This window comes from Nicoletella semolina (assembly GCF_004345745.1).
Classification (GTDB): Bacteria; Pseudomonadota; Gammaproteobacteria; order Enterobacterales; family Pasteurellaceae; genus Nicoletella; species Nicoletella semolina.
Genome location: NZ_SLXJ01000009.1, coordinates 1 through 83,293, shown reverse-complemented (window position 1 = coordinate 83,293; position 83,293 = coordinate 1). Strand labels below are relative to the sequence as shown.

At 39.8% G+C, this 83,293-nt stretch carries 75 protein-coding genes, 3 tRNA genes and 2 pseudogenes; 28 read left to right on the top strand and 52 right to left on the bottom strand.

Translation table 11 applies throughout. The annotated features are described in order from the left end of the window. The 10 genes from EV693_RS06825 to EV693_RS06780 all read right to left on the bottom strand — a co-directional run. On the bottom strand, positions 1-2,885 hold a 2,885-nt coding region (locus EV693_RS06825; protein ID WP_132501616.1), incomplete at its 3' end, for an ESPR-type extended signal peptide-containing protein. A gap of 499 nt (positions 2,886-3,384) precedes the next feature. Beyond that, positions 3,385-4,239: a 3-deoxy-8-phosphooctulonate synthase gene (gene kdsA, locus EV693_RS06820; RefSeq protein ID WP_132501615.1), complete on the bottom strand. Its 855-nt coding sequence runs from the start codon at positions 4,237-4,239 to the stop codon at positions 3,385-3,387. A 64-nt stretch (positions 4,240-4,303) separates the two neighbouring features. Next, positions 4,304-5,164: a SirB1 family protein gene (locus tag EV693_RS06815; RefSeq protein ID WP_132501614.1), complete on the bottom strand. Its 861-nt coding sequence runs from the start codon at positions 5,162-5,164 to the stop codon at positions 4,304-4,306. Next, positions 5,137-6,444 (bottom strand): peptide chain release factor N(5)-glutamine methyltransferase, encoded by a 1,308-nt coding sequence (gene prmC, locus EV693_RS06810; RefSeq protein ID WP_132501613.1) that lies wholly within the window; start codon positions 6,442-6,444, stop codon positions 5,137-5,139. The genes EV693_RS06815 and prmC overlap by 28 nt, the downstream gene beginning before the upstream one ends. Positions 6,445-6,446: 2 nt before the next feature. Beyond that, on the bottom strand, positions 6,447-7,016 hold the full coding sequence (locus tag EV693_RS06805) for a hypothetical protein (RefSeq protein WP_132501612.1): 570 nt from the start codon (positions 7,014-7,016) through the stop codon (positions 6,447-6,449). A gap of 23 nt (positions 7,017-7,039) precedes the next feature. Beyond that, positions 7,040-8,122 (bottom strand): peptide chain release factor 1, encoded by a 1,083-nt coding sequence (gene prfA, locus EV693_RS06800; RefSeq protein WP_132501611.1) that lies wholly within the window; start codon positions 8,120-8,122, stop codon positions 7,040-7,042. Positions 8,123-8,295: 173 nt separating this feature from the next. Then, the gene (locus EV693_RS06795) at positions 8,296-8,568 is read right to left on the bottom strand and encodes an HU family DNA-binding protein (RefSeq protein WP_132501610.1); all 273 of its coding nucleotides are present in this window, start codon (positions 8,566-8,568) and stop codon (positions 8,296-8,298) included. Positions 8,569-8,709: 141 nt separating this feature from the next. Beyond that, on the bottom strand, positions 8,710-9,300 hold the full coding sequence (locus EV693_RS06790; protein ID WP_132501609.1) for a YjaG family protein: 591 nt from the start codon (positions 9,298-9,300) through the stop codon (positions 8,710-8,712). Next, on the bottom strand, positions 9,300-10,373 hold the full coding sequence (gene hemE, locus EV693_RS06785; protein ID WP_132501619.1) for a uroporphyrinogen decarboxylase: 1,074 nt from the start codon (positions 10,371-10,373) through the stop codon (positions 9,300-9,302). Before hemE ends, EV693_RS06790 begins: the two co-directional genes overlap by 1 nt. Before the next feature lie 136 nt (positions 10,374-10,509). Further along, the gene (locus EV693_RS06780; RefSeq protein WP_132501608.1) at positions 10,510-11,307 is read right to left on the bottom strand and encodes a D-hexose-6-phosphate mutarotase; all 798 of its coding nucleotides are present in this window, start codon (positions 11,305-11,307) and stop codon (positions 10,510-10,512) included. Positions 11,308-11,418: 111 nt separating this feature from the next. Between EV693_RS06780 and EV693_RS06775 the strand changes: the two genes are divergently transcribed. Beyond that, complete coding sequence (locus EV693_RS06775) at positions 11,419-12,750, top strand: anti-phage deoxyguanosine triphosphatase (RefSeq protein WP_132501607.1); 1,332 nt, start codon at positions 11,419-11,421, stop codon at positions 12,748-12,750. A gap of 186 nt (positions 12,751-12,936) precedes the next feature. Here the strand turns inward: EV693_RS06775 and ispC are convergent, their stop codons facing one another. Then, positions 12,937-14,133 (bottom strand): 1-deoxy-D-xylulose-5-phosphate reductoisomerase, encoded by a 1,197-nt coding sequence (ispC, locus tag EV693_RS06770; protein WP_132501606.1) that lies wholly within the window; start codon positions 14,131-14,133, stop codon positions 12,937-12,939. Positions 14,134-14,222: 89 nt separating this feature from the next. Beyond that, positions 14,223-16,430, bottom strand: coding sequence for a GTP diphosphokinase (gene relA, locus EV693_RS06765; protein ID WP_132501605.1), 2,208 nt, complete (start codon positions 16,428-16,430; stop codon positions 14,223-14,225). Between the two features lie 301 nt (positions 16,431-16,731). Here relA and hemA point away from each other — a divergent pair, with 301 nt between their 5' ends. The 6 genes from hemA (at position 16,732) to rsmA (ending at position 23,921) form a co-directional block, all read left to right on the top strand. Continuing rightward, on the top strand, positions 16,732-18,039 hold the full coding sequence (hemA, locus tag EV693_RS06760; protein ID WP_132501604.1) for a glutamyl-tRNA reductase: 1,308 nt from the start codon (positions 16,732-16,734) through the stop codon (positions 18,037-18,039). A 96-nt stretch (positions 18,040-18,135) separates the two neighbouring features. Beyond that, positions 18,136-19,680 carry a ribosome biogenesis GTPase Der gene (gene der, locus EV693_RS06755; protein WP_132501603.1) on the top strand — a complete coding sequence of 515 codons (1,545 nt, stop codon included), beginning with the start codon at positions 18,136-18,138 and terminating at the stop codon, positions 19,678-19,680. Positions 19,681-19,858: 178 nt separating this feature from the next. Next, positions 19,859-21,283: a bifunctional D-glycero-beta-D-manno-heptose-7-phosphate kinase/D-glycero-beta-D-manno-heptose 1-phosphate adenylyltransferase HldE gene (gene hldE, locus EV693_RS06750; RefSeq protein ID WP_132501602.1), complete on the top strand. Its 1,425-nt coding sequence runs from the start codon at positions 19,859-19,861 to the stop codon at positions 21,281-21,283. Positions 21,284-21,361: 78 nt separating this feature from the next. Next, positions 21,362-21,892 (top strand): bifunctional pyr operon transcriptional regulator/uracil phosphoribosyltransferase PyrR, encoded by a 531-nt coding sequence (gene pyrR, locus EV693_RS06745; protein ID WP_132501601.1) that lies wholly within the window; start codon positions 21,362-21,364, stop codon positions 21,890-21,892. A gap of 98 nt (positions 21,893-21,990) precedes the next feature. Further along, positions 21,991-22,932 (top strand): peptidylprolyl isomerase, encoded by a 942-nt coding sequence (locus tag EV693_RS06740; protein WP_132501600.1) that lies wholly within the window; start codon positions 21,991-21,993, stop codon positions 22,930-22,932. A gap of 116 nt (positions 22,933-23,048) precedes the next feature. Further along, positions 23,049-23,921, top strand: coding sequence for a 16S rRNA (adenine(1518)-N(6)/adenine(1519)-N(6))-dimethyltransferase RsmA (gene rsmA / locus EV693_RS06735; protein ID WP_132501599.1), 873 nt, complete (start codon positions 23,049-23,051; stop codon positions 23,919-23,921). Positions 23,922-24,030: 109 nt separating this feature from the next. Here the strand turns inward: rsmA and upp are convergent, their stop codons facing one another. From upp to serS, 7 genes and pseudogenes are all read right to left on the bottom strand, one after another. Beyond that, the gene (gene upp / locus EV693_RS06730) at positions 24,031-24,657 is read right to left on the bottom strand and encodes a uracil phosphoribosyltransferase (RefSeq protein WP_132501598.1); all 627 of its coding nucleotides are present in this window, start codon (positions 24,655-24,657) and stop codon (positions 24,031-24,033) included. Between the two features lie 108 nt (positions 24,658-24,765). Beyond that, positions 24,766-25,653 (bottom strand): annotated as a pseudogene (ilvY, locus tag EV693_RS06725) (HTH-type transcriptional activator IlvY). Beyond that, positions 25,654-26,685: a glycosyltransferase family 9 protein gene (locus tag EV693_RS06720; RefSeq protein WP_132501597.1), complete on the bottom strand. Its 1,032-nt coding sequence runs from the start codon at positions 26,683-26,685 to the stop codon at positions 25,654-25,656. Positions 26,686-26,687: 2 nt separating this feature from the next. Continuing rightward, the gene (locus EV693_RS06715) at positions 26,688-27,353 is read right to left on the bottom strand and encodes a glycosyltransferase family 25 protein (RefSeq protein ID WP_132501596.1); all 666 of its coding nucleotides are present in this window, start codon (positions 27,351-27,353) and stop codon (positions 26,688-26,690) included. 15 nt (positions 27,354-27,368) lie between these two features. After that, positions 27,369-28,562 carry a glycosyltransferase gene (locus EV693_RS06710; RefSeq protein ID WP_132501595.1) on the bottom strand — a complete coding sequence of 398 codons (1,194 nt, stop codon included), beginning with the start codon at positions 28,560-28,562 and terminating at the stop codon, positions 27,369-27,371. 64 nt (positions 28,563-28,626) lie between these two features. Continuing rightward, positions 28,627-28,839 (bottom strand): 50S ribosomal protein L31, encoded by a 213-nt coding sequence (rpmE, locus tag EV693_RS06705; RefSeq protein WP_132501594.1) that lies wholly within the window; start codon positions 28,837-28,839, stop codon positions 28,627-28,629. A gap of 229 nt (positions 28,840-29,068) precedes the next feature. After that, a complete protein-coding gene (gene serS, locus EV693_RS06700) occupies positions 29,069-30,373 on the bottom strand; it encodes a serine--tRNA ligase (protein ID WP_132501593.1) in 1,305 nt (434 codons plus the stop codon). Between the two features lie 205 nt (positions 30,374-30,578). Here serS and trpE point away from each other — a divergent pair, with 205 nt between their 5' ends. Continuing rightward, the gene (gene trpE, locus EV693_RS06695) at positions 30,579-32,129 is read left to right on the top strand and encodes an anthranilate synthase component I (protein ID WP_132501618.1); all 1,551 of its coding nucleotides are present in this window, start codon (positions 30,579-30,581) and stop codon (positions 32,127-32,129) included. A gap of 74 nt (positions 32,130-32,203) precedes the next feature. Next, positions 32,204-32,788, top strand: coding sequence for an aminodeoxychorismate/anthranilate synthase component II (locus EV693_RS06690; protein WP_132501592.1), 585 nt, complete (start codon positions 32,204-32,206; stop codon positions 32,786-32,788). Between the two features lie 75 nt (positions 32,789-32,863). On the opposite strand, the gene infA is transcribed toward EV693_RS06690, so the two are convergent. Then, positions 32,864-33,082 (bottom strand): translation initiation factor IF-1, encoded by a 219-nt coding sequence (gene infA / locus EV693_RS06685; protein WP_005705342.1) that lies wholly within the window; start codon positions 33,080-33,082, stop codon positions 32,864-32,866. Between the two features lie 83 nt (positions 33,083-33,165). Then, positions 33,166-33,834 (bottom strand): YtjB family periplasmic protein, encoded by a 669-nt coding sequence (locus tag EV693_RS06680; RefSeq protein WP_132501591.1) that lies wholly within the window; start codon positions 33,832-33,834, stop codon positions 33,166-33,168. A 138-nt stretch (positions 33,835-33,972) separates the two neighbouring features. On the opposite strand from EV693_RS06680, the gene serB reads away from it, so the two are divergent. From serB to trmL, 6 genes are all read left to right on the top strand, one after another. After that, positions 33,973-34,842, top strand: coding sequence for a phosphoserine phosphatase SerB (gene serB, locus EV693_RS06675; RefSeq protein ID WP_132501590.1), 870 nt, complete (start codon positions 33,973-33,975; stop codon positions 34,840-34,842). 1 nt (position 34,843) lies between these two features. Beyond that, entirely contained in the window at positions 34,844-35,335 is a 492-nt protein-coding gene (locus EV693_RS06670) for a YajQ family cyclic di-GMP-binding protein (protein WP_132501589.1), read from the top strand. A gap of 162 nt (positions 35,336-35,497) precedes the next feature. Next, a tRNA-Ser gene (locus tag EV693_RS06665) sits at positions 35,498-35,591 on the top strand. A gap of 13 nt (positions 35,592-35,604) precedes the next feature. Then, a tRNA-Arg gene (locus EV693_RS06660) sits at positions 35,605-35,681 on the top strand. Between the two features lie 69 nt (positions 35,682-35,750). Then, positions 35,751-35,827, top strand: a tRNA-Arg gene (locus EV693_RS06655). Between the two features lie 40 nt (positions 35,828-35,867). After that, positions 35,868-36,347, top strand: a complete 480-nt coding sequence (trmL, locus tag EV693_RS06650; RefSeq protein WP_132501588.1) for a tRNA (uridine(34)/cytosine(34)/5-carboxymethylaminomethyluridine(34)-2'-O)-methyltransferase TrmL — start codon at positions 35,868-35,870, stop codon at positions 36,345-36,347. A gap of 87 nt (positions 36,348-36,434) precedes the next feature. Here trmL and EV693_RS06645 read toward each other — a convergent pair whose 3' ends face one another. The 3 genes from EV693_RS06645 to exbB are packed head-to-tail and all read right to left on the bottom strand — an operon-like array spanning position 36,435 to position 38,107. Next, on the bottom strand, positions 36,435-37,202 hold the full coding sequence (locus EV693_RS06645) for an energy transducer TonB (RefSeq protein ID WP_132501587.1): 768 nt from the start codon (positions 37,200-37,202) through the stop codon (positions 36,435-36,437). A 12-nt stretch (positions 37,203-37,214) separates the two neighbouring features. Further along, complete coding sequence (exbD, locus tag EV693_RS06640) at positions 37,215-37,604, bottom strand: TonB system transport protein ExbD (RefSeq protein WP_132501586.1); 390 nt, start codon at positions 37,602-37,604, stop codon at positions 37,215-37,217. Positions 37,605-37,657: 53 nt separating this feature from the next. Next, the gene (gene exbB / locus EV693_RS06635) at positions 37,658-38,107 is read right to left on the bottom strand and encodes a TonB-system energizer ExbB (RefSeq protein WP_132501585.1); all 450 of its coding nucleotides are present in this window, start codon (positions 38,105-38,107) and stop codon (positions 37,658-37,660) included. Between the two features lie 161 nt (positions 38,108-38,268). Here exbB and glpE point away from each other — a divergent pair, with 161 nt between their 5' ends. From glpE to fis, 4 genes are all read left to right on the top strand, one after another. Beyond that, on the top strand, positions 38,269-38,595 hold the full coding sequence (gene glpE / locus EV693_RS06630; protein WP_132501584.1) for a thiosulfate sulfurtransferase GlpE: 327 nt from the start codon (positions 38,269-38,271) through the stop codon (positions 38,593-38,595). A 132-nt stretch (positions 38,596-38,727) separates the two neighbouring features. After that, a complete protein-coding gene (gene sohB, locus EV693_RS06625; RefSeq protein WP_132501583.1) occupies positions 38,728-39,783 on the top strand; it encodes a protease SohB in 1,056 nt (351 codons plus the stop codon). A 207-nt stretch (positions 39,784-39,990) separates the two neighbouring features. Beyond that, entirely contained in the window at positions 39,991-40,956 is a 966-nt protein-coding gene (gene dusB, locus EV693_RS06620; RefSeq protein WP_132501582.1) for a tRNA dihydrouridine synthase DusB, read from the top strand. A 26-nt stretch (positions 40,957-40,982) separates the two neighbouring features. Then, the gene (fis, locus tag EV693_RS06615; RefSeq protein ID WP_132501581.1) at positions 40,983-41,279 is read left to right on the top strand and encodes a DNA-binding transcriptional regulator Fis; all 297 of its coding nucleotides are present in this window, start codon (positions 40,983-40,985) and stop codon (positions 41,277-41,279) included. Positions 41,280-41,374: 95 nt separating this feature from the next. Here the strand turns inward: fis and priA are convergent, their stop codons facing one another. From priA to tig, 7 genes are all read right to left on the bottom strand, one after another. Beyond that, positions 41,375-43,585 carry a primosomal protein N' gene (gene priA / locus EV693_RS06610; protein ID WP_132501580.1) on the bottom strand — a complete coding sequence of 737 codons (2,211 nt, stop codon included), beginning with the start codon at positions 43,583-43,585 and terminating at the stop codon, positions 41,375-41,377. A gap of 5 nt (positions 43,586-43,590) precedes the next feature. Further along, complete coding sequence (gene cysE, locus EV693_RS06605; RefSeq protein WP_132501579.1) at positions 43,591-44,406, bottom strand: serine O-acetyltransferase; 816 nt, start codon at positions 44,404-44,406, stop codon at positions 43,591-43,593. 45 nt (positions 44,407-44,451) lie between these two features. Next, the gene (gene gpsA / locus EV693_RS06600) at positions 44,452-45,465 is read right to left on the bottom strand and encodes an NAD(P)H-dependent glycerol-3-phosphate dehydrogenase (RefSeq protein WP_132501578.1); all 1,014 of its coding nucleotides are present in this window, start codon (positions 45,463-45,465) and stop codon (positions 44,452-44,454) included. Between the two features lie 12 nt (positions 45,466-45,477). Beyond that, positions 45,478-46,056: a flavin reductase family protein gene (locus tag EV693_RS06595; protein ID WP_132501577.1), complete on the bottom strand. Its 579-nt coding sequence runs from the start codon at positions 46,054-46,056 to the stop codon at positions 45,478-45,480. A gap of 85 nt (positions 46,057-46,141) precedes the next feature. After that, on the bottom strand, positions 46,142-46,648 hold the full coding sequence (gene secB / locus EV693_RS06590) for a protein-export chaperone SecB (RefSeq protein WP_132501576.1): 507 nt from the start codon (positions 46,646-46,648) through the stop codon (positions 46,142-46,144). A gap of 53 nt (positions 46,649-46,701) precedes the next feature. After that, on the bottom strand, positions 46,702-47,151 hold the full coding sequence (locus EV693_RS06585; protein WP_132501575.1) for a rhodanese-like domain-containing protein: 450 nt from the start codon (positions 47,149-47,151) through the stop codon (positions 46,702-46,704). A 179-nt stretch (positions 47,152-47,330) separates the two neighbouring features. Then, entirely contained in the window at positions 47,331-48,632 is a 1,302-nt protein-coding gene (gene tig, locus EV693_RS06580; protein ID WP_132501574.1) for a trigger factor, read from the bottom strand. 204 nt (positions 48,633-48,836) lie between these two features. Here tig and EV693_RS06575 point away from each other — a divergent pair, with 204 nt between their 5' ends. Continuing rightward, entirely contained in the window at positions 48,837-49,379 is a 543-nt protein-coding gene (locus tag EV693_RS06575) for a GNAT family N-acetyltransferase (RefSeq protein ID WP_132501573.1), read from the top strand. A 93-nt stretch (positions 49,380-49,472) separates the two neighbouring features. Here EV693_RS06575 and EV693_RS06570 read toward each other — a convergent pair whose 3' ends face one another. From EV693_RS06570 to metJ, 4 genes are all read right to left on the bottom strand, one after another. After that, entirely contained in the window at positions 49,473-50,465 is a 993-nt protein-coding gene (locus EV693_RS06570) for a peptide ABC transporter ATP-binding protein (protein WP_132501572.1), read from the bottom strand. Positions 50,466-50,620: 155 nt separating this feature from the next. After that, the gene (panF, locus tag EV693_RS06565; RefSeq protein ID WP_132501571.1) at positions 50,621-52,057 is read right to left on the bottom strand and encodes a sodium/pantothenate symporter; all 1,437 of its coding nucleotides are present in this window, start codon (positions 52,055-52,057) and stop codon (positions 50,621-50,623) included. Continuing rightward, on the bottom strand, positions 52,050-52,298 hold the full coding sequence (locus tag EV693_RS06560) for a YhdT family protein (RefSeq protein WP_132501570.1): 249 nt from the start codon (positions 52,296-52,298) through the stop codon (positions 52,050-52,052). The genes panF and EV693_RS06560 overlap by 8 nt, the downstream gene beginning before the upstream one ends. A gap of 54 nt (positions 52,299-52,352) precedes the next feature. Then, positions 52,353-52,670: a met regulon transcriptional regulator MetJ gene (metJ, locus tag EV693_RS06555; RefSeq protein WP_132501569.1), complete on the bottom strand. Its 318-nt coding sequence runs from the start codon at positions 52,668-52,670 to the stop codon at positions 52,353-52,355. A 303-nt stretch (positions 52,671-52,973) separates the two neighbouring features. On the opposite strand from metJ, the gene rnr reads away from it, so the two are divergent. Further along, a complete protein-coding gene (gene rnr, locus EV693_RS06550; protein ID WP_132501617.1) occupies positions 52,974-55,307 on the top strand; it encodes a ribonuclease R in 2,334 nt (777 codons plus the stop codon). A gap of 168 nt (positions 55,308-55,475) precedes the next feature. On the opposite strand, the gene plsB is transcribed toward rnr, so the two are convergent. Beyond that, positions 55,476-57,947: a glycerol-3-phosphate 1-O-acyltransferase PlsB gene (gene plsB / locus EV693_RS06545; protein WP_132501568.1), complete on the bottom strand. Its 2,472-nt coding sequence runs from the start codon at positions 57,945-57,947 to the stop codon at positions 55,476-55,478. Positions 57,948-58,098: 151 nt separating this feature from the next. Between plsB and lexA the strand changes: the two genes are divergently transcribed. From lexA to recQ, 3 genes are all read left to right on the top strand, one after another. Continuing rightward, positions 58,099-58,740 (top strand): transcriptional repressor LexA, encoded by a 642-nt coding sequence (gene lexA, locus EV693_RS06540; protein WP_132501567.1) that lies wholly within the window; start codon positions 58,099-58,101, stop codon positions 58,738-58,740. A 123-nt stretch (positions 58,741-58,863) separates the two neighbouring features. After that, complete coding sequence (gene cyaY / locus EV693_RS06535; RefSeq protein WP_132501566.1) at positions 58,864-59,175, top strand: iron donor protein CyaY; 312 nt, start codon at positions 58,864-58,866, stop codon at positions 59,173-59,175. Continuing rightward, on the top strand, positions 59,172-60,980 hold the full coding sequence (gene recQ / locus EV693_RS06530) for an ATP-dependent DNA helicase RecQ (RefSeq protein WP_132501565.1): 1,809 nt from the start codon (positions 59,172-59,174) through the stop codon (positions 60,978-60,980). Before cyaY ends, recQ begins: the two co-directional genes overlap by 4 nt. Positions 60,981-61,065: 85 nt before the next feature. Here recQ and pfkA read toward each other — a convergent pair whose 3' ends face one another. The 11 genes and pseudogenes from pfkA to rpsF form a co-directional block, all read right to left on the bottom strand. Continuing rightward, a complete protein-coding gene (pfkA, locus tag EV693_RS06525; protein ID WP_132501564.1) occupies positions 61,066-62,031 on the bottom strand; it encodes a 6-phosphofructokinase in 966 nt (321 codons plus the stop codon). A gap of 150 nt (positions 62,032-62,181) precedes the next feature. Further along, positions 62,182-63,375, bottom strand: coding sequence for an aminotransferase class V-fold PLP-dependent enzyme (locus EV693_RS06520; RefSeq protein WP_132501563.1), 1,194 nt, complete (start codon positions 63,373-63,375; stop codon positions 62,182-62,184). Beyond that, on the bottom strand, positions 63,368-63,994 hold the full coding sequence (locus tag EV693_RS06515; RefSeq protein WP_243694587.1) for a thermonuclease family protein: 627 nt from the start codon (positions 63,992-63,994) through the stop codon (positions 63,368-63,370). The genes EV693_RS06520 and EV693_RS06515 overlap by 8 nt, the downstream gene beginning before the upstream one ends. Positions 63,995-64,122: 128 nt before the next feature. Next, positions 64,123-65,112, bottom strand: a complete 990-nt coding sequence (gene dppD, locus EV693_RS06510) for a dipeptide ABC transporter ATP-binding protein (RefSeq protein ID WP_132501561.1) — start codon at positions 65,110-65,112, stop codon at positions 64,123-64,125. A 12-nt stretch (positions 65,113-65,124) separates the two neighbouring features. Then, positions 65,125-66,009, bottom strand: coding sequence for an ABC transporter permease subunit (locus tag EV693_RS06505; RefSeq protein WP_132501560.1), 885 nt, complete (start codon positions 66,007-66,009; stop codon positions 65,125-65,127). Positions 66,010-66,027: 18 nt separating this feature from the next. Continuing rightward, the gene (locus EV693_RS06500; protein WP_132501559.1) at positions 66,028-67,032 is read right to left on the bottom strand and encodes an ABC transporter permease subunit; all 1,005 of its coding nucleotides are present in this window, start codon (positions 67,030-67,032) and stop codon (positions 66,028-66,030) included. Positions 67,033-67,160: 128 nt separating this feature from the next. Beyond that, a complete protein-coding gene (locus EV693_RS06495) occupies positions 67,161-68,759 on the bottom strand; it encodes an ABC transporter substrate-binding protein (RefSeq protein ID WP_132501558.1) in 1,599 nt (532 codons plus the stop codon). Positions 68,760-69,020: 261 nt separating this feature from the next. Then, the gene (rplI, locus tag EV693_RS06490) at positions 69,021-69,470 is read right to left on the bottom strand and encodes a 50S ribosomal protein L9 (RefSeq protein ID WP_132501557.1); all 450 of its coding nucleotides are present in this window, start codon (positions 69,468-69,470) and stop codon (positions 69,021-69,023) included. Between the two features lie 14 nt (positions 69,471-69,484). Beyond that, entirely contained in the window at positions 69,485-69,712 is a 228-nt protein-coding gene (gene rpsR, locus EV693_RS06485; protein ID WP_005598105.1) for a 30S ribosomal protein S18, read from the bottom strand. After that, a pseudogene (priB, locus tag EV693_RS06480) lies at positions 69,687-70,014 on the bottom strand (primosomal replication protein N). Before priB ends, rpsR begins: the two are co-directional and overlap by 26 nt. Positions 70,015-70,036: 22 nt before the next feature. Beyond that, a complete protein-coding gene (gene rpsF / locus EV693_RS06475) occupies positions 70,037-70,402 on the bottom strand; it encodes a 30S ribosomal protein S6 (protein WP_132501555.1) in 366 nt (121 codons plus the stop codon). 304 nt (positions 70,403-70,706) lie between these two features. On the opposite strand from rpsF, the gene EV693_RS06470 reads away from it, so the two are divergent. After that, positions 70,707-70,967: a YfhL family 4Fe-4S dicluster ferredoxin gene (locus tag EV693_RS06470; protein WP_132501554.1), complete on the top strand. Its 261-nt coding sequence runs from the start codon at positions 70,707-70,709 to the stop codon at positions 70,965-70,967. Between the two features lie 20 nt (positions 70,968-70,987). On the opposite strand, the gene mutM is transcribed toward EV693_RS06470, so the two are convergent. The 5 genes from mutM to slyD all read right to left on the bottom strand — a co-directional run bounded on the left by mutM (position 70,988) and on the right by slyD (position 77,297). Continuing rightward, complete coding sequence (mutM, locus tag EV693_RS06465) at positions 70,988-71,812, bottom strand: bifunctional DNA-formamidopyrimidine glycosylase/DNA-(apurinic or apyrimidinic site) lyase (protein WP_132501553.1); 825 nt, start codon at positions 71,810-71,812, stop codon at positions 70,988-70,990. 110 nt (positions 71,813-71,922) lie between these two features. Then, on the bottom strand, positions 71,923-73,152 hold the full coding sequence (locus EV693_RS06460) for a uracil-xanthine permease family protein (RefSeq protein WP_132501552.1): 1,230 nt from the start codon (positions 73,150-73,152) through the stop codon (positions 71,923-71,925). 609 nt (positions 73,153-73,761) lie between these two features. After that, the gene (gene glmM, locus EV693_RS06450; RefSeq protein WP_132501551.1) at positions 73,762-75,096 is read right to left on the bottom strand and encodes a phosphoglucosamine mutase; all 1,335 of its coding nucleotides are present in this window, start codon (positions 75,094-75,096) and stop codon (positions 73,762-73,764) included. 95 nt (positions 75,097-75,191) lie between these two features. Further along, complete coding sequence (gene ilvA / locus EV693_RS06445; RefSeq protein WP_132501550.1) at positions 75,192-76,715, bottom strand: threonine ammonia-lyase, biosynthetic; 1,524 nt, start codon at positions 76,713-76,715, stop codon at positions 75,192-75,194. An 18-nt stretch (positions 76,716-76,733) separates the two neighbouring features. Then, complete coding sequence (slyD, locus tag EV693_RS06440; RefSeq protein WP_132501549.1) at positions 76,734-77,297, bottom strand: peptidylprolyl isomerase; 564 nt, start codon at positions 77,295-77,297, stop codon at positions 76,734-76,736. 342 nt (positions 77,298-77,639) lie between these two features. Here slyD and lldD point away from each other — a divergent pair, with 342 nt between their 5' ends. The 3 genes from lldD to EV693_RS06425 all read left to right on the top strand — a co-directional run bounded on the left by lldD (position 77,640) and on the right by EV693_RS06425 (position 83,128). After that, positions 77,640-78,785: an FMN-dependent L-lactate dehydrogenase LldD gene (gene lldD, locus EV693_RS06435; RefSeq protein WP_132501548.1), complete on the top strand. Its 1,146-nt coding sequence runs from the start codon at positions 77,640-77,642 to the stop codon at positions 78,783-78,785. 271 nt (positions 78,786-79,056) lie between these two features. Continuing rightward, the gene (locus tag EV693_RS06430; protein ID WP_132501547.1) at positions 79,057-81,084 is read left to right on the top strand and encodes a BCCT family transporter; all 2,028 of its coding nucleotides are present in this window, start codon (positions 79,057-79,059) and stop codon (positions 81,082-81,084) included. A 76-nt stretch (positions 81,085-81,160) separates the two neighbouring features. Further along, positions 81,161-83,128, top strand: coding sequence for a BCCT family transporter (locus EV693_RS06425; RefSeq protein ID WP_132501546.1), 1,968 nt, complete (start codon positions 81,161-81,163; stop codon positions 83,126-83,128). Positions 83,129-83,293: the final 165 nt, after the last annotated feature.

The window sequence follows — 83,293 nt, the reverse complement described above, 5'->3', positions numbered from 1 at the left end:
ATCTTAAAGCCAGCATTATTCACTTGCTGAGTCACAAAGTTATATACCTTATCCCCAGATACCGCCTTGTGGTCGTTAGCCGCCACATTGCCTGATCCTGAACCGTCTGTATTGAGCAGGACGCCTTTTTCGGCGGTTAGGATCGCTTTGGTGGTAAGATCGGTGATTTCCGCAGTGACAATCTTTGCTTTGGCGGCGTTGAGTAAGTCTGCCACATTAACCGTTTGGGCATTTATACTACCATTCACATTGATATTGCGATCAAACTGTACCGCTTTTCTGAAAGTTGCAGGACCTTTAAATTCAGCCGTACCTCTGGTAATGAGGTCTTTTGTTACTGTGTCTGCGAGATTAGCCAATCGACTGACATTCAAGAAATCAGTCGTAACCATATCAGATTTTAGACCACCCTTAATTTTTGCACCTTTTTTGACCTCAAGCTCATTGGTGATAGTCTTGCCATTTACTGTGAGATTGTCACTTACCTGTGCTGTTTTAGCGGTTAGTTTTCCTTCAAAATTTGCAGAATCGCTGACGTTTAATTTCGTGATATTGGCTTTTTCATTCACCGTTAAGGTGTTCACATCGACGTCGTCGATTTCAGCATTGACAATTTTTGCTTCTTCGGCTTCTAACTGGCTGGTCGTGAGACTGTCTGCGGTGATGTCCTTAAAGACTGGACTATCAACGGTTTTAACTGTAATCCTGCTATCTTGACGCTCAACAACAATGTTGTTGCCCTGTTTCACCGTAATTGACTCGCCGTTTTTGATACGTTCGCCTTGAGTTGTTTCCTCATTTGCTTTTAGGAATATGCTCGCATTATTTACCGCTTCCACTACCTCAACGGCTTTGGCTACGCCTTTACTGTCTGCTCTATTGCCTTGCAACTGAGCCTTACCTTGGTTGTCTGAACTAATTTCGTGTGTAACAACATTGTATTTCACAGTGGTTGTCTTATCTTGCCCATCCACGGATACGGTGGTAAGCGTGCCATCTGCAAAATTAACAATATTATCCTTTAAAACCGTTGAAACGTCCTGACCGCCTTTTTGAATCTTAAAGCCAACATTATTCACTTGCTTCGTCACAAAGTCATACACCTTACTGCCTGAAACGGCTTTGGTTGAACTACCATCAACGGTGCCAGAACCCTGCTTACCCAAATCAACACCATTTTGGGCGTTGATAGTATGGGTGGTGGTCAAGTTATCAATCGTGGCCGTATTGATTTTCGCCTCGGTTGCTTTAAGGTTTTTGGCTTCCACTCGGTCAGATTTCACTAACTGGCTGACCACCGTTTCAATCTCACCAAGCATTGATTTTAAAAGGTGGATATTGGCTCTTGCTTTGACTTCCAATGTTTTAGCGGTCAGTTTTTCTTTAATCTCTGCAGTGTTTGCAACGAGATTGGAGATATTCCCTTTGGTGGCTGTAAGCTGTTTGATAGTCGCGGTTTTATTCACCGTCAGATTGTTGGCTTCTAATTCGTCATTGACATACAAATCTTCGGTCTCAATACTTTGCAAGCCTGTTAGTTCTTCGTCTAGATTAACGATAATTTCATTGTTTTCTCCACTACTTAATACTTTGGTAGTGATATTTTGACTACCATTAATAGAGAGTTTTTTGCCCAGTTTTTGAGTTTGTTCATCTTCATTATCCGCATCGACCTTAAAATCCGTACCTGGGGGATTGGCTTGATATTGCTTAATCTCTTCTTTTACCTCGTACAGCTGTTTACCCGTTACGGCATCGGTGCTGTTTTGATTAATCTGACCCTCAGCTAGGTTGGTAAGTTTGACTGCTGTGTTGCTATTACCTAAGCCGAGCTTGATGTCGTTGCCATTGGCTTGAAAGAAGGGGGCATTGGTGCTGTTTTGTCCGCTACCAAAAGTAATTTTTGGGGCGACAATGCCAGCCTTTGTAATTGTAACAGAACTATTATTCCCTACAGAGAGCTGCTGTTTAATATCAGCGGTTTTAGACTGAATGCTTTCTACTTTGATGTCTTTTTTTAAATAGATTTCAATGCCGTTGTTGTTATTTCTTTTGGTTTCGATATTTTTGTAGCTGCTAGTGCCTATGCCTGTAATGTTTTGCGTATTGCCACCGATGATTTTCAGCATTCCGCCAAGATTAAGGCTGACGGCTCGATTGTCATCGCCTTGATATTTACGCTGAATACCTGCCACTGCCCTGACTTGTGCAATATTGGCAGCGTCAGTGTCTGCAGAACCTGCTGCGACGTTGATGATTTGGCGAGTGAATGCAAAACCCTCTCCGTCAGAAACCCCCACTGAAACGGCTCCTTTTGTGTTAATAGTAGTTTTTTGAATGTCTTTGTAATCAACTCCTGAAGGTGCCCAAACTTGACTGACCCGATTACCAGCACTCACTGTAATTTTACTATTTGATATACCAGCTCCGTTCCTCCCATATAGCGAAAATCTTGCTGCTTTTGATTCGCTCCCTAGAGCGACGCCACCATCTGAAGCTGCACTTGCTTTATAGCCAAGTGCCAATGATTTATCATATGCTGTTGATGCTCCCGAGCCGATCGCCATAGTATGATCGCCCGCAATATTTGAATTATAACCAATAGCTATTCCCTCCCTGATGTTTGCACGAGCCTGATGCCCCAAAGCGACTGCACCAGCGAATGCAGAACTACTTGTTCCCCAAGCAACAATATGATGATCTGCATTACCACTACCTTCCTTATTATTGAATATTTCTACCCCCCACGCCATTTCGCTGTACAGCGTAAAAAGTACGAAGAGCGTAATTTGTGATTTGACTTTGGTGGCAGATTTGGCCAGCTCTGAGACCACAGTCCAAGTTTGGGTGGATTGGTTGAAGATGACTTTGAAGATTTTATTCATAATGAAACTCCGATAATCAAAATTGTATAAATTTAGAAGACCTGTCTATATGGAGGCGGGAAATTCTCTTTTGTCCAACAGACAAAATGCAGAGAAAAAGCCAAGGACTCACAAGAAAATGAAAGAAAACTAAGTGAAAGAAAAATCGCCTGCAGATTAACTGCTTTTTCTGAGAGGAAACCTGAAATAAGAGAATGCAAAAAGCCCACATACTTAATGAAAAGCAGTGGGCGAGGTTTAAAAAAATTGTTTTGCTAATAGAGGTTAGTGTGTTACCACCTTGCTTGCTTGCTTGCTTGCTTGCTTGCTTGCTTGCTTGCTTGCTTGCTTGCTTGCTTGCTTGCTTGCTTGCTTGCTTGCTTGCTTGCTTGCTTGCTAATCACAGTGTACATCGTTTCCTCATTCTTATAGCAATAGAAATTTGCAAGATTATATCAAATTTGCAACTAATTTCTACCTCCTCTATAAGCATTTTGCAATCTATAGCTATTTTCTAGCCTTAATTTGACGTATCAATCCATTCAAAGGACTTCACTAAATCATCTATTGCTTTCATTTGTGAAATAAAAGCGTCTAGCTTAGCAAGGGGTAGGGCTGATGGACCGTCGCATTTTGCGTTATTTGGATCAGGGTGGGCTTCAAGGAACAGTCCTGCTATCCCAATCGCCATACCTGCACGAGCCAGTTCGGTTACTTGATCACGGCGACCACTAGAGGCCGCACCAAAAGGATCACGGCATTGGAGGGAATGCGTAACATCAAAAATCACTGGGCAGCCGTTGGATACTTTTTTCATCACGTTAAAACCTAGCATATCCACAACAAGGTTATCGTAGCCAAAGTTGGTTCCACGATCGCAAAGAATAACTTGCTCATTACCGCATTCTGCAATTTTTTCAACGATATTTCCCATTTGACTCGGGCTTAAAAACTGCGGCTTTTTCACGTTAATGACAGCCCCTGTACGAGCCATTGCCTCGACCAAATCTGTCTGGCGAGCTAAAAAAGCAGGTAATTGAATAACATCAACCACTTCTGCCACTGGGCGGCATTGGGAAATTTCGTGTACATCGGTAATCACTTTTACGCCGAAAGTGTTTTTGAGTTCCTCAAAAATCTTTAATCCCTCTTCCATACCTGGTCCACGATAAGAATGGATTGATGAACGATTGGCTTTGTCAAATGAGGCTTTAAAGACATACGGCACGCCTAATTTTTGCGTTACTTCAACATATCTCTCACACACGTGCATTGCCATATCACGACTTTCCAGTACATTCATTCCGCCAAATAAGGCGAACGGTTTATGGTTAGCCACATCAATATTGCCAATTTTTACGATTTTATTTGTCATTTTGTTATTCTCTTTTTACTTGAATGATTTTCTATGTTTAGGTTGTATTTTGTTTGAGCTTAAATTAATGCAATCGATGCTCTTCGCTTTTTTTCTTTAAATAAGGCACTTCGGCTTTTAGTAAGGCGGAAGCAGGATCTTCGGGACATTGATCAATAAAATAATTAAAATCGTCAAGTGCCGCTTGATAGCAATCTAAGCTGGCTAATACCATTCCTCGATCTCGAATTTCATATGGGTCATCAGGCGAGCAATCAAGACGATGCTCAATGATTCTCAGCATTCCTTCATAATTACCCTCACGACCCAATGCCATTTTGAACACAATTTCTAACCGTTCTGATAAATCTTCTACTTTCGCTCGACTTAACATATCACGAGTAACCTGTACACCGTATCCCATATCGCCCTCTAGCCATTTTTCTAAATCACGAATTGTTATAAAACTGCCGTCCCATGGATTGATGAATTTTTGTACCATTCGTCCATTACTTTCACGGATTTCAGCACGAATGATGAGTTGTGTGGGAAAATTGACAGGGTAAAGCGGCAAATTTAATGCTGAGGCAAGATAGAGCATCACGGCTCCTAGTGAAACAGGCATACCTCGGCGATGATATAGTACATGATTAATGAAGATATTTTCGGAGAAAAAATATTCATCATAATGACAACAAAATCCCCATTCTTGATACATCAAATCAAGTAGTTGCTCAATCCGCTGTGCATCAGTTTGCCCATTCACCGCAGCTCGTGCTTTTCTTACTAATGAGGACATTTTGCCAGAGATGTTTGCTCCGCCTAGACCTTCATCAAGTAGCAAGGTTAAACGCAATAATTCTCGATAGAGGAATTGTTGTAAATCTTTAGGTTTCGTTTTAGAAGATTGAACTTCTGTTAATAATTCGTTGATAATGCTGTCCATATTGCTTTCGTTACTCGTTCTTTGCCACCATAATCGGTGAAGGTTTCGATATTTATCCAAGCATTCTGCTGAAAAAAATGCTGCACACCACCTGCTTGTTGCCAACCGTGTTCTAGGATTAATGCTCCGTTTTCGGCTAAGTGAAGCGGTGCATTTTCGATAATTTTTTGCAAATCGGCAAAGCCTTTTTTTTCTGCAACTAATGCACTGCGTGGCTCAAATCGTACATCGCCTAATTGTAAATTTTCATCATCTTTATCAATGTAGGGCGGATTGCTAACAATTAGATCAAATTGCTGATTTTCAAGACAAGAGAACCAGTTGCTTAGTAAAAAGTGGGCGTTTTTAATCTTCAATTTTTGGCAATTTCGCTTCGCCAGTGCAACCGCTTCAGGCTGAAAATCCACGCCAATGACCGCTGCTTTCTCGCCTAGCTCGCTAGCAAGTGCTAACGCAATGGCTCCTGTACCTGTACCAAGATCGAGGATTTGCAATTTTTCTTGATTTTCCAGCCGCTTATTTGCCCAAATTAACGCCTGTTCAACCAAAATTTCGGTATCAGGGCGAGGAATGAGCGTTGCAGTAGAGACTTCAAGCGGCAACGACCAAAACTCTTTTTCACCTAAAATATACGCCATTGGCTCGCCTTTCGCTCGCCGAGCCAATAGTTGAGCAAGCTGTTGTAATTCTACTTGAGTTAATTCCGTTTCACCAAAGGCAAAAATTGCAGATTTTGACCGTTTTGTAACCGCTTGTAGCAATAAATTGGCGTCTACTTTAGGTGATTGATAAGGGTTATTCCCTTTCTCCAACAAGGTTTGCTCAGCAAATGCCAACCATTGCTGATAGGTTTTGGAAAACCAATGAACACATTTAAATTGCTCACAAACGACCTCAAAATCGCCAGTAATAAAGCCATTTTCTACCCCTTGAAATTGACAATTTTCAGGTAAATTTTGGCATAATGTTTGGAAAAAAGTTTGATGTGTTTGCCGCCATTCTAGAATGTTTCCTTCTCCTTCTGCTAAAGCAATGTCGTCTGAGATATCATCAAATTTCATTATTAAAACAGCGGTTAATTCAATAGCAACAATAGGGTGATTTTGCTGATCCAATACAATATCGATCTGTCCAACTTTTGGTAGTTCCGCATTCTCTAATGTATAAAGGCACCTCGCTGAGCAAGTTGCCGTTTTAATGCCACCTGCAACAAGAGTTGCAAGATAATTAGGAAGAACACCGAATTGCCACTTAGAGGCAGTCTCATTGATGGAATACATTTTTATTTTGTCTTTTTACTCGGTGCTTTTTGTGATTCTGAGCGAGTATCACGAATGCAAAAGCCCTCATAATTTTTTCCGCCTAAGTGCTGAGTGAAGGTTAAACGCTTGTCAGCAAATTGGGTTAAGCTTAAATTAACGGACGCAAGAAATTCGCCTCGTTGTAAATTATCAAAATAGGATTGCTCAAGATCTTTCACATTTTTAAATTTTTCCTGTTGCAACACTTCTTTAACCTTTTCACTATGCGAACGAATGACATTGTTTTTTACAATAACGTAACTAAGGTTGTTTCCTGCTAAACTCCAGTAGCCACTACGTTCAACTTTATAATCAAGTATTGGCTTTTCAATGGGAAGTTTCACCGCCGCCACATCAATCACGATACCTTCTTGGGTAAAATGGAGTAGATTGTAAGCGAGCATATCTTTGTCTTGATAACTCACTTTACACGCCCATTTCCCTACAAGGTCTTTACTCTGTAACACTGTTTTTTCAGCAGATGGAGAAGGTTTAAATGCAAACCCTGTTAAAACGAAACTGACCACGCTCGCCAAGAGAATTTTTTTCATTATGCTGTTCCTATATGGTATTCCTAGTTTTGATCTGACAACGCTGCCAGTTGATCCGCTTGATATTCGGTAATGATTGGTTGGATTAGTTCATCAATTTTGCCATTCATTACTTCATCTAGACGGTATACTGTGAGGTTGATACGGTGATCGGTTACACGTCCTTGTGGATAGTTGTAAGTACGGATTTTGTCCGAACGGTCGCCAGAGCCGAGTAAATTGCGGCGAGTATCCGCTTGTTGCTGGGCTTGACGCTCTTGTTCGACCTGCACAATGCGTGAAGCGAGTACCGACATTGCTTTTGCTTTGTTTTTATGCTGTGAGCGTTCATCTTGGCACTCAACCACGATACCTGTTGGAATGTGGGTAATACGCACTGCAGAATCCGTTGTATTAACGTGCTGACCACCCGCTCCAGAGGAACGGTAAGTATCAATACGCAAATCAGATGGATTAATTTCAGGCATTTCGCTTTCGGGCAACTCTGGCATTACTGCGACCGTGCAAGCCGAGGTATGGATACGCCCTTGCGACTCGGTTTTAGGTACACGCTGTACACGGTGTCCACCTGACTCAAATTTGAGCTGACCATAAACGCCCTCTCCGCTGATTTTTACAATAATTTCCTTATAACCACCTTGCTCGCTTTCATTAGCTGACATTTCTTCAATCCGCCAACGTTTACCCTCACAATAGCGGCTGTACATACGGTATAAATCCCCTGCAAAAATACCTGCTTCATCGCCGCCTGTACCTGCACGAATTTCAAGAAAAGCGTTGTATTCATCATTGGGATCTTTCGGTAACAGTAGAATTTGTAAATGCTGTTCAAGCTGTTCAATTTGACTGTGATTTTCAGCAATCTCTTCTGCGGCAATCTCTTTCATATCAGGATCGTCTAAGAGCAGTTGAGCTTCTTCGATGTCATTATTGAGTTTTTTCCAGCGGTTAAACGTACCAACCACTTCTTCTAGCTGGGCATATTCTTTGGAATAAGCTCGGAATTTTTCTTGATCAGCAATGATAGAAGCATCGCCAAGTAAGGCTTGTAACTCTTCGTGTCGTTCGCTTAGAGAGTCAAGTTTATTAATGATAGATGGTTTCATGTTATTTCTTTTTGTATTTATTATGACCGATTAAAGAATATTGCAAGAGATTGGATTAAATTGACCGCTTGCGATGATAAGACTTTCACATTGTAGCGGAAAAATGAGCGGTAATAAATGCAAAAAAGCCTAGATTTTCTCTAGGCTTCCAAAGCTATAAGCTTAAAAGCGTATTATTTTACTAAATCTTTTAATGCTTTACCTGCAACGAAGGCAGGCACTTTAGCTGCTGGGATTTCGATTGCTTCATTAGTTTTTGGATTACGACCTGTACGGGCTTTACGATGATTAACTTTGAAAGTACCAAAGCCGATAAGCTGAACAGCGCCGCCTTTTTTGAGGCTATCAGAAATTGCGTCTAATGTGGCTTCTAATGCTGCTTTTGCATCTTTTTTACTCAATGCTGCGTTGGTTGCGATTACTTCAATTAATTCAGTTTTGTTCATAGGTTGTTGTCCTCTAAAGATTTGTAGTCTATCAATAGCAATATCGCCCTAAACTTTTCTTGGCAGAAATGCAGTGGCTAGCTTAATCTAAAGAGACGCATTATCCAACAAATAATTCAAAAAATATGAATTAAATTACACCTATTGGTTAATATTTAACCCAATATTACTAACCCCACTCACTCTCAACTGGTTTTTTAGAGCAAGTATAAGAGCAACCTCTCGAGATTCGCATTCATTTAGCGTGCGATAAAGCTGCCATTGCAGATCTAACTCATCTTGAATTTCAGCAGAGTGCTTTAGCTCTGATTCGTTCAGTTCCCGATCTTGTTGCGTTTCAAGATAGGTGGCAACGGTTGCCAGTGAAAGTTGGCTCAACTTAATCGCTTGCTCCAAAAATTCACCTGCAATAATAGTATGGAGTAAATTAGATAATCCTTCACACGCATCTACTGCAGGAAAAACGCCATAAAAATCATAGTCGTTCACATCAGGAATAATGGCTTCTAATTTTTCAAGCTGATTTTCAAAATTGATATTTGCCCCTTTTACGGTTAAATATTCCCAAACCAAATTAAGAATATTTTGAAAAATTTTGCCATTTTCAGGCTGCTTGCTTACCTCACAAAATAGCTGAAAATTGGGATACATACGCTCACATAAGCACGCCATAAAAGTCAAATGCTGCCAGCTTTCAAAGCGTTCTATACGTTTATGAATTGGATTTCGCATTATTTTCCACCTTGATGATAGGCTTTTGAGAAATGATGAATAGCATCAACAAATACTTGAGGACTTTGGGTTGGGATATCTTGATGAATACCGTGTCCAAGATTGAAAACGTGTCCAGAGCCTTGACCAAAATCCGCTAAAATAGCCTTCACTTCTTGTTCAATCCGTTCTGGCGAAGCATATAAAACACTCGGATCCATATTGCCCTGCAAAGCGACTTTATGCCCAATTCGCTGGCGAGCTTGTGCAAGATTTACCGTCCAGTCCAAACCGACAGCATCACAACCTGTTTCTGCAATCGCTTCTAGCCACAATCCTCCACCTTTGGTAAACAAGGTAACAGGGACTTTACGCCCTTCATTTTCACGAATGAGTCCATCTACAATCTTGTGCATATAACGCAGTGAAAATTGCTCATAATCACGATGTGCTAACACGCCGCCCCAAGTATCAAACACCATTACCGCCTGAGCTCCTGCTTTGATTTGGGCATTGAGATATAAAATCACGCTATCTGCCAGCTTGTCTAATAAAGCGTGCAATAACACAGGTTCAGCATAAAGCATTTTTTTAATTTTGGTAAACGCCTTACTTGAGCCACCTTCAACCATATACGTTGCCAGTGTCCAAGGGCTACCCGAAAAACCAATTAATGGCACACTTCCTTGTAGCTCTCGCCGAATCGTCCGTACCGCATTCATCACATATTGCAGTTCACCTTCTGGATCGGGAATCGGCAGATTATCCACCTCCGCTTTACGCTCAATTGTTCGAGCAAATTTAGGTCCTTCTCCTGCCCCAAAACTTAATCCCAATCCCATTGCATCAGGAATGGTTAGAATATCGGAGAATAAAATAGCCGCATCTAACGCATAACGACGTAATGGTTGCAGCGTTACTTCACACGCTAATTCTGCATTACGACACAGCGACATAAAATCACCTGCTTGCAAACGAGTGGCTTTATATTCAGGTAAATAACGCCCCGCTTGACGCATTAGCCAAACAGGTGTCATATCAACAGGCTCACGGAGCAGTGCTTTTAAATAGCGGTCGTTTTTAAGAGTGGTCATCATTCCATTTCTACCATAAAAAGTTGTCTAAAACAGCTTCAAGAAGCGGTCTATTTAGGGTGAATTTTTGCAAATATGCAAAGAGCGATTATTCAATTCCCATTGTGATATTTCATCGGTGTTATCATAGCATAACTTAATCTTGTTGCAGGCTTATCTTCACACTAACTTGCTCGCCTTGTGTCATCAAATGGTGAATTCGTGCGGTTTCTACGCAAACCATCGTCTGGTAGCCTTGCTCACTCATACCACTCGTTGGTTTATGCCAAGGATTCCACACTACCACGTCTGTTGCATTTAAATGTTCAACTTGAATATGACGCTGATAACCTAAATCACGAATTGTGGCGGTCAGCGGTTGTGTGATTGGATAAATGCAATCTACATTTTCCGTGATTTTGCGTGGTGAGGTGACTGTTTCCTCTTGCTTTGTTAAGGAATTAAAGCAACGAGTTGGCAAGCCTTCAAGGGAGACTTGTTGGATATTTGCCACGTTAAAATAAGTATGCAAAGCCAATTGTGCTGGTTCTTGTGCAAGGTGTGTAAAGGTCAGTCCACAGGTTGAACCTAACACCATTTCTAATCTTGCTTCATCTTGAAAATCAAAAGCAAGCCATATTTGTTCATTCTCCACTTGATAATCCGCTAATGCCCACTGCTGAATGCGAGCATAGCCGTGGGAAGGCGATTTCACGCCCCCAAACCAAGGGTAGCAGATTGGCACACCACCACGAATCGCATTACCTGCATTAAAAGACTCAACTTCACTCAACCACAACACATCTTGCTGACTTTGTGCAGGTTGCCAGCTTAATAGCTGTGCCCCTTGCAGCGAAATTTTTGCCTTGACTTTGGGGTGAGATATTTCTAACACAGGAATGTCATTGTAGTGAATGATGTTCAGTTCAGGGGGAAGTTGTTCCAAATAATTCATAGCGTCTCCTTCATTGTACGATTTGAATAGTGATTGAACAGAAAAAAGATTGCGTTATTATAGCGGAAAATCATCGTTTATTTCTTCATTCATTAATAATAAAGAGACCTTATGATTTCATCTCAATGGACAGCACGTTTCTTACAAGATAAACAGCGTGAAGGGGATCATCGTTCGCCCTTTCAGCGTGATCGAGGACGTATTCTGCACTCAGAAGCATTTCGATGCTTACAGGCAAAAACGCAAATCCACGCCGTTGGAGAACTTGATTTTTATCGCACCCGCTTAACCCACTCTCTTGAGGTGGCTCAAATCGGCAGTAGCTTACGAGCCAAACTGAAAGAAGATACAACAGGCTTTCAAGCGGTCTGTTCCACATCAAATTGTGCAAAATTTGCAGACGATCTGACCGCTCTACTGCCTTCTCGTAGCCTAATTGAATCACTCTGCTTCGCTCACGATATTGGACACCCTCCTTTTGGGCATGGTGGCGAAATGGCATTGAACTACAAAATGCAGCAATATGGCGGCTTTGAAGGCAATGCTCAATCTTTTCGGATTGTAACGCAACTTGAGCCTTATACCGAAGCCACAGGAATGAATTTAACTCGACGAACATTACTCGGTATTTTGAAATACCCAGTTATCTTTGAGCGAACTCGACCAACAATGCCTAAGCCATTGCCTGAGGGACGTTTTATTAATCTCCACCAGTTAAACACCAACAAAGGTATTTTTCGTGATGACAAGATTTTCTTTGATTGGGTACTAGAACCGCTGTGTGAAAGCGATCGCCTGCTATTTCAAACGGTGATACCTAATGATGATCCCAGTTTACCGAACCAAACTCGCTACAAATCACTTGACTGTAGCATTATGGAGCTGGCCGATGACATTGCTTATGGCGTACACGATCTAGAAGATGCGATTGTTGGAGGAATGGTTACGCCACAGCTTTGGCAATTTGCTGAAATAGAATTGGCAAGCTGTAGCTCAGCTTGGATACAAAAAAGGCTTCCTGAACTACGAACAAAACTCTTTTCAACACACCGCTACGAACGAAAAGATGTCATAGGCTCATTGGTCAATTATTTTGTAACAAATGTCAGCTGGGGCGAGTACAACGAATTTAATGAACCGCTATTGCGTTTCAATGCCACTTTGCCATCTGATGTACAAGCTGTCTTAAAGGTATTAAAAAATTTTGTCTATCGCTATGTCATCTGCGATACCAAAACACAAAGAGTAGAATATCGAGGACAACGGATTTTATTAGAATTATTCGATATGCTCAGTGTTGATCCAACACGTTTGCTACCTAACAATGTCGCTCAACGTTGGCAACAAACCGCAACAGAAAAACGCCCTCGAATATTATGCGATTATCTAGCCAGTATGTCTGATGGGCAAGCATTCAAACTCTATCAATCGCTTTCACCTTAACCTACTGAAAAAACCACTGGCAGTATTTTTACTTGCTGGGGAAAAAGAAGTGGGAGGAGCCTGGAGAAAATAAGAAGATTGGTATTTTATATTTTTGTTTATTAAGCCCAGATTTTAAAAATGGGCTTAGGGTCTTATTGTGATTAAATCCGTACCTATGCTAATTTACCTAGGTACTACTCTCCCTTATATATTGCTCTCCATTACCAATTGCTCGGCGATTTGTCGAGCTAGGTTGTCTGTATGTAATACGTCATCAATCTCTCGTATTTTGATAGGAGCGATGTTTTCAACGGTGGTGCGATTGATCGTTGCTATGTCGGTAAAGCGGATTTTTTGTGCTAAAAAGGCGGATACTGCGATTTCGTTCGCTGCGTTCATTGCAGTGGTTGCATATTGACCTTCAGCGAAGGCATCAATTGCCAGCTTTAAATTTGGATAGCGAGTAAAATCAGGCTCAATGAAGGTCAGTTCGTTCAGTTTGAAAAAGTCCAGCGGTGCGACGCCAGAAAAAATGCGGTCAGGGTATGCCATTGTGTCAGCAATCGGGGTTCTCATATCTGGGTTGCCCATTTGTGCTAATACACTACCATCAATGTAGCGTACCATTGAATGAATAATCGATTGTGGGTGGATAATAATTTCCATTTGTTGGGCTGATGCGTTAAATAACCAGCGAGCTTCGATATATTCCAAACCTTTATTCATCATTGTAGCGGAATCGACAGATATTTTTTTACCCATTGACCAATTAGGGTGAGCGACTGCTTGTGCTGGGGTAATTGCTGCAAATTCATTCAATGGTTTTGTGCGAAAAGGACCGCCTGAGCCTGTTAAAATAATTTTGCTTACGCCTAGCTCTTCAAGCGGGCAGAAACCGATTTTATTTTGTAAATCTGGCGGTAGCACTTGGAAAATCGCATTATGTTCGCTATCTACAGGCAGTAATTGTGCATTTGATTGTTGAGCTTGTTCGATGAAAAGTTGTCCACAAGTAACCAGTGATTCTTTATTTGCAAGTAACACTTTTTTTCCTGCTTTCACCGCTGATAACGTAGGCAGTAATCCTGCGGCACCCACAATGGCAGCCATTACCATATCTGCTTCGGGGTGGGCGGCAAGTTCACAGATAGCTTGTGTTCCAGCTAGAACCTCAATTTGAATGCCGAGAGATTGTAAATTTTCACGCAATTGCTTGGCTGAAGCTTCATCGTTCATTGCGGCAAAACGAGGTTGATAGTGGCGACACTGCTCTGTCATTAAAGCGACATTTTTTCCGCTAATCAGTGCTAATACGCTATATTTTTCAGGGTTATGATCGATAACAGAAAGTGTGCTTGTTCCGATTGACCCTGTCGAACCTAAGATAACAACATTTTTCATTTTTAATCCTTACGAGAATATTTCTTGTTATATTTTATCTTATTTATAAGCGGTGAATTTAGGCAAAAAAAATTGCACCATTTTTCTGATTAATTGGAAAACCGTTTAGCTTCGATAACGTCATCAAGTTGTAAAATTCGGCTGAGTAATTTGGGCAGTAAATCGGTATTATTTAATTCAATTTCAATGTCCATTGTGGCAATACTGCGTTTGGTGTCGGTGCGACTGGATACACCTAGCACATTAATTTTTTCATTTGCCATAATTGCACTAATATCACGCAGCAATCCGTTACGATCATTGGCGATGATTCTTAAGGTCAAACTAAACCCTGCATTGGCATAGGTTGCTCCCCATTGTGCTTCAACCACACGTTCAGGATTTATGGTTTGTAATTCAAACAGTTGATCGCAGTCTGATTTATGGATAGAGATGCCTCGCCCTTGTGTAATATAGCCAACAATCTCATCACCAGGGATTGGTTGGCAACAGCGGGCAATAGAATGCATCAAATTTCCTACGCCTTCGACGACCACAAAGCTATTTTTAGTCTGTTTGTTTGTTTGTTGCTTATTGGCAACTTGTTTGAGAATAGCTTCATCGGCTTGTTCAGCCGTGGTTTTAATCAACTTATGTTGTAAATAGTGGATTAATTGGTTTAGGCGAATATCGCCATTGCCAATACCTGCATAGAGATCGTCGATGTGTTTTAAGTTATAGCGTGGCAGTGCGTATTCTTCAATCTGCTTTTGGCTAAAAGGGTATTTTGCGATTTCTGTTTCAAGTGCTTCTTTGCCGATTGGAATATGCTTTTCTCGATCTAATTTTTTAAACCACGCTGCAATCTTGGCTCTTGCTCGGGGGGTATTCACAAAGCCTTGGTTGGGATTTAGCCAATCTCGACTAGGGTTGGGAGTTTTTTGGGTAATGATTTCAACTTGATCGCCCATTTGTAATAAGTAGCTAAAAGGAACAATTCTTCCACCGACTTTTGCACCGATACAGCGATGCCCAATTTCACTGTGAATAGAATAGGCGAAATCAAGTGGGGTGGCATTTTTAGGTAAATCAATTACATCACCTTTTGGGGTAAAGACATACACTCGATCATCAAATACTTGTGAACGCATTTCAGCAACCATATCGCTTGAATCGGCAATATCTTTTTGCCAATCCAGTAATTTACGCAGCCAGCCAATTTTTTCTTCATAACCACTACGCACACTGCCCGCTCCTTCTTTATATTTCCAGTGTGCAGCAACGCCAAGTTCCGCATTATCGTGCATTTGTTGAGTACGGATTTGTACTTCAATCGGTTTATTTTCCTTGCCTAATACGACGGTATGTAAGGACTGATAGCCGTTTGATTTAGGGTTAGCAATGTAATCGTCAAAATGTTCTGGGAGATGTTGATAATGCGTGTGTACAATCCCTAAAGCGGTATAGCAGTCCGATAAATTAGGGACAATAATTCGTACAGCTCGCACATCAAATAGTTGCTCAAAAGTGAGTTGCTTTTTCTGCATTTTTTTCCAAATGCTATAGATATGTTTAGGACGACCATAAATCTGCACGTTTTCTAAGGTTTGAGATAAATGAGCGGTCAATTGTTCAATAAAATCTGCAATGTAGCGTTCACGATCAAGGCGGCGTTCTGCCAGATCATATTTGGCAATTTGGCGATAATATTGAGGGTGCAACACTCGAAAACAGTAATCTTCCAACTCCCATTTGAGCTGACCAATGCCTAATCGATTAGCAAGAGGGGCATAGATATGTGAACACTCTTTTGCCGCAAGCACCAAATCTTCTTCGCTTCGATGTTCCACATCACGCAAAAAGACAATACGCTCCGCTAATTTGATCACAACACATCGGAAATCGTCCACCATTGCTAACAGCATTCGGCGGATATTATCAATTTGTGTATCAGAAGCGTGGCTTGCATTCAGTTGGCGAATATTATCCATTTCCAATACACCTTTTACCAAATTTTTAATGCGATTATCGAAATCCTCCTTAACTTGTGCAAGATCGATGATGTTTTGCTTAACTAAAGGAAACAACAATGCGGCAATTAAACTCTCATCGTCCATACTCAAACTATGCAGAATTTCGACCATTTCAAGGCTATACCACATCAGATGAAATTGATCTGTGTCTAATTTTTCCTGCACATAACGCCAAGCAATGGAAAGTTGATCAAACGTCAACGGCGACAATTGAACCCCAGCACTCCAACTTGCTAATTCAAAATGATTTAAATCAAGCTGATGAGAATGGCGAATAGCAACCATAAGTCGTCCTCCTAGGAAAATAGCAGAAAAAATGACTATCAATAGACAGCGGCAAAACGAGCAACATTATAGCTTAATTAAGATTTAATTCTTATTTAATTTAGGGGATTTTATACTGTATTGCCTATCTCTTTCCCTCGCCTATTTACAAAATTTTTTAACAAAGCCATTGCTTGTCATCTTAATGTTTGCCATAAATCAAACCTATCAAGACAATTATTTGCACCAAATAGTTCGATTGATTAGAATGTGTCTTTCCAATTTTACAATATTGCCAAATTATTTTTATTTGTGGGTAAGAATGACTATTCTTGTTTTGGGGATTAACCATAAAACTGCGTCTGTGGGTTTGCGTGAAAAGGTGGCGTTTATTGAGAGTAAACGTCAAATCGCATTTGAGCAAATTCATGAGCAATCCCTTGCTCAAAGTGTTGTTATTCTTTCAACCTGCAACCGCACGGAACTTTATTTTCATCAACCAACCGTGCCACCACAAGAACAAAGTACTGAGAATAGAGCTTGGCGAGAGCAATGTGTAACGTGGTTTGCTCGTATTCATCAGTTAGATAATGATGAATTGCAACAATCCATTTATTTCAAGCAAAATATGGACGCTGCTCGCCATTTGATGTCAGTTGCTTGTGGTTTAGATTCGTTAGTTTTGGGCGAGCCACAAATTTTAGGGCAAGTAAAGCAGGCTTATCAAGAAAGTGAGCAATTTTATCTCTCCTTAGGCACAACGATTTCAACCAATCTTGCTCGTCTTTTTCAGAAAACATTTGCGGCGGCAAAGCGAGTTCGTTCAGAAACCGATATTGGTAGTAGTGCCGTCTCTGTGGCTTATGCCGCCTGTGGGTTAGCTCGTCAAATTTTTGATAATTTTACCAATCTACGCTTTTTACTCGTTGGTGCAGGTGAAACGATTGAACTTGTTGCTCGCTATCTTACTCAACACGGTGCAAAAAATCTTATTGTTGCTAATCGCACGCATATTCGTGCTGAAATGTTGGCGGAAAAACTCAATACCCCAATGCAAATTTTATCGTTAAGTGCGTTACAGCTTGGTTTAAATCAAGCTGATATTGTAATCAGTTCTACAGGTAGCTCTAATGTGCTGATCGATAAGTCGATGGTTGAACAGGCTCAAAAACAACGTCGCTTTTATCCAATGCTATTGATTGATATTGCCGTGCCTCGTGATATTGATGAACGTGTGGGAGAGCTTGATGGTGTTTATGCATATAGCGTTGATGATCTTCAAAATATTATTCAGCAAAATCTTGCTCAACGCCAGCAGGCTGCCGAACAAGCCAAACTTATTATCGAAGAAGAAGCAAAATCCTTCTTTTTATGGCTAAAACAGCAACAATCTACCTCTCTGATTAAGCATTTCCGTCAAAATGCAGAAGAAATCCGTCTTGATTTGCTCGAAAAAGCCTTTTTAGCTCTCTCACAAGGGCAAGAAAGTGAAAAAGTGCTGCAAGAATTGAGCTATAAACTGTCTAACCAGTTATTACACGCTCCGACTCAAGCATTACAATCTATGGCAAAAATGGGTAATGTTGAAGGGTTACAAAGTTTTTCTCACGCATTAAAGTTGGAACAATAAGCTTTTTCTCCTCTTCTCGCTCAATATCACGAAATTAGGCTATAATGCTCGCCGTTTGCAAACAATTTGCAAATCGAATTTTATTGAGGTTTTGATATGACTCCTGTTGTTGCCCTTGTTGGCAGACCCAATGTGGGAAAATCCACATTATTTAACCGTTTAACTCGCACTCGTGATGCACTCGTTGCTGACTTCGCTGGTTTAACTCGAGACCGCAAATATGGACACGCACACATTGCAGGACACGACTTTATCGTGATAGATACAGGCGGTATTGATGGCACGGAAGAGGGTGTTGAAGAAAAAATGGCAGAGCAATCTCTGCTTGCGATAGAAGAAGCCGATGTCGTACTTTTTTTAGTGGACGCTCGGGCAGGCTTGTTACCTGCGGATATTGGCATCGCACACTATTTACGCCAGCGAGATAAAACCACCGTCGTCGTCGCTAATAAAACAGATGGTATTGATGCGGATTCCCATATTGCTGAATTCTATCAGTTGGGTTTAGGGCATATTGAACCGATTGCAGCAGCACAAGGGCGTGGCGTTACTCAATTAATCGAATCCGTACTTGCTCCCTTAGCAGAAACGCTGACAAAGCAAGCGGAACTTTCCAAAGACAATGGGCAGGGAGAAGCGGTCGAATGTGATGAAAAGAGTGCAAAAGATGTGCAAGATGAGTGGGATAACGATTTTGATGTCACTAACGAAGAAGATATTGCCCTACTTGATGATGTTTTGGCACAGGAACAAGCTCTAGAAGATAAAAAGATCAAAATTGCCATTGTGGGGCGTCCAAATGTTGGAAAATCAACACTGACCAACCGTATTTTAGGTGAAGAACGAGTGGTTGTTTTCGATATGCCAGGGACAACTCGAGACTCAATTTACATTCCAATGGAGCGAGATGGGCAAGCCTATACATTGATTGATACGGCTGGCGTGCGTAAACGAGGAAAGGTACATCTAACCGTTGAAAAATTCTCTGTAATCAAAACATTGCAAGCCATTCAAGATGCGAATGTGGTGTTACTGACGATTGATGCTCGTGATGGTATTTCTGATCAAGATTTATCGTTACTTGGTTTTATCTTAAATGCAGGTAAATCGCTGGTTATTGTTGTCAATAAATGGGACGGCTTATCTCAAGATGTGAAAGATAATGTTAAATCTGAACTTGATCGCCGCCTTGATTTTATTGATTTTGCTCGAGTACATTTTATTTCTGCATTGCACGGCAGTGGTGTAGGTAATTTGTTTGGCTCTATTCAAGAGGCCTACCAATGTGCAACCAAAAAGATGACCACCTCAATGCTTACTCGAATTTTGCAGCTTGCCACCGATGAACATCAGCCGCCATTAGTCAATGGACGCCGAGTAAAACTGAAATATGCCCACCCTGGTGGTTACAATCCGCCAATTATTGTGATTCACGGCAATCAAATAGAGAAACTGGCGGATTCTTATAAACGCTATTTATCTAATTATTTCCGCAAAAGTCTCAAAATTATTGGCTCTCCGATTCGGATTTTATTCCAAGAGGGGAATAATCCTTTTGCAGGCAGACGTAATAAACTCACGCCAAGCCAATTACGCAAGCGTAAGCGCTTAATGAAATTTATTAAGAAGAGTAAAAAATAATCCCAAAGGCGGTGCTAAGCCGCCTGCTAGCATTCCAGCTAGCAGCAAACGCAGCTATGATAGCCGAATGGCCAAATTTTACGAAACAGGTAATATGAAACCAATGTTGGCGTTTTTGCAAAAACTCGCAAAAACTCACCGCTACTCAATATAATAAAAATTTTAAAGGTAAAAATCGATGATGCAATATTCTCCTCAATTCACTCAAGCTAAGGTGCTTGTACTTGGCGATGTGATGCTTGATCGCTACTGGTTTGGTTCAACAAACCGTATTTCCCCTGAAGCCCCTGTGCCTGTAGTACAAGTGCAAGAGAATGAAGACAGGGCTGGCGGTGCGGCAAATGTTGCAATGAATATTGCGAGTTTAAACGTCCCTGTCGCATTACACGGCTTAATTGGTCAAGATGATGCAGGGCGAGCGTTGGACACGTTATTAAATGCCCATCAAATCAAAAATCATTGTGTTGCATTAGCAAGTCACCCAACCATCACCAAACTACGCATTTTATCTCGCCATCAACAATTATTGAGACTTGATTTTGAGCAAACATTCCACGATGTGAGCAGCCAAGCACTGCTTGCAAAATTAAATGCAGAACTGACCGCTTACGGTGCATTAGTTTTATCGGATTATGGTAAAGGTACGCTGAATGCTGTCCAAGAGATGATTCAAATAGCTAGACAAGCAGGCGTGCCAGTATTGATCGATCCAAAAGGGACTAATTTTGAACGCTATCGTGGTGCAACACTATTAACTCCCAATATGTCAGAATTCGAAGCTGTCGTTGGGCATTGCGAGAGCGAAGAAGACATTATTGAAAAAGGGTTAAAAATGATTGCAGAGTATGAATTTTCTGCATTGTTGGTTACCCGTTCTGAAAAAGGAATGACGCTTTTACGACCAAATCAGCCAGCTTTCCATTTACCGACTCAGGCAAAAGAGGTTTTTGATGTAACAGGGGCAGGTGATACGGTGATTAGCGTATTAGCGATAGCCATTGCTGACGGACGCCCTCTTGAAGAAGCCTGCTACTTAGCCAATGCGGCAGCAGGTATTGTTGTGGGGAAATTAGGCACTTCAACGCTAACTATCAGCGAGTTGGAGCAAGCCATTCACCAACGTAGTGAGACAGGATTTGGCGTAGTCAGTGAAGAGTTGCTAAAAGTATGGGTTGCTCAAGCCAAACAGCGTGGTGAAAAAATCGTAATGACGAATGGCTGTTTTGATATTCTTCACCCTGGACACGTTTCTTATTTGGAAAATGCTCGCAAATTGGGTGATCGCTTAATTGTGGCGGTGAATACTGACGAATCAGTTAAACGCTTGAAGGGTGAATCACGTCCAATTAATGATCTTGAATCCAGAATGGCCGTGCTGGCAGGACTGGCTTCCGTTGATTGGGTTGTTCCATTTGAAGAAGAAACACCACAGCGTCTCATTAGTGAAATATTGCCTGATCTACTGGTAAAAGGGGGCGATTATCAACCGCACGAAATTGCAGGTAGCCAAGAAGTTTGGGCAAGCGGTGGCGATGTGCGAGTACTCAATTTTGAAAATGGCTGCTCTACCACTAATGTGATAAAAAAAATTCAAGGATTATAAATTTGAGATATTATCAGTCTAATCAGAAATAAGGGGAATAGAAAAAGGGTAGTGAAAAACAAGGGTATAGGAAAAATAATGGAAAAAATCATTATTGATACAGAGCAATTTCAACGAACAATTTCAAGAATCTCGCATCAAATCATCGAAAAGCACCGTGATTTAAATGATGTGGTATTAGTTGGAATTAAACGCAGGGGGGCAAATATTGGACAGCTGCTCCAGCAGCGAATTGCACAACTGACCAACATTCAGTTACCAATAATGGCATTAGATATTACTTTTTACCGTGATGATTTGGATATGTCTCAAAAAGATCCTATCTATGCAGGCGTTGATGTGAGCTTGAGCTTAGAAGGTAAGAACGTAATTTTAGTTGATGACGTGCTGTTTACAGGACGAACCATTCGAGCTGCATTAGATGCCTTGCTGGAGTTTGGGCGAGCTGCTAAAATTGAGCTGGTTATTTTTGTAGATAGAGGACATCGTGAGTTGCCGATTCGAGCGGATTATGTTGGCAAAAATATCCCCACCGCTCGAACAGAAAAGGTTCAGGTCAGAACACAAGACTACGATGGTATTTATCAGGTTGTGCTGAGTTCCCAGTGATGAGTTCTACTTTTTCTAGCTAGATTTTTCATCAATGGGAACTCTTACTCAATATATTGCTCTAAGTAGCGTTATTCTTTTTCAATTTAGGAAAAAATATGAAATTTACATTAATTAAATCGTTTTTTATTACGATTTTTGCTCTACTTGCACTGATGCAACAGGCTTTAGCGGAAGAACGTGTTGTGGCAACCGTTGATGGCTTTCCAATTATGCAAAGTCAAGTAGTACAGGCGTTAAACGGAAGAACAAATAATAAAACTAATCTCAAAAAGGCTTTAGAAGAAGTTATCGATAGTTTTTTATTCCAACGTGCCGTTCAAGAATCTGGTATTACTGTCAATTATGACTATATCAATCAAATGATTGAAAATATCGCTATCGAAAATGGATTAACTTTTGGTCAATTCCTTGACGCATTAGATTACCAAGGAATTACACTTGATCAATATCGTGATCAATTTGCTCATCAAATTTTAATGCAAGAAGTTCGTAATGCCACTATTAGCAAGAACTTGCAAGTTGCTCCGAAAGATGTTCAAAATTTATCGAAAGAATTATTAGACAAAGCGAAAAAAACAGGAAAGCTAAAAAAAGTACAAGGTACGGAATATAAGATTAGCCACATTTTAATAAAAACCACCCCTATTCTGAATGACTCACAGGCTAAAGCAAAATTAAATAATCTTTTAAAAGAAATTAATGGTAATCAGATAAGTTTTGAACAAGCAGCCCAAAAATACTCGGTGGATTATGCTTCTGGTGCAGATGGTGGTAATTTGGGGTGGAATTTCTTAGACATCTACGATCCTCAATTTGCTCAAGTCGCAGAGAAAAGCAAAATCGGTGTTATTTCAAAACCTTTTAAATCGCAATTTGGTTGGCATATTTTGAAGGTAGCTGATACTCGTCAAGGCGATAGAACAGAACAAGCTTATCTACAAAAAGCGTATGAACAACTTATCAACAAGCAGATAAAAACGTTTGAAGAAGATTGGATTAAATCACTTAAACAAAAAGCAACAATCAAATATTTTTAATTCATTACGATTTTTTAAGCCTTGCAATATTGCAAGGCTCTTTTCGTTCCTATTATTGCAAAATATAGCGGAAAACTTACCGCTTATTTAGCAGAAAAAACTATTTAGCTAGGGAAATTATGCATTCAAACTCAAAAACGCATCTTGGACATACCGCTCGTAAACGCTTTGGACAAAATTTTCTCCACGATCAAAATGTTATTCATAATATCGTTGCGGCCATTGCTCCACAAAAAGATCAACTTTTAATTGAAATTGGACCTGGACTTGGTGCCTTAACGGAGCCTGTTGCAGAAAGCGTTGAGAGTCTTACCGTGGTTGAACTTGACCGAGATTTAGCTGAGCGTCTTCGCCACCACCCTTTCCTTAACCATAAACTGACGGTCATTGAACAGGACGCACTTCAGTTTAATTTTCACCATTATTTCAATGAGCTTAATTTATCTGATGGAAAAAAAGCGAGAATTTTCGGCAATTTACCCTATAACATCTCAACACCATTAATGTTTCATCTGTTTAAATTTCACGATATTATTCAAGATATGCATTTTATGTTGCAAAAAGAGGTCGTAAAACGACTTTGTGCCGCCCCCAATAGTAAAGCCTACGGTCGCCTCACGATTATGGCACAATATTATTGTCAAGTAATGCCTGTCTTAGAAGTTCCACCATCGGCATTTAAACCTGCTCCAAAAGTAGACTCTGCGGTGGTTCGCTTAATGCCACATCAAGTCTTACCCCACCCTGTTAAAGATATTTACTGGCTTAATCGTGTAACCACTCAAGCATTTAACCAACGGAGAAAGACCTTACGCAATGCACTTTCAGCCTTGTTCTCTCCAGAGCAGCTCACGAAACTCGGTGTTGATTTAAATGCTAGAGCAGAAAACCTAAGCTTGTCTGATTACGCTCATTTGGCAAATTGGTTATGTGAAAATCCGCCAGAAATACCAAAAGAGTTGATAAACAGTGTTGATGATGTCGAGTAAAATAATAAGGGCGTATTTCATACGCCCTGTTTTAGTTTATTCAATATGGCGATTTGCAAAAATTTATTAAAATCAAACCGCTTATGGAGGCTTTTTGTTCGGATTGGTTTTATTTCGTGCCAAAAATTTTATCGCCAGCATCGCCCAACCCTGGGATAATATATCCATTTTCATTTAAATGACTATCGATTGCAGCAGTATAAAGTTCAATATCAGGGTGAGCGGCTTCTAGTGCTTTTATTCCTTCTGGGGCAGCGACTAAAACTAAAACCTTAATTTGCTTACAGCCTGCTTTTTTCAGTAAATCAATCGTTGCTATCATTGAGCCACCTGTTGCCAACATAGGATCGACAATAATCGCAAGGCGTTCTTCCACATCATTAGCGAGCTTTGTAAAATAAGGCACGGGTTCAAGCGTTTCTTCATTACGGTAAATACCCACTACACTGATTCTTGCACTTGGAATATGTTCTAATACACCGTCCATCATACCTAATCCAGCTCGTAAAATAGGCACAACCGTTACTTTTTTGCCTTTAATTCGCTCAATTTCAACCTCACCGTTCCAGCCATTAATGATCACTTTTTCCGTTTCTAAATCAGCAGTGGCCTCATAAGTAAGTAAACTTCCCACTTCAGTTGCCAGCTCTCGGAAGTCTTTAGTATTGACATCAAAGGCTCGCATTAGCCCTATTTTATGTTTGATAAGAGGGTGTTTAACTTCAACAATTTTCATTGGTTTTCTCCTTCTAAAATGGAACATTTCATACAAAGTGATATGGATAATTTAAAGTGGAACAAGTTACGGCAAAGGCTATATTATCAAAATACGCCGTAAAATATTTTAATCTAGATCAGATAAAACCTGCCAAAATGCCTGAATAATTGGTTCTTGTAGGCGACGTTTCTGTACACAAATACCAAGTTCAAAGGCTTCTATAGGTTATGTTAAAGTAAAATAAGAGACTTGATTATTTACAGGGCTATGTTGAACAACCACATCAGGAAGCAATGCTACGCCACAGCCGACAGCAACCATTGGCACAATAGCTTCGTGCCCCTCTACTACCGCATAAATTTTGGGCTGTTTAATTTTTTGTAATTTAAACCAATGTTCTATACGCTGACGAGCTGGACCATCAGCAGGCAAAATAAAGGGAATATTTTGCCAATCAATGTAATCTTCTTGTAAGAGTTGGGTGGCTAAACAGGCAATCCGAGGCACAACTAACGACAGTGTAATCTCATCAATAGAGTGAAATGCGATGCTATTAGGTAATGCTTGAGGCTTACCAGCCAAAGAAAGATCGGCTTGTAACAATTGGATCGAATTTAACGATTTAGCGGGATCACCTGTAATTAATTTAATTTCCACTTTGGGGTAGACTTGACGAAATTTTGCCAAGATCTGGGGCAAATGGCTGTAAGAGGCAGTAACAGAACAGAAAAGTTTCAGTTCACCTTCAAGTGTCGAAATTTGAGGATTTAATTTCTGTTTCAATTGTTGCCAATTTGCCCAACCTTGTTCAGCGAAATATAAAAAGAGCTTGCCCGCTTCAGTTAGTAAAACGTGGCGATTATCTCGAATTAGCAGTGGTTGTCCAAGTTCTTGCTCAAGCCGCTGAATATGGCGAGATAATGTAGATGCACTCATATGGTTTTTTTCTGCACTACGAATAAAGCTCTGAGATCGTGCAATATCTAGAAATAGCTTAAGACTTTGGAATTCCATCTAATTTAGCCACTTAGGATCGAGTGTAGTAAAATCAATTTCATTAATATTTTTATTAAATCTTAATATAACAGTTTTATTTTTATTATTAGGGTGCCAATGTGTAAAATTATCTTCATCAGCACTATAAAAACAGATTATTTTTTTCTGCAATCCAGCCGCAATATGTACAGTTGAGGTATCTGGAGAAATTAATAAGCTAGCATGTCGAATAAGCTCAATGGTGTGGAAAATATTTTTGGTTTTTTCATATACAAAGATATGATTGTACTGTTTTGATAATGCTTTTAATATTTCTATTTCTGATGGTATAGCCAGTAATACGATAGGACGTTTTGTGGATTTTGTTAAAGTATTTAGTAATTCTTGCATTTTATCTTTATCTAATCGCCTTGTATTTCCAGCACCAAAGAAATTGATTGAAATATAATCCGTTAAATTCTTTTCAGCTAAGAATTGTTTTACCTCTTCTTTTTCTTGCTTGGCACAAGGTATGTCATATTCTAATGAAATAGGCTTAATATCTAATAATGCTAACATATCTTTATAAATTAAAGAGAAATGCTGCTGGCTGTTTGTTATATTAAAGTTAAATAATTGATAATTTTGCTTTCTTACTCCAACATAATATATGGCACAAATCAAACGCAGCAGTAGCAAATCCCTATTGCGTAACTGTATAGTCGGATCAAGTACAACATCATATTCTTCTTTCGCCAACGATCTACCACAACGAATATAATCAATAATACTTTTCGTTTTAACTAAGTAGAGCTGGTCAATATGGGGATTTTTTTCGAACATATAGGCATTATTATAGGAACATATCACGCCTATATGCGTATCAGGTGAATGTTTTTTAATTTCCCTGAAGACAAAAGAACTGACAATATAATCACCGATTTTGCCGTCTTGTCGCATAAATAAGATTTTTCTAATTGGTTGCTGAATAGGCTGCGAAATTGACCACTTATCAATAAAAAATTTACCCATAATAATGCGTATATTTCGCAATATTGCTTTTATACTCATTCTTATTTATACCTATCTTCTTGTTGATCTATTTCAGAAACCGCTCCACCAAAAATACAAGAAGGCTCAATACCATACGCATTTAATTGATTTAATTGCAATAAACCAGTTAAGAAATCAGCAGGCATTCTGATTGGATAAGCCTGCTTCAATAATTTTTTTGCACCATTTAAAGTTAGTAAATAGCCTGTGGTTCTAATAATGGTTCGCTTAGAGTATTTTGATGGTCTGATGTATTTTGCCAATCTATATCTTTCCACTAAATTTTTAGGGAATGGATAGATTTTAGCTTTGCCATGATCTAAAAATAAAATATCAAAATTCGGGGATATTTTGCGAAGTGCATCATTAAATATATCTGCAAAATACAGAGAGACAATCGCATCATCTTCTAAAATAATCGCTTGCTCTATATTATTTTTTACCAAATGTTCATATAGTTTAATATGGCTCATCGCACAGCCAATTTCACCCAAAGTTAGCGTTTTTTGAGCATTGTAATTTTTAGGATAAAATTCATAATCCACTTTTGCTAATTCTTCGTGTGGTAATGTTTTACCGTAAACCGCATCAAAAAATTCAAACTGAAGACCTAAAGCAGATAAACGTTGAGCAATGACTTCTCTACGAGGAGAGTTTTTTAGGCTGATGATAAAAATAGGGGGCATAATAAAAGACCTATATTAAGACTGGTTATGAATACTATCTAATAATGTTAAAAAATCATATTTGATTTTATCTTCACCAAAACTAGAGATATGTTTAATTATCTCCTGTCTACAATCATTTAGCCGATTCTCTGAAGTCAGTAGATGGTAAATTTCTTCAACGAATTTATCTATATCACCCAATGGGGTAAGTGCACCACATTTTCCATTGTTAAGAATCTCTTTTGTGCCTGTTGGGCAATTCATTGCCACAACAGGAACATTAAATGCTAAACTTTCAACTAACACTGTACAAAAACCTTCTGTTTCTGAAGTGTGTAAAAATAGTTTAGCATTCTTCATATAAGGGTAAGGATTATTTAATTGACCTAATAAAAAACAATATTCTTCTAAATTAAGTGATTTTATAAGATCATATAACTCTTTATATATTTCGCCTCCACCAATAATATAAAGTTTCTCTTTAATACCTTTCTTTACTAATTTAGCGTAAGCTTGAATTAACCATTCGTGGCGTTTTCTTGGGTCTAGTCTTGATACTTGCAGTAAAAATGGCTCGTTATTTGAGGCTTGTTCTATGAGATGAGAATCAGTAATAGAATGGTTTTCTGCAAGTGCATATAAATTTTTATAATTGATTGGATTATAGATTAATTTTACTTTCTCTTTGGATATTTCATTATTTTCTAATATCTGTTCCGCCATTTCTTGGCATATAGCAACAATATAGTCGTATTTATTTAAGGAATGAATCTGTGTTTGGAATTTAATTTTATCATCTATAGATAATGCCCCATGCTGCCAACGTACTATTGGACAATCTATCTTATTAAAATCTAGAAAACGATGAAAATGTTCACTAAAGTTAATCACAATATCGTAATTATTTTTAGAAATAATGCTTAATAATTGTTTTCTTCTATATCTTTTCTCTTTAAAGTTCAACCACTTATATTTCAACCTCTTTTGGATAGAGAGTTTTCTTTCTATGTATAATTTATTACGATAAGTTAAGTAAGCATTATCGAAAAAATAGGTTGTCTTGATATTATGTGGAATATGGGAACTAAAAATGTCGTCTTGAGGTTTATTATCTAGGAGTAAGTGGATCTCCAGGTGAGACTCGTCTTTTAATAGGTTTAAATAATTTACTAGAATACGCTCCACGCCACCCATTATTAGAGACTTATGCAAAAAAAGCACTTTCATAATAAACCTACTGAAAAACAACCGCCCTTTCTTTATCAAAGAAAGGGCAATGTAATTTCCGATATTATTTCGTCGCTGGAATGCTGAAGCGTTTATTGAAGCGTTCTACACGACCGCCTGTATCAACAACACGTTGCTTGCCTGTATAGAATGGGTGGCAGTTACCGCACACATCTAGGCTTAAATCTTTACCTACGGTTGAACGTGTTTTTACAACATTACCACAAGAGCAGGTTGCAGTAATTTCTACATAGTTAGGGTGAATACCTTGTTTCATTGGAAAACCTCTAAAGAAGCCATATCGCCATCAAGCTTGGAAGCCCGCTGCTTGATACCATATGTAATAATAAAAAGTTAAGTAAAACTTAACACCAAAGAGTAAGCATTATAAGGAGAAAATTTTCTTTTTCAACTTTTTGATGGAAAAATAGTTAACCATTTCTCTGCCTGCTTTTGATCGCTTGCCGTGCTTGCAAAGATAGACAGAAGGAAGTCGAATAATAAAATTACTGAATAAGCTCTAATCCATTCATATATGGACGTAAAACCTGTGGTACAGTAATTGAGCCGTCAGCATTTTGGTAATTCTCAAGCACAGCAACAAGAGTACGACCAACAGCAAGCCCAGAGCCGTTGAGAGTATGTACAAAACGTGTTTTTTTATCACCTTTAACACGACAACGTGCTTGCATTCGGCGAGCTTGGAAATCCCCCATATTTGAACAAGATGAAATTTCACGATAGGTTTGTTGTGCAGGCAACCAAACTTCCAAATCGTATGTTTTTGTTGCACTAAAGCTCATATCGCCAGAGCAAAGTAGCATTTTTCGATACGGAAGCTCCAGTAACTGTAAGACTTTTTCAGCGTGTGCTGTCAGCTCTTCTAGGGCTTGCATTGAGTTTTCAGGTGCAACAATTTGTACCATCTCAACTTTATCAAATTGGTGCATACGAATTAACCCTCTCGTATCTCTTCCATAAGATCCTGCTTCAGCACGGAAACAAGGCGTATGTGCAGTCAATTTGAGTGGTAATGTATCTTCGTCTAGAATTTCATCTCGCACAAGATTAGTAACAGGCACTTCTGCGGTTGGAATTAATGCAAAAGGTTTTTGTAGTGCATTAGGATCTTGCCCTTCTAACGGTTGGGTATGGAATAAATCCTCGCCAAATTTTGGTAACTGTCCTGTACCCAATAAACTATCGTGATTGACTAAATATGGCACATAAGTTTCTATGTAGCCGTGTTGTTGCGTATGTAAGTCCAGCATAAATTGAGCTAATGCACGGTGAAGGTGGGCAATTTTATCTTTCATCACCACAAAGCGGCTGCCTGCCAATTTTACCCCAGCTGGAAAATCTAAACCTTGTAGATTTTCGCCGAGCGTAACGTGATCTTTTACTTCAAAATCAAACTGGCGAGGCTCGCCCCAGCGTGCAATTTCCACATTTTCACTATCATCTTTTCCTACAGGCACATCATCGGCAGGTAAGTTCGGAATATTAACAAGTAAAGTTCTAATCTCAGCTTGGATTTTGTCTAATTCTGTTTTTGCCAATGCTAATTCATTCCCCATTGAATCGACCTCAGCTAACAGTGCTGAAATATCTTCCCCCCGAGCTTTTGCAGCACCGATATTTTTTGAGCGGCTATTTCGTTCTGCTTGCAAAGTTTCTGATTGAATTTGCAATGCTTTACGTTGCTCTTCAAGGACACTCACACGGTGTTTATCAAGTTCAAATTGACGTTTGGTTTTTAAAATATGCACAACCTCATCAAGGTGTGTACGCAGTAAATTTTGATCAATCATTTTATTTCCTTTTATTCTTATACCAGTTTTGCAAAAGATGAATGAAATTTCCTAAGAAGTATAGCACAAATTTAGCGTTTTACGTTGTTGGCGACAATGATGATTTTGGAGTAGGAAATCATTTAAACGGCATAAAATGTAAAAACCACTTGACTATACATACTTGTACTAGTTTAATAGTACAAAAATTCAATTGGGGGATAATATAATGTTACATATTCAGCAGACGCAGCTTCCTTATTATGCAGATACTACTGCAATGTTTTACCACCTCTGTGGTGAAGAGCCATACACTTTATTGCTTGATTCCGCCGAAATCCAAAGTAAAAACAGCACTAAAAGTTTACTCTTTGCACGCTCTGCCGTACATATTTTCTGCGATGAAAATCACGTTACATTTGAGGCTTTAACGGAAAATGGACTGCCTGTTCTCCCTCTGATTGAAGCCGCATTACAACAACTTAATCCTGCACCAATTTGCAAAAATTTACCAGAAACTAACCGCTTGGAAGCGATTTTTCCTGATGTACCTGCCAATATAGATGAAGATTGCAAGTTGAAAACGACGACTATCTTTGATGGTTTACGTTGTGTCCGTCAGTTATTTTCCCAGCAAGAAAAACCTGTCTATTTAGGCGGATTATTCAGTTACGATTTGGTGGCAAATTTTATCCCAATGGAGAATATTGAATTTAATGATGACGGTTTGCATTGTTATGATTACAGCTTCTATTTAGCAGAACAGCTCGTTTTTGTCGATCACGTCAATCAAACTGCGACCTTACACACTTTCTGCTTTAATTCAAATCAACAGGCACAATTAAATCAACAAGCGGTCGATTTCGCTAAAAAATTAGCAAATTACCAACAAATGACATTTAACCTCAACTTAGAAAAGGCAGAAAGTGAGGCCATTGCAGAAATTAGCGATCACGATTTTAAAGACATCGTTAATCAACTCAAACACCATATCCATATTGGCGATGTTTTCCAAATTGTGCCATCTCGCCGTTTTCGTATACCTTGCCCAAATCGTTTAGCAGCTTATCGTCAGTTAAAAATCAATAACCCAAGCCCTTATATGTTTTTTATGCAAGGTAACGACTTTACCCTATTCGGAGCCTCGCCTGAAAGTGCATTAAAATATTCTGAGTATAATCGCCAATTAGAAATCTACCCCATTGCAGGCTCTCGTCCTCGTGGATTTGATTCGCAAGGTAATATTGATCCCGAATTAGACACCCGTTTGGAGCTAGAACTGCGTTTGGATCAAAAAGAACTTGCAGAGCATTTAATGTTAGTGGATCTCGCCCGCAATGACGTAGCTCGTGTATGTGTATCTGGTTCTCGTAAGGTAGCAGATTTAATGCAAATTGACCGCTACTCGCATATTATGCACCTTGTTTCTCGTGTTATTGGTACACTGCGTCCAGAATTTGATGCCTTGCACGCTTACCAAGCCTGTATGAATATGGGAACGCTCACAGGCGCACCAAAAATTAAAGCGATGCAACTCATTTATCAATTTGAGAAGCAAAAACGCCATAGCTATGGTGGTGCAGTCGGTTACTTAACTTCAGATGGCAATTTGGATACCTGTATCGTTATTCGATCTGCATTCGTCCAAAATGGTCTTGCATACGTCCAAGCAGGTTGTGGCGAAGTACTTGATTCTGATCCACAACTTGAGGCAGATGAAACTCGCCACAAAGCAAGAGCTGTATTAAAAGCAATTGGGCAAGTAAACGGCAAATAACAAAAATCAAACAAAAAATGACCGCTTGTATAGATGCACTTACCATTAAATGCGGCAACACTTAAGGAGTAATGATGGCTCACATTCTATTTATCGATAATTTCGACTCATTTACCTACAACCTTGTGGATCAATTTCGCCAATTGGGGCATACCGTTACCGTCTTTCGCAACGACTACCCTCTTGAAAGTTTCTGTGAAAAAGCACTTTCCACACCAGATAGTCTAGTAGCACTCTCACCAGGACCAGGTACTCCTCAAGAAGCGGGAAATATGCTAGAAATCATCAAAAAATTAAAAGAAAATGTACCAATCATCGGTATTTGCTTAGGACACCAAGCCATTATTGAGGCACTTGGTGGGAAGGTAGTACATACAGGCACCGTTTTGCACGGAAAAGTCTCTAAGATTGAACACGACAACCAAGCAATGTTTGCAGGTCTCAATAATCCAATGCCAGTTGCTCGTTATCATTCACTAATGGGCGATGAACTCCCCACAGAATTAACAGTAAACGCCACATTTGGCAATATCGTGATGGCTATTCGCCATAACACATTGCCTATCTGCGGCTTCCAATTTCACCCTGAATCCATTCTAACTGTTAAAGGCACTCAGCTATTAAAACAATCTATCGAATGGTTATTGGCAGAGAGATAGTAAAAACGGAAGTCAATTACTTCCGTTTCCGCTACTATAGGGTTGTTCTTAGATCTAATGTTGATGAGAAATTGATTATCTTGCTCGGAAAATAATTCGGGCTTTGCTTAGATCGTAAGGGGTCATTTCAACGGTTACTTTATCACCTGTTAAGATACGGATATAGTTTTTACGCATTTTTCCTGAAATATGTGCGGTAACAATATGACCATTTTCAAGTTCAACACGAAACATTGTGTTAGGTAAGGTTTCTAAAATCGTTCCTTGCATTTCAATGCAGTCTTCTTTAGCCATTTATTCCTCTTTAATTTGTTTACATAAACAGATGCCAATTGGCAAAACGCTGGGTATTATACTCCGACTCGTCCGAATTACAATCACTTGTGACGAAAAGCCCTTCGGCGTGAATAAAAACGCTGAATGTTACTTTTGCCACTGTATGTTGGATTGAGGGTAGACGATTTTATTAATGGTTGAAGCAATATGCGGCGTTTGTGAGGGAAGCCATAAAAACTACTGACAAATATACCTCCTGCTAAAAATAGAATGATAAGTTCTCCATAAAGGAGGTGAAAAAGTGTATTGACGGCATATTGAGAGGTCTGTGCATATTGACTGTCAAAAGTAACCCGCAGAAAACCAATTAATTCCTGCTGATTGAAAATTGGCTCGACAATTTGTTGCGTATTCTGTGTATTTTGGCGAGCCGCTGCGGGAAAAGGTGTTGCATTTTTGCTTTGAGCAATCAGCACACCTGAATCTGAATAAAGGTTGGCATCAATAATAAAGTTCTCTTGAGCAAAGATGTCTAATGATTCAGTGAGTTCATCTGTTTTAGCTTCTTTTATGAGCATTAATGAAAATAGCTTTGCCTGCTGACTAACCAATAAATGCGATAAATTTGAAACTTGGTTAATGCTGGCAAGTTGGGAAGCAAACTTAAATTGGTTTATGCCAGTTAAGATTACACCAACTACAGTGATGCAAACAAGTAAAGTTACAAAGACGATACCAATTTTAACAATTTTTTCACGAGTGTATTGCATAAAATTCCTCTTGAGCAGAAGGGGGATTTTAGCGAGAAAAATCAAAATGAACAACTCACACATAAAGTGGACAGCAAGAACAAATTTCCTTATTATTTTTCTATACCTTTTGCAATTCCCTTTTATCAAGAGTGAAATATGTCAATTTATTTTCTTTATTCTAAGACCCTTTCTGAATCACAAGTACATCATTTTGCCAAGGAAGCGAATGCCAAATTGTGTGGAATCAGTCGTTATTTAGACTATGCCATTGCATTTTTTGATGGCAATGTAACCGCTTGCCTACGCCAGCAAGCACACAATATTGCTGCTGACTTTGGCGAATTAAACTCATATCCAACATTATCTCAAGCTGGTTTATTGGTAATGGATATGGATTCCACAATCATAAAAATTGAATGCATTGATGAAATTGCCAAGTTAGCTGGTACAGGTGATCAAGTTTCAGCGATTACTGCTCAAGCGATGCGTGGTGAATTGGATTTTGAACAAAGCCTACGTCGCCGTGTTGCAACATTAAAAAATGCCCCTGAAAATATTTTGCAAAAAGTGCGTAAAAACTTACCGCTAATGGACGGTTTTGAGCAAATGGTCGCTATCCTGAAGCTAAACGGTTGGAAATTAGCCATTGCTTCAGGTGGGTTTGATTATTTTGCTGATTATTTAAAAGAAAAGTATCAACTAGATGCAGCGGAATCTAATACGCTAGAAATTTGTGGTGGGAAAATGACAGGAGAGGTGAGGGGCAGAATTGTTGATGCAAAATTTAAAGCGGATACCTTGCAAGCATTAGCACAACAATTTAATATCCCTACCCAGCAGTGGGTGGCTGTCGGCGATGGTGCTAATGATTTAGCGATGCTCCACACAGCAGCTTTAGGCGTGGCATTACATGCAAAACCGAAAGTACAAGAACAAGCAAAAGTAGCGGTCAATTTCGGAGACTTAACTGCAATAGCGTTATTGTTAAACGCTCAACAGCTATTTAATCATTTAGGAGAATCATAAAATGCCATCTTTTGATATTGTGTCTGAAATTACGCTTCACGAAGTGCGTAATGCGGTAGAAAATGCTAATCGTGTTGTTAGCACCCGCTATGACTTCCGTGGTGTGGAAGCCATAATTGAACTGAATGAAAAAAATGAAACCATTAAGATTACAACAGAATCGGATTTCCAATTGGAACAACTTATTGAGGTATTGATTGGTGCTTGTATCAAACGCAATATTGATAGTGCTTCGCTGGATATCCCTACTGAAAGTGAACATAGTGGCAAGCTTTACAGTAAGGAAATTAAATTAAAACAAGGCATTGAAACGGAGATGGCGAAGAAGATCACCAAGCTCATCAAAGAATCAAAATTGAAGGTACAAACGCAAATTCAAGGTGAGCAAGTTAGAGTAACAGGTAAATCACGAGATGACCTACAAGCGGTTATTCAATTGGTGAAAAATGCAGATTTGGGGCAGCCATTCCAATTTGATAACTTTAGGGATTAATTGGTATCTATAGTCAGAATGCTCAATGCTATCAATTTATACACACACATACTAAAAATAGAGCATTTTGACTATGAACTAGTCAAAACGTATTTTTTCCCTAAAAAAGCGTTTGACTTATTTTTTAATCCTAGTAATATTCCGCCTCGCAAACCAATGACTGGTGAGATGGCCGAGCAGGCTGAAGGCGCTCCCCTGCTAAGGGAGTATGGGGTCAAAAACTCCATCGAGGGTTCGAATCCCTCTCTCACCGCCATTTAATTTATTACGCACCCGTAGCTCAGCTGGATAGAGTACTCGGCTACGAACCGAGCGGTCAGAGGTTCGAATCCTCTCGGGTGCGCCATTTTGGCTTTACTCTATTCGGTTGAAATGGTTTGTTTGTAAATTAAAAGGTTACAATTCTAGAAAATACGCACCCGTAGCTCAGCTGGATAGAGTACTCGGCTACGAACCGAGCGGTCAGAGGTTCGAATCCTCTCGGGTGCGCCATCTCAATATCCTATCGTATTTTATTAAGTTTAATCTATTTATGTTAGATGTCGTATTATTTGAACCAGAAATCCCTCAAAACAGCGGTAATATCATTCGTCTTTGTGCGAACAGTGGCTTTCGCTTGCATATGATTGAGCCATTTGGCTTTACTTGGGACGACAAAAAGCTACGCCGCTCAGGATTAGACTATCACGAATTTGTCGATATCAAGAAATACCAAAACTTTGAACAATTTCTTATTCAAGCAAAACCCAAACGTCTCTTTGCACTGACGACAAAGGGTCAACAAAATCACAATCAAGTTTCTTATCAAGTAGGTGATTTCCTGCTCTTTGGACCTGAAAGTCGAGGATTACCGAAATCTATTCTAGATAGTCTCCCTACAGATCAGAAAATCCGTATACCAATGTGTAAAGATAGTCGCAGTATGAATTTATCTAATGCCGTTGCGGTTATTGTTTATGAAGCTTGGCGTCAGTTTAACTACCAAAATGCATTTTCTTATCAAGCTATTTAGATAATAGAAAGAAAATAGTATTAAAATGAAAAACTGAGACTAGTAAACTCGCTCCTAGTATTTTAAAAGCTGGCCTCGAATTTATAATCAATCAATTGAAAACCTAATTGGTACAGTTAATCTGTTTGGAAAGCCTGCTGGAGGGGCGGTTTTCATTTTTACCGATTGGGCGGCTCTCACTGCCGCTTTATCTAAATTCTCATTACCAGATGAATGAGTAATTGTTACATTAACCACTTGTCCTGTAGAATCCACTGATAGGGCTATTGTTACCACACCTGCTCTACGCATCAGTTGTTCCCTTTTGGGATAAGAGTTCATTGCATAGCGTTGTAAGGACTTTTGTAGCTGACTTCGATAAACGTCAATCATACCGCCAGATGAAGTACCATTTGATATTCCTGTGCCATTTGGGTTCCCATTTTTTATGCCAATTTGCTCTTTTGTGCCTTGTATAGCATCTGGGATAGCTTTAGCAACCACGCCTTCCTGTGGTTTTTTACCTTTTTCTTTCGCTTTAACCACTTTTTTTACTTTTTCTTTGGGCTTTTCTGGTTTTTTAGGTTCTTCCTTTGGTTTCGCTTTCGGTTTTGGTGGTTCAGGGAGCGGTTCAGGAATAGGATCAAGCTCTGGGAGCAATTCCTCGATTTTTTCTTCTTCAATAGGATCATCGGCGGCGATAGCGACTGCAGGTTGCTCTAGAATTGCAGCCATCATTTCCATAGAAATGCTTGACACATCTTCTGCTGCAGGACGTGTTGAAGGGTGAGACACCATCAACCAAATCCCCGCAAAAACGCCTGTATGGGCAAGCAGGGAAAGGGTAAATCCAATTCGAGAGTGGTTCTTTTTCATTTCTCTATCACCTTATTTGCTTGCGTTTTCTTTTTTAGTGATAATTGCCACATTTTTGATTTGATTCAATGCAAGAAGATCAGTGATTTCAACAAATTTTTCAAACGCTACAGCACCATCAACTTTCAGCGTTACTTTTTGGGTTTTATCCCACGTTGCAATCTCTTGAGAAAGCTGTTCTTTATCAATGGGTTTGTCGTTATAAAAAAATTCATTATTTTCAGTGATGGTCAGTAGTTTAGCCAATTCATCTGCTTTTATTGTTTGTGTGGTTGATGCTTTTGGCACATTGACTTGAATTTTTCCTTGTGAAATGAAAGATGCTGTAATTAAGACAATCGCAAGTAACACTAGCATTATATCAATAAAAGGAATTATATTAATTTCATCAAATTTTTTCATTGCAACCTCATCATTTGCAAATTTTTTCGATTATTTAACCGCTTGTTACTTTTCTAAGAAGACTTTCGTGTAGCAAGAGCTTGCCATTTCAGTTTATTTTGTTCAACTTTGCGTCCAAAACCGTTGTAAAACATCATTGCTGGAATAGCGACGAGAATACCGACTGCGGTGGCTTTAAGTGCAAGCGATAAATGCACCATAATAGAAGCTGCATCAATATCCCCACCTGAATGCCCTAATTCATAAAAGGTTAGCAAAATTCCGATAACCGTCCCAAGTAAACCAATGTAAGGGGCGTTTGAACCAATAGTTGAAATGGTGGTGAGATTATGAGTGAGATCAATTTCTAATTCTTCTAATGTGGCATAATCATTCACATTCACTTTACTGTAGAAGAAGAAACGCTCAATGACTTTTGCAAACAGAATAATGCTCATAAAGGCCAGAATACCAAGAATGATGTAGTCGATGTAATGTTGTAGAAATTGAAAAAAGTGATCCATTGTATTACCTATAAAGAGTATGTTATTTTTTTGAGAATGGTTCTTGATTATATAACTTTTATATTAAATTTCAATCTGAAGATCAATTTACAATTTCTCATTTGATGTTATATTCGCAAATCTTGTGATGAATGTTCTTAGAAAATAGATTGGTGATAACTATGTCAGATACTTTTACAGAAATTAGTCCACAGCAAGCGTGGGAAATGTTACAAACGGAAGACGCTGTGTTGGTTGATATTCGGGATATGGTACGTTTTAGTCATAGCCGCCCACAAGGTGCATTTCATTTAACCAATCAAAGTTATGGCTACTTTTTAGATGAATACGATTATGATCAGCCCATTTTAGTCAGTTGTTATCACGGTGTAAGTAGTCAAAACACAGCACAATTTTTGGTAGAACAAGGATTTGAGCGTGTTTATAGCATTAAGGGGGGATTTGACGGTTGGGTTAGAGCCAATTTGCCTGTTGAAATCGGGTATTAGCTTTAAAACTCACAGTGGTAACGGCTTTATCTCGTACTCTTGATTAACCGTATTGCTGTTTAGTTGCTTGTGAATATTTTACGTTATCATACCGCTTACCAGTTTAATTATAGCAAAAAAGGAAATAACAATATGTGGAAAGAAGTTTTACTTAATTATGGGATTTTTTTATTGGAGTTATTAACGCTGTTCGGCATTGTTGCGATGATTGTGATGTTAATGATTACTCAGCGTAAACAGTCTGAGGGTGGCTCTATTAAGATCACTAACCTTACCAAAAAATACCAAAAACAGCACAAAAAATTAACTCAATCTTTTCTAAGCGATCTTGAACAGAAACATCAAGAAAAACAGGAAAAAAAGGCAGAAAAAGCGAAACATAAAGCAGAGAAAGTACAGCTAAAACGTGGTATCTTTGCTCGAGAAAAGCCCTCTTCTCGATTGTTTGTTTTAGATTTTCAAGGCGATATTCAAGCCAGTGCGGTAACTGCATTACGTAAAGAAATTGATGTCATTCTTACGCTCGCTGATCCAAACAATGATGCAGTGTTGCTTAAACTGGAAAGCCCTGGAGGCGTCGTACATAGTTATGGGTTAGCAGCTTCGCAATTACAGCGTCTGAAAGAGAGGCATATCCCATTGACAATTGCCGTGGATAAGGTGGCAGCCAGTGGAGGGTATATGATGGCGTGTATTGCCGATAAAATTGTCAGTGCACCTTTTGCGGTTATCGGTTCAATTGGCGTAGTTGCTCAAGTACCTAATGTACATCGTTTTTTACAGAAACATCATATTGATGTCGATGTGATGACGGCAGGTGAATATAAACGTACCGTTACCATTGTGGGTGAAAATACCGAAAAAGGGAAACAGAAATTTCAACAGGAATTAGAACAAACACACCAATTATTTAAAGAATTTGTCGCCAAGCACCGTCCGCAGTTGGACATAGAAAAAGTTGCAACGGGTGAACATTGGTTTGGACAACAGGCAATTACACTGCAATTAGTTGATAACATTTCAACCAGTGATGATCTGATTCTCAATGCGATAAAAGAAAAAGAGGTGATTGAAGTCAGGTATTTACAAAAGAAGAAGCTCACGCAACGAGTCAGTGAGCAAGTCGAAAATCGTGTAGAGGATTTATTGGCAAAATTGCTGAATAAATCTCACTCGCCAATGCTATAAGCGGTCATTTTTTTAGATTTATTTGTTTTTTATTAGGTTGTTGAATAAATAGGCTTCCAAAATGGTAAAAAAATGCGTATCATACGCCCCCTTGCATTAGGAAGAAGATTTCTAACCAAGCAGAGTAAAAAGTACGGTTCACGCCGTACTTTTTATTTGGATATTATGTATGAAAATATGCGTTAAAAAATAATCGGTGGATAAGGTATGCGAATAGGGCAATATGAGATAACAAACCGTATTTTCCTCGCACCAATGGCGGGAATTACCGATTTACCTTTTCGGCGATTATGTAGCCAATTTGGTGCAGGGCTGACTTTTTCAGAAATGATGTCCACAAACCCTGATGTATGGCATACCGAGAAATCGAAATTGCGGTTAGCATTTCATCGTGATATTGGAATAAATGCCGTACAGATAGCAGGATCAGATCCCACAGAAATGGCTGAAGCAGCTAAGGTTAATGTTACCTATGGTGCTGATGTGATTGATATTAATATGGGGTGTCCTGCAAAGAAGGTAAACAAAAAAATGGCGGGTTCTGTCCTTTTGCGTGATCCTTATTTAGTAGCGGATATCTTAAATGCAGTCGTCGATGCTGTTGATGTGCCTGTAACCCTGAAAATTAGAACAGGGTGGGATCTTAATAATCGAAATTGTGTAGAGATTGCTAAAATTGCAGAGCAAGCAGGCATCTGTGCGTTAAGCATTCACGGTCGAACAAGAAATTGCTTATTCGATGGTGAAGCAGAATACGACAGTATCAAGGCCGTCAAGCAGACCGTTTCGATTCCAATTATTGCCAATGGCGATATTATTTCTCCTCAAAAAGCCAAAAAAGTGCTGGATTACACACAGGCAGATGCTGTAATGATTGGACGTGGTAGTTTAGGTCGTCCTTGGATATTTCAGGAAATTGCCGATTTTTTGGAGGACGGAGAACATAAAACTGCATTTTCTCTTGAGAAAAAATGTCAAATAATGTTGAAGCATATTCAAGCACTACATCTCTTTTATGGGGAAGAAAAAGGCTATCGTATCGCACGCAAGCATGTAGGCTGGTATGTGGAACAGCTTAACTCAAACTTAACTTTTAAACGCACTTTTAATGCTTTAGATGCTGCATCAGCACAAATTGAAGCATTAGAAGATTTTATAAACTCGATTCGCTAGAATCTTAAATCAGTTGGATAAAGACAATGTTAGAACAACAAACAACACAAAACCCATTAACGGTCTCTATGCTTAACTCACAAGCACAACAAGTTAATAAACCTCTGCGTGATAATGTGAAACAAGCTCTAAAAAACTATCTAGCACAATTAAGCGGTGAAGATCCAACAGAGTTATATGAGTTGGTTTTGTCTGAAATTGAGCACCCAATGCTTGATATCGTTATGCAATATACACGAGGTAATCAAACTCGTGCTGCCACAATGTTGGGTATCAATCGTGGTACATTACGCAAGAAATTAAAAAAATACGGTATGAGCTAAGTAATAGCTATATTTTTTCATCGTATTTATTTTATCTCTCTTTTAGTATTCGATTGAAATCAGTATCTAAAAGAGGGATTTTTTTGTATGTTAATTTAACCCAAATCTTGCGGATCAATATCGACAATAAGATGTATGTCATAACGTAGAAACTGCTCTCTGATAGCATCAAAATAGTGTAAACATTTCTGAATTTTTTGACGTGAGAAATGTTGAAGTAATAATTGCCAACGGTAATGCCCCGCCTTTTTAGCTATCACTGCACTAAATGGTCCAATTAATCTAAAATTTTTATCGCCTATATTATCAATATATTGCTGAAGACAAGCGGTCAATTCATTCAAAAATAGTTCAACATTCTGATTATTTTTACCTGTTGCTCTAAAAAGCACTTGTGCGGTAAAGGGAGGCAGATTCATCTTTTTACGCATTATAAGTGCTTGTTGTGCAAATTGTTGATAGCCTTCTTCCAACAAGGTATTAAGCAATGGGTGTTCGGCATAATGTGTTTGCAGCACAACTGTCCCCTGCTTTTCTCCTCGTCCTGCTCGTCCTGCTACTTGAACATAAAGTTGTGCTAAACGCTCTTCTGCACGAAAATCCGTGGAAAAAAGACTACTATCTACATTGACTAATGCTACTAAGGTTACATTGGGAAAATGATGTCCTTTCGCTAACATCTGCGTACCAATTAAGATTTGGCTCTTGCCTGATTGGATCATTTTGAGTTGATTTTCCAATTCGCCCTTACGAGCGGTACTATCACGATCAATACGAGCAATGGCATATTGTGGAAAATATTGAGTTAATACTTGTTCGATCTGCTCTGTGCCAATGCCTGTTGTAATTAAATGGGTTGAACCACAATGTCCACACTGGCGAGGTATAACAGACTGGGCTGTACAGTGATGGCAGCGTAAAACACGTTGTTTTTGATGATAGGTATAAGCCTTTTCACACGCCTGACACTCACATATCCAACCACATTCGTGGCAGAGTAATACGGGGGCGAAGCCTCGTCGGTTTAAAAATAACATTACCTGATTGCCTTTTTCTAGATGATTTTTCATCATTGCTAGTAAGCCTTCAGATATCCCAGAAAAGAGGCGTTGTGTTTTGAGATCAATCACTCGCTGATTTGCAAATTTAGCGTTCCCTGCTCGTATATTGAGCGATAATTCGATAAATTTGCCCTGTTGTACATTATATAGGCTTTCTAAACTGGGGGTCGCTGAACCTAAAATGATGGGGATATTACTATTTTTAGCACGAAGAATCGCCAAGTCCCTTGCGTGATAACGCCAGCCTTCTTGTTGTTTGAATGAAGCATCATGTTCCTCATCAATAATGATAAGCCCTAAATTTGAAAATTGAGTAAACAAAGCAGAACGTGTTCCAATCACAATCGCATTTTCGCCGTGTTTGGCTCGAAGCCACACGCTGAGCCGCTGAACATCATTAAGATTAGAATGAAGAGTGTCAATTTCAACATTAAAACGAGCTTGAAATCGAGTAATGGTCTGAGGGGTCAGCCCAATTTCAGGTACAAGCACCAATACCTGCTGACCACGTTCAAGCACTTGCTCAATTACTTGCAAATAAACTTCCGTTTTCCCAGAGCCTGTTACGCCGTTTAGTAAAAAAACCGAAAAATCTAACTGATGAGCTAAACGCCCAACAACCAGACTTTGCTGTGGATTGAGAGTGGGGCGGTTTGTTGAACGACAAATGGGTTGATTGGCTAATCTTTGTTGCCAAGAAAGCGATATTAATGGCGGCTGAAAAGGGACAATATGCCCCTTATCCAATAAAGAACGCCATATTGAAGCAGGACAAGCAGTCGGTTTTTCGAAAAAATTTGCAAATTTATTACATTCTAGTAACCACGCCAGTTGTTTTTTTGCTCGAGATAATGCCCCATTTGTTAATGCTGCCTTGCCTTGTGGCGTGATACAAAAATAATTGGGCGTGGGTAATGTACAGTTTTCCCCTTGGCGTAGTCTTACAGGTAAAGCACTATGCAACACTTCACCTAAAGGAGCGTGATAATAGTGGCTCGCCCAATTTAGTAACGCCCACATTGATTGAGTAAACAACGAATGCTCATCAAGTACGGCGTGGATAGGTTTTAATTTCTCTTTTGGCACTTCACTTTCAAAGGGTAGCTCAATCACAATGCCGACTTTTTTTTGTGTGCCAAAAGGCACAAGCACCCTGCTACCTTTTAGCGGAGCCATTTCAGAGGGGAGTAAATAATCAAAATGGCGATTAAGCGGAATAGGCAATGCAACTCGCACTAACTTCATTATAGCTACTCGCTAGGGATAAGTTTACTGTCTTCAAAATATTGGTTCATATCAAAAGCAGGCTTTTGCATATTTGATGTACAGATAACTTTAGCAGGTACACCCGCGGCAGTAGCATAGTCAGGAATAGGCTGCAATACAACAGAATTTGCCCCAATTTTAGCATATCGTCCGATTTCAATATTCCCCAAAACTTTTGCTCCCGCACCAATCATCACTCCCTCACGAATTTTAGGGTGGCGATCTCCGCTCTCTTTTCCTGTTCCACCGAGTGTTACACCTTGTAAAATTGAAACATCATTTTCGATCACCGATGTTTCACCGACCACAATTCCTGTTGCGTGGTCAAGCATAATGCCACAACCGATTTTAGCAGCAGGGTGAATATCTACATCAAATGCCACCGAAATTTCATTTTGTAAATAAACCGCAAGATCCCTACGCCCTTGTGTCCACAAATGATGGGTTACTCGATAACTTTGTAGCGCATGAAAGCCTTTTAGATACAGTAGCGGCGTACTCCATTTATCCACCGCAGGATCACGAGATAGCACAGCCTCAATATCACTTGCCGCACTTGCAATCAAATCAGGCACAGCTCTATAGGCCTCTTCAATAATTTCTTTTAAAGAGATGGCAGGCATAATGGCATTCGCCAGCTTATTGGCAAGGATATAACTTAATGCATCGCCTAAATGATTGTGCTTAAGGATTGTTGCGTGAAAAAAACTGGCCAACATCGGCTCATTATTCACCAATTCTTGAGCTTCTTTTCGGATAGATTGCCAAATCTGCAAAATTGTTTTTTTCGTTTTATCCATTTTTATCCCTCACAAGCGGTCATTTTGCATTGATTTTTTGCAAATTTATTCACCTTTTCGCTCACGTCCCAGCAGAGACGCCGCCACATCGACCGCTTTTTTTCCACAAAATAGCATTTGATAAATTTGTTCAACAATCGGCATTTCAACTCCTTGTTGTTGAGCGAGTAAGTAGGCTTCTTTCGTATTATAAAACCCTTCCACCACTTGACCAATTTCTGTCATCGCTTCTCCAGCCGTTTTACCTTGACCTAACATTAAGCCAAAACGGCGGTTGCGAGATTGATTATCCGTACAAGTCAGTACCAAATCTCCCAAACCTGCCATTCCCATAAATGTCTTCGGATCGGCACCCATTGCAACACCCAATCGGCTGATTTCCGCCAAGCCTCGAGTAATTAATGCAGTTCGAGCATTTGCACCAAATCCCATTCCATCAGCAATACCTGCACCAATGGCAATCACATTCTTAATTGCCCCACCAAGTTGTACACCTATCATATCATTGTTGAGGTACACCCTAAACGATTTTGAACAATGGATTCGCTGTTGCATCTCGTCTGCAAACTGTGAATCGTTGGAAGCGAGAGCAATAGCAGTTGGCATACCTTCGGCAAGCTCTTTTGCAAAAGTGGGACCAGAAAGCACCGCTAGAGGGTAATTTTGACCAATAATTTCTTCGGTAACAGTCTGTAAAAGCCGACCTGTATCACGTTCTAGCCCTTTCGTTGCCCACATAATGCGATGGCTAGGGCGTAAAAACGGTTGGATTTGTTGTAAAATCTGCGAAAAAACATGGCTTGGAACAACGATCAGCAAGTTGTCTGATTTCGCCAAAGCCTGTGTTAGATCGGTTTCGATAGTGAGCGTTTCAGGAAATAGAATATTGGGTAAAAATGCTTGGTTTTGGCGGTCTTGAGCAAGTATTGCCATTTTCGTCGGATTATGCCCCCAGAGATAGGTCTGGTGTCCATTACGAGCAAGAGCAATCGCCAAAGCAGTACCATATGAGCCTGCTCCAAGCACGGAAATTGGGAAATGTGGATTGTCTTTGTTCATTTTGCACTCGGTTTATGCTCTGAAATTCTTACCTATACTTTCACTTAGACCGTGATAAGAACGGAAGTTATAGATCAAAGGGTGCCATTTTTGCGGATCAATTTTATTTTCTGTCGAGATCAGGTCTGATTGTGCGTGGATTTGTTGGATTTTTAATTCAATAATCGCATAACTATCACGTTCAGTTATATTGCTGACGGTTGTTTCAGCTTGAAGTGGACATTCGGCAATGCGTAGCGGTTTTACTTTAAGCGATGGCTGAGTAGTAAACCCTGCATAGCTGAATTTGTCATCGCAGAATTGATAGAAATCTTTTTTATGATCAGGAATGGAGCTTTTGGCTGTAAGCGATGCAATTTTCTCAATTTTTTGCCACAAGCTTGAATCAGGCAAATTCACCACAGCCTCAGGACAACGTTGCAAGTTTTCAAATGCTTTTCCGCAAATGCCAACACCAATGACCAAATTATCACCTAAACACCAACTTGATGAAAGAGGGCTGATATTCGGCTTGCCATTTTCATCAACAGTGGTGAGCAATAAAACAGGAAAACCGTAGTAGAACATTTTAGGTGAAATCGGTTGGTGCATTGTAGCCTCTTGCAAAAAATAGGGGAAATCTGACCGCTTAGGATAAAAAAATAGGCACGCTGTACCATACCTATTTTTGTAACACTTAGTTTGCTTTTACTTCGCCTTCTGCTTCTGCCTGTTGGCGTTCAAGATAATCCATAAACAGTGCATCAAAATTGACTGGTGAAAGATTTAAAGCAGGGAAAGTTCCACGATTAACCAAGCTTGCAATAAGCTCACGAGCGTACGGATAAAGAATATTTGGACATTGAGAAGCTAAGCAGTGAGCCAGTTGTACGCCTTCTAATCCTTTGATAGTAAAGACACCAGCTTGTTTAACCTCACAAATAAAAGCAACATCGCTGCTATCTTCCATTGTGGTTTCCACGTTGATATGCAGTGTTACTTCATAAGTCTCTTCCGCAATTTGGTTAGTCTGAGTATCTAGCTCAAAACTTAATTTTGGTTTCCATTCTTGTTGGAAAATATGAGGGAGGTTTGGTGCTTCAAAAGAAACATCTTTCACATAAATACGTTGAATTTGTAATTCGAAAGGCGTTTGCCCTTCGCTTGCTGCTTCTGGGGCAGCCACTTTTTCATTCTCTGACATAATCTATTCCTTTTTATCGTTAAAATGGTAAATATAGTAAGTGGTATGAATCACTATTTATGTTTCTTTACTGTGGGTAAGTTTGCTGCTCGCCAGCCAGCAATGCCTTCTTTCAACACATAGACATCACTAAATCCTTGTTTCACCAAGGCATTTGCACAACCTGCTGCAAGTAGACCATTATTATCGGCAACGATAACAGGGCGATCTTTATATTTACTCAAAAATGTGGCTTTTTCGGTTTTAATATCAGTTGGAAATGCGTGCAGACTATCAATGATGTGTCCTGATTTAAATTCGTCATCAGAACGTATATCAACGATAATCCCTTCTTGATTATTGATCAGCAAAGTGGCTTCGTGATTACCGATGACCTTATGTTTGTTTGTGGCTGCTTTATAAAAACTAAATAGTACAGCAACGAAAAGTGCCACCCACGCTACGACCATAATCGTATTGTTAGCGGCAAATAGCTGAAGTTTTTGAATAAAAGTTAAATCCATTATGTTTCTCGCTTATTAAAGTGAGGAAATGTTTAAAAATATTAAGATCAAATAGCGGATAAATGTAAAAACAGATAAATGGATAATAAAAATAATTTAAAGCAAAAGCGGTCAGTTCACATCAATTCTTTGCAAATTTCCGTTCAAAACCAACCGCTTACTGTTTTTACATAAAAAGATTAGCCCTGAGCTTGTTGTGCCATGACTTCATCAAATGACATCGCTTTTTCAGTAACTTGCGCCTTAGCAAGTACTGCTTCAACCGCTTGTTCTTCTAAAACAACATTGCGAATATTTTCAGTTAATTGACGATTTTTCGCATAATATTCAACTACTTCAGCAGGCTGTTCATAAGCAGAAGCTAATTCTGCAATAGTTTCTTCCACTCGTTTTTCATCAACTTTTAATTCATTTGCGGCAATGACGGTTGAAAGTAATAAGCCTACTTGCACACGGCGAGTTGCTTCAGCTTCAAATAATTCGGCTGGAAGTTGTGCAGCGATTTCTGGGTTGCCGCCGAAACGCTGAGCCGCTTGCTGACGTAATACGCCGATTTCTTCTGTTACCGCTGCTTTTGGCACTTCAATTTCATTTTGTGCGATTAAACCATCAATCACTTGCTTTTTAATACGAGTAGTGACCGCATTTTTTAGCTCACGTTGCATATTCTTTTTAATTTCTGCACGGAGATCTTCTACAGATTTCGCATTACCAAATTTTTTCACAAATTCTTCTGTTACTTCAGGCAATACAATATTTTCTACTTTCTTCAAAGTGATGGCAAATTTTGCTGCCTTACCTTTCAGGTTTTCTGCGTGATATTCTTCTGGGAAGGTGACATCAATTTCAAATTGTTCACCCGCTTTTTTACCTACAATACCGTCTTCAAAACCTGGGATCATCCGACCTTGCCCCATAGGCAACACAAAATCATCTGCCTTGCCACCTTCAAATTCTTCGCCATCAACAGAGCCGACAAAATCAATGGTAACACGATCATCTGCCTTTGCTGCTTCTTGGCTTTCTGCAAAAGTGGCTTGTTGTTTGCGTAACACATCGATCATTTTATCCAAGTCGGCTTCAGCAATATCAACAACAGGTTTTTCGACTTCAATGTTTTCTAAGCCTTTTAGTGCAACTTCTGGGAAAACTTCAAAAGTTGCAGTAAAGCTAAAATCTTGTCCTAATTCATAGTTATTCGGCGTGAATGTCGGACGACCAGCAAGATTAATTTTTTGGCTCATTACCGCATCAAAGAATGCACGCTGCATTTCATCTGATAACACATCTTGGCGAGCAGCTAAGCCATAACGCTGTTCAATAATATTATGTGGCACTTTACCTTTGCGGAAACCGTCAACACGTGCATTTTTCGCATAACCTTTCAATTGTTCTTTATAGCCAGCTTCAATGCGAGCAGCTTCAACGGTAATGGTTGCACGGCGTTCTAAACCTTGAGTTGTTTCAATAGAAAATGACATTTTAAACCTCAATAAGAGTGGGTATATAAAATACAGATAGAAAAATAGGTGCAAATTGTAGCGTTGAATTGATGGAATGTCGAGAAATAACACATACTTGGTTGTTATTTCACCATTGAACGCATAATATAAGTGTAGTATTATCAAAACGAAGCACTTATTTTTATCAATGATTTAACAATATTTTAATAATGTAGAGGGCAGATGAAACGTATTACATTAATATCCGCAAGCGAGACGCATTTTTCAGCATTAAATGCTTATAAACACGCTTTCATTCAATCAGGCAAAACCTCCGCTGGGGGAAGTTGTTTAGAGCATTTTGCTGATGATGAACTCGATTGCTGGCTAGCCTATATTAACGCCCCCGCAGGCACAAATTTGTTCGGTTTTGACAAAGTCGCAGATTCAACTTACCTTGCTTGGCATATAGAATTGCAAAAAATAGTGGGTATCATCAATATTCGCCACGAACTAAATGATAGGCTTTATCAAGTTGGGGGGCATATAGGCTACTCCATTCACCCCAATTATTGGAATCAAGGTCTTGCGACAGAAATGTTGGGCTTAGCTTTGCAGGAAGTCGATAAACTCAAAATTAATAATGTGCTGATCACTTGCGATAAGCAAAACCAAGCATCAGCAAAAGTCATTCAGAAAAACGGCGGCGTACTGGAAAATGAAATCACCATTGCAGATAGAACGACACAACGTTATTGGATTAAACGCACATTTGCAAATGCCTAAACAAAACTGACCGCTAATGAGCGGTCAGTTATCGGCAAAATTTTACAAATTATAAATAAGCAATTAAATATTTGCTTTACCATTCTTTAGCCACTACTCTTCTACCATAAAACAGGCAATTTGCGTGCCGTCAGAATAGCGTTCTAAGGCAGGACGTTCTTGTCTACAGATATCTGTTGCCAGCCGACAGCGTGCGTGAAATGCACAGCCTTTTGGTGGGTTCAATGGACTAGGCAATTCACCTGTTAATTTAATTCTTTCTCTTCTTTGCTCTGGCTCTAGACGTGGTGTGGCAGATAACAAGGCTTGAGTATAAGGGTGGCGAGGGTGATTAAAAATATTTTTTGTTTCCCCTTGCTCAACCACTCGACCTAAGTACATCACTAATACTTCATCAGCAATATGTTCAACAACGGATAAATCGTGTGAAATAAAAACGTAGGATAGTCCCATTTCATCTTGTAGATCCATCATTAAATTTAATACTTGGGCACGGACGGATACATCTAATGCAGAAACAGGTTCATCTGCCACAACAATATCAGGATCAAGCATTAACCCACGAGCAATCGCAATACGCTGCCGCTGTCCACCAGAAAACATATGTGGGTAGCGATCGTAAAATTCAGGTTTTAGCCCTACTTTTCCCATCATTTCCAGTACCTTTGCCTTCCGTTCAGCTTGGGTTAGTGTAGTGTTAATCAATAGCGGCTCTTCTAAAATTGTTCCCACTTTTTTACGAGGATTCAGTGAAGCATAGGGATTTTGGAAAACAATTTGGATTTTTTTGCGGCGAAGTTTATCCGTTTCACTGTTGCTGACTAAAAAATTCTGTCCGTTATAAAACAGTTCCCCTTCAGTTGGGCGTTCAATCATTGTGAGCATTCGCCCTAATGTTGATTTTCCACAACCAGACTCGCCAACAATAGCAAGAGTTTTTCCTCGTTCAAGTTGAAAAGATACACCATCGACCGCTTTGACCATTTTAGGCTGGCTAAATAAACTCTGTTTTACAGGGTAATATTTTTTCAAATTGACCGCATCTAAGAGCGGAGAGTTTTGGCTATTTTTTTGCATTTCAATCATTAGGGAATTCTCATTTCATTGCTAGTGGATAAAATTATAGCCTGAATTTGTCATAATAGGCTACAAACTAAAACCTAGTCTGTAGCCTCTGCAAAATTTTAGCCTCAATTCACCGCTTGTTTTTAAAATATGATTAATCTGTATGATTAGACACACTAGGACTGTTTGTCTAACTTGTTCCCAAATATATTGCCGATAAGAAATCCTGTCAGACCAATAATTAGGGCAGGTACAATAGCGTGGAAATGGAAAATTTTGATACCAAAGCTGGTCACAATAATATAGCTGCTTAAGCCTGCAATCATTGAGAAAATCGCCCCCATTGCATTCGCTTTTTTCCAATACAATCCAAGTACAATCACCCATAGAAATGTTGCTTCCAATCCTCCCAAGGAGAGCAAATTGAGCCAAATAAGCATATCTGGGGGTTCAATTGCTGCCAATACCACCAAAACCGTGAGGATCAACGTTGTCAAAGTTGAAAAAAGTTTAATTCGCTGTTCATTTTTTATCTCATTTGGGCGAATTTTGATATATAAATCTTTAATCAATGTCGAGGAAGATTGAATGAGCATTGAATCAATGGAGGACATAATTGCCGCCATTGGTGTAGCGAGAAAAATTCCTGCAGCGACAGGCGGTAAAACTTGCAGCATTAATGTTGGAATGACTTGATCCGCCACTTTAAGATCAGGAAGTAACGTCCGACCTAATGCCCCCGATAAATGCATTCCAAACATCAATATTGCGACGACTGCTGTACCTATAATCATAGCTCGGTGTAGTGCTTGACTATTTTTATACGCCATACTCCGCACCGCAAGATGAGGTAGTCCAATTAGCCCAAAGCAGACTAACACCCAAAAAGAGGTCATAAAGGTAAAGTCTAAAGGACGTTCATCAATGCCATAGGGTGAGGTTAATTGTGGATTAATCTGTTCTAGTTGGTTGACTGCGTTTTCAATACCGCCTGTGGCGTAAATCACACCAGCTAGCAGCAGCAACGTGCCAAATATCATCACAATACCTTGAATGGTATCGGTTAAAACCACGGCACGAAAACCACCGATGAAGGTATAGATACCAACAGTCAAAGCAAAAATGATCACCGAATGTGTATAAGAAATGCCAAGTGTTGTCTCTAATAGTCGCCCTGCACCAATAAATTGCACCATCATCATAGCAAAGAAAGAAAAGAGCAATGATAGACTAGAAAGCCAAACAACCAGCGGACTTTTATAGCGAGCGAGTAGCATATCGTTGATCGTAACACTCTCCGTTTGGCGAGCTAATATCGCAAATTTTTTGCCCAATACACCTAATGAAAGTAAGACCGCAGGAACTTGGATCATCGCCAGCAATACCCAGCCTAAACCATATTTATACGCCGCCCCTGGTCCACCGATAAAGCTACTTGCACCAACATAGGTAGCGGCTGTGGTCATTGCTAACACAAAGCCTGACATTGAGCGCCCTCCTACATAATACTCAGCAAGGAAACTACCTGATTGACGTTTACGATAAGCATAAAATCCGATACCAAAAACAAAAATAAGATAAGCAAGTAGGGGAAACAAAATAGCGTTACTCATCAACGTTCTCCTCTTTTCCTTCTAAATTAATGTCCTTATATACTTTTTTAATCACAATTGATATACATAATACAAACAGTAACGGAAAATAAATGCAAGCAAACTCAAACCAAAGTGGGAACCCAAGATAGCCTCGTCCTGACGGAGAAAAATAAGCAAAACCTATCCAACCAAGAATATAAATTAGCGTCAGCCATAACGCCCAACGTACTTCTCGCATTATTTGTGGCAAATTTGACATACATTGCTCCTTAATCAAAGTGTTATCTTTTATACTGGTATAATTACTAAAAAATTAATATTGCCAACCATCGGGATCGATACCCATTTCACGCATTTGCTCTTTCGCTACCTCTGGAATTTCATCATTACGTTCTTTCATCAGGTCATCATCGCTGGGAAGTGGCTGCCCCGTGAATGCGTGAAGAAAAGCCTCACACAGCAACTCGCTGTTGGTTGCGTGGCGAAGGTTACGAATTTGACGGCGTGTACGTTCATTGGTCAAAATTTCAAGAACTTTAATTGGGATTGAGACTGTAATTTTCTTCACTTGCTCATTTTTCTTGCCGTGTTCAGCATAAGGACTAATATATTCGCCATTCCAATCTGTCATTTGAAGATCCTAAAAAATAAAAATTAGCACGCATTCTAATCAATTGTAGTTATTCTTGCAATTTAGACGTCTAGATTTCTGCTTTGATGAGCGGTCGATTTTTGTAAAAATTTTACAAAATAAAGAAGTGTGTTAAACTCAAGCAACTTTTATTTAAAAAGCTAAAAAGTCAGTTGAAATTATCAAGCAATCCAGCCCGTATTATCCCATCTTACTTTATATCTTATATTTTTATTTACACATTATTATCAAGAGAAAAAAGGAACAATGTTTCAAGAAGCAACCATACTCCAAGACCTAACGATAGCCCAAGACCCAAATTATCAACAAGAACTTGAAAAATACGAAAATCCCGTCCCAAGTCGAGAATTTATTTTACAAACCATTCGTGATTATGATGCCCCAATGAGTAAAGAAGAGCTGTTAGCTGCCTTTCAACTCCACGATGAGCATTCCCAAGAAGCCATTCGCCGCCGTTTAAGAGCAATGGAAAATGCAGGGCAACTTGTTTTTACCAAACGCAAGCGTTACGCCCTACCTGAAAAAATGGATTTATTGAAAGGCGTAGTTATTGGGCATCGTGATGGCTATGGCTTTTTGCAAGTTGAGGGCAGTGATGATTGGTTTATTCCAAACGGACAGATGGCTCGTGTAATGCATGGCGATTTTGTTTTGGCTCAACCGAATGGCACCGATCGCCGTGGACGCAAAGAAGTTCGCATTGTTCGAGTGCTAGAAGCTCGTAAAAAACAGATTGTGGGGCGTTTTTTCACTGAGTTAGGCATTAATTTTGTTATCCCTGACGATAGCCGTATTCAACACGATATTCTCATTCCAGAAGAACATCGCTTAGGGGCAAGAATGGGGCAGGTTGTAGTCGTCGAATTGCAGCCTCGCCAAGCAGATTTCAAACGCCCAGTCGGTATCATTACAGAAATTTTAGGCGATAACCTTGCCGCTGGTATGGAAATTGAGATTGCACTACGCAATCATGAGATCCCCCATAGCTGGAGCGATGCCGTTGAAAAACAAATCCGCCAGTTTAATGAAGAAGTGCCAGAAGAAGCAAAACAGGGGCGAATTGATTTACGCCAGTTACCGTTATTAACCATCGATGGCGAAAGTGCTAGGGATTTTGATGATGCGGTATTTTGTCAGCAAGAAAATGATGGCTGGCGTTTATGGGTCGCTATCGCTGATGTAAGTTATTATGTTCGTCCAAAAACTGTACTGGACCTAGAAGCCAAAAATCGAGGCAACTCGGTCTATTTCCCTAATCGGGTGATACCAATGCTGCCAGAGGTGTTGTCTAACGGCTTATGTTCATTAAACCCGCAAGTGGATAGATTGAGTTTAGTGGCTGAAATGAAGGTTTCTGAATCTGGGGAGCTTAAAAATTATCAATTTTACGAAGCCGTAATGAATTCCCACGCTCGGCTAACCTACACGAAAGTGGCTAAAATACTGGAGGGCGATGAAGCCTTACGAGAACGCTACCACGCTCTTGTTCCGCATTTAGAAAACCTTTCTGCAATGTTTGACGTATTATTGACCGCTCGTCAAACTCGTGGGGCGATAGAATTTGAAACGATTGAAAATCAATTTATTTTTAACCCACAAGGACGCATTGAGCGAATTGAGCCCATCATTCGCAACAAAGCCCATAAAATCATTGAAGAGTGTATGATTCTTGCCAATATTGCCGCGGCTCGCTTTGTTGAACAAGCTGATGAAGCGGCATTATTTCGCATTCACGCTCAACCCAGTGAAGAAAAGCTCACGAGTTTTAAAACCTTTTTGCGCGAATGTGGGCTAACGCTTGATGGAGGCCTATCACCAACACCACAGGATTATGCTAAATTACTTGAAATTGTGCGTGAACGTGCTGATAAAGAATTAATTCAAACAATGCTATTACGCTCATTAAAACAAGCTGTCTATTCACCAGACAACGAGGGACATTTTGGCTTAGCATTAACAGAATACGCACATTTTACCTCCCCAATTCGCCGCTACCCTGACCTATTATTACATCGTGCCATTAAATATCTGATCGAAAAACAAAAAGGTAACACTCGCCACTATACGCAGACTGGCGGCTATCACTATCCAATTGATGAGATGGCACAACTTGGCGAGCATTGTTCATCAACAGAACGCCGTGCAGATGATGCAACCAGAGAAGTTACTGATTGGCTAAAATGTGAATATATGCAAGATCATATCGGCAGCGAATTTGACGGTGTGATTTCTAGCGTAACGGGCTTTGGTCTGTTTGTTAAATTAAACGAATTATTGATTGATGGCTTGGTGCATATTTCTACGCTAGATAATGGTTATTATCATTTTGACAGTGAGCGTCAGCGTTTAGTCGGTGGAAATGGAATCATTTTCCGCCTAGGCGATAGCGTAAAAGTGCGTGTAATGGCAGTGAATTTAGACGAGAAAAAAATTGATTTTGAATTAGTTTCTAGCCTCATGAAACCAAAATCACGAGGAAAAACAGCAAAACAACGAGCGAAAAAATCCACACCTAAATTCAAAGAGCGTGCGGTGCTGACTACCAAAAAATCACCACGCAAAACCACGACCCCTAAACACACAAAACGAAAACCAGCAAAAAAGAAAAAAGGCTAAAACCTTGCCAGTATTCGTATAAAAAAATAAAACAACAAGCGGTCAATTCAGCCCAAATTTTTGCAACGAATAGAAATGCAAAAAAATGGGCGTTACTGACCGCTTGTTTGCCTATTTATTGTTGTTTTCCTATTTATCGCCGTTTTCCGACTTATCCTGCATTTTTTCCTACTCTTCTTGCTTTTCAGCGGCTCTTACTTCTAATACAGCCTCTTCACCTTTGCTCATCGCCCCCTGAATAGTTTGTTGCACATCAAGAGAAATCAGCCCTCGCAGCACTTCTTCGGTATTTTTCACCTTATCTGTGATATTGCCTTGTTCATCAAAATAGCCCTGTTCTTTAAGTGTCGAACCAAAGGTGGAGAACAGTGCTTTATCAAAGAACTCTGGAGCATTTATGCCGTGTAATACGGACAAACGCTGAGCAATAGAGCGGCTTTCTTTTTCGAGTTCATTACGACTTACTTGAGGATGCTCAATGAGTATGTGTAGGCTAATATAATAACGCTGCAAAATTTCACGAATCCCCGCTGAATAGAGTTGTAACACTTGTAGGCAAGAACGATTAATCATACACATTTCACTTTCGTGACGAATAATCTGCTGGCGTACAAATTCAGCCAAAATCGCCTCAATATGTTGCTCAATTTCCGCTTGAGCCAAATGTAAAAATAATTCTGCTTTCAAGAACGGATAAACTTGTTTCACGCTTTGTAAAATCAAGTCTTTAGAGATCGCTTCGTGATGTAAAACTAGACTTGCAACAAGTGATGGTAGCACAAACAAATGCTGAATATTGTTGCGATAATAAGTCATCAACACCGCTGATTGGCGATCGAGACGAATAATTTCGCCAAATGTGTCTTTTTCGGAGACGACCCCTGATCGAGGCAGTTGTAAAACGTGATTAATCATTTCATCAGCAGGTTCTGTCGGCAAAGTTACATTTGCCGCATAAGGCACTCGCTGGAAGAGTTGGAGATAACTTTCAACCTGCTCAACAAGCTGCTCTCTAGTCAAAGAGCGTTGGCGTGAAGCAAGTAAAATAGAACCAATTAAATTCTTCGCATTCACGGCTGCCGCATTGTTAATATTGACCATGACTTGCTCAGATAACGCATTGACTGCATCATTAAGCCATTTTTGGCGAGTACCTTCTACTGAAGGTAATTTCCACTCAGGAAAATTTGCATTTAGATAGGTATTGAGCTGGATAGGCTCACCAAAATTTACATAAGCCTGCCCTAAGTTACGCAATTTCTTAAGTACTCGTAATACCAAACCTGCATTCTCTTTTTCTTTTTCTGAACCACGCAGCTCTTTTGCATAAGTATCCACTTCTAAAACGTGTTCATAACCGATATAGACAGGCACAATGCTAATTGGGCGAGTTAGTCCACGTTGTAAAGCTTGCAGTGTCATTGACATCATACCAGCTTTCGGAGCAAGCAAACGTCCAGTGCGTGAGCGTCCACCTTCAATAAAATATTCAACGGAATAGCCTCGATAAAATAATTCTGCGAGATATTCACGAAAAATCGTTGAATAAAGGCGATTTCCTTTGAAGGAACGACGGATAAAAAACGCTCCCCAACTGCGGAAAATTGAGCCGACAGGGAAAAAGTTAAGATTAATTCCTGCAGCAATATGTGGTGGTACTAAGCCTTGATGATAAAGTAAATAAGAGAGTAATAAATAGTCCATATGGCTACGATGACAAGGCACATACACAATTTCGTGTCCTTCTAAAGCCAATTTGCGAACCCTTTCGCCATTTTGAACATTGATACCTTGGTACAACTTATTCCATAGCCAACTTAATAATCTATCCGCTACTCGTAAGCTCTCATGGCTCACATTTGCAGCAATCTCATCAAGTATTTTCTTCGCTTCTTTGCGTGCTTTTTCAGGTGAGCTTTTTGCTTTTTTGGATTCATCTTCAATTGCCGCAAGAATCGCTGGCGATTGCAACAACTTATTAAACATCGCCTGACGATCTGGCAAGCGAGGCCCTGTTGTTGAATAACGTTGTTTAGCAAAGTGCATTTTTGCCACTCGAGCTAACTTTTGTGCAATAGCGTGATCCGCACCGTGCTCGGTTACCATATAACGCAAAGATACCGCTTGGGAAAAACGAATAAAATTATCTCGCCCAAACCATATCATCGTAACTAAACGTTGAAACCAGCCTAATAGTCGTAACACAGGCAGCTCTTTCTCTTTACCTGGCGATCGTCCCCATAATACTGAAACAGGCACTATTTGAGCATCCAGTGCTGTGTGATTTCGATGAAGATCCAGATAGCGATGAAAAATAATTTCTGTTTCACTCTTTACGCCTTTTGACTTAAAAAATCGTCGCCCTTCATCTAAGAATACATAACGAGGCAAAACCACACCATTAATAGCATTTTTTTCTAAAGGATCAGGCAAATCAAGAGCTCGACAATTTTTTTGCAAGATGAGCAAATCTGTTTGAGAGGTATAAGGTAGTACATAAACAATCGGCTGTGAGAGATTTAACTCAAGCTCCTCAATAGGATTGGTTGGAATGGCTCGTGTTTTTACCAGTGGAGAGAGTAATAAATTTAAGGTGTTACGATACACTACAGTAAAAAAATCACACTTATTAAAAGGCATTTTCATTATCCCTTTGAATAGTTATAGTAGGAATTAACAAGCGGTCAGTTTACCATAAATTTTTGCAAGCAAATTGAATTAATTCGTTACAAATCCATTTTTGCTGTATATAATAACACTATTTTCTGTATATAAAGACAGTGAGAAAAGTATGAATCTTCCACATTTAACGGCTCGTCAGCAAGAAATCCTTGATTTTGTTCGCCAGCATATCGAAGAAACAGGTATGCCGCCAACACGGGTAGAAATTGCTCGAAAAATAGGCTTTAAATCCCCCAATGCTGCAGAGGAACATCTGAAAGCCTTGGCTCGCAAGGGGTATATTGAAATGCTCTCTGGCACTTCACGAGGTATTCGTATCTTAGTTGAGAATGCTGAGTCTGAGAATGATGAAAATATTGATGAAGGTCTGCCTTTGGTCGGCAAAGTTGCCGCAGGCTCACCAATTACCGCTGTTGAACATATAGAAAATCATTATCCTGTGAATGGGGCAATGTTCTCCCCCAATGCCGATTATTTATTACGAGTAAATGGAAACTCAATGGAAAAAATAGGCATTTTAGATGGCGATTTATTGGCTGTACATCGCACAAATTCAGCTCGTAATGGGCAAGTTGTCGTAGCAAGAGTGAATGATGAAGTTACTGTAAAACGATTAGAAAAAAAAGGTAATATCATCTATTTACACCCAGAAAATGATGAGTTAGAGGCTATTGTCATTGACTCTAAAAATACTTTTATTGAAATTGAAGGCATTGCAGTTGGCGTAATTCGCAATAATGCTTGGATGTAACCCACATAATAATTTAATTAATATCAAATCAACTGGCGTAATTTTTGATTGAAAATCTAAATAGAACAATTGACAATAGCGATCTAATTTTTTTAAATTTTTGCAAATTATTGAGACAAATTTATGAATATTGCTGAATATCATCAGAAAATTGAACAAGTATGGCAACACATCGAAGAGCAACTGGATAAGCAAGGCAGTGGTGTAGATTGTGAAATTCAAGGTGCGGTAATGACCTTAACGTTTGATGACGACTCACAAATTATCATCAATAAACAAGAAGCAATGTTAGAGCTTTGGTTGGCAAGTAAACTAGGCGGCTTTCACTTCGCCTACCGTGAAGATACTTGGCTAAGTTCAGAAGGTCGATCCTTTTGGCTTCATTTAGAAGAAGCCTTTATTCGCCACGGAGAGACGGTTTCATTTAGCGAATGACCGCTTATAATCTTACTAAAGCGACAGAAGTTTTACATCAGGTTTTTGGCTATCAATCCTTTCGCCATGGTCAAGCAGAAATTATTGAGGCAATTCTTACTGGCAAAGATTGCTTGGTTGTTATGACGACAGGGGGAGGGAAATCACTCTGTTATCAAGTACCTGCCCTATGCCTAGAGGGGATTACGCTAGTTATTTCTCCGCTTATTTCTTTGATGAAAGATCAGGTTGATCAACTGCTGACTAATGGCGTTGAGGCTGCATTTCTCAATTCAACCCAAACTTTAAAAGAACAGAAGCAGGTTGAAGCAAAAGCGTTATCAGGGAAATTAAAATTACTCTATTTATCCCCTGAAAAGGTGATGACTGATCATTTCTTCCATTTTATCCATCACTGTAAAGTCAATATGATTGCCGTTGATGAAGTGCATTGTGTTTCACAGTGGGGACACGATTTCCGTCCTGAATACACTTTATTGGGAGGATTACGCAAAACATTCACAAATGTCCCTATTATAGGACTAACTGCCACTGCTGATCCTACAACTCGTGCAGATATTATTCATCATCTTCAACTTGAAAATCCACATACTTATTTGGGAAGTTTCGATCGCCCAAATATTCGCTACACGGTACAAGAAAAATTTAAGCCCATAGATCAATTAATTAAATTTATTAATAGTCAAAAGGGGAAAAGTGGCATTGTTTATTGTAATAGTCGTAAAAAAGTAGAAGAGCTATGTGATAAATTAACATCTCGGCAATTTACCGTGATGGGTTATCACGCAGGAATGACAATACAGCAGAGAGAAACTGTGCAAAATGCTTTTCAACGAGACAATATCCAAGTGGTTGTAGCAACGGTTGCTTTTGGTATGGGGATCAATAAATCTAACGTCAGATTTGTCGTACATTTTGACCTGCCTCGTAGTATTGAATCTTACTATCAGGAAACAGGACGTGCAGGACGTGATGACCTCCCAGCTGAAGCGGTATTATTTTACGATCCAGCAGATTATGCTTGGTTAAATAAAGTATTACTTGAGAAACCAGAGAGTGAACAGAGACAAATAGAGCAACATAAATTACAAGCCATCGGTGCATTTGCAGAGTCGCAAACTTGCCGCCGTTTAGTCTTACTTAATTATTTTGGTGAATCTCGACAACAGCCTTGTAATAATTGTGATATTTGCCTTGATCCTCCCAAAAAATATGATGCCCTTATTGATGTACAGAAAGTGATGTCCACTATTTATAGAACAGGACAGCGATTTGGATTACATCATATTGTTGCTGTTCTGCGTGGGCTAAATCATCAAAAAGTCCGTGAGTTAGAACACGATAAATTATCCGTATATGGATTAGGCAAGGAAAAATCTCAAGAATATTGGATCAGCGTCATTCGCCAATTAATTCATCTCGGTCTAATACGTCAAAATATTGCTAATTATTCAGCTTTACAGCTCACAGAAGAATCACGCCCTATCTTGCGTGCAGAAGTACCCATCGAACTGGCTTTACCTCGATTGAATTTAACAGCAAGTACTTATATTCAGAAATCTGTCAGTCAGCGTTACGACAAAGATCTATTTGCTCGCCTGCGTTTTTTGCGTAAACAAATCGCTGACAAAGAAAATATTCCGCCTTATGTGGTATTTAATGATGCGACTTTGCAGGAAATGGCTGAATTTTTGCCAATAAACGCCCAAGAAATGCTTGAAATTAACGGCGTAGGAGAGAGAAAACTCGAACGTTTTGGACCTGCATTTATTCAATTAATCCTCTCGCACAAGGCTAATCGCTGACAAAGTAAATACTCGCAAAGATAGATACAAAAAGTAAACGCAGACAAGTGTCTGCGTTTACTTTTTGTATCTATCTTTTTACTGATTAGAACAGCTTTTTCGAGGTATTAAATAACTCTTCTTTAAATGGACGACGCATTGTGTTAATTGCTTCAATAATATCGTGGTGAACTAATTTTTCATTTTGAATCCCAACACAGCGACCTGCTTCCCCTTGTAGTAATAGCTCAACGGCATAAACCCCCATACGAGAGGCAAGAATACGATCAAATGCACAAGGACTGCCGCCACGCTGTATGTGCCCCAGTACTGTTGCACGAGTTTCATGCCCAAAACGAGATTCTATCTCCTTTGCTAATTCGTGTACATTAGTCATCAACTCTGTAATCGCAATAATAGAGTGGCATTTCCCTTTTTGGAAACCACTTTCAATATTACGAATCAGGCATTCCTTATCTAATCCTTTTTCAGGCACAATAATATATTCACACCCACCCGCTAGAGCAGCGTTGATCGTCAAATCACCACAATGTCTTCCCATAATTTCAACGATAGAAATACGTTTATGAGAGGTTGATGTATCTCGTAAACGGTCAATTGCTTCGACTGCGGTTTCAAGTGCAGTTTGGAAACCAATGGTATAATCTGTACCAACAATATCATTATCAATTGTCCCTGGTAACCCAATACAAGCAATGCCGTGTTCCTCGGTCAGTAATTTTGCCCCCATATAGGAGCCATCACCCCCAATCACAACTAATGCATCAATACCGTATTGCTTAAGATTTTCGACGCATTTTTTACGAATTTCAGGATCTCTAAATTGGGGGAAACGAGCCGATCCTAAAAATGTACCTCCTCGATTAATCACATCAGACACAGATCGGCGATCAAGCGGAATTATCCTATTATTAAACAGACCACAATAGCCATCTTGTATACCGTAAACTTCCAAGCCTTCGCAAAGTGCAGAACGCACAACGCCACGAATTGCGGCATTCATTCCTGGTGCATCGCCTCCACTTGTAAGAACTGCAATTTTTTTAATCATAAAAACACCTATAAAGTAATAATAAAATCGGTAATAGCAGAGCATTTATTGCCTGCAACATTATACTATCTAGAGTAGATCGTAACAGTAGAGTATCGCATTCTGTTGTTAGGTTCTAGCGGAAATTATATCACTGACTGACTTTTTAATCTAATCACCTAAAATTGCCAACGCATTATCTAATCCAGCAAAAAATCTGTCTAGATCTTCAGGCAAATTATAATGACTCAACGACATTCGGATTGTGCCTGTTCGCTGGAGGTAATGTAGATAAGGCTTAGCACAGTGTTCCCCCACTCGCACAGCAATATGCTGCTCAGCAAGAATACTGGCTACGTCAGCGTGATGTTGATCGATAAAAGCAAAGCTAATAGTCGAAGAATGTAAATTGCCTAAAATATGAACATTTGGATAAGCTGTCAAGCGTAAACGTGCCTGTTTTGCAAGCTGAATAAGGTTTTGATTAAGCTGTGATAAATCCCATTGCAAAAACCACTCCAATACCTTTCCAAAACCGATAATTCCAGCGATATTTGGCGTACCCGCTTCAAGGCGATAAGGCAATTCAGTCATAACAAGCTGCTCTGCGGAAATCTCTTTAACCATTTTCCCACCAAAGACTAGCGGTCGCAATTGACTTAAACTTTGCAAATTCCCAATTAATACCCCAACCCCAGTTGGACCGTACATTTTATGTGCAGAAAATGCATAAAAATCCGCATCAAGCTGCTGTACATCAATCTGCTCATAACAAACCGCTTGAGCAATATCCAACATAATTTTTGCACCACTATGTTGCCGAATTAAAGGAATCAGTTTTTCCACAGGCTGGCGAGTGCCTGTAATATTTGAAACTAAATTAAATGCCACTATTTTCGTGCGAGTATTAAGATGTTTTAGCAGCACAGCAGGATCGATCTGGTAATTTTCATTCACAGGTAATACAATCAATCTCGCCTTGGTGTGCTGTGCCAACTGCTGCCAAGGAATAAAATTAGCGTGATGTTCAGCAACAGAAATAATAATCTCATCACCCTCTGTTACCTGATGTGCCAGCCCGTGTGCCACAAGATTAATCGAATACGTTGTACCACTTGTCCAAATGACCGCATCACGAGAGACTGCGTTAAAGCGTTGAGCGACTAAGTCTCGTGCTGCCTCATAAGCCTGCGTCTGAACCAGATCATACTGACTGCGATGTACAGAACCCGCCGAACAATAAAAATCGCTCGTTGCTTTTAACAACACGGCTGGTTTAAGGGTTGTTGCAGCTGAATCAAGGTACGTCCAACGCTGATCTGAACTAAAAAAAGGAAACTCTTCACGGAATCGCTGGTTAATCATAACGTGAACCTTTTAAGCGATTTGCTTGGCGATAAAGTGTATTACAAGGTATCCCATCGCCATTACGATCAAGTTCTTTCCAGCCACATTGCTGAAAATAAGCCAACGCATTTTCGTAGGTTTTCAACTGTCTACAGCTTCGTTTTTTTCGACAATCTAGCAAAGGAACAGACTGTGAACTCACAAGCGGTGAGTATTCACTTTTTCTTTGCACATTTGATTTTTTTACATTCTTATTTTGCAAATTTTTTGGCAAATCTGACCGCTTATTCTCACGCCACTGCTTAGGATTAATCGGGTTCTTATCCTGCCACAAGCCAAGGTGATTACGCTTTGCTCGCTGCTCTGCTTGCGAATAAATCGGCTTCGTATAGCTATATACCCAAACCAGACCCATTTCAACCATTTTTAGGTTAATATTTCCTCTTCTTTTATCATATACCTCTGCCAATAACCGATTATATCGATCACGACCACTTACTAGCAGCTTCACCTGCTTATTAAGAACCAGCTCTGCAAGCCCACGTTTTGAAGACTCACCATAGGGCTGATCTAATTCAGGTGCATCAATATACTGCAAACGCACTTTAGTCGGACTATTGTTTATCAAACAAGTCAAACTGTCCCCATCACTGATATGAATAACTTTACAGTAAAATACATCAAGATGAGGCTTAGAATATACAAAGCCCACGAAAAAAAGAGAGAAAAAACCAACAAAAAATTTATGAATAGACTTATACATAGTTAGACAAATAGAGCTGTAGGCTTACCACTACCATCTAACGGAGTATGGCATTTTACTTTACGTCCGTTGATAGTGTGTAATTCAGGTTCAATGATGCGGCATTTATCTGTCGCATAAGGACAGCGAGGATTGAGCAAGCAGCCTTGAGGGCGATCATATTTTCCTGGTACCACACCAGAGAGGGATTGCAAACGTGATTTTCCTTCTGCAAATTCAGGTAATGCCTTAAGTAATGCCTGTGTGTAGGGGTGAAGAGGCGATTTAAAAATTTCAGTCGCCCCACCTTCCTCCACTACTTGACCAGCATACATCACGATAATTCTGTTCGCTGACTCTGCAACGAGTGCAAGATCGTGGGTAATCAGAATTAATGCCATATTTTCTTTACGCTGCAATTCAAGCAATAGATCAATAATCTGTGCTTGAATAGTTACATCAAGTGCAGTGGTCGGCTCGTCTGCGATCAGTAACTTAGGATTGCAGGCGATTGCCATTGCAATCATCACACGCTGGCTCATACCGCCTGAAAGTTGGTGAGGATAAACCTCTAACCGTGAAACTGGATCGGGAATACCCACCATAGTGAGTAGTTCAATTGCTCGTTCACGGCGAGAGGCTTTGGTTCCGCCTTGATGCACTTTCAGTGCTTCCATAATCTGAAAGCCGACTGTGTAACTAGGATTTAAGCTCGTCATTGCATCTTGGAAAATCATCGAAACATCTGCTCCAACAATTGATTGCTTCTCTTTAGGCTTTAAGGCAAGTAAGTCCTGATTGTTAAAATTCAATGCCTTTGCCATTACTCGCCCTGGGTAATCAATTAATCCCATTACAGCAAGGGAGCTGACTGATTTTCCTGAACCAGACTCTCCGACAATGCCTAATATCTCTCCTTCATTAACAGTGTAACTAATTCTATCTACCGCTTTAAAGGGAGCTTTCTCATCGCCAAAATGCACGGAAAGCTCATTTACTTCTAATAATGCCATTTGACTTTCCTCTTATTGTTTCAATTTTGGATCAAGTGCATCACGCAAACCATCACCCATTAAGTTAAACGCAAGGACAAGCGACAAAATTGCCAACCCTGGAACAGTAACTAGCCAGTTCGCTGATTGCATAAAGCTGCGAGACTCTGCTAACATTGTGCCTAACTCTGGCGTGGGCGGCTGTGCACCAATACCCAAAAAGCCTAAAGCCGCCAATTCCAAAATGGCATTTGAAATCCCCATCGTCATTTGAACAATCAGTGGGGCAAGGCAGTTAGGTAAAATCACAATAAACATCAACCGCCCTATCCCTGCACCAGCGACCCGTGAGGCGGTAACATAATCTCGATTTTTTTCACTTAAGACCGAGGCCCGAGTTAAACGGACATAGCTTGGAATTGACACGACTGCAATTGCAATGGCAGCATTAATTAACGAAGGACCTAAGATAGTTACGACCCCAATAGTGAGTAGCAGACTTGGAATCGCTAGCATAATATCCACAAAACGCATAATAACGATGTCCGTTGTACCACCATAGAAGCCTGCTAAAAGCCCCAATACCACACCCAATACACAAGACATAACAACAATCAGTAAACCAATAAAAATAGACAATCTCGCACCGTAAACAATACGTGAAAGAATATCTCGCCCAATATCATCTGTGCCCAAAATATGTGCCTCTTGCCCCCCTTCAAACCACATTGGAGGCAAAAGTAATGCACTACGATTTTGTGCAATCGGATCAAAAGGCATAATAAATTCAGCAAACATACACACAAAAGCGACTATCGTAATAAAAGTAAGCCCGATCACTGCCCCTTTATTTTGGCGAAAGTAATACCAAAACTCTTGTAAAGGGGTTAGCGGTACAGGCGAAGTTACGTCTGACATTCATCACTCCAAATCAAATTAAGTATGGCGAATACGAGGATTGATGACGCCATAAATCAAATCAACCGTTAAATTAACTAAAATAATAATTGTCGCAATAATCAGTACAGAGCCTTGCAAGACAGGGTAATCCCGTGCATTAATTGCATCAATGATCCATTTTCCAATACCTGGCCAAGAAAAAATATTCTCGGTTAATACCGCACCAGAAAGTAGTTGCCCCACAATCAAGCCCACAACAGTTACGACAGGAATCAATGCATTGCGTAAGGCGTGGACAATCACTATTCGTGTGGTATTTAACCCTTTTGCTTTAGCAGTACGGATATAGTCCTCACCTAGCACCTCAAGCATTGACGAACGAGTCATACGAGTAATAATCGCCAGTGGAATGGTACCAAGCACAACAGACGGTAAAATCAGGGATTTAATCGCCGCTAAAAATGCACCTTCTTCATCAGAATTCCAAGTATCAATTAACATAAAGCCAGTTTCTGCTTCAATCCAATATTCAGCAGGTAAACGCCCAGACGCAGGTAGACCGAGAGGTGTTGAAACGTAAAGAATTAAAATCAATCCCCACCAAAAAATGGGCATAGAATAACCTGCTAAAGAAAGGGAAGTTACCGTATGTGAAACCCAAGACTCTTTTTTAACCGCTGCTACAACGCCAAGTATCACGCCTAAAAGCAACGACCACAGCAACGCAAAAAAAGCCAGCTCCACAGTCGCAGGGAAAAGGGTAAAAAATTCTTTCAATACAGGCTCATTATTGCGAAATGAATTGCCTAAATCGCCCTGAAATATACCTTTAATATAACTAAAATATTGCTCGTGCAGAGGCAAATCTAGCCCTAATTTTTGCATCATCATCGCGTGAACTTCAGGCGTCAGCCCACGTTCGCCCATTCGAATTTCAATTGGATCGCCAGGGATCAAATGCACAAGAGCAAAAGTAATTAAGGTTATCGCCAAAAAAGTGGGGATAACCATTAAGATCCGTTTAAGAATAAATTGCAACATTGATTATCTCAACTTCTATCAGCAAGCGGTTCAATAATGATAAAATTTTGCAAATTATTCTCAAGATTTAAACGCTTGCAAAGTAAGCTAACAGTATGGTTAGCATCTAATATATCGCGTCTAATACACTACTTTACTTCTAAATCCACTTTAGAAAAATCGTGTAATGACAATGGACTCACCACATAGCCTTTGACTTCTTTACGAACTGGGAAATAAGTAGTTGAATGTGCGAGTGTAACCCAAGGGGCTTGTTCCTTAAAGATAACTTGTGCTTGCTTATACAATTCTGCACGTTTTGCCTGATCCACTTCTTGAGATGCTTTTACCACTAAATCATTGAACGGTTGATGACAAAATTTAGCATAATTAGAACCTTGTTCTACTGCCGCACAACTCAATAACGTATTTAAGAAATTATCAGGATCGCCATTATCCCCATTCCAGCCCATCATACCTGTTTGATGATCACCTGAACGCATACGCTTGAGATATTCTCCCCATTCATAGCTCACTATCTTGGCATTAACGCCCACTTTTTTCCAATCTTCTTGAATGAGTTCTGCCATACGGCGAGCATTAGGGTTGTAAGGTCGGGAAACTGGCATCGCCCAAATATCCGTTTCAAATCCTTGCTCAAAGCCCGCCTCTTTCAATAACGCTTTTGCTTTCTCTGGATTATAATCATAATCTTGCACACCATCATTGTAACCCCATATTGTCGATGGAATTGGATTTTTAGCAATTTGTCCAGAACCCTGATATACCGCATCTAAAATCGCTTGTTTATTGATTGCATAACTTAATGCTTGACGAACTTTCACATTATTTAACGGTACTTTTTGGGTATTAAAACTCAAATAACCAATATTCAATCCAGCTTGGCTCATTAAGTTGATATTGGGATCTGCTTTCAATTTTTCTATATCAGCAGGATTTGGATACGGTGCTGCGTGGCACTCACCTTTTTGTAATTTCGCATAGCGAACAGAAGCATCAGAAGTAATTGAAAACACCAAACGATCAATCTTAGGGCGACCGTCCCAATAATCATCAAATGCTTTATAACGCACTTGAGAGTCTTTTTGGTAATCAACAAATTGGAATGGTCCTGTCCCAATAGGATTACTATCTACTTTTTCTGGTGTGCCTGCTTTTAGCATTTTTTCGGCATATTCTGCGGATAAAATCGAAGCAAAATCCATCGCTAGATTAGCAAGAAAAGGGGCATTTGGCACCTTAAGATTAATTTTAACTGTATAGTCATCAACCTTTTCAACACTATCAATGATATTTGGCATATCCATACCAATAAAGTATTCATAGTTGCCACCTGAAACTTTATGATAAGGGTGATTCGGATCAAGCTGGCGATTAAAAGAGAACAAAACATCATCAGCATTAAAATCACGACTTGGCTTAAAATCTTTTGTCGTATGGAATTTCACGCCCCTACGCAGATGGAAAGTATAGCTCTTACCATCATCTGAAACACTCCATTTTTCCGCTAATGCAGGAACAACTTGAGTAGAACCTTGTTCAAAGTTAGTCAAGCGACTAAAAATCGTCTGACTTGAAGCATCAAGGGTTGCACCATCTGTACCAAATTGTGGATTAAAAAAAGATGGAGATGCCTCCATACAATAAACAAAGGTTTTCGGGGGGGCAGCAATCGCAGTACTCGAAACCGCTAAAGCTAGTAACGAAAGTGGTGTTAGTTTCTTCATTTATTCACTCCGAATCATTATTGTTATAGAAATGTTAATTTTTGCATAAAAAATATAACGTGCTGAATATACAAGTTTTTCGGTGAACTTCAATCGTTTTTTGTAGATTAAATGGAATTTTTGGATTTTTATTAGGAATTGCAATCATCAAAAGGACATTCTTTAGACAATAACAAAAGGGTTCTGAAAGCCTATGATACTATGATAAAAAAGCTAGACTTGTAATTTACAAATCTAGCTTAATATTCAATCGTTGTAGAATTATTCTGATACTACGTTCACGGTAACCGTTGCATTCACTTCAGCGTGTAAGTGTAACTTCACTTCATATTCGCCTGTTGCACGCAATGCACCTTCAGATAAGCGTACTTCAGATTTAGTTACTTGAACTCCTGCCGCAGAAATTGCATCAGCAATATCACGCGCCCCAATAGAACCAAATAAACGACCATCATCGCCTGCTTTTGAAGCGATGGTAATCGCAGGTAAGTTCGCAAGTGCTGCTGCACGATCTTGTGCTGTACTAAAGACTTGAGCCGCTTTCGCTTCTAATTCTGCACGGCGAGCTTCGAAATGAGCAATATTAGCAGACGTTGCCATCACTGCTTTACCTTGTGGGATTAAGTAGTTACGAGCAAAACCTGATTTAACCGTGACTTGATCGCCCACTGAACCCAGTTGAGCAACTTTATCTAATAAAATAACTTGCATTGTACTCTCTCCTATTACTGATGATTGTCAGTGTATGGAAGTAACGCAAGGTAGCGAGCACGTTTAATCGCACGAGCTAATTGACGTTGATACTTCGCACGAGTACCAGTGATACGGCTTGGAACAATTTTGCCGCTCTCAGAAATGTAGTTCTTTAATGTAGCGATATCTTTGTAATCGATTTCAACAACATTTTCCGCTGTAAAACGGCAGAACTTACGACGACGGAAATAACGTGCCATTTTGGCTTCTCCTAATCTATAAATTCAATTTGCTCGGTGTGTAAAACTAATTGATTTAAACCATTATAGTCTTTGTGAGAATGAAGAAATCCTCTCACCCTCACCTTTACACCGATCGTTATTTGTTGGGTTATTAAACTAAATTGACTGCCATTTAGCACCACTTGGATTTTACACCACGCTTGACGCAGCAACCCTACTTCCTGCTGATTGGAACGATGCTCCAACCAAAAACGATAATTAGGAATACCAAGAGGACTTTGGCTCTGTTTAACGCTACTGACAACATTGCCTGTAATCATTAAACAATTTTCAACCTGAGAATTACTCGTCAGCTTCAACTTCAGCAGCAGCTTCTTGAGCTTTACTTTCTTTTGCTTTCACCATTGGCGAAGCTTCAGTTACTGCCGCTTTAGTGTGAACGATTAAGTTACGAAGAACGGCATCGTTATAACGGAAGTTAGTTTCTAACTCATCGATTACACTTTGAGGTGCTTCTACATTCATTAACACATAATGTGCTTTGTGAAGTTTATTGATTGGATACGCTAATTGACGGCGCCCCCAATCTTCTAAGCGATGAACTTGACCGCCAGCCTCTTTTACAGACGCTGTGTAACGCTCAATCATTGCTGGTACTTGTTCGCTTTGATCTGGATGAACCATAAAAACGATTTCGTAGTGACGCATTGTTGATCCTTACGGGTTAACAGCCTCCAACTTTAGCCAGTTACCAACTTGTGGAAGCAAGGATAAAAAAAGAATGTAACTGAACGTTGGAATTATACAGGAAAAATAACGCAACGCAACGCCTCGCAAATCCAAGCGGTCAAATTAGCTCATAAATCTGCGAAATACGATGTAACTTACAAGACAATCTACTTTAAATACAACTTGCTTTAAAGCACAACGTAAAGCGTGCCACTTTCATAAGCAAAAAAGGACAGGTATAATCCCCCGCTTCATATTCACTCAACGAAAACACCAGCAAACTATGGCACTATTAATTACCCACAAATGTACCAACTGCGATATGTGTGAACCAGAATGCCCTAATCAGGCAATTTCAATGGGCGAAGAGATCTATGTCATAGACCCCGCACTTTGCACCGAATGCGTCGGGCATTACGAAATCCCAACATGCCAAAAAGTCTGCCCAATCAACAATTGCATTATTACCGATCCTGACAACATTGAAACCAATGAACAACTTTGGGAACGCTTCGTCCTAATTCACCACGCAGAGAAGCTGTGAGAACTGCAATTAATGCTAATTTACCGAGGAAATTCTTGGCATTGAGGGCAAAAAAAGCTATTACGTTGCCCTATGTTTTTAGCTTTAATCAATGTGCCACAGTCATTGCACTCTTCACCTTTTCTACCGTACACTTGCAGAACTTGTGCAAAATAACCTGGTTTTCCGTTAGGTTGGATAAAATCTTTTAGTGTTGTACCACCTTGGATAATCGCTTTTGAGAGTACGCTTTTAATGACTGAAACTAAACACTCACACTGTTTTTTCGTCAGATTTTGTGTACTCAATTCAGGGTGAATGCCCGCCATAAATAACGACTCACACGCATAAATGTTACCCACTCCAACCACAATGGTATTGTTCATAATAAAGTTTTTCACAGCAAGGGTTTTACGGCGACTTTGTCGGTAGAGATAATCTGCGTGAAACTCGTCTGTGAGAGGTTCAGGACCAAGTTTAGAGAGCAGTGGAGAACGTTCCGCCTGCTCAACCCATAACCACGCTCCAAATTTTCTCGGATCGTTATAGCGTAAGATTGTGCCATTTGTTGTGATTAAATCAATGTGATCGTGTTTTCCTGCCTCTTGATTTTGCGAAGTAGAGAGAATACTGAGCGAGCCTGACATTCCCAAGTGCAACAAAATATCACCACGTTCAGTACGAATAATGAGATATTTTGCACGGCGATCAATTTTATGAATTTTTACCCCAGCCATTTGCTGTAATTCATCACTCACACGCCAGCGTAGCTGCGGCTGGCGTATGATAATCTGCGAAATTGTCTCATCTTCTAAATGAGGAGCGATACCCCGCATACTTGTTTCAACTTCAGGAAGTTCTGGCATAGTTTTTCTCAGTGATTAGCGGTTTGTTTTTTAGAAATATTTACAATTCTCCCTACATTTTGCTCGAAATTTTCGACAAAATTTAGGGAGATTAAATAACGTTCTTAGGATTACACTTGCTCGTTTTGTTCCTGTGCTTTTGGCAGAATGAGGTTTAGCAGAATAGCGACAATTGCACATAAACTAATGCCTTTAAGTGAAAATTCGCCTACATTGACAAGCATTCCGCCAATCCCAAAGGTCATCACAACAGATACAATGCAAAGGTTACGAGCTTCTCCCATATCAATTTTCGCACGGATTAAGGTACTCATTCCTACCGCAGCGATTGAGCCAAAGACAAGCATCATAATGCCACCCATCACCACATTAGGGATAGTTTGCAAAAACGCCCCGACCTTACCACAAAATGAAATAGCAATCGCCCAGCAAGCCGCCCAAGTCATTACTTTAGGATTAAAATTCTTAGTTAGCATCACCGCACCTGTTACTTCGGCATAGGTTGTATTAGGCGGACCACCCAAGGCAGCAGCGGCTGATGTAGCAATACCATCGCCTAGTAACGTACGGTGTAACCCTGGTTTTTGTAAAAAGTTTTTCCCCGTAACTGAGCTGATCGCCATAATACCGCCGACGTGTTCAACCGCTGGAGCAAGAGCAATAGGAAGAAGATAAAGGATAGCTTCCAGTTTGAATTCAGGCGTCGTGAAGTTTGGTAGGCTAAACCAAGCAGCATCTAGCACAGGTTGAAAATTCACTAACCCAAGAAAAATTGATAACAGATAACCGAGTGCAATCGCAAACATAATCGGCACAAGTTTCATTAACCCCTTGGCAAAGACAGCAACAATTAAAGTGGTTACTAATGTTACCATCGAAACTAACAATGCCTGCTCATAAGGCACATTGCTTGTTTTACCTAACGCCATTTCAACGGCAACAGGTGCAAGCCCTAAACCAATAATAATAATGACAGGACCGACTACAACAGGGGGAAATAATTTATCTAAAATCTCCGCTCCTTTAAAGCGGACTAAAGTCGCTAGTAAGAAATAAATAAAGCCTGTAAAAACTAAGCCACCCATTGTCGCAGCAATGCCCCACTGCTGCACGCCATATTGGATAGGTGCGATAAATGCGAAGCTAGATGCAAGGAAAATCGGCACTTGTCGGCGAGTACAGACTTGGAAAAGCAATGTACCAACGCCTGCGGTCAATAAAGCAGTATTAGGATCAAGTCCCGTAATTAATGGAACCAACACAAGGGCACCAAACGCAACAAATAGCATTTGCAGCCCAACGAACGCCTGTCTGGGCGTACTAATATTTTCGATTGTCATAGTTTCAACTCTCTGTTTGAATTAACTTATTGTTTAAATTGATCTTAAATCAAATTGGCTCTTAACAAACCGTAAGAACGACCTAAAGGAACCGTTGCAATTATACGGCAAAATAAGACCGCTTAAAACCAAATATGCAACGCATAACGCAGCTTTCTCCGTCTACAGAGAGGAATTCTACAAGCAGAGAAAACACATCGGATATTGATCGACATCAGCATTATTTTGGTTCACAAAGTCGGAATTTATCTTCGATTATTCGGGGAATAAAATGCCAATTAACCAGTTTTGCCCTAAAAAATCATATTCCATTTCAATGGCAAACCAGATTTCACGAACACATTGTGAAATCCGAACAAGTATTTAGTCATATTTATGATTACATTCAAAATAACGCCATAAATTGGAAAACTTACTCTTTCCATCCACAAGTTCCCAATAACCTGTCGTAGGGACACACTGCGTGTGTCCGTTTTAAATCCATCACTGATTTTAATTTTGTGAATATTTTATTGCACACGTACGCAGGGCGTCACCAGTCACGTTTGAATTAATATCAAAGTAAATTTCAAATTAACCTTAAGCTTAAAACAGAGATTAAAATGTCATTTAACAACCCCTTATTACTTCCACAATTTCTTCAGCGTAGCGTTGGGCAAGTATCGCATCTTCACACTCCACCATCACTCGAATCAGTGGCTCTGTACCAGATTTTCGTAACAAAATTCGCCCTTTGCCACTGAGTTGTTGTTCAACCTGCTTAGCAATGGTTTTTACTTTATCGTTTTCTAACGGATTTGCTCCACCATCAAAACGCACGTTGAGTAATACTTGTGGAAATAGTGGCACCGCTTTGGCTAATTCATTTAGGCTTAATCGGTGAGATGCCATTGCAGCCAACACCTCGAGGCTTGCAACAATACCATCACCCGTTGTGTTTTTATCTAAAACGATAATATGCCCTGAGTTTTCGCCGCCCAATTTCCAACCTTTTTCCTTAAGCATCTCTAGAACATAGCGATCGCCAACATTCGCTCGAACGAATGGAATTGCCATCTCTTTGAGTGCGATTTCAAGACTCATATTGCTCATTAACGTGCCAACTACACCACCTTGCAATTTTCCAGCACGCAGTGCTTCACGAGCAATAATAAACAGAATTTGATCGCCATCAACCTGATTGCCTAAGTGATCAACCATTATCAAACGATCGCCATCGCCATCATAAGCCAACCCTACGTCAGCTTCTGCCTCAATCACCACTTTTTGCAATGCCTTAATGTCTGTTGCACCACATTTTTCATTAATATTTAAGCCATCTGGACGGGTACCCATCTCGATTACCTCTGCCCCCAGCTCACGCAGCACATTAGGGGCGATATGGTAAGTCGCACCGTTTGCACAATCGACTACAATTTTATAGCCCTCTAGGCTTAAATGCGCTGGAAATGTACTTTTACAAAATTCGATATAACGCCCTGCTGCATCAGTAATACGGCTCGCTCGACCAAGCTCTGCAGAAGCCACACAATCCATTGGCTGTTCAAGCATTGCTTCAATCGCTTCCTCCACGTTGTCAGGTAATTTCTCGCCGATAGATGAGAAAAATTTAATCCCATTATCATCATAAGGGTTGTGTGAAGCGGAAATAACAATGCCTGCCTCTGCTCGAAATGTGCGAGTAAGATAGGCAATCGCAGGGGTTGGCATTGGACCTGTAAATGCGGCAGAAAGCCCAGCAGCCGCTAAACCAGCCTCTAAAGCCGATTCCAACATATAGCCTGAAATTCGAGTATCTTTTCCAATCAGCACTTTTTTGGAGCCTTGTGTTGCTAGTACTTTGCCTGCAGCCCAGCCCAATCTTAATGCAAAATCAGGCGTGATTGGATATTTTCCTACCTTGCCACGCACCCCATCGGTGCCAAAATATTTACGTTCTGCCATAATGATTTTTTTCCAAGAATGTTTCTAAGAACAAGCGGTGGCATTATCAAAAAATTCTGCAAAAATTAATGAAAAAATGACCGCTTGCGAAGGTGTTATTTTAAGAAATATTGATATGCAGGACTATCGCTTACGTTTTGATAGCGATACCCCAATCGTTCAAGTGCTTGAGTAAATTGGATCATTTCCTGATCTTGAATGCGAAACGCCGCTAAAATATCGCCATAATCTGCTCCGTGGGCTCGATAATGGAAAAGCGAAATATCCCATTCTATCAAGGTTTGTAAGAATTTTAACAATGCCCCTTTTTGTTCTGGAAACTCGAAACTATATAGCTGCTCTTGCACATTATTTACACGTCCGCCTACCATATAGCGAATATGCGTCTTGGCAACATCGTCATCAGAAAGATCTGCCACTTCATAACCGTATTGTTGCAACTCTTTACTAATATCTCGTTTTTCTTGATTACCTGAAATGCGAACACCAACAAAAACGCAAGCCCTATGCTGATCGGCTCGACGATAGTTAAATTCTGTTACCGAACGATTGCCTAATATTTCACAAAATTTCAGAAAGCTGCCTTTTTGTTCAGGAATAATGACAGCTAGTAATGCTTCGTGTTTCTCGCCAATTTCACAGCGTTCTGAGACATACCGTAGCGTATGAAAATTTAGATTTGCCCCAGATAAAATACAAGCAAGGTTTTTGTCTTGTAGCCGATATTGCTCACAGTATTTTTTTAGTCCTGCAAGAGAAAGGGCTCCTGACGGTTCAGCCACTGCACGCACATTCTCAAAAATATCTTTTAACGCCGCACAAACTTCATCGTTATCGACTAAAACAACATCATCAACGTATTGCTGACATAAACGGAACGTTTCATCACCAATACGTTTAACTGCAACCCCATCAGCAAATAGCCCAACACGCTCTAAATCAATCGGTTCGCCTGCTTGACGTGCATAATAGAGACAAGCTGAATCCTTTGACTCCACGCCAATCACTTTAATTTCTGGCATCAACTGCTTAATCAGCACGGCAACACCTGCAATCAATCCGCCACCGCCAACAGGCACAAAAACATAATTCACATCTGCCTGTTGTTGTAACAACTCCATACCAATCGAGCCTTGACCTGCGATAACAAGCGGGTGATCAAATGGGTGAACAAAGGTCATATTGAGCTGCTGCGATAATTCAATCGCTTTTGCCTTCGCTTCATCAAAATTTGCACCAAAAAGTAATACTTCGCCACCAAAGCCACGTACAGCATCTACTTTAATCGTCGGCGTATTTTGTGGCATCACAATTAACGCTCTTAAACCTAAATGTTTTGCAGATAAAGCCACCCCTTGAGCGTGATTACCTGCAGAAGCCGCAATCACACCTGCCGCTTTTTGTTCAGCAGAAAGATTAGAGATCATCGCATAAGCCCCACGCAATTTAAAGCTATGCACTGGCTGACGGTCTTCTCGTTTAATAAAGATCGTATTATTTAGGCGTTCTGAGAGCTTCTCCATTTTTTGCAATGGCGTAACTTGGGCAAGATCGTAGATTTTGGAGCTTAAAATAGCACGGAGATAATCCGTGCCAGTATGAAGTTGGGTATCACTCATAGATTTACCAACATTTGATTAGTGTTTAACACCATCGTGATGATGACTGTGGTCGTGATGATGTCCACAGCCACAACCGTGTCCTTCCTCATCACTATCGTGTCCGCAGCAACCGCCTTCTTGATGAATATGTCCGTGAGCAATTTCTTCTAGCGTCGCCTCACGAATCGCGACCACTTCTACACTAAATAGAAGCTCTTGACCTGCCAGCATATGATTACCATCAACGACTACTTCATCGCCTTCAATCGCCGTAATCACCACTGGCAAAGGACCAATATCTGTATCAGCAATAAAACGCATTCCAACTTCTAAATCATCAGTCCCCATAAATACATCTTTAGGTACACGCTGAACCATATTTTCATTATATTCACCGTAACCTTCTTCAGGTTTTACACGGACTTCAAAGCTATCGCCAACCGCTTTCCCTTCAAGGGCGTTTTCTAAACCAATCACTAAATTATGATGACCGTGTAAATAGTCTAAAGGCTGCTCAACAGGTGCTTCATCAACAAGCACACCATCTTGAGTACGAACTTGGTAAGCAATGCTTGGCACAACATTTTTGGTGATTTTCATTTCAAATTCCTTAATTAAGAGTGGATAACATCAAGCATTGTAGCTTGTTATACTAGATTTGCAAATTTTCGGTCTCAAAAGACCGCTTCTCAATGCGAAGAAAAATTCAGCACTCTAAAAATAAATCGCTGTTAGAAATTCAGGCAAACTTATCCAAGTTCACCACATTTCGATCAAATTTTGTGAATTACACCACATTTCTACAAAAAAGATTAGCCCATAGATAGGTTTCTGATGCAATTTCTATTAGAATTAACCGCCATTATAAATTTGTTTTTTATCTAATATTGATAACAAATTAATTAACACCATTCACTATAATTCTTATAAAAAGAGGTAAAAATGATTATTTCATCAGCCAACGACTATCGTAAAGCGGCAAAACGCCGTGTTCCACCGTTTATGTTTCATTATGCTGATGGTGGTTCTTATGCGGAGCATACACTCCAACGCAACGTCAGCGATCTCTCTGATATTGCATTAAGACAGCGTGTATTAAAAGATATGTCTAACGTCAATACGGAAATCGAACTTTTTGGTGAGAAACTATCAATGCCTGTTGCACTCGCTCCAGTGGGTGCATTGGGTATGTATGCACGTCGTGGAGAAGTACAAGCTGCTCAAGCAGCGGAAAAGAAAGGCGTGCCATTTACGCTTTCTACTGTTTCAATTTGCCCAATTGAAGAAGTAGCACCCGCGATTAAACGCCCGCTATGGTTTCAACTTTATGTGCTTAAAGATCGTGGTTTTATGAAAAACGCCCTAGAGCGTGCTAAAGCCGCAGGTTGTTCAACACTCGTTTTTACTGTTGATATGCCAACCCCTGGGGCTCGCTACCGTGATATGCATTCAGGTATGAGTGGACCTTATAAAGAAATCCGCCGTGTATTACAAAGTATGATTCACCCATTCTGGGCTTGGGACGTAGGTATTCACGGCAAACCGCACACACTAGGCAACATCTCAAAATATGTCGGCAAAGAAATCGGCTTAGATGACTATATCGGCTGGCTGACCGAAAACTTTGATCCATCAATTTCTTGGAAAGATCTTGAGTGGATTCGTGAATTTTGGGACGGTCCAATGGTGATTAAGGGCATTCTTGATCCAGAAGATGCGAAAGATGCGGTACGTTTTGGTGCTGATGGTATCGTCGTTTCTAACCACGGCGGTCGCCAGTTAGACGGCGTGCTATCTAGTGCAAGAGCCTTACCTGCTATTGCTGATGCAGTAAAAGGCGACATTAAAATTTTAGCTGATTCAGGTATCCGCAACGGTTTAGATGTCGTACGAATGATTGCACTCGGTGCGGACGCTTGTATGCTTGGTCGCTCATTTGTTTACGCATTAGGAGCAGAAGGCGGAGCAGGCGTTGAAAATATGCTCGATATTTTCAAAAAAGAAATGCGAGTAGCAATGACCTTAACCAGCAACGAAAAAATCAGTAACATCAGCCGTGATGCATTAGTTGATTTAAGCAAGCTATAAATTATAAATAAAAAAAGAGGTAGATCTACTACCTTTACCTTCTCCCTCCCTCCGTATAGGGAGGGAATTCTCGTTCCGCCACTCCATTTCGCTCTTGTCATTCAGATATTTAATTGTAGGGAAATTCTGTATTCTATGGTAGACTTGCCCAGTTTTACACATATCAGAACATTTCTGTTCACAAATTAGACTCTGGTCTATCATTGTTCAACTCGAACATCTAATGCTATATAGCGACTCAATTTAATTCAACATCTACAAAGGAGTTTTTATGAACTTAGGCACACTTTTTAGTGGCAAACATTCATTTAACCCGTTTGTAACAGGTATCACATTATTATTTGTTTTTTTACTTGTTGCTGCGATCTTACTATTGCCAACAGAAACACAAGCGGTATTAGATGCTGCTAAGGCATCCATTTTTGATTATTTTAGCTGGTATTATGTTTTTATCTGCTCTATTTTTTTATTCTTTTTGATTATTTTATCAGTCAGTAACTTAGGCAATATCAAATTAGGAACAAATGAAGAAGAGCCAGAATTTAGCTTCCTTTCTTGGCTAGCGATGCTATTTGCGGCAGGTATGGGGGTTGGATTGATGTTCTTTGGTGTGGCAGAACCGCTATCTCACTATATTTCACCAATCACTACAGGCACCAACGAGCAACAAGCACAGCAAGCGTTGCTGCACACGGTATTCCACTGGGGAATGCACGCTTGGGCAATTTATGGTGTCATTGCATTAGCCCTAGCCTATTTTGGTTTCCGCTATAAGTTACCTCTTGCTTTACGCTCTTGTTTCTACCCATTACTCAAAGAACGTATCAATGGCAGAATGGGGGATTTTATTGATATTATGGCGTTGGTCGCCACGCTATTTGGGATTATCACAACATTGGGCTTTGGCTCATCACAACTTGGGGCTGGCTTAGTTGAAATGGGTTGGCTTGATGAAAATCATCTCGGTCTACAAACGATTGTTATTGTTGTAGTGATGACGCTCGCTGTTTTTTCCGCTATTTCTGGAGTTGGAAAAGGCGTTAAAATCCTTAGTGAAGCTAACCTTGTTTTAGCCATTTGTTTATTGGCGTTCGTGCTGATTGCAGGTCCAACGCTTTATCTACTTTCTGCATTTAGTGACAATATAGGTACTTATCTTTCTAACCTAGTCAAAATGAGTTTCAAAACCTTTGCCTACGAACAAGAAAATGTGGCGTGGTTTAATGGCTGGACCGTCTTGTATTGGGCGTGGTGGTGTTCTTGGGCGCCTTTTGTAGGGTTATTTATCGCCCGAATTTCTCGTGGACGTACTATTCGTGAGTTTGTGTTCGGCGTATTAGCACTGCCGAGTTTATTTGGTATTTTATGGTTTACGGTATTTGGTAACAGTGCTATTTGGCTTGAACTCAATGAAGCTCAAGGTGCGTTATCGCAATTTGTTTCCTCGCCTGAAACACTGCTATTTAAGTTCCTAAATTATTTCCCATTATCTACGCTAACAGGCGTATTAGCATTAGTGAGTATCGCATTATTTTTCATCACATCAGCAGACTCAGGCATTTATGTTCTCAACAATATTGCCTCTCGTGATAAGAGTCTTACTTCTCCGAGCTGGCAGGCGTTGATGTGGGGAGTGTTAATGTCTGCGGTTGCCATTACGTTGCTCAGTTCAGGCGGATTAGCTAACTTACAAACGATGACACTAATTACTGCTTTGCCATTCTCAATTCTAATGGGTGTGATGTGTGTCAGTTTATGGTTGGGGCTGCGTGCGGATAAAAAATATTTTGATGTTAAGCTAACCCCTGGTTCTGTTTTATGGACTGGTAACAAATGGCGTGATTATCTCAGTCAAATGTTAAATCAAACCGAAGAAAAAGATATTCTTAAATTCTTGAAGAAAACCGCTCACCCCGCAATGCGTGAATTACGAAGAGAACTTATTTCAGAATATGGTTTAAGCGTTGAAGTAAACAGCTATTTTGATCAAGATGAGCCTGCGGTAGAATTAATCATTCATAAAGAATCGATGCGAAACTTTATGTATGGCATTAAGTCAGTGGGTCGAGAAGTCTCTGAGCAGTTGATTAACGATGAAAATTTACCGCATATTCAGCATAACATTACCTATGAACCAATCACTTATTTCTTTGATGGGCGAACAGGTTATGATGTGCAGTATATGGACGGTGATGAATTAATCGCTGACATTCTAAAACATTATGAACGTTATCTCTCATTGCTAGACTCTGTTGGTCAAGAGCTAATGGCTCACGAGCAAACAGAACTAGCTGAATAAGCTGATTTTTATAACGGTAGGGAAACCTACCGTTATTAGGCTCAGTGATTAGATTTGCGATTATTTCGAACTATAAATGAAAAATTTTTTTGCTCCGACAACATTCAACCTAACCGTTGTAACAAGCGGTCTCATTTGTTGTTTATTTTGCATTTTGGGCGTTTTGCTCTATCCCAATGAGATCTTGAATGGATTAAATTTCATTAGACACCATATTTTCAATAATTTTAGTTGGTTTTATATCAGTTGCTGTGCGTTCTTTTTGCTCTTTTTAGCTTTCCTTGTATTAAGTCGCTACGGTGATATTAAATTGGGTACAGATGAAGAGGAACCAGAATTTAGCCTAAAATCTTGGTTTTCCCTGTTGTTTACCGCAGGAATGGGAATTGGGATTATTTTTTTGGGGGTTGCAGAACCTCTTTCACATCAAATCTCGCCTATTGATGAACAAAACATCACACAATCTGCACTATTTCACAGTATTTTCCATTGGAGCATTAATGCTTGGGCAATTTATGGTCTCATTGCACTTGCTATTGCTTACTTTGGTTTTCGTTATAAATTACCTCTGTCTCTACGTTCTTGCTTTTATCCGCTCTTTAAACAAAAAATTAATAGCAGAATAGGGGATTTAATTGATATTCTTGGGTTATGCACGACCTTATTTGGCTTAATTACCACCCTTGCGTATGGTGCGATCCGACTTGCTGCGGCTATTGAAAGCGTTAGTGCATTTGATCAAACTAAACTCGTTGTACAAATCGTCTTACTCAGTATTTTTACAGGTGCAATTCTTTTGTCTATGCAGCGATTGAGTAAAGGTTTGCGCTTTATCAGTGAGCTAAACCTATCGCTTACATTAATGCTATTAGTCTTTATCTTAGCTACAGGTCCGACAGTCTACTTACTCTCTGCATTTACCGAGAATATTGGCACTTATTTTAGCGGTCTGGTTTCAGCCAGTTTTCGCACTTATATTTATAACTTTGCTCAATTTGAATGGTTTAGAGACTGGACTGTTTTCTATTGGGCGTGGTGGTTTGCTTGGGCTCCAGCATTCGGTATTTTTATTGCACGAATTTCAAGAGGACGAAGCATACGAGAGTTTGTACTCGGTGTGCTAATTGTCCCCAGTTTTTTCTTTATCTTATGGTTTACCGTCTTTGGAAATGGGGCGATTTGGATCAATGAACATCTTGCAAATGGCGAATTAACGCATTGGATTGATTCATCTGGAAAATTGCTATTCTCTTTTTTAAACTATCTACCGTTCTCCCCTCTACTACAAGGATTAAGCCTAATCATTGTGATGTTGTTTTTTCTGACCACTATTGATTTTGGCATCTATACACTCAACAATATCGCCTCAAAAGACAAAAGCCTTGTTTCACCTCGCTGGCAAGCCGTGATGTGGGGAGCGGTTATCACGCTGACAACCAGTTTACTATTTAATATTGGCGGTGTCGAAGCATTACAGGCATTAATGTCAATGTTCTCCCTCCCCTTTGCTGGACTAATGATCCTAATGGCAATCAGTTTACAAAAAGGGCTAATGAATGACTACCACTACTATCATACCGAATTTGCCCAAACCAACACTTGGACGGCAGAGAATTGGCGAGATCGATTAGATCATTTACTCAATCAGCATAAACAACAAGAAATGCTAACATTTCTTAAACGCACTGCCTTGCCTGCTATGCGAGAACTCCGTCAAACACTGATTGGTGAATACCATCTTAGCGTACATTTAGAATCTGATTTTGCCAATAAAAAGCCATTTATTTTACTGACCATCTACACACATACAATCCGAGATTTTCACTACGGTATCCGAACAACTGTATTAGACATTTCACAGACACTCATTCAAGACGAGAACCTGCCACATCTTACCGAGGCAAAAAGCTACGTCTCAACTACGTTCTTTGAAGATGAACAAGAAAGTTACGAAGTCCATCATCTCACTGAACAAGAATTGATCGGCGATATCCTACAAAAATACGCCCGTTTCCTCACCGAAATTCAAAAGCGAAGTGTGTAAAAATAATGTATGATTCACAGTAAACATTGAATTTCTTTCTTGTCCTTTATCTTTGACTTTCTCAGTTATGAGTGTAGGTAAGGGTTGTTCTGTTATTTTATTGATAAAAAAACAGGCTGGTTTTACCCAGCCTATTTTCATTTTTTACTTGAGTTAAAAGTTTAG

Coding starts and splice junctions, on each gene's coding strand:
- kdsA (WP_132501615.1), bottom strand. CDS start 4,239: ATGACAAATAAAATCGTAAAAATTGGCAATATTGATGTGGCTAACCAT.
- EV693_RS06815 (WP_132501614.1), bottom strand. CDS start 5,164: ATGGACAGCATTATCAACGAATTATTAACAGAAGTTCAATCTTCTAAA.
- prmC (WP_132501613.1), bottom strand. CDS start 6,444: ATGTATTCCATCAATGAGACTGCCTCTAAGTGGCAATTCGGTGTTCTT.
- EV693_RS06805 (WP_132501612.1), bottom strand. CDS start 7,016: ATGAAAAAAATTCTCTTGGCGAGCGTGGTCAGTTTCGTTTTAACAGGG.
- prfA (WP_132501611.1), bottom strand. CDS start 8,122: ATGAAACCATCTATCATTAATAAACTTGACTCTCTAAGCGAACGACAC.
- EV693_RS06795 (WP_132501610.1), bottom strand. CDS start 8,568: ATGAACAAAACTGAATTAATTGAAGTAATCGCAACCAACGCAGCATTG.
- EV693_RS06790 (WP_132501609.1), bottom strand. CDS start 9,300: ATGCGAAATCCAATTCATAAACGTATAGAACGCTTTGAAAGCTGGCAG.
- hemE (WP_132501619.1), bottom strand. CDS start 10,373: ATGACCACTCTTAAAAACGACCGCTATTTAAAAGCACTGCTCCGTGAG.
- EV693_RS06780 (WP_132501608.1), bottom strand. CDS start 11,307: ATGAATTATTTGGAACAACTTCCCCCTGAACTGAACATCATTCACTAC.
- EV693_RS06775 (WP_132501607.1), top strand. CDS start 11,419: ATGATTTCATCTCAATGGACAGCACGTTTCTTACAAGATAAACAGCGT.
- ispC (WP_132501606.1), bottom strand. CDS start 14,133: ATGAAAAATGTTGTTATCTTAGGTTCGACAGGGTCAATCGGAACAAGC.
- relA (WP_132501605.1), bottom strand. CDS start 16,430: ATGGTTGCTATTCGCCATTCTCATCAGCTTGATTTAAATCATTTTGAA.
- hemA (WP_132501604.1), top strand. CDS start 16,732: ATGACTATTCTTGTTTTGGGGATTAACCATAAAACTGCGTCTGTGGGT.
- der (WP_132501603.1), top strand. CDS start 18,136: ATGACTCCTGTTGTTGCCCTTGTTGGCAGACCCAATGTGGGAAAATCC.
- hldE (WP_132501602.1), top strand. CDS start 19,859: ATGATGCAATATTCTCCTCAATTCACTCAAGCTAAGGTGCTTGTACTT.
- pyrR (WP_132501601.1), top strand. CDS start 21,362: ATGGAAAAAATCATTATTGATACAGAGCAATTTCAACGAACAATTTCA.
- EV693_RS06740 (WP_132501600.1), top strand. CDS start 21,991: ATGAAATTTACATTAATTAAATCGTTTTTTATTACGATTTTTGCTCTA.
- upp (WP_132501598.1), bottom strand. CDS start 24,657: ATGAAAATTGTTGAAGTTAAACACCCTCTTATCAAACATAAAATAGGG.
- EV693_RS06720 (WP_132501597.1), bottom strand. CDS start 26,685: ATGAGTATAAAAGCAATATTGCGAAATATACGCATTATTATGGGTAAA.
- EV693_RS06715 (WP_132501596.1), bottom strand. CDS start 27,353: ATGCCCCCTATTTTTATCATCAGCCTAAAAAACTCTCCTCGTAGAGAA.
- EV693_RS06710 (WP_132501595.1), bottom strand. CDS start 28,562: ATGAAAGTGCTTTTTTTGCATAAGTCTCTAATAATGGGTGGCGTGGAG.
- rpmE (WP_132501594.1), bottom strand. CDS start 28,839: ATGAAACAAGGTATTCACCCTAACTATGTAGAAATTACTGCAACCTGC.
- serS (WP_132501593.1), bottom strand. CDS start 30,373: ATGATTGATCAAAATTTACTGCGTACACACCTTGATGAGGTTGTGCAT.
- EV693_RS06690 (WP_132501592.1), top strand. CDS start 32,204: ATGGCTCACATTCTATTTATCGATAATTTCGACTCATTTACCTACAAC.
- infA (WP_005705342.1), bottom strand. CDS start 33,082: ATGGCTAAAGAAGACTGCATTGAAATGCAAGGAACGATTTTAGAAACC.
- EV693_RS06680 (WP_132501591.1), bottom strand. CDS start 33,834: ATGCAATACACTCGTGAAAAAATTGTTAAAATTGGTATCGTCTTTGTA.
- serB (WP_132501590.1), top strand. CDS start 33,973: ATGTCAATTTATTTTCTTTATTCTAAGACCCTTTCTGAATCACAAGTA.
- EV693_RS06670 (WP_132501589.1), top strand. CDS start 34,844: ATGCCATCTTTTGATATTGTGTCTGAAATTACGCTTCACGAAGTGCGT.
- trmL (WP_132501588.1), top strand. CDS start 35,868: ATGTTAGATGTCGTATTATTTGAACCAGAAATCCCTCAAAACAGCGGT.
- EV693_RS06645 (WP_132501587.1), bottom strand. CDS start 37,202: ATGAAAAAGAACCACTCTCGAATTGGATTTACCCTTTCCCTGCTTGCC.
- exbD (WP_132501586.1), bottom strand. CDS start 37,604: ATGAAAAAATTTGATGAAATTAATATAATTCCTTTTATTGATATAATG.
- exbB (WP_132501585.1), bottom strand. CDS start 38,107: ATGGATCACTTTTTTCAATTTCTACAACATTACATCGACTACATCATT.
- glpE (WP_132501584.1), top strand. CDS start 38,269: ATGTCAGATACTTTTACAGAAATTAGTCCACAGCAAGCGTGGGAAATG.
- sohB (WP_132501583.1), top strand. CDS start 38,728: ATGTGGAAAGAAGTTTTACTTAATTATGGGATTTTTTTATTGGAGTTA.
- dusB (WP_132501582.1), top strand. CDS start 39,991: ATGCGAATAGGGCAATATGAGATAACAAACCGTATTTTCCTCGCACCA.
- fis (WP_132501581.1), top strand. CDS start 40,983: ATGTTAGAACAACAAACAACACAAAACCCATTAACGGTCTCTATGCTT.
- priA (WP_132501580.1), bottom strand. CDS start 43,585: ATGAAGTTAGTGCGAGTTGCATTGCCTATTCCGCTTAATCGCCATTTT.
- cysE (WP_132501579.1), bottom strand. CDS start 44,406: ATGGATAAAACGAAAAAAACAATTTTGCAGATTTGGCAATCTATCCGA.
- gpsA (WP_132501578.1), bottom strand. CDS start 45,465: ATGAACAAAGACAATCCACATTTCCCAATTTCCGTGCTTGGAGCAGGC.
- EV693_RS06595 (WP_132501577.1), bottom strand. CDS start 46,056: ATGCACCAACCGATTTCACCTAAAATGTTCTACTACGGTTTTCCTGTT.
- secB (WP_132501576.1), bottom strand. CDS start 46,648: ATGTCAGAGAATGAAAAAGTGGCTGCCCCAGAAGCAGCAAGCGAAGGG.
- EV693_RS06585 (WP_132501575.1), bottom strand. CDS start 47,151: ATGGATTTAACTTTTATTCAAAAACTTCAGCTATTTGCCGCTAACAAT.
- tig (WP_132501574.1), bottom strand. CDS start 48,632: ATGTCATTTTCTATTGAAACAACTCAAGGTTTAGAACGCCGTGCAACC.
- EV693_RS06575 (WP_132501573.1), top strand. CDS start 48,837: ATGAAACGTATTACATTAATATCCGCAAGCGAGACGCATTTTTCAGCA.
- EV693_RS06570 (WP_132501572.1), bottom strand. CDS start 50,465: ATGATTGAAATGCAAAAAAATAGCCAAAACTCTCCGCTCTTAGATGCG.
- panF (WP_132501571.1), bottom strand. CDS start 52,057: ATGAGTAACGCTATTTTGTTTCCCCTACTTGCTTATCTTATTTTTGTT.
- EV693_RS06560 (WP_132501570.1), bottom strand. CDS start 52,298: ATGTCAAATTTGCCACAAATAATGCGAGAAGTACGTTGGGCGTTATGG.
- metJ (WP_132501569.1), bottom strand. CDS start 52,670: ATGACAGATTGGAATGGCGAATATATTAGTCCTTATGCTGAACACGGC.
- plsB (WP_132501568.1), bottom strand. CDS start 57,947: ATGCCTTTTAATAAGTGTGATTTTTTTACTGTAGTGTATCGTAACACC.
- lexA (WP_132501567.1), top strand. CDS start 58,099: ATGAATCTTCCACATTTAACGGCTCGTCAGCAAGAAATCCTTGATTTT.
- cyaY (WP_132501566.1), top strand. CDS start 58,864: ATGAATATTGCTGAATATCATCAGAAAATTGAACAAGTATGGCAACAC.
- recQ (WP_132501565.1), top strand. CDS start 59,172: ATGACCGCTTATAATCTTACTAAAGCGACAGAAGTTTTACATCAGGTT.
- pfkA (WP_132501564.1), bottom strand. CDS start 62,031: ATGATTAAAAAAATTGCAGTTCTTACAAGTGGAGGCGATGCACCAGGA.
- EV693_RS06520 (WP_132501563.1), bottom strand. CDS start 63,375: ATGATTAACCAGCGATTCCGTGAAGAGTTTCCTTTTTTTAGTTCAGAT.
- dppD (WP_132501561.1), bottom strand. CDS start 65,112: ATGGCATTATTAGAAGTAAATGAGCTTTCCGTGCATTTTGGCGATGAG.
- EV693_RS06505 (WP_132501560.1), bottom strand. CDS start 66,009: ATGTCAGACGTAACTTCGCCTGTACCGCTAACCCCTTTACAAGAGTTT.
- EV693_RS06500 (WP_132501559.1), bottom strand. CDS start 67,032: ATGTTGCAATTTATTCTTAAACGGATCTTAATGGTTATCCCCACTTTT.
- EV693_RS06495 (WP_132501558.1), bottom strand. CDS start 68,759: ATGAAGAAACTAACACCACTTTCGTTACTAGCTTTAGCGGTTTCGAGT.
- rplI (WP_132501557.1), bottom strand. CDS start 69,470: ATGCAAGTTATTTTATTAGATAAAGTTGCTCAACTGGGTTCAGTGGGC.
- rpsR (WP_005598105.1), bottom strand. CDS start 69,712: ATGGCACGTTATTTCCGTCGTCGTAAGTTCTGCCGTTTTACAGCGGAA.
- rpsF (WP_132501555.1), bottom strand. CDS start 70,402: ATGCGTCACTACGAAATCGTTTTTATGGTTCATCCAGATCAAAGCGAA.
- EV693_RS06470 (WP_132501554.1), top strand. CDS start 70,707: ATGGCACTATTAATTACCCACAAATGTACCAACTGCGATATGTGTGAA.
- mutM (WP_132501553.1), bottom strand. CDS start 71,812: ATGCCAGAACTTCCTGAAGTTGAAACAAGTATGCGGGGTATCGCTCCT.
- EV693_RS06460 (WP_132501552.1), bottom strand. CDS start 73,152: ATGACAATCGAAAATATTAGTACGCCCAGACAGGCGTTCGTTGGGCTG.
- glmM (WP_132501551.1), bottom strand. CDS start 75,096: ATGGCAGAACGTAAATATTTTGGCACCGATGGGGTGCGTGGCAAGGTA.
- ilvA (WP_132501550.1), bottom strand. CDS start 76,715: ATGAGTGATACCCAACTTCATACTGGCACGGATTATCTCCGTGCTATT.
- slyD (WP_132501549.1), bottom strand. CDS start 77,297: ATGAAAATCACCAAAAATGTTGTGCCAAGCATTGCTTACCAAGTTCGT.
- lldD (WP_132501548.1), top strand. CDS start 77,640: ATGATTATTTCATCAGCCAACGACTATCGTAAAGCGGCAAAACGCCGT.
- EV693_RS06430 (WP_132501547.1), top strand. CDS start 79,057: ATGAACTTAGGCACACTTTTTAGTGGCAAACATTCATTTAACCCGTTT.
- EV693_RS06425 (WP_132501546.1), top strand. CDS start 81,161: ATGAAAAATTTTTTTGCTCCGACAACATTCAACCTAACCGTTGTAACA.